Below are 115,343 nucleotides of genomic sequence, written 5' to 3' on the forward strand. Positions count from 1 at the left end.
ACCGGCGTGGTGGGCTGGGTCGGTGTCTCCGGGCTGCCACAGCTGGACGACCACCGTTTCGTGGTCGACATCCTCCGCAAGCTTCCCCGCTAGGGCTGTCCCGGCGGCCTCGCAGGCGAGGCCGCCGGGTCCTCGCTCAGTGTGCGCGCCGGTTGGCGCGCAGGGCGCCCAGGAGCACGCCGGGCCGGGCCAGTGAGCGCGGGTGCTGGCGCATGGAGACGACGTCGTTGAACCGCCGGGCGGTCGTCACGTCCGTGACGGTCGCGGCGATGATCTGCCTACTGGCCCAGTTGGAGAGCCGGTAGCCGCGCGGGTAGGGCCCGTCGACGTGGGGCAACGCCAGGTCCGCCGAGGTCGAGATCGACCAGGCGGCGTCGACCACGACCTTTTGGAGCGCCAGGTAGTGGCGCGCGGGCGCCCGCAGATCCGGGCCGGACCGGAGGTACGTCGACAGGCAGGCCGCGTGCAGCGCCGCCGCCGTCATGCCCTGCCCGTAGACCGGGTTGAACGACGCGACGGCGTCTCCGACGCTGATCAGGCCGGCCGGGAACCGCTTGAGCGCGTGGAAGTCCCGTCGCCGGCTGTCGGCATGGTGGTAGGTCTGGACGTCGCCGATCATTTCCTGCTCGGCGACCTCGCCGAACTCCGGTGGGAACTGCTCCCGCAGGCGCCGGACGAAGTCCGCCGCGGTGCGCCCCGGGCGGTCGGTGCCGTAACCGGCCATCATGGCCATCCACCGGCCGTCCTCGATGGCGAAGAACGCGGCCCCGGCCACGTCCACCGCCATCCTTGGGGTGTTCAGTGCCAGCACGACCGTCGAGGCCGGGGTGAGTTCCGGGCGACGGAACAGGGCGGTCGCGTAGTTGAGATGCACGGTCATCCGCCGGGCGACCGGCCGTTCCCAGCCGGATTGCTCCAGCCAGTCCGACAGTTTGCTGGACCGCCCCATGGCGTCCACCACCAGGTCACCGCGCTCGACACCGGGCACCCCACCGACCTCACAGCGGACCCCGGTGACCGCGGTGCCGTCGAACACGAGGCCGGTGGCGCGGGCGGTGATCGTCTTGACGTTGGGCAGTCGGAGCACCTGCTGGCGGATCAACCCCTCCAGGAGTGGCCGACTGCCTGCCAGACTGTCGGCGTCGTCGGGGACGACGACCTTCAGACGCCCGTCGAGGTAGTTGCGCCGGGCCTCGGGCGGCGCCTCGATTGCTCCGCGCGCCAGTGCCTCGTCGCGGAATCCGGGAAACAGCCGCTCCAACTGGAGGAGGCCGCCGGGCAGCAGCGCGTGCAGCTGCGTCCCCTGGGGTACGCCGGGCCGCGCGCCGGTCACCTGCGGGTCGTCCCGGTCGATGATGACGACGGTGTCGGCGTGGTCGGACAGCACCCGGGCGGCCAGCAGACCGGCGACACTGCCGCCGACCACGACGGCCGTTCCCATCGTCGGGGATGGCTGGTCAGGGGGTCGAGCAGCATTCAGCTCTGCGAAGACCCGGGACGGGGAGAGGGACATCGTGCTCTCCAAGGGGGTAACGGGGTGTGTGCCCTCCCCGGTGACTGTCCACGCGCGCGGACAGACCGGTGGACGGTCGTTCGACATGATGCCCGCCGATCGTCGCACAACCGCTCCGAACGGCAACCGGCTGTGTCCGCCAGATGACCCTGTGTGAACCGATGGGCCGGGCGAGGTCGACGTTCGGACGGGTCAGACGTCGAGTTCATGGGGCTGACAGGCTCGTCGAGAAGGTTACCGGCCAGCGGCTCGACCAGGCACTCACGAGCAACCTGACCGGCCCGCTCACCCTGCGCGACACCGGCTTCGACCGGAAGGTGTGGACCATCGCGCCACGTCCTGACACGATACTTGCGCTAGCAGTGCAAATACTTCGTCCGTCCAGGTGGAGGATCGATGCACACATCTCGCCGGTGGCTGCTCTCCGTGCTGGCCGGGGTCGCCCTCGTGGCCAGCCTGTCCGCCGTCGCCGTTCCACGCGCCGCCGAAGCCGCCGCCACACCGACGTACCGTCCAGTGATCTTCGTGCACGGCAGCGCGGGATCGGCGGCGCAGTTCGAGACCCAGGCCAAACGGCTGGCCAGCAACGGCTACCCGATCGACATCATCGAAGCCCACGAGTACGACTCCCCGAACGTCGCGACGATCCTGCCCCAGGTGTACGCGGGGCTCGACGCACGGATCTCCCGCCTGCTGGCAGCCACCGGCGCGGACCGGGTCGACCTGCTCGCGCACTCGCTGGGCACCTTCGTCTCGCAGGGCTACCTCAGCAGTTCGCCGGAGCGCGCCGCCCGGGTCGCGCACTACGTCAACCTGGACGGGCGCACCGCGACCTCCCCGCCGGGTGGTGTGCCCACTCTCGCGATCTGGGGCGAGGGCGATCCGGCCCGCGCCATCGTCGGCGCGACCAACGTCCGCCTGCCGGACCAGTCCCACACCCAGACCGTGTCGTCGGCGGAGTCGTTCGGCGAGATCTTCCGGTTCCTTCAGGGACGCACGCCCCACACGACGCGGATCGTGCCCGAACTCTTCGGCGCCGCCCGGGTCTCCGGCCGCGCCGTGCTCTTTCCGAGCAACGTCGGTGTCACCGGTGCGACTCTCGAGGTCTACCCGGTCAACCCGCTGACCGGCGGCCGGCTGTCCCACCGGCCCGCGCATCGGCTGTCGCTCGGTGGCGACGGCTCGTTCGGCCCCCTCCCGGTGCTCGCCACGGCCCGCTACGAGTTCGCCATCGTGCGCCCCGGCACCGCGACGCACCACTTCTACTTCCAGCCGTTCCTGCGCTCGGACTCGTTCGTGCGCCTCGCGACCAGCGAGCCGGGTGGGGGCCTCAGCGCCCTGGTCGACACCAGCGACCGGCACACGGCGCTCACGATCCAACGCCAGAAGGAGTGGTGGGGCGACCAGGGCGACGCCGGCGACCACCTCTGGATCAACGGCAGGGATGTCCTGAACGCGGCGAACACACCGCGCGCCAAGCGGACGATCGGCATCTTCGCCTTCGACGACGACAGCGATGGCGTCACGGACCTGACGGCCCCGTTGCCGGAGTTCTTCAGCCAGACCTTCATCACCGGCATGGACGTCTTCATCCCGGCGACGCCGGCACACCTCGGCCTGGTGCGGATCACCGTGGGCCAACGCGGCGGCGGCTACGAGGTGATCAACGTGCCCAACTGGCGATCGAGCACCGACCGGGTGACGGTCAGCGTCGACGACTTCTGACCGCGCCTCGCGGGCGCCCCGGCCACCCAGGTCGAGACGGTGGCCGGGGCCCGCTCGCGCACCCGTCAGACGGTGACCGGGGCCCGCTCGCGCACCCGTCGCCCGACGGCGAAGCTGACCACTCCCAGGATCAACCCGACGACCGCCAGAACGACGCCCACCCGGGCCGGCGCGAGGTAACCGAGTCCGGCGGCGATGGCGACGCTGCCCAGCGCCGCGCCCAGGCTGTTCGCGATGTTCATGGCCGACTGGTTGAGTGCCGCGCCCATCAGTTGCGCTCCTGGGGCGACGGTGATCAGTCGCGCCTGCAGGACCGGACCGAGATAGAGGCTGGTCGCACCGACCAGGAACGCGCCCACGAACAGGCCGACGCGGGTCGACGCCACGAGGCTGAACACGGCGATGCTCACGATCATCGCCACGAAGCCGATGACCGTGCTCCGCTGGAGGTCGCGGTCCGCCAGCCAGCCGCCCAGGGCGTTGCCGACTGTCATCCCGAGACCCACCGCTACCAACGCCCACGGCACCGTCGCGGCGGAGAGGCCGGTGACGTCGGTGGTGACCGGAGCGATGTAGGTGTTCACCGCGAAGAAGCCGGCGAAACCGACCGCGCCGGTCGCGGCGACCAGCCAGACCTGCGACGTCCGCAGCGCCCGCAACTCGGCGGCCGGCGAGCCGTCGACCGCCGCGGCGACCTCCGGAACGACCGCCAGCACCGCCAGCAGGGTGAGCAGGAAGAAACCGGCGATGACGAGGTACGCGACCCGCCAGCCCGCCGCCTGCCCGAGCCGCGTGATGAGGGGTACGCCGACCAGGTTGCTCACGGTCAGACCGCCGAGCACGGTGGCGAAACCACGGGCCTCGTTACCGGGGCCCATCAGGGTCGCCGCGAGCAGACCAGCCGCACCGAAGTACGCGCCGTGCGGCAGCGCCGCCGCGAACCGGGCCACCAGCACCAGGTCGAAGGTGGGGGCGACAGCGGAGGCGACCGTGCCGACGGCGAACAGCACGAGCAGTCCGAGGACGAGCTTCTTGCGGGGCAGGCGCGCGCTCAACGCGGCGATCAGCGGCGCGCCGACGACCACGCCGAGCGCGTACGCGGTGATCATCCAGCCGGCCCGGGCGACCGCGTCCGAGGACGACTGCGCGTACTCGTGCGGGAGCAGACCGCGGGCGATGTCGGGCAGCAGCCCCATCGCCACGAACTCGGTCAGGCCGACCGCGACGCCGCCCAGTGCCAGGGCGGCCAGCGCCGCCAACCGTCGACCGCTACTCAACTCGATCACCGAAAAAATTTAGCAACAGCGTTGCGTAATAGGGTGGTGAGATGACTCGCGTCACTGCCGACGTCACCTTCCTGCGCGGCTACAACCAGGCACTGGTCATGGCGGTGGGGCGTACCGCTCGCACGTTCGAGCGCGCGACAGTGGTCGAGGCCACCGGCCTGACCCCACAGGCGGTCTCCAAGGTCATCGCCCGGCTGACCGCCGACGGCCTGATCCGCCCCGCCGGCGTGCGGCGTCCAGGCATCGGCAAGCCCGCGGTCGTCTACGAGCTCGTCCCGGACAGCCGGTACGCGATCGGCGCGCACGTGGCCCGGCGCACACTGCGGCTGGTCCTGGTCGACCTGGCCGGCACCGTGCACCACTCGGCGGTCAGCCCGCTGCCGCGCGACTTCACCCCGGGGCAGCTCCTCGACGCCCTGAGCGCCGGCATCGACACGATGGCCGGCATCGACGATGTGCGGGGCCGGCTCATTGGGCTGGGCATCGGCATGATCGGCCCACTCGACCGCGCCAACGGCCTGGTCCGGGACGCTCACGGCCTGCGGCACTGGCACGACGTACCGCTGCGCGAGATCGCCGAGAAACACCTCGGCCTCCCCGTCCACCTGGACAAGGACGTCACCGCGGGGATCACGGCGGAGGCTTGGCGGCACGGCGCGACCTTCGGCGACGCCGCCCTCATCATGGTCGAGTCCGGCATCGGCGGGGGCTTCTGGCTGGGCGGCGCGGCCCACCGGGGGGCGCACACCAACGCGGGCGAGTTCGGCCACACGGTCGTCGACCTGACCGGGCCCCGCTGTGTCTGCGGCCGGCACGGCTGCCTGGAGATCGTGCACCACCACGCCGCCGAGGCCGGGGACATCGCACACGCCGCCCGCGTACTGGCCGTCGGCGTCGTCAACCTGCTCCAGACCCTCGACCTCGCCCACGTGGTGCTGGCCGGCGCGGACCTCCTCCGGCATTCGCAGACCTATCTCGCGGCGGTCACCGAAGCCGTCCAGGCGGACGTACGACGCGCGGACTGGCTCAGCACGAGGGTGGCCCTGTCCAGCCTTGGCGCGGACGTGATCGCCGCGGGCGCGGCCATGCAGGTCCTCGACCAGCACTACGGCATCCCGGAGCTGGCCCATTCCTTGATCGTTGGCAACTGAGCAGCTCGACACGCCGAGCGCCGCCCTGCTGAGCCGCCACCGATCGCCGTGAGGCCGGCCGGCCGACGGGGACGAACTCGCCGCGCCGCTACGCCACCGCGGCGCCGGTGTCCGTTCGGGTGCAGCCACTGGCCGGGCTCTCGCTGAGCGCGATGACCTCGTCGAGCCGCTTGCGCGCCTGCCGAAGTTGAGTGATCTGCAGATCGATGCGGTCGCGTTCGGCGCGGAGCATGGCCCGCGACTGTGGTGTGTTGACCTTCGCGTCGACGCAGGGCAGCAGGTCCAGGATGGTTCGGCTGGACAGGCCGGCTGCGTACAGCATCTGGATCAGATACACCCGGTCGACCGCGTCGTCGAGGTAGTGGCGCTGGCCGCCAGTGCTTCGTGCGGCGGTCAGCAGGCCCTGCTCCTCGTAGTAGCGCAGGGCCCGCACCGACACCCCGGTCTTCGTGGCGAGTTCCCCGATCCGCATGGACCCCTCCCCCAATCGATGACGCCAGTCACACAACCTTGTCCCTTACGTGAACGTCAGGTTTTACCGTAGCTCGCATGGGATTCTCAACGTCCTGTCGGCGATGTCGTGGTTCTCCTACCACGGGGCCAACGCCTACGGCGTGGCGAAGGCGGCCGAGTGGAGCCTGACCAACGGAGTCCGACTGGAACTCGCCGGCCAGGGGACCCTCGTGACGGGCCTGCACCTGGGCAGCGCCGACACCGACATGTCGGCCAGCTACGACGGCGACGAGATCAACCCGGCCGACGCCGGTGGTTCAACCGCCGGAGGCGGCCGGCCCCGGCGTCGGCGGGCCACCAGCGACCGCACGCGCGGGCGGCGCGGACGCCGGGGCCGTCCGGAGATCCGCGGGTACGGGCAGAGCGCTGCCCTTGACGAACTGGCCCCAACTGGTGTTCCAGGCCGTCCAGCCGTTGCCCGACTGGAGCCGGACCTCGGTGCCGGTGAAGGTGACCAGGTCACCAACCTGGGTGACGCCCATCAACCAGTCGGCGTTGGCCGCCGAGATGTTCGTGCAGCCGTGCGAGACGTTGCGGTGTCCCTGATCCGACACCGACCAGGGTGCCCCGTGGATGAACTCGCCGCCCCAGGTGAGCCGTTGCGCGTCCTTGACGTTCACCACGTAGCCGCCGTTCGGCTCGCCGCGCGTGTCGAACGTGGTGTGCTGGTACTTCTCCATGATCACCATCTTGCCGCTGGACGTGGGGGTGCTGCGCTTGCCGAGGCTGACCGGGATCTTGCGGATCAGCTTGCCGTCCCGCAGCACACGCATCTGCTTGGTGGCGTTGTCGACTTCGAGCGCCACCTGCCGTCCGATCCGGGACGTCGCGGTGCGGTCGGCGTCGCCGATGTGGCTCTTGCCGATCGGCAGGCCCGCCAGGCCGGCCCGGACACTGATGGTCGTGCCCGGCCGCCAAAAGTCGGGAGCCCGGTAGTAGACCTGGCTGCCGTCGTCCACCCAGGACCAGACGCCCGGCTGGGGCGGGTTCGTGGTGACGAACAACCGGCGCTGCACGTCGGCGCGGGCCGCCCTGGCGATGGGCGGATCGAAGCCGATGGTCACCGGCATGGCCGTGCCGTACGTCTGCCTGTCGGCGACGTACAGGGTGCTGGTCACCTGCGGCTTCGTCGACGCCGCCGCGGTGGTGAAGGTGGTGGTGCGGGTGGTGGTCCGCCCGGAGTCGCCGGTGGCGGTCACCGCCGCGGTGTAGGTGTGCTGCGGCCGCAACGGAGCGGTCGGCACCCAGGCCGAGCCGTCCTCGCGTGGCTCCGCCCGGACCAGCGTGCCCGTGTCGTCGACGATGCGCACCGCAGTGATCTTTCCGCCCGTGACGAGCGGAACCACCTCGGCGCTGAGCGGCACGTTCCGGGACAGGTCGGCGGGCGTGAGGGTCAGTTCGGGCGATGGCACCACCCGCTCGGCGGGGCGCACGGCGGGCTTCCGCTCGGTGGTGCACCCGCCGATGACCAGCGGTGTCGCCGCGACGGTCACCGCCACGAGTGCCATGCGCCTTCGTAACCCCATCCAACGTCCCCCGGCTTCCGTGTGCTCCGTGGCGGCAATTCTCTCCGCGTCGGCGGCACCCTGCGCTGTTTCCGGGAATCACGCAACGAAGGTGGGAACGTTCGGCACCGCACGCGGTCCGGGCCGTCGGTTGCGCTTCCCCTTCGCCGCGCGGACATGACTCGACGAAAGAGCAGAGTGCCGCCGCAGCCCTCGATTACAGTTTTTGGAGAAGAATCAGAGAATTGAGATTGAGTCGACATCGCAGCGACTCCACAAACCTGACCAGGCAATCGCTGAGCGATATTTAAGGGAGAATTAACCGTTTCCGTTGGAAACGAGCAGGGGGGCGACTCGTATTCTTCGTGCTCGGAAGAAAGGTGCTCCCCCGTTGATAAATCTCCGATCCACCCCTCGTCACCGTCGTTCCGTCACCGCCCTGCTGCTGGTGAGCGTGGCGCTCGCCGGCGGATGCAAGGAGGCGCCGGGCGCTCCCGGCGCGTCCGGCCCGTCCAGCGACACCGGCATCGGCTCGTCCGGCCCGGACGCGCCGACGGCCACCACCCCCGGCGACCCGTCGGCCACGCCGAACGCACCGGGCACCTCGGCCACCCCGTCCGCGCCGGGCAAGCCGGGAACCCCGGCGACCAGCGCCGCCCCGCCCACCGCGTCCGGCGGCTGGATCACCATCGACGCCGCCGCGCAGGCCGCCGCGACGAAGGCGTTCTTCGCTCGCAAGCCCAAGCCGGTCACCGGCAACCCCGTCAAGGTGCCCGAATTCAACGTCGGCTGTACGACCAGCCACCACAACAGCGACGACCCGATCGTGCTGCCCAATCTCGTGGGCGGCTCGCACAACCACACGTTCTGGGGCAACAAGTCGACCGACGCCAACTCGACCGCCGAATCGCTGCGGGCGTCGAAGGCGACCACCTGCAACTCGCCGGACGACCAGTCCGCCTACTGGGTGCCGACGATGTACCAGAACGGCAAGGTCGTGGACCCGAAGGAGGTGACCGTCTACTACGGTTCCCGCCTGAAGGATCCGAGCAAGACCCAGCCCTTCCCGTTCGGCCTACGCATGATCACCGGTGACGCCAAGAACCAGGTCGACACCCCGGACAAGCAGGGCAACCACTTCTGGTGCGCCGGCATCGGCGGAGAGGTCGGCCGCAGCGCCGACAAGACGTTCCCGGTCTGCGCCAAGACCGCGAACATCGTCCGGCAGATCACCTTCCCGGACTGCTGGGACGGCAAGCACCTGGACAGCCCCGATCACAAGGCGCACATGGCCAACGGGGACCACACCGGGGCGTGCCCGAAGAGCCACCCGGTGCCCGTACCGTCGGTGTCCTTCGTGATCTCGTACCCGTTGAGCGCGAACACGGACGGCATCACCCTCGCGTCCGGCACGTCGTTCTCCATGCACGCGGACTTCTTCAACGCGTGGAAGGACGAGGCGCTCGCCGCCCGGGTGCGCAACTGCCTCGACCAGGGCGTGAAGTGCAACTCGGCCGGTAACTTCTAGTCGACCCGGTACGACGGCGGCGGCCGGTCACCCCTGGGGGCGACCGGCCGCTGTCGCATCGGACCCCGACCTGCGCACCGATGGTGTGGCAGCCTGACCCACACCGTGAACGTTCATGGTCGGAGCACTAGCAGGGCTTGGCGTACCAGTACGGGTCGAATTCCACCCAGCTTGCGCCGGCTCCGTCGACGAAGCCGTGGGCTTCATTGCCGTTCTGGTCCAGCAGATAGGCCCAGTAGCTCGGAGTCTGGTTGTTGTAGACGGACCCCCAGCCGTTCCAGTTGAACAGCGCGTAGTTGCCACAGGCGTAGATCACGAACATGCGGCCGCGGAAATCGCCCTCGGTGTAGAGGCACAGGGCCGTGTAGGGGCAGGAGCCAGCGGCCTGCGAGGAGATCCCGGCAACGCTTGCGTTGTTGTTGTCGTCGGGGCCGGCCTGGATGGCCTGCGCGGAGATTCCGGCAACGCTCGCGCGGTTGCTGTCGTCGGGGTTGGCGTGGGCGGCCGAGGGCACCGTGAGGGTGGCGACGACAGCGGCGAGTGCGGCGATGAGGAACAGCCGTGGTTTCATGCGACTACAGTGACTAATACATCGCATTGCGTCAATAGATTAGATCTGTGGGGAAAATAACGCATGCGTCCCGTTCTCGTGAATCGGGCTCGTGCAACCCACCCCACCCTCAACAACGAACACAGCCGCTACCGAGGGTGGGACCACAGCACACCGTCCGGACGGATACCACCCGGCGTGTCACCAACCTGGTGAACGTTCATGGACAACGCACTAGCCCGCCCTGTCGATGTGCTGGTGAGCGGTATACCTCAGAGGTATGAATATGACTCTGAGGTATACCGCTCACTACCGCATCCGCCCCGACGGAGGTGACCGACGGTCATCGCCGGCCGCCGCCACCGCCCCAGCCGGGGTTGGGACCTACTCGTCTAGAGCCGGGCGGCGCCCGCCTCGGTGGCCTCCTGCACCGCCGAGGTACGGCGGATCTCGGCCCGCTGGTCGCCGGCGTCCTCCCGGTCCGGGCCGGCCACCCGGGCCGACCGGTTGGTGGTCGCCGCGGCCTGGTCACCGGTCACCCCGCCACGGATCCGGTTGTTCGCGGCCACCTGGGCGACCGGGTCGTTGGACGTCACCGCCAACTGACCGTTGATGATGTTGTCGTCGACGGTGACGCCACCGGTGGTGCTGGTGATGCTCACGTCCCCACCCCAGTAGCCGCCGGAGGCGCAGCTGTCGAGGGTGCCGTTCGGGCCGAGCTGCACACCACCCAGGTTGCCGGCGAACGTGGCCCGACCCTGGACCGCGCTGCCACACACCACACTGCCGGTGGCGCTGTTGAGCACCGACAGCGTGCCGTCGACGAACGAGTCATGCAGATCGGTGTAGTAGGTGCCGGTGCTGCTGAGGTTGCGCTGCACCTGGGTGCCACGGTCGAGCCGGACCTCACCGGCACTGACGTTGACGTGCCCGGTGACCGTCGACGCCTCGGCGAACAGGAAGCTGTCGATGGTCGTGGAGCCCTTCGCCCGCACGGTCACGGTGCCGGTGCGGGCGTCCTTCAGGAAGATCCCGTACCCCCCGGCGGCGAGCACCACCTGGCCGTCGACGGTCGTCTCGGTCGCGTCGAGGTACCCGTCGGCGGCGACACGTACCTCACCGCTGACCCGGCCACCGGTCACCACCAGGTTGCCGCCGGCCGCGACGGTGACGTTGCCGGTGATCGTGGTGCCGGTCAACGCACAGGACTCGCCGGCGGGCACGAGCAGGTCGTTGGGCACGGTCACCGCGCCGCCGGTGCCGATGCAGTGGGTGACCAGGTCAGCGTGTGCGCTGGGCGCCACGGCCAGCACCGAGGCCGCGATGACGGCGCTCACGGTGGCCAGCTTGGCGACGGTACGTCCGGGCATCGTTGTACTCCCTGTCGATGAGGTTCGAGGACTCATGCGCCGACGTCCGATCGGGCCGCGGCCCGGACGATGGCGCCCTGCTGCCGCCGGTCGAGCGTGCCGCCGGTCACGAGCGCGGCGGTGACCGCTTCGACGTGCCGGACGAACGCGGCGTGGCCGGGGTAGTCGGCGTGTTCGTCGATCAGATCGTTGATGGTGCAGCCGTCGCCGGCGTCCACGTTGGCCACACCGCTGTCACCGCCGTCGATGATCACGGTGGCCCGGGTGTCCGAGTCGGGGCAGCGGTCGGTGCCGTCGGCCACCACGGTGAACGTCGTCGACTGCTCGGCGGAGGAGTTCCCCGCCGTGTCGGTCGCCCGGTACCGCAGGGTGTGCGCGCCGGGTGCGCGGACGGCGACCGGAGCGGCGTACGCCGTCCAGCCTCCGGTGTCGAGCGCGTACTCGATCGTTGCCACTCCCGACTCGGCGTCGGTGGCGGTGACGGTCACGGTCGCGCCGCCGACGTACCCGCCGTCGTCGTTGCGGTCACCGGCGACCGTGGCGGCGACCGTGGGTGGGGTGGTGTCCTCGGCCTGCGGCTCGACGACGGTGAAGTGGGCCATCTGCTCGGCCGACGTGTTGCCGGCGACGTCGGTCGCCCGGTAGTGCAGCATGTGCATCCCGGCCGCGTTCACCACGATCGGGTTCGTGTACGCGGTGAACGCCGCCCCGTCCAGCGCGTACTCGATGGTGGCGACACCGGATCCACTGTCGGTGGCGGCCAACGTGGCGGTGGCCGTACCGATGTAGTTGCCGTTGCCGTCGCGGTCGCCGGCCAGTGCGGCCGTGACCACCGGCGGGGTGGTGTCCTCCTCCCCCGGCTCGACGATCCGGAACGCCACCGAGCCGACGGCGCTGGTGTTGCCGGCCTGGTCGGTGGCGCGGAACTGCACCGCGTGGTCGCCGATCGCGGTCACCTGCACCGGCCCCGTGTACGGGTGGAAGCTGGTGTCGTCGACCTGGTACTCGACGGTCTGCACCCCCGAGTCGGCGTCGGTGGCCGTCACGGTCACCGTGGCCGCGCCAACGTAGTTGCCGTCCTGGTCCTGGTCACCGGAGACCGCGGCGGTCACGGTCGGCGCGGTGGTGTCGCCGCCTCCGCCGCCGTCGGTGACCACCAGCTCACCGACCATCTCGCTGTGGCCGGGGATCGAGCAGAAGTACCGGTACCGGCCCGGGGTCAGCGTCACGGTCGCCTGGTGGCGGCCGTTGTTGGCGTCGAACGGGCTGGCCAGGATGTTGAGGGTGACGTCGTGGTTGTAACCCTCGGTGCTGGTGTCGAAGGTCAGGGTGTGCGGCATCCCGGTGGTGTTGCCGGTGGCCGCGCTGTTCTCCCAGATGATCGTGGTCGCCCCGGCCACGGCCGTGGTGGGCGCGGACTTGTAGCGGGTGATGCTGTCGTCGGCGGTCCAGGTCAACACCTGGTCGGCGGCGACGCGCGGGGCGGCGGAGGCGGGCGTTGCTGCCAACGGGATCACCGTGAGCAGGAGCGCCGCCAGCGCGGCCGTCAGTCGTCGGGTCATCGTCTCTCCTAGAGTTCCCGCGCGCGGACGTTGCGGAACTCGGTCAGGTCGTTGTCACCGTGGTTCTGCAGACCGATGAAGCCGCGCAGGAACTGCCGCAGATCGGTCGGCGGGTCGCCGGCACGCGACGACTGCTTGCCGGGCGTGTTGTCGAACTCGTTGATCACCACACCGTTACGGATCATCGTGTAGTGCTGCCCGACGACGCGGATCTCGTAGTCGTTCCACTCCTTCTTCGGCGTCACGCCGGCCTGGGCCAGCGGCACCGGGTCGAAGTTGTAGACCGAGCCGGTCTTCTGCGGCTCACCGGTGTCGCCGTCGTAGATCTGGATCTCGTGTCCGCAGTAGATCGCCACCCACGCCTGCGAGGTCCGCGCCGACCCGACCGTGCCGCAGCTGTCCGGTGGGCGCTGGTCGAGCGGGATGCGCGGGTCCGGGAACCGGGTGAAGACTCCGGTGTTGGCCCGGCCGGTGCCCGGCGCGATGTCCCGGAACTGCAACTTCAGCGAGAAGTCGCCGAACTCCTTGGTGTGCCAGAGCATGCCCAGGCCACCGCTGGAGCGCAGGGACCCGTCCGGCTGAATGCCGAACGATCCCGACGGCGCCTGCTGCCAACCGCGCAGCGACTCCGCGGTGCCGTCGAAGAGCGGCTCGTAGCCGGTGTGGCCGTCCCGACCGATCTCGGACGCGGCGGCCAGGCGGGTGAGGGTGCCCGCTTCGCGGGTGCTGAGCAGGTCGTCGTCCTGCAACGCGCGGGCCACCGCGGTGACGTGCCGGACGAAACCGTTGTGGTCGGCCCAGGTGCTCTCGTCGTCGATCAGGTCGTTGGCCGTGCAACCCTGCCCGACCGTGCGACTGGGCACCCCGGTGTCCGTGTCGCCGAGCCACACCGTCGGCCGGTCGTCGGGCACCGTGCAGCCCACCGTCACCGTGCTCTGCACCGTCGTCGTCTCACCGTCGGCGTACGTGACGGTGAGCTTCGCGGTGTAGGTGCCGACTGCGGCGTACGTGTGCCGGGGGTCCGCCTCGGTGGAGGTGGCGCCATCACCGAACTCCCAGCGGTGGCTGACGCCGCCCGAGCGGGAACCGGTGAAGGCGATGGTCAGCGGCTTGTTCTGCACGGCGGTCGAGGTCGCCGCCGGCACCGGGGTGGGCGCCCCGCCGGTGTAGGTGATCCGGATCAGCTTCTGGTTCGCGTGCAGGCTGAAGAAGCCGCCGCCGTAGTCGAGCAGGTAGAGCGCGCCGTCCGGGCCGAACTTCGCGTCCATCCAGCTCTGCAACCGGGTGTCGCCGTTGCCACCCGGGATGATGGCCCGCAGCGACTCGGCGTACACCGGTGGGGCGGCCTGCGGCACGCCGGCCGGGTCGACGGTGACCGCCACCCGGTTGGCGGCGTTCGACTGGTCGCCGATGAACCACTTGCCGTCCCAGTGCTCCGGCCACGCCACCCCGCTGGTGGTGTCGACGAGGCTCCGGTGGTACGTCGGGCCGGACATGATGGCCTGCCCGCCGCCGCGCAGGTACGGCTGGGTGTAGGTGGCGTCGGCCGCCACGTAGGTCGGCAGGCCGCTGCCGTCGGTCCGCTTCGGGAACACCGGGCCGCCGCCGTCGGGCGAATACCAGATCATGTTGTCCCGGGCCGCCGGGATGTCCACCAGTCCGGTGTTGCGCGGCGAGGTGTTCGTCAGGTTGTCGCAGTCGTACCAGCCGGTCAGCACTGTCGCGTCGGTGTTGCTGCGGTCGCGGTACGGCTGCCGGTTGCCCATGCAGTACGGCCAGCCCTGGTTGCCGGCGGAGGTGATGATGGTGGCCGTCTCGTACTTCGCCGGGCCCAGGGTGGGGCTGGGCGACGAGGCGTCCGGGCCGACCCAGCCGGCGGTCAGCCACTGGTGCACCGGGTCGATCTGGAGGCGGGCGATGTTGCGGACGCCCATCACGTAGATCTCCGGCCGGGTCTTCTCGGTGCCCGGTGGGAACAGGTTGCCCTCCGGGATGGTGTACGTGCCGTCCGGCTCCGGGTGGATCCGGATGATCTTGCCGGCGAGGTCGTTGGTGTTACCCGACGTGCGGCGGGCGTCCTGGAACGAGATCCCCTGGTACTCCTGGGTCCAGTTGTTACCGGCGTAGCCCTGCGACCCCTCGGAGGAGTTGTTGTCGCCGGAGCCGACGTAGAGGTTGCCCTTGGCGTCGAACGCCATGCCGCCGCCGGCGTGGCAGCAGCTGTGGATCTGTACGGGGAACTGCAACAGGTCCTTGCGGGTGGTCTGGTCGATGGTCTGCGCCTGACGGTCGTAGGTGAACCGCGAGACGGTCCGCTGACCGACCCGCTTCACCCGGTCGACCGAGTCGTGCGGCATCCAGTAGACGTAGAGCCAGCCGTTGTCGGCGAACGCGGGGTCGGGCACGATGCCGAGCAGACCCTCCTCGTTCTTGACCAACTCGGAGCCGCTGCCCCGGTTGCCCATCACCTCCAGGGTGGTGAGCAGCTTGACCTGCTTGGTGCGCGGGTCCCAGGAGTGGATGGTGCCGCAGCCCAGGCCGACCTTCGGGTTGTTCCAGTCCGCGATCGGGCCGCTCGGGCAGGCCGCCTTGCCGACGTAGAAGACCGTGCCGTCCGGCGCGATGGTGAGACCGTGCGGCTCGCCGATCTGGTCCAGCTGCCCGGTCTGGTTGGCGGCGGTGAGTCGCTCCACCTTGTAGTTCGCGGCGATGGTGGCCTGGCAGTCGCCGCGTACCCGACCGGTGGTCCAGTTGAGGGCCCCGGCGAGGTGCGTGCGGAACGCCTCCTCACCGTAGCTGCCCTCGGTGTGGCCCATGCCGGTGTAGAACGACCGGCCGCCGTCGTAGTCCCGGCACCAGGACACCGGGTGGAAGGCGCCGTTGGCGGCCGCCCCCGGGTTGTAGTGCCGCTCCTCGACCTGGGCGAGCGTGTGCACGGTGCCGATCGGGTTCGGGTCCCAGTTCTCCCAGCGGTCGGACCGGGTGATGGTCATCGGCAGCGACGCGCTGGCCGGGTGCTTGCGGTCCAGGATGTTCACCACCGCGCGGTTCACCGCGGGCGGCTCCGGGGCGGTGGTGCTGCCGGTGAAGAGACGCAGGTCCGCGAGCTGGACCAGCGGCTCACCGCTGTTGGCGGTGACGTTGAGCCGGTAGCGCGTGAACTCCTGTGGCGCGGCGATGTCGAACCGGCGGGTCTGGTACCGGTCCGGGAAGGTCTGCCCGGTGCGCCGGTCCAGGTCGGTCCAGCTCTGACCGTCGGTGGAGCCCTGCAGGGTCCAGTCCTTCGGGTCCCGACCGGCGGAGTCGTTGGCCGACGTGAGCGCGTACCCGGTGATCTTCTTCGGTGCGCTCAACTCGTACGCCACCCACGCGGTCGGGGTGCGGACGAGCCATTTCGTGTTGGCGTCGCCGTCGGTCAGCTTCTCCTTGGTCTCGTTGGGCGGGTTCTCGCCGCTGGCGGTCACCCGGGCCACCGGCTCGGCCACCGGGATGGCGCCGGCCGGGCGGGTGCCGATCAGCCCGGTGAACCAGGTGGAGTCGACCTGGGCGCGGGCGGCGTCGGCGATGCCGACGAAACCGCCGCCGGCCTTGACGTAGCTCTGCAGCGCCGACTCCTGGTCGCGGTTCAGCGCGGCGCCCGTCGCGGACAGAAAGACCACGCTGCGGTACGCGGACAGCCCGGCCGCGGTGAAGGCACCCGGGTCCGTGGTGGCCGTGACATCGATGTCATGAACGGCACCAAGCTGTTTGATGGTGTCCACCGCGCGAGAAACCGGGTCCTGCTGCTCGGCCACCGGGCCGTGGAACACCAGGACCGCGGCCTGCTGCGGCTGCGCCGCCTGCGGGGCAGCCGCCGTTCGGGGTGCGGCCGCAGCCGCCGTCGTCGCCGGGAGCAGTGTCGCTAAGGCCGCTACCGCGGCGAGGGTTCGTCGTAATTTTCGGGTCATGCCCGTCCCCACTTTCGGTTCGGTCAGCTTCCGTGCGTGTGGGTGTGGCCCTGGAACCGGTGGATCGCCTCCTCGGCGCCCGGCGGCATGCTGCCGTCGGCATTGCGCACCAGGAAGATCCCGGCCATGCCGCCGTCGGAGTGCGTCTGCACGTGGCAGTGGTACATCCATGCGCCGGGTCCGACGCCCTCCCCGGCCAGCACCTGGAAACCGAACGAGCTGCCGGGATTGAGGTCCTTGTTGTCGACCACCAGGCTCGGGTCGCTCGGTCCCTCCAACATGCCGGTGCGGTTGTCCGCCCAGCGGTGCGCGTGCAGGTGGAAGGTGTGGAACAGGTTGCCGTGGCCGATGGCGATCCACTCGACGCGCTCGCCCAGGTTCGCCTCGAACATCGGGGTCGCCGGAGCCATCTTGTTGTTGATCATCATGTCGTGGAACACGGCCGTGAACTGCTTCGACGGCAGGATGTCGCCACGGCGCCGGACGATCAGCGCCCCGTACAGTCCCTTCGCGACACCGCCGGTGCCGTGGTCGGTGCCCATCGCGTGATCGTGGTAGTGCCAGTAGCCGGCGCTGCCCGGCATGTACCGCCGGCCCGCCGCGGCCACCATCTCGTGGGAGCGCCAGACGTACGTCCGCGTCTCGCCGGGATTGTTGAATGAGGCGTTGAACGGGCTGCCGTCGGATTCGGTGCTGTAGTCCACCCCGTGCGGATGGATGGACAGCCGCTGGGTGGTGGTGTTGACCAGGGTGATCTCCAGGGTGTCACCCTCGTACATCTCCAGGATCGGGCCCGGAACGGTGGCCTGACCGGGCGCCAGGCCGTACCCGAACAGGTTGCCGGGCAACTGTTCGGCGTAGATGGTGATCTTTTTGGTGACACCGGCGGCGGCCCGGGCGGGGCTGCCTCCGAACGCGGTGCCGATCGCTGGCGCGGCTGCGCCCAACGCCCCGGCGGCGAGCGCGCCGGTGGCGATCAGCGATCTGCGGGACAGGTGGCGGTGAGGGCCACCAGCGTGATCGTCCATGGGTCTCCGTTCCCGACCGGGCGAAGACGCGACGAGGGCAGGGTGCATTGACCGCCGAGCTCGGGCGGTGGCACGACTGAGGGTGAGGCTCGTCGCGGGCTTTGCTCGGAAGACTCAGAACTTTCGATGGATGACAGCAACTTATGTAATCCATCGACGAAAGTACAGCTCTGATTGCAAAAAGATTGCCTTGACATCACGACGTCCGTCGATTGACATGAAGCTGACACGCAGGGCCGGGGGCGCGGCTACACCGACGTCGACGTCTCGGCCGTGGCGTGGGCATTGTGTGGAGCGCGCTGCGAGGCTCGCCACCTCTGGCCGCGGACGCCGACCTGTGGCACCGGCGGAGTGTGGCTGGGCCGGCACCTTCGTCAGGGCGGATGCGGCTTTGAGCGGTATACCTCAGAGGCATATTCATACCTCTGAGGTATCCCGCTCCTCGGCAGATCGACCTGGCAGACCGACCGAACGCACGGTGAAGGCCGCCAGGTACCTCAAGGTCGAGGTGTCCCTGCGTCGACACCTGCCATTCGTCAACCGTCGGTTGGGAAGGTCGCGCGTCGTGCGCCCGTACGAGCGGCTAGTCGGGCACGCCGGGCGGCGCGGGCGACTGGTCGGGTTGACCGAGCTGCGCGACGTGGGTCGGGTCGAGGACCCGGGAGAGGAACGCGCGGGTCCGTTCGTGCTTCGGCGCGCCGAGCACCTCCTGCGGCGGGCCCTGCTCGACCACCACGCCACCGTCCATGAAGACGACCCGGTCGGCGACGTCGCGGGCGAACGCCATCTCGTGGGTGACCACCATCATCGTCATGCCGTCCTCGGCCAGCTTGCGCATGACGGTGAGCACGTCGCCGACGAGTTCCGGGTCGAGCGCGGAGGTCGGCTCGTCGAAGAGCATCAGCTTCGGCTCCATCGACAGCGACCGGGCGATCGCCGCCCGCTGCTGCTGGCCACCGGAGAGCTGCGCCGGGAAGGCGTCGGCCTTGTCGGTCAGCCCGACCCGCTCCAGGTTGGCCCGGGCGATCCGCTCGGCCTCGGCCCGACCCCGCCGGAGTACCCGGCGCTGGGCGATGGTGAGGTTGTTCAGAACGGTCAGGTGCGGAAACAGGTTGAACGACTGGAAGACCATGCCGATGCCACGACGGACCGCGTCGATCTCGACGTCCGGGTCGGTCATCTCGACCCCGTTCACCCAGATCTTGCCGGATGTCGGCTCCTCCAGCAGATCGACGCAGCGCAGCAGGGTCGACTTGCCCGAGCCGGACGGCCCGATGACGCAGACCACCTCGCCCTGGCCCACCTCGAAGTCGATGCCCTTGAGCACCTCGAGCGGCCCGAAGGACTTGTGCAGGTCGCGGATCTCCACGGCGGGGCGGGATGGGGTGGTCGTCATGGGGGTCACCGAGCCTTGGCGTAGCGGAGTTCGAGGCGTCGTACCACCTGCGACAGTGGCAGGGTGATCACCAGGTAGGCGAGGCCGGCCACCAGCAGCGGGGTGGCGTTCACCCGGTCGTTGAGCATGTCCCGACCGAACTTGGTGATCTCGATGGTCTGCGCCGTCACGCCGAGCACGTACGCCAGCGACGAGTCCTTGGTGAGGAGGATGAGCTCGTTGGTCAGCGGCGGGATCACGATCCGGAACGCCTGCGGGATGACGATGGTGCGCATGGCGGTGAAGTGCGACATGCCGAGGGTCCGCGCCGCCTCCATCTGCCCCTTCGGCACGGCCTGGATGCCGGCCCGGATCGTCTCCGCCATATACGCCGCGGCGGTCAACCCGAGGCCGATCGCGATCGAACCGAACACCCCGCCCGGAATCTCGCGCTCCGGGAAGGCGATCGGGATGCCGTACCCGACGAGGAAGAGCACCAGCAGCGCGGGCAGACCCCGGAACAACTCGATGTACGCCGTCGCCACCCAGCGGTACGGCGCCACCCGGGACAGCCGCATCAGCGCCAGGATGGTGCCGAACACCAGGCCGAAGGCGAACGCGCCCAGCGTGTAGAGGACGGTGTTGCGCAGCGCGACGGTGATGATCGTCGGGAACATCGACTTGATGATGTCGACGCGGAAGAACGCGTCGGCCAGCCTGTCCCAGTCCGCGGCGACGAGCACCGTGGCGATGATGGCGATGAAGACCAGGTACTGGAGCCCGAGGGACAGCCGCTCCCGCTGGCGGCGTCGCAGCTTCACGTTCGCTCGTTGCCTTCCCGGAGGTTACCGACACGGAGGGCGCGCGGGACGCGCGCCCTCCGGTACTACGCGATGCTGCTCAGGCGCTCGGCCGCTTGCCGATCCACTTCTCGTAGATCGTGTTGTAGGTGCCGTCCTGCTTGGCCTTGGCCAGCACCTCGTTGATCTTCTTGAGCAGCTCCGGGTTGGCGTCCTTCTTCACCGGGAAGCCGTACTGCTCGCCGGTGTCGAACTCGGCGGCAACCTCGAACCCGCCCGGGTTCTTCTTCAGGTACTCGGTCCAGACCGGCAGGTCGTTGATGGCGGCCTCGACCTGGCCGTTGGCGACGGCCTGCTGGAGGGCGGCGAGGTCCTCGAACTCGACGAGCTTCAGGCCCTTCTCCGTCTCGAGCTTCTTGGCGTAGTCACGGCCCGTGGTGGCTGCCTGGACGCCGAGCTTCTTGCCCTTGAGGTCGTCGAGCGACTTGTACGTCTTGCCGGTCTTCACCAGCATCGCCTGGGTGGCGTCGAAGTAGGGATCGGAGAAGTCGATCACCTTCCGCCGCTCCTCGGTGATGGTCATGCCGGCGGCGGCCGCGTCGCACTTGCCGGTGTTGAGGTCCTGACCCGACTTGATCCCCTCGAACGGGGTGTCGATGATCGTCTGCTCGACGCCGAGTTCCTTGGCGACCAGGTCCATGATCTCGACGTCGAAGCCGGTCACCTTGCCGCTGGCGTCCTTGGACTGGAACGGCGGGTACGGCAGGTGGGTGCAGACGGTCAGCTTGCCCGCCGCGACCAGCTTGACGCCGCTGGCCTGGACCTCACTGTCGTCCTTCTTCGCGCAACCCGCGGTCAACGCGAGGGCGGCGACGGCCACGACGAGGCCGGCCTGACGGACGGCGCTTGGGAACCTCACGGCTGTGTCCCTCCGATTCGGCTTCCATTGCACAGAAAGCCAATCTGGTTTATAGACTTTGCGATAAGCGACCGTACCCGATCCGGCACGCCGGCCCCAGATCACGTTGCGATCGCTCGGCGGACGCGGCACGCCGACCGCCGCCGGCAAACCCGACACTCAGGCAGCAACGTGCCTCAGCCACCGGTTCCCTCGGCCGCCCCGTCCGGGGTGAGGGCCCCTTCGTGGGGGTCTGTGTCCAGGAACACGTGTTGGTGGCCCTGGCCAGCATCGATGCTGATCTGGTCGAGCTGGGTCGCCGCGACCGACCAGATCGTGGCGGCCTCGGCCGCCTGCCGCGCGGTCACGTCCAACAGGGCCCCACGTTGCGCGGCCGGAACCCCGGCGGCCAGCGCGTAGGCGTCAACGGCCAGCGACGCCTGCTGGACCGCTCCGCGCAAACCTCCGCGCGCCACGTTGGTGGCGGTGGTCCCCGACGGCGGGTCGGCGAACGGCTCGGCCGCCTGGCGCATGACCTCCTGCCACTGGCGCGCCTTCGCCGCGTCCGGCGCACGTCCGGCGGTCGCCTCCGTCTTGATGGCGGCCAGGACCGGCGCGACCTGGTCGCGGACGCGTCGGGCCGTCTCGATCAGCTCCACGATCTGCTGGGCGTCCCGCTTCGCCTCGTCCTGCTTGATGCTCGCGATGGTCGCCTCGGTGGCGTCCGGACGGCCCAACTGGTAGCCGACCAGCCCACCCAGCAACGCGGTGACCAGTGCGATCACGCCCGCGACGGCCGCGAAGCGCGCTGTGCGGCCTTGACGCCCGTCGGCCTTGTCCAACAGGTAGGAGGGTCGGCCAGTGCGGCGCGCCATCGCATCTCCTTACATCGATGATGTGGAGGCCAAAGATTAGCCGCCACTCGTGACGTCCGTCGATAGCACCGCCGCCGCGCGCAACGGCACGGTCGTGCCGGCAAGAAGTCCCTAGACCGGGTAGCCCCACTCGGCCAGCGACTTCTCCAGCACCCGTTCGATCGCGGCGAGCTGCGTCGGGCTGAGTTCGTCCCGGTACGCCTCCGCCCGGCCCACCGTGAAGTCGTACCGGGAGAAGCCCTTCTCGAAGGGGGCCGACCAGCTCAGGCCGAGGAAGTCGAGCATCCGGCCGACCTGCTCGCGGGGCTGCTCCACCAGGTCCTCGTAGCGCACGTCCAGCCACTGGTCGTCCGGGTGACGCAGCCGGGCCTGCCCGAAGGCGTCCATCAGCATCTTCCAGCCCAGCGCGGCGAGCACCTGGAAGGAGCGACCGGACTCGACCCACTCCTCACGCAGGTCCGACGGGAGCGGGCCGTAGATCCAGTTGTCCGGCCCACGCCACCCGTCCCACCAGCCCATCTGAAGCCACGAGTTGGCCACCGCCCGGCCGTCACGCACCACGTTGACCACCCGCAGCTGCGGGTACGCGGCGTGCAGCAGGCCGGTCCGGGGCCACCCGGTGACGTGCTGCACCAACTGCTGACAGCCCTGCCGCGCGATCCGCTCATCGAAGAAGGCCCGCAGCCGCCGGGCCACGAACGGCGTCAGGTCCTCGGCCACCAGGTCCCGGCACGGTCGGGAGAAGCCGGCGAGCACCTGCCGGTCGAGCAGGTGGTACGCCTCCGACGGCGCCACCCGGAGCCGGCCCCGCTCCAGCATCCGTCGACTGTGTCGCAGCGAGGTCATCCCCGCCGGGCGCGGCGCCGAGCGCCGGTAGAGCGCGCCGTTGAACCTGCCCTTGGGGTTGAGCCGGGCGAGTTTGTCGTCCAGGCCGGAGACGAAGCCGACCGCGGGATGCCGGGAGAGCAACTCCTGGACCAGGGTCGAACCGCAGCGACCGGTGCCCACCACCAGTGAGAGCATCGTTCAGCCTTCCTGCCGGGTGGCGGGGGACGGGGAGACGGCCGGGTCCACGGCGAGGCGGGCGGCGGCGGAGGTGGCCGCCGGGCGGCGCAACGGATAGCCGAACCGGGTCAGGGCCACGGCGGTCAGCCCGGTCACCACGGCGTACGCGCGGGTGGACAGCCCGGTCAGCCACTCGGTGTCGGCGACCACGTCGACCAGCCCGGTGCGGTGCCGCGACGGATTGCCGGCCACCGAGTGGGTGGGGGCGAGCCGTACCGTGGCCGGTGTCGGGAACGGAAGCTCGTCGGGGATCACGCCGACGAAGCCGGCGATCCGAGCGGTGGTGCCGGCCGGGTCGGCCACGAAGTCCTCGTACCGCACCCGCAGGTAGCGGCCGGGCGCACGGCGGCGGTCGCCCCACAGTCGTACGGTGGCGGTGTTCCAGACCAGCCAGAGCAGCGCGGCCTTGCCGACGGGTGGTCGGCTCATCAGCTGGTCGTCGGCGCGCCCGTCCAGCGGGCGTCGGCGACGCCAGGAGTACGCGGTGGCGCGGGGGTCGCGCACCACGTGCAGGACGTACAGGTCGATGCCGGGCAGGTTGCCGAGCAGGGCGCCGTACGGGGGCAGCTTGGAGGAGTCGACGATGACACCGTCCGGCCGGCCGGCCAGGGCGTGTGCGGCGATCGAGGCGTACAGCCGGGCCAGCTGCGCGTCGTCGGGGTGGCCCGCGACCGGCGGCTGCCCCCGACGCTGGCGGCGCAGCAGCGCGGGCAGCCCGCGCAGCCGCAGCCGCTGGGCCAACCCGGCGGCGATCCCGGCCGGGTCGGCGTCGGTCAGGTCGGCGCGCACCCGGGTCCAGAGGGGGCAGTCGGCCACCGGTGCGCCACAGCCGCAGGGCCGGTTCTCCAGGATGCCGCGCCGCCACAGGTACCGCAGCTCGCCCGCCGCGAAGAAGCCGGGCACCTGGCCCAGCACAGTGGTCACCAGCGTGCTGCCACTGCGACCGCTGCCGGCGAGGTAGAGCACCCGCACCGGGCTCACCGGGCCGCTCCCCCACCGGCGGCGGTCCGGCCGGCCGGCCGGCGCGACGGCAGCGCCTCGGCGGCCTCGGCGTACAGCCCACGGATCCGGTCCAGGTGCCGGTCCGGCGCGAACCGGGCGGCGATCTTCGCCCGGCCGGCCCGACCCATCCGGTACGCCCGCTCCGGGTCGGCCAGCAGGTCGTTGAGCGCGTCGCCGAGGGCGGTGGGCGCGTCGGCGGCGACGACGCGGCCATCCACCTCGGGCTCGACCAGCTCGGGAAGCCCACCCAGGTCGGTGGCGACCACCGGCACCCCGCAGGCGAACGCCTCCAGGACCGCCATCGGTTGGTTCTCGTGCCACCGGGACGGGACGGCGACCACCGCCGCCGACCGGATCAGCTCGTGCAGGCGCGGCTTGTCGAGACGGCCGTGGAACCGGACCCGGCCGGGCACCCGCCGCGCGGCCAGCGCCTCCAGCTCCGGGCGGGCCGGGCCGTCTCCGGCAATGTCCACGCTGACCCCGACCGGCAGCCCGGCGGCCGCCTCGATCAGCACATCGACACCCTTCTCCGGTGCCAGCCGGCCGGCGAAGACGACACCGCCGCCGGGCGTCTGCTTGGCCGCTACGCCGGTCAGGTCGACGAAGTGGTTGACCACCCGCAACCGGTCCGGGTAGACGCCCGCCCGGCGCATCACGTCGGCCAGGAACCCACTCGGGCTGACGAAGAGCTGCACCGGGTCGTACGCGTCGAGCCGCCGGTGCAACCAGGACTCGACCGCGAGCAGTCCACTGCGGGACAGCGATCCGTCCTTGCAGCGGCGACGGGCCGCCTGCAACGGGCCGCCGGTGACGCACGCCTGGCAGGGGCGGCCCCGGTCCAGCAGCTGGTAGCTCGGGCAGGCGAGCTTGTAGTCGTGCATGGTCAGCACGCACGGCACCCCGGCGGCGCGGGCCGCGGCGAGCACCGACGGGGAGAGCTGGTGGTAGATGTTGTGCAGGTGCAGCACGTCCGGCCGAAAATCCTCGATCACCCGGGCCAGCCCGCGGCGGCTCGTCGGTGACCACAGCATCCGGCCAACGGCCACCGCGCGGGGCCGCACCCCGCTGGGCGCCGGCTCCAGCTCCACTTCGGACGGGAATCGCGCGGCGTACGGCAGCGGCGACGCGTTCTCCGGGTGGCTCATGCCGAAGTAGGCGACCGTGTCGCCCGCGGCCCGTTGCAGGTCGGCGAGGTCGAGCAGATACCCCTCGGCGCCGCCACGGCGGTAGAGGAACTTGTTCACATGCAGCACGCGCATCGACTCGCCCTGCTCACGTCGATCGGGCGAACCGGGCCCGGAGGTGATGACCGGGGTCTGCCCGCCCCGGCCAGGGCCCACGGTATGCAGGGCGGGTCGACGAGTCCAGCTCACGTTTGGCATGTGGCTGAACGGGTGATCTTCGTGTGCCCGTGCGGTCCGCAGCCTGGCCTCCCGCCATGATCTCCCGATAGCCTGGCTGCCGCCGGTCGCACCCGCTCTGGTGTCGGGCCGGGCCGGTGCCCGACGAGGAGGACCCGTGGCAGCCGACGACGAGGTCTCCGCGCTGGCGTACACCGCGCGGCGGGTCCGGCGGCATCTGCGCTGGGCGCGTACCGAGGGGATCGGACGGCTGATCGAGGAGGACCGCCTCAACCCGGTCGACCGGATCGGCACGGCCCTGGCGAAGCGGCGGTGGCGACGGCGGGCCGGCCGCACACCCGGCTCGGCGATGCCCGTCTACCTGGTCGGCCTGCAACGCTCCGGCACGAACATGCTGGTCCGGGGCCTGGACGCCGCCCCCGAGGTCGAGGTCCGCAACGAGAACGACCGGACCCTCTTCCACCGCTTCCAACTGCGCCCGGATGCGGTGCTGACCGCCGCCCTGCACCGCAGCCGGCATGCGTACGTCCTGGTCAAGCCGCTCTGCGAGAGCCACCGCGTGGACGAGTTGCTGGCCCTGCCGGGGCTGACGCCCGGGCGGGCGCTCTGGGTCTACCGCGACGTCGACGACCGGGCCCGCTCCGAGGTCGCCAAGTTCGGGGACGCCAACCTGCGGGCCCTGCGGGCGATCGCCGACGGCAGCATCGGCCGACGGTGGCAGGGGCAGCGGCTCAATGCCGACACCGTCGAGCTGATCCGGGCCCACGAACCGCAGCGGTTGGATCCGCACAGCGGCGCGGCGCTGTTCTGGTACGTCCGCAACTCGCTCGTCTTCCAGCTCGGCCTGGACCGACGGGCCGACGTGCTGCTCTGCCACTACGACAGCCTCGTCGCGCAGCCCGCCGCACAGGTCCGGCGGCTCTGCGCCTTCCTCGACTTCCCCTACCATCCCCGGCTGCACGCGCACATCGCCCCGCGCCAGTCGCCCGGCGCGGCGGGCCACCGGCGACTACCGATCGACCCGCGCGTCCGGGCCCGCTGCGACGAGCTGACCGACCGGCTCAACCGCGCCGCGGCCGACGCCCGATCCGAGACGACGAAGGCGGTCGACCGTGGCTGACACCGGAACCCGTACCGCGCCGATCTTCCTGGTCGGGTGCCAGCGGTCGGGCACCACGATGGTGCGCCTCGTCCTGGACTCGCACTCGCGGATCAGCTGCGGCCCGGAGACCCGGTTCCTGCCGGACCTGCGACGGATCGTCGGCCGGGACTGGGAACGACTGGCCCGGTTCGGTTTTCCGCGTGAGGACTGGCTGCGCCGGATCCGGGACTTCTTCGGCGGCGTGCACGCCGACTACGCCGCCGCGCGGGGCAAGACCCGGTGGGCCGACAAGACCCCGCTGTACGCGATGTCGCTCGACTTCGTCACCGAGGTCTTCCCGGACGCCCAGATCGTGCACCTCATCCGGGACGGACGCGACGTGGTGGTGTCGCACCGCAAACGGTTCGGCTACTGGTCCGCGGTGAAGTGCGTGGTGAAGTGGCCGCGCTACATCCGCGCCGCGCGGGCGGTCGGCGCCACCCTGCCCGCGGACCGCTACTACGAGCTGCGGTACGAGCAGGCGGTCAGCGAGCCGGAGAAGACGATGCGGGGCCTCTTCGGGTTCCTCGGCGAGCCGTGGGAGGACGGCATCCTCGACTACGACAGCAAGCAGCACGACGTGGCGCAGAAGTACACCACCGAGGCGGAGCGGCGACGGGCGGCGGCGAGCGTCACCGCGCCGATCTACGGCTCCCGGGTGGGCAGCTACCGCCGCGAGCTCGACCCGTTCCTCCGCCTGCTGGTCTGGGTCTTCTCCGGTCCGACCCTGCGCGCGCTGGGCTACCGGTGACCCGCCCGGGCCGGCTGCGCGTCGTCGCCACCGCCGTCGCCACCACGCTCCTGCTCACCGCCGGCTGCACCGACGGCGACGATCCGCCACCGGCCGCCACCCCCTCCGCGACGGCGGCACCCGAAGCCACCAGCACCGTCGACGGGGTGAGCAACCCGTTCGGCGCGCACTGGGACTGGTCGCGGTACCAGCAGTTCGGCCCGTACCTGCGCCGGCTCGCCGGTTCGGCGACGTACGAGGAGATCTCCTGGTGCGAGATCGAACGGACCCCGGGGCAGGTTGACTGGGCCGGGCTGGACGAGATCGCCTCGCGCAGCCGGGAGCTGGGCATCACCCTGCACCTGAAGATCCGCACCGGTGTGTGCTGGGCGACCGGTGGCACCGCCCGCTACACCCGGGGCACGGCGAACAAGACCGAGTCGGCGATGCCCACCGACCTCGGCGCGTACCAGCGGTTCGTCCGCTCGGTGGTGCAGCGCTACGGCCCGTACGGGGTGCGGGAGTACGCCATCGAGAACGAGGTCAACGCGCCGAGCTACTGGGCCGGCAGCCCCGAGGAGTACGCGCGGCTGGTCCGGGCCGCCGCCGAGACGATCCGCGCGACCGACCCGAAGGCGCGGGTGGTCGACTCCGGCATCAGCAGCGTCGCGTACGGGATGGGTGTCGCCGACCGGCTGGTGCGCGCCGGTCGGGTGCCCGATGCCCTCGCCGCCTACCAGGCGTACTTCCAACGCCGAATCGGCACCCGGGGGCAGCAGATCCCGGTGGTGACCGGGGAGGCGCAACTGCGCCGGGCGCTCGGCACCGAGACCAACAGTCGCAGCCTGCGTTTCCTGGCGATCACCGAGTCGTTGCTGACCGATCGCACCGTCGACGTCCGGCAGGTGCACTTCTACGAGCACTTCAGCGGGGTGACGCCGCTGCTGGACTACCTGCGCGCCACCACACCGCCGGGTACGCCGATCCAGGCGTGGGAGGTCGGGCAGTTCTGGCGCGACGCCGACGGCGACCCGGCCAGCCGGGCGGCGGAGATGGTCAAGACGGTCACCCTGCTGGCCGCCGGTGGGATCGGTGGGATCAGTTGGTTGCCGCTGGCGTACAACCCGAACAACGCGGCCGGCAGCGAGGTCCGCTACGGCCTGCTCGACCCGGACGGCACCGAACGCGAGGCCGGCCGGATGCTGGCCGCCCTGGCCGACGCGGCCCGGGACGCCACCGTCACCCCGCTGCCCGCCTCGGTGGCCGGCCGGCTGAACGGGGTCGCGTTCGTCCGTGGTGGACAGAGCACGTTGGTGCTCTGGTCGGCGTCGAACACGCCGGTGACCGTGCCGGCGACACCGGGCGGACGCACCGGGGCGGTGGGTTCCCCACTGGGCGCGTCCGCGGGCGGCACCACCGTGACCGACGTCCCCGTCCTGCTCCGCGCCGACCAGCCGGTGGACCGGATCCTCGCCACCGTCCGCTAGCGCTGACCTCCGGCGTGCGCTCGCTGGCCGCGTGTCGATGTGCCGAGACCGACGGTGACCGCCGCCGACCGGCGCTAGCCGGGCCAGGGTTCGGGCCAGTCGAGCAGGGCGGTCAGGCGGGCGTTGTGCGGCGCGAAGTACGCGCCGAGACGCTCGCGCAGAGCCGGGGTCAGCTCCGAGACGCCGTGCTCGACGCGACGGGTGTGCCGGGTGAACGCCTCGGGGGTGAAGGCCGGCAGGCCGAGGAAGCTCAGCACGTCGGCGTACGTGCCGGCCGGGTCGGTGTGCAGGTCTTCGGTCCGGGCGACGTGGATCCGCTCCCGCGGGACCTGCGCGAACCACCGGTCCAACTGCTCGGCGTAGCGACCCCGGGCCGCGTACGAATAATTACGCAACGCCCGGTGCGCGGCAGGGCTGTCCGGGCCGCCCCGGGTCGCCCGCGCCAGCCGCTCCTCCTCCGCGTCCAGCGCGTCGGCGAAGGAGAGCGGCTCGACGCCGTACGAGCGGGTGTGCAGGTAGTGCGAGTACGCCCGCTGCACCGGGTCACGCAGCAGTGCGACGAAGCGCGCCTGCGGCAGGGTCCCCGCCACCCGGGCCGGCACGCTCGGGTGGAACAGGTAGTAGGGGCTCGCCTCGAACGTACGCTCACCGGGAGCGAGGTGCGGGAAATGCCCCCGGTACCACCGCACCCCCCGACCATGGTGGACGCTGAAGTACTGCAACTCCTTGCCGCTGGCCGCCCGGACCTGCGGATGCGCGGCGAGATGGTGGTAGAGCGAGGTGGTGCCGCAGCGCTGCCCGCCGATCACCAGGAAGTCGGGCAACGGTCCAGGGTCGCCCGGCGCCGCCGCGCGCCCCCACGCCCGCGCCGCGCGTACCCCCCGGCGCAGGCGGTCGGTGACCTGACGCCGCGCGCCGCCGGTCACGAGCGCACCCCGCTGCCCACGACGACACCGGCGCTGCCATCGTCGGCGGCGCGTCGACCACCTCGGCGGGTCACCGAGCGCAGCACCATGACGTCCTCCCGACTGAGCCCGAGGGCGAGCACCGCGGCGAGGTACACCGCCACGATCGCGGCCAGACCGACCACGAGCTGCGCGGCCGGGCCCCCGACCAGCCAGCGCACACCGAACCCGACGCCCATCGCGACCAGCGCGGCGACCAGGCCCTTGACCATGCCCGCCGTCACCGGCACGGTGTGCACCTGGGCGCGCACCTGCCAGACCCGGGCGACGTTCACCGCCGCCAACGACACCGCCCAGGCCACCGCCGCGCCGAGAATGCCGTACGCCGGGATGAGCCAGAGGTTGAGCAGGACGTTGAGCAGCAGGGCCGCGAGGTTGTCCACCATGTTGACCGAGACCCGGCCGGACATGTTCAGCAGCGTTCCGCAGGGCCCCGTCGCGGCGTTGACGAGCTGGCCGAGCGCCAGCACGACCGTCACCGCCGCGCCGCCGGCCAGACCGGGGCCGCCGACCAGGCGCAGCAGCTGCTCCGGGAAGACCAGCAACGCCACGAAGGCCGGCAGCGACAGCCGGAGCACCCAACCGGTGGCGACCCGGTAGATCCGGCGTACCTCGTCCAGCCGGCCCTGGTGGTAGAGGTGCGCCAGGTGCGGACCGAACGAGGCGTTGACCGGCGCCAGCACGAACACCGCGATCGTGACCAGCCGGGTCGCCACGTGGTAGACGCCGATCGCGTCGGGACCGTAGTCGAAGAAGCCGAGCAGCAACGCGTCCACCCAGATCAGCCCGGTGGACGACAGCGAGGAGACCCAGCTGACGGTGGAGAACCGGAACAGCTCGCCCGGCCGGTACGCGGGCCGGGCGGCGGGCACCCGGCGCACCATCCGGGCGAGCGCCACGAGGGCGAACCCGGCCGCGCTCCAGCTCGCCGCCACCAGTGCCCAGAACGCGCCGGTCAGGCCCGCCCCCAGGACGAGCGCCAGCGCGGTGAGCACCAGCCGGGCGGCCGGCTCGTAGACCTGGCCGATGAGCGCGTAGGCCCGTTGCGTGCGCCACCCCCGGGTGGCCGCCAGCGCGGCCTCGCAGACGGTGGCGGCGGGCAGACACAGCGCCGCCAACCGCAGCCCGGTGGTGAGCTGCGGGTCGTGCAGGGCGTGCGCGAGCCACGGCGCGCCGACCGCCAGACCGACGGCGATCACTGTGGACGCCACGGCCGAGATACCGATCCCGAGCCGGATCGCGCCCCGGAGGGCGGCCGGCTCGTCGTCGGCGAGGTGCACCGCCACGAACCGGGTCAGCCCGGCCCGAAAGCCGGAGAGCGAGAGCAGCCCCAGCAACGACAGCACGGCGTAGACCTGGGCGTACCGGCCGAGTTCGCGTACACCCAGGACCCGGGCCAGCAACAGCATGACCAGGAAGAGCGCCACCTGGCTGAGCACGGCGCTGCCCAGGTTCAGCACACCGCCGCGGGCCATGCCGCGTACCTGCTGGTCGCCGGCCTCCGGCGCGGCCGGCGGCTGGCCGGTCACCCCGCGCACCCGGCGGCCCGTTCTCCGACGGTCACGGCCGTGCCGCGGTCACGGTCTCCGCCGGCGCCGAGGGGGCCGCGGTGGTCGCCGCCGGGGCCACCGGCCGGGCAGCGGCACGACCCCGGGAGAGCAGTTCGAGTACGCCCACCAGCAGCACCCCGAGCAGCAGACCCGCACCGCCCACCGGCAGGGCGGTGCGCACCAGCTCCGTCATCCGGCTCACCTCGTGCGCCTCGCCGATGCTGGTCACCTGCTTCGGATCGGCGGCCTGGGCCTGCGCCCGCGCCGCCTGCAATCCCTCTCGCGCCTGGGACAGGGCGTTGGTCGCCGCGTCCCGCTGGGCGAGCAGGGCCTGGTAGTCGGGGAGCTTCGGCCCCAGCTCGTCGAGCTTCTTCTGGGCGGCGGTGATCGCGGCGGTCGCCGCGGCGACACCCCGGCTGTTGCCGACCGCCTGCAGGGAGAGCTGCTGCTGGCGCAGGCTGGTCAGCTCGCCCAGCGTCGCCTGGTAGATCCGGTCCGGCTGCGAGACCTTGTTCGCCTTCTCCCACGCGCCGATCGCCCTGGTCGCCGCGGTGACGTCGGCGTTGGCCGCCTCGACCTCGCCGGTGGCGATGCCGACCTGGGAGGAGAAGAGGAAGGCCAACGCCCGGGTGGTGGTGGCGGTCAGCACCGGCGCCACCTTCGCCCGGTCACCGGCGGTGTACGTCACCTCCAACTGGCTGCTCGCGCCGACCTGGGTGATGGCCAGCCCGTCGCGCAGCCGCTCCGGCGCCACCCCGGTGTCACCGGCCACGTCGGCGAGGACCCGGGGCGAGGTGACCGCCGCGCCGAACGCCGCGACGAACTGGTTCGCCGCCTGCGTACCGGTGTACTGCGTCCCGGCCGCGCCGCCCACCAGCGCCGGCGCCGCCACGTACGCGGTCCCGCTGAACTGCTGTGGCGCGAGCAGGACGATGGCGGCCGCGGCGCCGGTGGCGAGCACCGGCACCCCCACGAGTACCCAGAGGCGCCGCCGGGCGACCCGCAGGTAGTCGACGATCTCCACTTTTTCCCCAATGCTGTCGTTCAGTCATACCGGGACGGACGTGCCTCGTGGCTGCTCGCCGGTCAGGGTCGGAGCCGGTTGGCGGGCGATCACGCTGGCCGCCGCGGCGAACGCGACGAAGTACCAGAGGGTGACCACGTTGGAGATGACGTTGGAGGCGGCGCTGACCGCCACGAACGCGGCGACGCAGCCGGTGAACCCGACGGCGACGCCCCGCTCGAAGCTGCCCGGGGGCGCCCGCCGCAGCGCCCTCCGCGCGGTACGCAGGAATGCGAACAGCATCAGCAGGTACGCCCCGAGACCGAGCAGCCCGGTCTCCACGTACGCCCGCAGGAAGTCGTTGTGCGGCTTCTTCGCCTCGTCGGTCTCGCGCTGGGTCATGTTCGGCCCGATACCGGTCACCGGGTTCCGGTCGGCGAGCGTGACGATCTCGGTCCAGTAGCCGATCCGCCAGGCCAGGGTGTTTCCGGTCGGGTCTCCGCCGACCGCGCGCGACGTGCCGAGTTGGGCGAACCGCTCCCCGACGGCGGGTACCAGGGCCACCCCGGCGACCGCCACCAGGCAGAGGGTGACCAGCATCCGCTTGCTGCGGTGCAGCGCCGCGACCACCACCAGGCCGATCGCCGCGCCGAGCAGGGCGCTGCGGGTGTTGGTGAGCAGCAGGAACAGCAGCGAGAGCGCGAGCAGCACCCCGAGCGACGCCCGCAGTCGACGATCCAGGAAGCGGTACACCGCGAACCCGAAGATCACCATGAACATCAGGTAGCGGCCGAACGTGGTCGACTGGCTGAACGTGCCGCTGATCCGGGTGAAGTCGCCCTTCACCTCGGCCGGCGGGTTGCCGAGCAGCGACAGGACGACGGTGTAGCCCAGCGCCAGCACCAGCGAGGCGTAGCAGGCGAGCAGGACCCGACGGATCGCCACGGTGTCCGGCATGAGCTGTTCCAGCACCACGAACATCACCACCACGGTGAGGATCCGCAACGCCTCCAACAGGCTGTTCGCCGGCCGGCTGGCGCCGAGGGCGCTGACCACGCTGCTGGCGCCGACGAGCAGCATGGCCCAGCTCAGCGGGGAGCCGCGCAGCCGCCCGTGCCGGCGGAGCTGCGCGGCCAGCCAGAGCCCGGCGGCGAGGAGGAACAGCACCGCGAGCAGGGTGGAGGGGTCCACCGCCCGGGCCGTTCCGGCGGAGTCGGCCTGGCCGGCGCTCGGACCGGTCAGCTTGAACAGGTCGACGCAGGAGCGCACCGCGAGCATCAGCAGCACGTACCCGGCGAACCGGGTCAGCGCGAGGACGGCCACCGCGATCCCCGCGACCGCCGCGAGCGGCAGCACCATGGCCCTACGGTCACCGGCCGCCATGGAGACACCGGCGACCACCGCCACGACCGCGGCGGCCAGCGCCGCGCCGCCGGTGAGGAGGCGGGTCGGGTCGAGCCGCCTGGTCAGGGGCGGAGTGACCTGCTGCGTCTGTTGTTCCACTGATCCCACTGAACTGAATCGGCGCTGCCCGGCCGCTGCCGGGCGCGGCCAACCGATGTCCTCCCGGCACAAGATCGGTTCAATCTAGCCCTGTCACCTCGACGGCAGAAGGGGCCGTTGCACCGAATGCTCCGTCCTCCGCGGGGCTGATCCGACGCTCCCCCGGCGAACGCCGCATGGTCGGTCAACGGCTTCCGCGGCTCGTGCCCCTGGCCCGCCCGCCCGGCTCCGGGGCCAGGTGGAGATAGAGCCGCTCCAACTCGCGGGCGGCGGTGTCCCAGCTGTATCTTCCGGTGATCCGCTCGCCCAGCGCCACGGCGCCGGCCCGTTCAGCCGGCAGGTCGGCGAGCAGCGATGTCAGCGCCCGGACCAGGTCGTCCTCGTCGCCGTCGCGGAACAACCGCCCTCCGGCGGCGTCGGACTTCAGCACCTCGACGTGCGGCGCGATGTCGCTGGCGACCACCGGCAGCCCGTACGCGGCCGCCTCCAGCAACGTCAACGGCAGTCCCTCCAACCGGGACGGTTGGACGAAGCCCGCGGCGCCGGCGTACAGCTCGGCGAGCAGGTCGCCGTAGGCGAACCCGGTGAAGACGATCCGGTCGTCCGCCCCGGCTTCCCGGCGTAGCCGGTCCACGAAGTCGTCGGTGAACGACGACCCGCCGACGATCGCCAGGCGCATCGGGGTCTCGGTCCGGCGGAAGGCCCGGATCAGCAGGTCGGCCGCCTTCTCCGGAACCAGCCGACCGACCAGCAGCAGGTAGCCGCCGGGGGTCAGCCCGAACCGGTCCTCGATCTGACGGGTCCGCGCGGGTCGGGCCGGGTTCACGCCGTTCGGGATGTAGGTCGTCGGGCGGCCGAACCGGGCGCCGTAGTGGGCGGCGAGCCCCTGGGAGACCGCCACCCGCTGGTGCGGCACGTATCCGCTGAACCAGTGGGCGCTGCCCAGCACCGCCCGCGCGGCGAGCCCCCACTTGCCCCGCTGGTTGTCCAACCCGTGCACGGTCAGCACCACCCGCGCCCGGGACAGGGCACGCGGGAGCGGGGCGACCAAGGCCGGCCCGAGCCCGTGGTAGTGCACGATGTCGGGCCGCGCGGCCATCGCCGCCATGGTCGAGGTCGCCGCGTGCACGATGGCGTCGAGGTGCTTGCTCGCGATCGTGTGGGTCTGGCGCAGCCGTACGCCCCGGTAGCCGTCGGCGGGTGTCTCGCCGTAGCTCCGGCGGCAGTAGACGGTGACCTCGTGCCCGTAGCTGGCGAGCCGGCTGGCCATCTCCTCCACGTGCCGTTCGATCCCGCCGTAGGTCGCCGGCATCCCCTTCTGGCCGATCATCGCGATCCGCAGCGGACGCCAGGCGATGCCGGTGTTGGCGACGCCGGCTCGGGGCTCCCGGGCGGGGACCGTCCGCTGCCGGGGTATCGCAGGGCTTCCGGCGTGCTGGTCCATGTCCTCGGCCTGCAGGTCGGGATGGGCCACGTTGACTCCCTGCGTGACTAGGTCCGCGCCCGCCGCCCGGGCAGGGTCAACACCTTGCCATGGATGGGCCCGTCCGCCAGCTGATCAATGAGACAGAAAAATCATCCATGGGATTCGTCGCAAAGGGAATGGCACCGGAGTGACATCGAGGTGGACGGCGCTGGTGCCGCGTCGAACGGCACACAGAGATCGACGAGCCCCGGTCGATCACTGGTGGATCGGCCGGGGCTCGTCGGTGCTACCTGTCAGGCGAGATCGAACCGGTCCAGCTCCATGACCTTGGTCCAGGCGGCCACGAAGTCGGCCACGAACTTCTCGCGGGCGTCCTGGCTGGCGTAGACCTCGGCGAGGGCGCGCAGCTGCGAGTTGGACCCGAAGATGAGGTCGACCGCGGTCGCGGTCCACTTCACCTCATCGGTGGCCAGGTCGCGGATCTCGTACACGTGCTCGTCGGACTTCGACGCGCTCCACCGGGTGCCCGGGGAGAGCAGGTTGGCGAAGAAGTCGTTGGTGAGCACGCCCGGCCGGTCGGTGAGGACACCGTGCCGGCTGCCGCCGACGTTGGCGCCGAGGGAGCGCAGGCCGCCGATGAGGACGGTCATCTCGGGCGCGGTCAGGTTGAGCATGTAGGCACGGTCGACGAGCAGCACCTCCGGCTGGGTCTTCTCGCCGGCGCGCAGGTAGTTGCGGAAACCGTCGGCGCGCGGCTCCAGGACCCGGAAGGAGTCGGTGTCGGTCTGCTCCTGGGTCGCGTCGGTGCGGCCCGGCCGGAACGGCACGGTCACCTCGACGCCGGCGTCCCGCGCCGCCTTCTCGACGGCGGCCGAACCGGCCAGCACGATCAGGTCGGCGAGCGAGATGGTCGCCCTGCCAGCGGAGTTGAACTCCTGCTGAATGCCCTCAAGGGTGGTGAGGACGGCGGCCAGCTGCTCGGGCTGGTTGACCTCCCAGCTGCGCTGCGGCTCCAGGCGGATGCGCGCCCCGTTGGCGCCGCCGCGCTTGTCGGTGTGCCGGAAGCTCGCGGCGGAGGCCCAGGCGGTGGAGACCAGCTGGTCGATCGTGAGACCGGACTCCAGGATCTTCGCCTTGAGGGCGGCGATGTCGGCGTCGCCCACCAGCTCGTGGTCGACGGCCGGCACCGGGTCCTGCCACAGTTGCGGCTCGGCCACCCACGGCCCGAGGAAGCGGTCGATCGGGCCCATGTCGCGGTGCAGCAGCTTGTACCACGCCTTGGCGAAGGCCAGTGCGAACTCGTCGGGGTTCTCCAGGAAGCGGCGGGAGATCTTCTCGTACGCCGGGTCGACGCGCAGCGACAGGTCGGTCGTGAGCATCGTCGGCCTGTGCTTCTTCGCCGGGTCGAAGGGGTCCGGGATGATCGCCTCGGCGTCCTTGGCGACCCACTGCTTCGCGCCGCCGGGGCTGGTGGTGAGCTCCCACTCGTAGCCGAAGAGGATCTCGAAGAACCGGTTGCTCCACTGCGTCGGCACGTCGGTCCACGTCACCTCGAGACCACTGGTGATCGTGTCGGCGCCCTTGCCGCTGCCGTGGGTGCTCAGCCAGCCCAGGCCCTGCGCCTCCAGCGGGGCGCCCTCGGGCTCCGGACCCACGTGGTTGTCGGCGACGCCGGCACCGTGGGTCTTACCGAAGGTGTGACCACCGGCGATGAGGGCGACGGTCTCCTCGTCGTTCATCGCCATCCGGCCGAAGGTCTCGCGGATGAAGTGCGCCGCCGCGGCCGGGTCCGCGTTACCGCGCGGGCCCTCCGGGTTGACGTAGATGAGCCCCATCTCGGTCGAGCCGACGCCGGCGGTCATCTCCTTCTCGGAGGCGTAGCGCTCGTCGCCCAGCCAGGTGTCCTCCGGACCCCAGAAGATCTCCTCGGGCTCCCAGACGTCCTCGCGACCGAAGCCGAAGCCGAAGGTCTTGAAGCCCATCGACTCCAGGGCGACGTTGCCGGCGAGCACGAGCAGGTCGGCCCAGGAGATCTTCTGGCCGTACTTCTGCTTGACCGGCCAGAGCAGCCGGCGGGCCTTGTCCAGGTTGGCGTTGTCCGGCCAACTGTTCAGCGGCGCGAACCGCTGCCCACCGTCGCCGGCGCCGCCGCGACCGTCCTCGATGCGGTACGTGCCGGCGGCGTGCCAGCTCATCCGGATCATCAGGCCGCCGTAGTGGCCGAAGTCGGCCGGCCACCAGTCCTGCGAGGTGGTGAGCACCTCGACGATGTCGCGCTTGAGGGCCTCGACGTCGAGCTTGGCGAACTCCTTGGCGTAGCTGAAGTTCTCGCCCAGCGGGTTGCCCTTGGACGAGTGGGCGTGCAGCACCGAGAGGTCGAGCTGGTTGGGCCACCAGTCCCGGTTGGTGCGCGGACGCCCGCCGGTCTTCGGAGTCGGCGAGTCGATCGCCGGGTTCTCACTCTCGCTGCCGTGCGCGGTCACCGAGTCGTGCGCGACCGGGCAGCCGGCCGCTGCCTTCTGGTCCACGCCCTGCGCACTGGTGGGGCCGTTGTCCTGGGTGTCGCTCATGTGCTTCCTTCCGAGCTTGCGGATCTCTGGGGCGTGCGTTCGGTCGCGCAGTCGGGGCAGGTGCCCCAGTAGACGACCTCCGCCTCGTCGACCACGAAACCGTGGTCGCCCGAGGCGGTGAGACAGGGGGCGTGGCCGACGACGCAGTCGACGTCGGCGATGGCGCCGCAGGAGCGGCACACGACATGGTGGTGGTTGTCCGCGACCCGGGACTCGTAGCGGGCGGTTGCCCCGGCCGGCTGGATGCGCCGCACCAGGCCGGCGTCGGTGAGTACGCGCAGCACGTCGTACACCGCCTGGTGGGAGACCGTGGGATGGTCCGCGCGGACCAGCGCGATCACCGCGTCGGTGCCGACGTGCGGGTGGTCGCGCAGCGCCGCGAGCACCGCCAATCGGGGCCGGGTCACGCGCAACGAGGCAGCCCGCAGCTGCGCCTCGAAGTCGGACGTCACGGGTACGAACACTAGCTCACTATTTTGGAACGAATCAAGTTTTGCCCCGCCCGAGGTACCCCAACGGTGGACGATTCACCCGAGGTTAACCTGCGGGAGGAAAAAAATCGGACAGCCATGTCGAGAAGTGCTGACCGGCTTCGTCCCCGGAGTGAACGTGACCACGATGGGTCGCAGTCAGCACCAAGGAGCATCACGATGGCCAAGTACCTGCTGCTCAAGCACTACCGGGGCGCCCCGGCCGGGGTGAACGACGTGCCGATGGACCAGTGGACCCCGGCGGAGATCTCGGCCCACATGCGGTACATGCGCGACTTCGCGGCCCGACTCGAGGCAACCGGCGAGTTCGTCGACGGTCAGGCACTCGCCCCGGAGGGGGCGTTCGTCCGGTACGACGGCGAGGGCCGCCCGCCGGTCACCGACGGCCCCTTCGCCGAGACCAAGGATCTCATCGCCGGCTGGATGGTGATCGACGTCGACAGCTACGACCGGGCCGTCGAGCTGGCCGGGGAACTGTCGGCCGCTCCCGGGGCAGGCGGGAAGCCGATCCACGAGTGGCTGGAGCTGCGCCCGTTCTTGAGCGAGCCCCCCACCATCACGGAGTGACGACTCCGATGGACGAGACGCTGCTGCGGGGCCTCACGCCGAGCGTCCTCGGCATCCTCGTCCGCCGCGGAATCGACTTCGCGGCGGCCGAGGACGCCGTACAGGACGCCCTGGTCGAGGCGGTCCGCGTCTGGCCGGCCGACCCGCCGCGCGACCCGTTGGGCTGGCTGACCACGGTGGCGTGGCGACGGTTCCTCGACGGGGCCCGAGCCGACGCCGCCCGCCGTCGGCGTGAGGATCTCGTCGACGAGGAGCCGGCGCCAGGACCGGCCCCCACGGTGGACGACACGCTCCAGCTCTACTTCCTGTGCGCCCACCCGTCGCTGACGCCGTCGTCCGCGGTCGCGCTCACGCTGCGCGCCGTCGGCGGGCTGACCACCCGCCAGATCGCCCACGCCTACCTGGTGCCCGAGGCGACCATGGCGCAGCGCATCAGCCGGGCCAAGCGCACCGTCTCCAAGCTGCGGTTCGACCGACCCGGTGATGTCGCCACCGTGCTACGCGTGCTCTACCTGGTCTTCAACGAGGGCTACTCCGGTGACCTGGACCTCGCCGCCGAGGCGATCCGGCTCACCCGACAGCTCTCGGCCGCGATCGACCATCCCGAGGTGGCGGGGCTGCTCGCCCTCATGCTGTTGCACCACGCTCGGCGCGCCGCCCGGACCGCGCCGGACGGCAGCCTGGTGTCGCTCGCCGAGCAGGACCGCAGCCGCTGGGACACCCGGTCGATCGCTGAGGGCGTCGAGATCCTGCAGGCGGCCCTGGCCCGCGACCAGCTGGGCGAGTTCCAGGCCCAGGCCGCCGTCGCGGCGCTGCACGCGGACGCGCCGACCGCCGCGGAGACCGACTGGGTGCAGATCGTGGAGTGGTACGACGAACTCGCGCGGCTGACGGAGAACCCGATCGTCCGACTCAACCGTGCGGTGGCGGTCGGTGAGGCCGACGGTCCCAGGGCCGGCCTGACGGCGCTCGCGGCGGTCGACGACGCACTGCCCCGGTACACGGCGGTGGCGGCGTACCTACACGAGCGCGACGGCGATCTGGCGACGGCGGCGCGGCTGTACACCGAGGCGGCCCAGCAGGCCCCCAACCTCGCCGAACGCGACCACCTGACCCGTCAGGCCGCCCGGCTCAACTCCCGTCGGCGTCGCTGACCGGTCGGGCAACGGAAGCGTCTGCGCGTGCCGCTGACCATGGCAGGTGCCCTTGGTCCGGAAAGTCTCCGGAAATTTCGCCGACCTTTACCCGGACCGTTGCTTCGCCATCGCGACGCCGCGGTAACCGCCCCAAGTTCTGATCGACTACTGACCTGGATGGATGCTGCTCGGATGACGACAGCAATGTTGCCACCGTGTTTCCGAAAATTGTTGACAAGTCGACGGCCGGGTTAATACGGTCCCCATCGACGACACTCGATTGTCGTCAGCACCAGCCACCACGACCCACTTCTCCGGTCGTCGTGCAGGACGACCGGCCCACCACCACCGATCGGTACGACGCCGTGGCCGCTACCGACCACCGGCAGCCCGCCGAGGCGTACCGCGCCGCTGGCCCCCGCCAGCCCTCAGAGGAGGCAACAGTTACATGATCGACACCAGCCACACCATGCCAAGAAGGCGCGGCCGCATGCGGTTGCTCCTCGGCGCCGCATGCGCCGCCGTCCTGGCCGTCGCCGGCACGATGACCGCCACCAACGCGTACGCCGAGGCCGACCGGACCCTCACCTCGAACCTCACCGGCACACACAACGGGTACTACTTCTCATTCTGGAAGGACAGCGGCAACGCCAGCATGACGCTGCGTGCCGACGGCCGATACACCAGCAGCTGGGACAGGAGCACCAACAACTGGGTCGGCGGCAAGGGTTGGGCCACCGGCAGCCGACGGACGGTCACCTACTCGGGCAGCTACAACCCGGGCAACAACAACACCTACCTCGCCCTGTACGGATGGACGCGCAGCCCGCTCATCGAGTACTACGTGGTGGAGAACTTCGGCAGCTACAACCCGAGCAGCGGCGCCACCCGGATGGGCACTGTCACCACCGACGGCGGCACCTACGACATCCTCCGCAGCCAGCGGGTCAACGCCCCGTCGATCGACGGCAACCAGACGTTCTACCAGTTCTGGAGCGTCCGCCAGCAGAAGCGCTCGAGTGGCACCATCACCACCGCCAACCACTTCGACGCCTGGGCCCGCGCCGGCCTGAACCTCGGCACCAACCACAGCTACCAGGTCATGGCCACCGAGGGCTACCAGAGCAGCGGAAGCTCCGACATCACCGTCCGGGAGGGCAGCGGCGGCGGCAACCCGACCTCCGGGCCCACCACCGGCAATCCAGGCACCGGAAACTGCAACGCGACGCTCTCCGCCGGCCAGCAATGGGGTGACCGGTTCAACCTCAATGTCGCGGTCAGTGGCACCAACAGCTGGGTCGTCAGCCTCGGTCTGGGCGGCGGCCAGAGCGTTCAGAACAGCTGGAACGCCTCGGTCAGCGGCAGCAGTGGCACCGTCACCGCGACGCCGAACGGCAACGGCAACAACTTCGGCCTAACGATCATGGCCAACGGCAACTGGAACTGGCCGACGGTGACCTGCCGTACCGGCTGATCCCGACCAGTTCCTGACATCGCACCGCTGGCGTGGCGGCCTCGGCCGCCACGCCAGACTGCGTTCCGCAGGCAACCCGCATCCGCCTCGGCGTCCAGGACGGCCTCGGGTCGGCCCCGCTTTACGTGCCCGCCCTTTGCTCTGCACCCGCCGAGGCACCACCGGCCTGCCGCTGGATGGCGCTTCCGCGGGTGCAGAGCAAAGGCGGGTCTTGCGGCACGGTCCAGTCGCGAGACCGTGGTCGTCGCCGCCGTCGGCTACACCTGCGGCGCCGCGGTCTCTCCTCCGGCCGTCGATTCCTCCGCCGACGGTTCCGAGGTTGGGTCCGCCGCTGGGTTCTCCGTGGTCCCCGCGGTCGGTGGCGCTGTCGTTCCGCCCGTTGGGGCTTCCGTCGGAGCTGCCGTCGGCTCCGCAGGCGCGCTCTCGGACGCGGTGGGACCGGGCACATCCGCAGTGCTTCCACCGGACGGCGTCGATGGGTCCACCGTTTCCTCGCCCGCGGCCCGGGTGGGCGTCGGGGTCGGGATCGGGGAGCCGGGCGCTCGAACCGGCAGGCCCGCAGAACTGCGGGTGGCTGGTTCACCGCCGCCGACGCCGGGGCCCGGGTTCCGCTGCGACGGCACCGTTGGCGACACCGTTGGCGACACCGCGGGCGGCACCACGGGAGGCGTCGACGGTCGCCCGGTCGGGCCGGGCATGATCCCGATGGGATCGGCGAGCACCAGGACGGCAGCCGCCGCGGCCAACGATCCGAGAAGCACCGCGAGCGCTCTGGGCCCAGGAGTGACCGCCCGGCTCACCGTGCCGCCGAGGGCCGACCGCCGGGCAGCCGTGAACTCGGTCCGCACCCCGATCTCGGGCGCCCCGGCCGCAGTGGACAGCAACTGGTCAGACGGATCCGCGAGTGTCTGCACCGCCCTGGCCATGGCCGCTGCCGTCGGAAAGCGGCGAGCGGGCTCCTTGGCCATCGCGGTGGCGACCAGACGCCGGACCTCCGCCGGAACGTCTTCGGACAGCGGTGACGGTTCCTCTTCGAGATGCCGCAGCGCCACCGCGACGGCGTTCTCGCCCTGGTGCGGCGGCCGACCGGCGAGGCAGTGGTAGACGACAGCCCCCAGTGCGTAGATGTCGATCGCCGGCGTGGTCTCGTTCTTCGCGACCTGCTCGGGCGCCATGTACAGGGCGGTGCCGACGATCTGGTTCGCTGCGGTCAGGCTCGCCGCCTCCTGCGTCACGGCAACACCGAAATCGACGAGTACGACGTGTCCGTCCGGCTCGATGATCAGATTGCTGGGTTTGACGTCACGGTGGACGACACCGGCGTCATGCGCGGCCTGCAGGGCACGGGCGGTCTGCGCGGCGATCGACATCGTCTCGGCCACGTCCAGCCGGCCGACCTCGGCGATCCGCTCCGACAAGGGCTGCCCCTGCACGCACTCCATCACGATGTAGGCGAGGACCGGCGCTCCGGACTGGGACACCTCACCGTAGTCGTAGACCTGGGCGACACCTGGGTGACGCAGGGCTGCCATGGCCCGCGCCTCGCGCCGGAACCGCTCACCGAAGCCGCTGTCGGTGACCAACCGAGGTTGCAGCATCTTGACCGCCACGCAGCGGTCCAGGGTTTCGTCGACCGCCCGCCACACGTCACCCATTCCGCCGCTGGCGATGCTTTCGACCAGGCGGTAACGGTCTCCGATGACTTGCCCCACATTCGGCATAGCTTTCGGTACCCCGGACTCCTCGATCTCAAGCACAGCGAGGCTGGGCATTGCCGCGCCGGCTCTGCCGGGGAGACCGGCACGCGCACGCACTGCGAGCGCCCGGCCACCGTACGGAGCGAGGAGGGCCTCCGGCACCTCTCGACCCGGGTGGCCGGTGATCGTGTGCCGAGAGGTGCCGGGCTACGCGACGCACCGCAGGGGTGGCCCGCCCCGCCGCTGCCAGCGGGGCGGGCTCGACGATTACGGCCCGGTCAGCTGTTCAGCCTGGTCAGCAGCGCGGCGGCCATGCCCTGCTCGCCTCGGGCGTTGGGGTGGAAGGGTGCGGCCGAGTTCTGCGGCACCAGACCCTCGATCCACCGGGTGCCGCTGCCCTTGCACGCGTCGCGACCGATCGACGGGGTGTAGACATCGGCGTAGGTGGCGCCGTTGGCGCTGGCGACGCTGGCCAGCATCGCGTTGAGGGACTTTTCGATGCCACGCAGGTACGGCACGTCCTGGTAGGCGATCGGAACGACCGGCCAGCAGCCGTAACCGGTGTCCGGCAGGATCGCCGGATAGCCGAGCACCACGACCCGCGCGCCCGGTGCGGCCTGCCGGACCGCCTGGAGCACGGCGGTGACCTTCGGTGTGGCGGCGACGATCCGCGCCTGCAACTGGTCGACACCTCCGGCGGTGTACCGGTTCTTGCACGGAGACCCGAGCGGGCTGCTCACGCTCGCCTCCGCGCAGTCGCCGATGATGCCGGAGAAGCCGATGTCGTTGCCGCCGATCTGCACCGTCACCAGCGACGTGTTCGACGTGACCGCGTTGAGCTGCGGTGGCAGCGTGATGCCCAGTTGGCCGCTGCCGCCGTAGAGGATGTCGTCCGTGGTGGCGCCGGAGCAGCTCACGTCGGCGAACGACGACGAGCCGGCGGACGCCGCCACCAGCGACGGGTAGTTGCGGTTGGATCGCAGGCAGTTGAGGTCGACCTGGGTGGGGATCAGCGGGCCTGCGGTGTACGAGTCGCCCAGCGCGACGTAGCGGCCGGTGGGCACAGCGGCGCTGGCGGGGGTGGCGACGGTGAGCAGCACGCCGGCGGTGGCGAGGGCGAGTGCGGCCAACCGGGTGGCTGCCCGCAGGCGGGGCAGGCGGGGACGGGTCATGGCGCCTCCCAGGAGGGATCACGGTGGTGGTGCCCGAGATCCTGTCGCCGTCGAGGTCAACCGTCAATATCGATGACCCTCACTAAAAGCGGGTCCGAAGTGTGGGATGAATCGGTGGTGGTCAATTCAACGGCGCATACCACCGGGCACCGGTGACCCGGATCCGCCGAGACTGCTTGCGGTTCCACTCCACTCACATGCCGTGCTTGCGAAGCACCGGAAACGCGACCACGGTGCGATCCTCACAGGGGCCTGTGACGGCTTCGGACCGAGAACGGCCGGCGCGGCGGCCGTCCCCGAAACGAGCACTAGTTTCCGGCTGGCACCTGGTCCTTGATTTCGTCGTAGCCGACCGGCGTCGGCGTCGTGCCCGGCGCGTAGATCACGCGAAGGACGCCCGTCGGGAACGCCTCCGAAGCCACCAGTCGCAGGTGGTACGCCGTATCGCCCTCGTCGAACAGCTTGCGGCCCTTACGCGCGGCCACCGGATGCACCAGCAGGCGCAGCTCGTCGACCAGGCCCGCGGCGAGCAGTTGCTGCACCACGGAGATCGACCCGGGGATGAGGATTCCCCGGACGCCGGCATCGGCCTTGAGTGCGGTGACGGCGTCGAGGAGATCCCCGTTGATCAGCTCCGAGTTGCGCCAGGAAAACTCCAACGGCTGACGCGACACAACGACCTTGCGCATGTCGCCGAGCTGTTTGGCGAACGGTGCGTCGTCGCCACCCGCGGCCTCACGGTCGGGCCAGGCCCCGGCGAAGCTGTCGTACGTCTCGCGGCCGATGAGCAGCACATCGGCGGCGTCATAGTCCTCGGTGACGGCGCGGCCCATGTTCTCGTCGAAGTACGGGAAGTGCCAGTCCGGGTCGATCTCGGCCACACCGTCGGCCGAGATGAACAGCGTGGAGATGACCTTTGCCATCGCGGGGGATCCCTTCGAGTCGGGTGATGTCGGTAGATCGACCGGCGCATCGTCCCAAACTCGTCAGCCACCGGCTGCCCCGATGAGGCGTGTCGTATCCCGTCTTCGTCAGCCAGCCGTCACGGGAGCGATCCGATGCTTGATCGACTCGCGTTCAAGGAGGTCGCGGCGTCAGGACGACCGGGATACCGCGACTTCCACGAACCCGAGTGGATCAAGCGTCGGACCGGGCAGGCAGGCCCCAACCGAGGGCTGGGGGCCGGGGCCGGCGTGGCGCGGGCGGGCTCGGCGTGACGCCGAGCCCGCCCGTTGCGGGTCAGTCGGGCGTGATCAAACCGGGCGCTGCAGGGTCAGCAGACCCGGCCGGTACGGCAGCAGGCCGTAGTCGCCGCCGGACTGCGGCGAGCGGCCCTGGTAGAGCAGTTGCAGGTTGCAGGGATCGATGGTCATGGTCTGGTCGGCGTTGGTGCGCAGCAGCTCACCGTGGCTGATGTCGTTGGTCCAGGTGGCACCGCTGTTGGCCTTGCCGGCGAACGGGTTGCTCTCGCTGGTGGCCTGCGGCGTCCACGATCCGCCCAGGCTGGTGGCCGTGAACGAGCGGAAGTAGCGGCCCTGCGAACCGATCGCCTCGACGATCATGAGATAACGGGTCTGGCCCTGGAGCTTGTAGACCTGAACGGCCTCGAAGAGGTTGTTCGTGGTGTCGCTCATGATGGTCGTGTAGTTGGAGCCGAAGCTGCCGGGGAAGTTGCCGATCGGCATGCTGGCTCGGTAGATCTTGCCGTTGTCACCGGCGAAGAACAGGTACATGTTCGTGTCGTCACCGATGACCGCCTGGTCGATCGGGCCGGTGCCCGAACCGGTGATGCTTCCGCTGAACAGGGTCTGCGCCGCGGACCAGCCGTTCGGGTTGGTCGGGTTGGTCGAGGTCCGGTAGGAGAACGCCGGCCCACCCCACTGGTAGGCGAGCACCCAGATGTTCTTTGGCGCGAAGTAGAACAGCGACGGCGCGACTGTCGCGTTGTTCATCGCGTTCTGGCTGGCCGAGGCCATCTGCGAGTAGTTCGTGAAGAGGCCGAAGTTCATCGAGCCCCATCGGGTGCCGTTGTCGTGGGTGGTGGCGTAGACGAGTTGCTGGCCGTTGTAGGGGGCGACGGTGAAGTCCTTGAGTGACACCCAGCCCGATCTCGGGGTCGCCAACACCCCGGTGGAGGACCACCGGTACGTCGAGGGAAGGTTGCACGTCGGCGGATCGGTCGGTGGGTCGGTCGGCGGGTCGGTCGGCGGGTCCGTCGGCGGGTCGGTCGGCGTCGTGCCACCGGTGCAGGTGACGCCGTTCAGGGCGAAGCTCGTCGGGTCGGGGTTGCTGCCCGTCCACGACCCGTTGAACCCGAACGACACCGTGCCGTTGGTCGGGACCCCACCGTTGTAGCTCACGTTCCTCGCCGTCACCGCCGACCCGCTCTGCGTCAGTGACGTGTTCCATGCCTGCGTCACCGTCTGCCCGGCGCCGTACGACCAGGTCAACGTCCAACTGCTCAACGGATCACCCAGGTTCGTGATCGCCACGTTGGCGCCGAAGCCGCCCTGCCACTGCGACGACACGGCGTAGTTCACCGAACAACCCTCGGCCGCGGCACCGGCCGGCAGCGCCGCGACAACTGTCGACGACACCAGTAAGCCGACGCCGGCCGCAACCAGACCGACATTGGCTGCTCTGGATCTGGTCATATAGCACCCTCCTCGCGGGACGGCGGCCTATGCATTGGTGGCGGTCGCTGCGTGGTGACCGATTGTGAGCGTTAACAGGCCGCGTCAAGTATGTTACGGGAGCGCTCCCATACCCTCAACAGCATCTATCCCCCGTTCTCACTCATGCCAGTTTCCCGGTGCGGCTGGCCCGACGCTCCTCAGGCGACCGTCAGGGTGAGCACACCAAACTGGTTGCCCCGCTGCACGAAGTGCGGCAGATAGAAACTCCACGTCACGGTCAGCTCGCGCCCGGCCCGCATCGAGGCCGGCACCTCGGCGACCATTTCGAACTCGGTGCTGCCGCCAGCGGGGATCCGCGGTAGCGCGCGGCAGTTCAACCGGTACAGCTGAGCCGAGTTCACCGCGTCGTTGGTCGCGTCGCCGAGAGAGAACCGCTCCATCAGGTAGCCGGGGCAGGGGTCGAGCGTCAGCGGGCCGTCGGTCGGGTTGCCGAGCGTCACCCGGAAGGTGAGCAGCGACCCGGCGACGGCGGTCGCCGGCCCCTGGACAGCGACGGTGAGCTGGTCGAGCGGGGAGGACGGGGGCCTCGACACCGCCACCGGCTCGGTGAACCCACTCGCGGACAGCGTCCCCCGCGCGCGGGGGTGGACCCCCTCCCCCTGCGGGCAACCCGGACGCTCGTCGGCGGTGACCGGTGCGCGCAACGTGCCGCCCTCGTGCGGCAGTTCGATCGCCAGCTCCACCGGCCCCTTGACGGGCTGGCAGAACGGCCCGGACCAGTCCAGGCGCAGGCTGGCGTGGCCACCGGCCGGCACGGCGACCACCCGGGTGCGGCCCTCCTCGTCGATGTCATGGGTGTAGAGCATCGGGATCTCACGACCGCCGGCGAACATGGTCGTCGGCACCTCGCCCTCAAGGGTGCACTCCACCGTCGACGAGTTCCGCACGTCCACTTCGCCGATGAGCTTGCCGAGGGCAGCGTCCCAACCGCGAGGCTTCTCGCCGCTGGTGCCCGGCCGCGTCCAGTTGGTGAGCCGGCCGGACAGCTGCTGCGCACGGCACGGCTCGCTGCCGGTGGCCGGCTTCCTCGGCGCGGCGGGGCGACCGTTGAGATCCTCGTCGGTGATCTTCAGGTCGGCCCAGGGAACGCTGCCGTCGGCGAGCAGCTCCGTGGGCACCGGCTCCGCGACCGTCGGGCCCGGACGAGCCGGCTGCGCGTTCGGCTCGGCGCAGGCCACCGCCACGGCGAGGACCATCAGCAGCGGCACCACTAGTCGACGCATGCCGTCACCCTCACACGAACGGACCACACCGGACCTGAGTAGCCGTGCTCAACGCCGATCAGTCTCCGGTAGGCCCCGGCGTCTCGGCGATCGCGACGGGAGTGCCGAGCTCGACGGTACGGGAGACGGTGCACAACCGATCGTGCGACTGCTGCAACGACCGGGGCAGCGCCGCCCGGGCCTGGTCGCCGTCCGCGCCCTCCGGGAACGTCACGGTGAACTCGACCCGCAGGTTGCGCATCCGGTTTCCGCCGGCCTCGTCCCGGATCTTGTCACCGGTGACGGCGACGGTGAACCCGGTCGGCTCGGCACGGCGGCTGGTGATGTGGTCCACGTCCACGGCGGTGCAGCCGCCGATGGCGGCCAGCAGCAGCTCCACCGGCGTGAAACTGTCGTCCTCGCCGGTGCCCAACGACACCGACCCACCACGGATGTTCCGCACGACGTAGTTGCCCAGGCTGGAGCGCTCGATCGCCACCGAGCGGAAGCTGTCCTCAGTCATGGCAGAAAACTACCGGCATCCGCGATCACGGGTACATGAGATGCAGGCGTCATCCCGGCATCGGCGTGCGCCAGGTTGTGGCAATGGTTGGCCCACACTCCCGGGTTGTCGGCCCGGAACGCCACCACCGTCGCCGCGACGACCCCGGCGACCGCGAGCAGCCCCGCCCCCGCCGACGCCGGAAAGCCGTGCAGGATCGTCACGAGCAGGGCGCTGCTCGCGGCGTACCCGGCGAAGAGCAGCGGGACCGCGACGGCCCGGATGTCGCCCGGGGCCCGCAGCAGCCGCGGACCGGCGACGCCCACCGCCGCGAGCGACAGCGGGGCGGCGATGAGGATCTTCTCCGCGGCGAACCACCAGCCGGCGCGGGCGAGGGCGGTGATCGTGATCCGCGGGCGAGCGTGGCGATCAGCGCGACGGCCGCCAGTCCCAGTGCGAGCGGGCGACGCCGGGCGGCGGACGCGGCGCCACCACCGAGCCAGGCAGCGGCCGCGAGGAGCGCGATCACGAGGTCGGCCGCGAGCAGCGAACCGGTGGTCATACCGGCTCCCCTTCCCGGGTGACCACCCCAGCGGCGCCGGCCGGCACCGGGACGGCCAGCCTTCGCGCCGCCCGGTGCACGCCGACCACGACGTGCACCGCGATGATTCCGTTGAGCGCGTGCAGCCCACCGATGGTCAGCCCGAGCGGGGTGCTGACGCCCGACGCGTCGGTGAACGCCTCGGCGAGCATGGCGATGAGCGGCTGGAGCACGACCAGGCCGATCGGCAGGATCGCCAACCCGATGAGCCGGCCCGGCACCTTCGCCAGCGCGGCGAACAGGGCGGTGAGCACTGTGAGCACCGGGATGACCGCCATGCCGTTGACGCTGTGTAGCGCGTACGCGTCGTCGCCGGCGGGTCTGGTGAACCCGCCCACGGCGGCGAAGACGAACTGAAGGGCGAACGCGACGAGCAACAGCGCGGTGATGATGACGAGTGCCTTGCGCATGGGTTACCTCCTAGCGGTGCGCCGAGGCGAGGGCCTGGGCGACGTGATCGGTGGCCGTGATCGCCCCGTACGCGACCAACCGCACGAGGTCGGCGTCGGCCGGGTGGGAGAGCCGCCACAGCGCGACGTCGCCCAGGCTGATCGCGCTGGGCGCGAACGCCGCCAGCAACGCGATCCGCGTCCCGATGCGGTCCGTGCCCGGCACATCCCGGACCAGGTCGACGGCCCAGTCCGCGGGCCGGGCCGGAAACCGCCCGTCCTCCCCGCGCACGGTGGCCGTGACGGTCTGGCGCGCCACGTCGCCCAGCAGTTCCCCGCCCCGGGTGGCGGCCTTTCGCAACGACGCGTAGGCCACGCCCACCGGGCTGTCCCCCGCCCAGGCCGGTGTTGCCGTCGCGTCGGCGTCGAGCAGCGGGAGGCTTCGGCCGGGCTCCTTCGGCTCCCGGGCCGCCCTCGCGTAGAGCCGACCCCCGACCGAGCGCACCAGTGGAGACCGTTGCAGGCCGCCGGGGAGCAGATCGGGGTCGAGCAATGCCGAGACGACCCGGTTGATGAAGTGGAAGGCGAGCAGGGTGCCGGTGATCTCCGGGCGGTACGGGCTGGTCCAGTCGGCGGCTCTGGGGCCGCGGCTCGCCTGCGCCCAGCGGACGAGCTCCGCGTACCTCGGCTCGGGTGGCGTCTCACCCTGGGCGACGGCCTCGGCCAGCCTCGGTTCACCCAGCGCGTGCAGCAGCAGCACGTGGGCGTCGACGCAGAACTGACAGCGGTTGGCCTGGGACACCGCGGCCGCGACGAGTTCGCGGTCGACCCGGGGCGCGTCCCCGGCGAGCAGCGCCTCCCGCATCAGGGCCCAGGTCGCGGCCAGCACCTCCGGCACGGCCGACAGCGCCTGGAAGGTCGGCAACGGCCCGAGAAAGTCGTCGCGCAACTGTTGGTAGACCGCCGCGGTCCGGCCGGTGGCCGCCCTCGTCGGCGTGGGAGTGAAGAAGCGGTATGTCATGGCTCGATGCTTGCGGCGGCGGGCCGGGAAAGCGTCGTTCCACCGCAGACACTTGCCGCGCCGCGGATACCGCGCCCGTGGTACGCCGCAGGTACCACGCTCGCGGGATGCTCCACCGACGACGGCCGTTCTACAGTGCGACCATGCGCCGTGACCTCCCGTCCGCCCTCGGCGGTCTCGCCCTCGGCGTCCTCCTGCTCGGCAACGCCGTGCTCACCCCGGACGCCGCGCCGGTCGAGGTGCTCGACGTCGTCCTGGTCCTGGCCACGGTGATGGCCCTGGCGGCGTGCCGGCGCTACCCGGTGGTGGCGCTGGGCGTGGTCACCGTCGCCATGCTGGCCGTTCACGTCCGGGTGCACCCCGGGGTGTCCGCCGCGTTCCCCGTCCTCTGCGCGGTCTACGTCAGCGCCTGGCAGGGACACCGGTCGGCCGCCGCCGTGGCCAGCCTCGCCTTCCTCGGTGGCTTCCTGGCCCGCGACATCTCGATGGCGCCGGCCGGCCGACCAGGCCAGCTGGTCGCCGAGCGGACGGCCCTGCTGCTCGGCTGGTTCGTGGCGGCCAACGTCGCCGGGCTCGTCGCCCGGCAGCGCCGGGCGTACCTGGAGCAGGTCGAGCAGCGGGCGATCGAGGCCGAACGCACCCGCGAGGAGATGGCGTTGCGGCGCGCCGGGGAGGAGCGCCTGCGCATCGCCCGCGACCTGCACGACTCCCTGACCCACAGCATCTCGGTGATCAAGGTGCAGGCCGGCATCGCCGTGCACCTGGCCCGCAAGCACGGCGAGGAGCCGTCGGCCACGCTGCTGGCGATCCAGGAGGCCAGCGGCACCGCGATGCGGGAACTGCGCACGACCCTCGACGTCCTACGCGCACCCACCGACGGCGATCGGGTCGGGCTGGCCCGGGTGGACGAGCTGGCCGAGCGCACCCGGGCGGTCGGCGTACCGGTGCAGGTGACCGTCACCGGCCAGCGCGCGACCCTGCCCGACGAGGTCGACCAGGCCGGGTTCCGGGTCATCCAGGAGGCGCTCACCAACGTGGCCCGCCACGCCGGCCCCGCGACCGCGCACATCGAGGTGGCGTACGCCCCGGCGGAGCTGACCGTCGCGGTCACCGACGACGGTCAGGCGTCGCCGGCCGAGCCGCTGACCCCGGGTGTGGGCCTGCGCGGCATGCGGGAGCGGGTCAGCGCCCTGGGCGGCACGCTGCGAGCCGCCGCGCACGACGACCACGGGTTCACGGTGCGGGCCACCTTCCCGCTGGACGGCCCACGATGACCGCCCGCCGCGGGGAGGAGCCGGGATGATCCGGGTGCTGCTCGCCGACGACCAGGCGCTGATGCGCGCCGGCTTCCGGGCCCTGCTCGACGCCGAGGACCACCTGGAGGTCGTCGGCGAGGCGACCGACGGCACCTCGGCCGTCCACCTGTCGCGGTGTCTGCGCCCGGACGTCGTCCTGATGGACGTGCAGATGCCGGGCCTCGACGGCATCGAGGCCACCCGGCGCATCGCCGCTGATCCCGACCTCGCCGCGGTCCGCGTTCTCATCCTCACCAACTACGGGCTCGACTCCTACGTCTTCGCCGCCCTCCGCGCGGGCGCCAGCGGCTTCCTCCTCAAGGACGCCGACCCCACCGACCTGCTGCACGCCGTCACCGTCGTCGCGCGCGGCGACGCGCTGCTCGCACCGACCGTCACCCGCACACTGATCAGTGAGTTCGTGGCCGGCCCACCGCCGGCCGTGCCGACGGCCGGACGCGACGTGCTGACCGCCCGGGAGCAGGAGATCGTCGAGCTGGTCGCCCGCGGGCTGACCAACGACGAGATCGCCGCGCGCATGGTGATCAGCCCGCTGACCGCCAAGACACACGTCAACCGGGCCATGGCGAAGCTGCACTGCCGCGACCGGGCCCAGCTGGTCGTGTGGGCGTACGAGTCGGGGCTGATCACGCCCCGTCGGCGGTGATCGCCGTCTCCGAGAGCCGGGTCGATCAACCACCCTTGGGAACATGAGGGAGGGTCGACGCACTAGCATTGCCGCCGTCCGCGACGGCTCTGCTGAATCGAGGCGACATGCGTTGGCTCCGTCGATTGCTGGGCGGTAGAAAGGTCCAGCTCGACCCGGGACGCCAGCAGGCGCTGCTGCACGACGTCCAGTCCCGGTACGGCCCCCACGCGCGGATCCGGTTCAACGAGCAGGTCGACGCGCTCACCGGTTCGCTCGACAGTGACGACGGCCTGGTGGTGGCGACCCGGATCGTGAGTCAGGTCGCCGACGAGGCCCACGTGGACCTTCAGGCCCAGGCCCAGGAGATCCACCGACGGACCGGCCGGCGGCTGCTGGTGCACCGCCGCAACTACCGGCCGCTGTGGAAGGAGGCCGGTCCGGCCCTGCGCTGGCCGCTGTTCGCGTTGCCGTGTGGCTTCCACCCGTACGCGCAGGTGGCCGCCGCCGTCACGGTGGTCGGCAACCGGGCGCCCCGGCTCGACCGGGTGACCGACCCGAACCCGCTGGTGACCCGCGTGTTCGAGGTGCTCGACCTGACCACCTCCGGCTGGGAGTACGGCCGGGTGCGGGTGGACACCGACGCCGCCACCCTGGCCGATCGACTGATCGTCAGCGCCGGTCAGGTCCTCGCGGCCATGGAGGACCCGCCGCGACTGCCGCCCGCGGTCCGGGAGCTGATGCGTCGCAACAACACCGTCGCCGTGCACGATCCGGCCGGCCCTCGGGCGGTGGGCGGGATCAACCTGGGCGCGCGGATGCGGGAGGAGTTCCTGGTCTGAGCCCGGCGGTCCGCAGTGACGACAACTGCGCGCAACCGCTTGCCGGCCCGCCGAACACCGCTCGACCATGTGCGGATGGGGCCGGAGCGTCGGGTGATCGTCGGAGTCGACGTGGGCACCAGGGCCGTGCGGGCTGTCGCGTTCGCTCTGGACGGCACCGCGCGACACGTCGCGACGCGAGAGTACCCCCTGCTGGAGCCGATGCCCGGCTGGCAGGTGCAGGAGCCGGACGTGCTGATGGCGGCCACAGTGGCGGCGATGTCCGCGTGTGTGGCCGGCACCGCCGGGGCGGAGGTGGTCGCCCTCTCGCTGAGTTCCGCCCGGTACGGCCTGATCGGGCTGGACGCGGCGATGACGCCGGTGACGCCGCTGCTGACCCGGCGTGACACGCGGGCGTCGGAGGCGGCCCGTGAGCTGCGGTTGTCCGGTCAGAGCCGGGAGCTGCACCGGTTGACGGGCACCGCCGTGCACCCGATGAACCCGCTCTGCAAGCTCCTGTGGTTCGCCCGTCACGAGCCGTACCTCTGCACGGCGACGCGGTGGTGGGTCGGTCTCAAGGACTATGTGGTCCTCCGGCTCACCGGGATGTTGGTGACCGAGTTGTCCTCGGCCTCCGGGACCGGGATGTTCGACGTGCACCGTCGGGGGTGGAGTCCGGCCGTCCTCGATCTCGCCGGGGTGTCTGAGAGTCAGCTGCCCCCGGTCCTGCCCACGACGGCGGTGTTGCGGTTGTCGCCGACGGCCGGGCGCGCGGTCGGCCTGCCCTCCGGCACACCGGTCGTCGTCGGGGCGGGAGACGGTCCGTTGCGGAGTCTGGGCGCGGCGGCGATCGACCCGACCGTCGGTGGCCTGACGCTCGGGGCCACCGGGGCCCTGCGGACGGTCGTCGAGGCTCCCCTCTTCGACCCGGTCGAAACGTTCTCCTGCGGTGCGTTGACCGACGACGCGTGGGTTGTCGGCGGGGCGGTCAGCAACGGCGGCAACGTCGTCCGGTGGGCGGGACGTGTCCTCGGTGACGACCGTGCCGCGCCCGCGCTGCTGGATCTCGCCGAGCGGATCGCACCGGGCAGCGACGGTCTCGTGATGCTGCCCTACCTGCGGGCCGACGAGGCGCCGCCGCAGGGCTGTGCCCCGGCGGGCGCGTTCCTGGGGCTGCGCAGCGAGCACTCGCGCGGCCACCTGGTCCGGGCCGCCGTGGAGGGCGTCTGCCTGCAACTCGGTGGTGTCCGTGACCGTCTGGCCGAGCTGACGCCGATCGGCAGCGTCCGCCTGACCGGGGGCGCCTTCCGGTCTCCGCTGTGGCGCGAGGTGATGGCGGCGGTCCTGGACTGCCCGGTCCGGGTCGCGGGTGTGGCCGACCACGTCACCCTCGGCGCGGCGGCGCTCGGGCTCTTCGCGATCGGCCACACCTCCGGTCTTCAGGAGGCGGTCACCCAGCTCGATCCGGGGGTCGCCGGCGGCGAGCCCGTCGCGGTCGACCCGGCTCTCGCCGCGGCCTATCGCGGTCTGCGAACCAGGCTGCCGGCGCTCATCACGGTCGCGGGTCGCCTGGGTGAGATCCTCGACGAGGCGGCCAGCGCCGGCCTCAGTGCTCCGGCTCGTCCTTGACCTGCGCCACGAGCTGGGTCGGGTTGACGTAGCGCAGCGCGACGACGAGCAGGACCAGCATCATCGAGGTGTAGATGACCGCCATGGCGTCGACCGACTGCTGGGCCCTGATCCCGGACGCGGACATCGAGTAGTAGAGCGCCACCACCAGGGTCTGCGAGTCGGGCCCCGCGGTCAGGAAGGTGAGCTCGAACATGCCCACGGTCCGGACCAGCACCAGGATTGCGGAGGCGAGGATGCCCGGCACGAGCAGCGGCGTGAGGACCCGGAGGAACACCGTCCGCAGGCCCGCGCCGCACATGCGCGCGGCGCTCTCGATCCGCGGGTCGATCTGCTCGATGAACGGGGTCATGGTCAGGATGACGAAGGGCACCGACGGTACGAGGTTGGCGAGCACCACCCCGGACATGTGCCCGGCCAGGCCGAACTTGTAGAGGACTGTCGCCAGCGGGATGCCGTACGTGATCGGGGGCATCAGGATGGGCAGCAGGAACACGAGAAAGATCAACCGTTTGCCCGGGAACGAGCGCCGCGCGAGGGCGTAGGCGGCCGGCACGCCGATCACCAGCGAGAGGCCCACGACGAGTACGGAGACCTCCAGGGTCACGACGATGACCTGGAGAAGCGCGAACTCGTCCCAGGCCCGGGCGTACCAGCTGGTGGTGTAGCCGTCCGGGAGCCAGGTGTCGAACCAGCGCTGGCCGAACGAACTGACCAGCACGGACGCCACGACGCCCAGCAGGTTGAGGAAGAAGAAGATGACGACGCCCCACACGATCCAGGCGGCCGGCCGCGCGGCGATGCGCCGCCGCCGGTCGGTGCTGGTGGCGGGGGGCCGCGCTGGTGGCGCCTGGGTGGTCGTTGCCATCAGCCCTTGCCTCCGGTGGAGCCGGTGTAGAAACGGCTACGGGCGGCCAGCACCACCGCGATGATGACCAGCTCGACGAAACCCATGATCATGGCGATCGCCGAGGCGTACGGGTAGTCGTACTGCTCGTACGCCGCCTGGTACGCGGCGAGGGAGATGACCCGGGTCTCCCCGGCCGGGTTGCCGACCAGAACCGCCGACGGGAACACGCTGAACGCCAGGACGAACGTCAGGCAGAAGGTCGTGGCGAGACCGGGCATCAGCAGCGGCAGGGTGATCCGGGTGAACCGGCGACGCCAGTCCGCGCCCAGCGTCGCGGCCGCCCGTTCCAGGGTCGGGTCGATGCCGGACAGGTACGAGAGCACCAGCAGGAACGCGAACGGAAAGCCGGTGATCACCAGCGAGAAGAACACGCCCCAGTAGTTGTGGGTCAGCCGCACCGGCTCGTCGACGAGGGTGGTGGCCAGCAGGATCCGGTTGAACCAGCCGGTCGGGCCGAGGAAGTTCAGCAACCCCTGCGCGGTGAGGACGGTGCCGAGCGTGATCGGCACGACCAGCAGCGTGGTGACCAGCCGCTTGCCCCGGAACCGGCCGCGCATCCGGTAGGCGATCGGCACGGCGGCGAGGACGTTCAGGAGCGCGGCGGGCAACGCGATCCGCAGCGTGATCCAGATCGTGCCCCGCTCGTAGGAGTCGGAGAAAAACCGGGCGTAGTCGCTGAACGGCCCGCCCCTGGTCGGCTGGAACGAGAGGGTCAGCCCGTAGAAGAACGGGTAGAGGAACAGGGCGACGACGAAGACCAGCGCCGGGACCAACAACCAGAGCTGACGGTCGACGCCCCGCTCGGCGAGACGGTGCTGCCAGTGCGCCAGCGGCCTCCCGGGCCCGGCGCCGCTCACCGCGTCGCCCCCGAGGCGTCCGCGAGGCGGTCGGGCTGCGTCGACGCGTCGGCGGGATAGACGAGCAGCCGCTGTGGGTCGACGGCGAGCTTGACCTGGTCGCCCGGGGCGATCCGCTGCTCGGTGCGCAGGTGCAGCAGCAGCCCGGTGTCGGTGCGGGCCTCGGCCGCCAACTCGCGGCCCTGGTACTCCACCACCTCGACCGTCGCCGACAGGGCGTTGCGGGTCTCGCCGGGCGCGTCGACGCGGATGTCCTCGGGGCGTACCGCGACCACCGCGTCCGCGCGGGCCTGGAGGTCCCCCACCACCTCGCCGAGCAGGCGGTGACCGGACGACTCGACGGTGGCCCGGGCGCCGTCGGACTGCTCCACCCGCCCCCGCCACAGGTTGCGGTAGCCCATGAAGTCGGCGACGTGCCAGTTGGCCGGCCGGGTGTGCAGCTCGCGCGGCGAGCCGATCTGCTGCACCCGCCCCTCCCGCAGCACCACCAGCCGGTCGGCCAGGGAGAGCGCCTCCTCCTGGTCGTGGGTCACGTAGACGGTGGTGAGCCCCAGCGACTGGTGCAGCCGGCGGATCTCGGTACGCATCTCCAGGCGCAGCTTGGCGTCGAGGTTGCTCAACGGCTCGTCCATCAACACCAGGGACGGCTCGAACACGACGGCGCGGGCGATGGCGACGCGTTGCTGCTGACCACCCGAGAGCTGACCGGGCAACTTGTCGACGTGGTCCTCCAGTCGCACCAGCCGCACCGCCTCCGCCGTACGCCGGCGCGTCTCCTCCTTGGGCAGTCGCCGCATGCGCAGCCCGAAGGCGATGTTCGCCCGGACCGTCAGGTGCGGGAAGAGGGCGTAGCTCTGGAACACCATGCCGAAGCCGCGCCGCTCCGGTGGCAGCGTGTCGATGCGGCGCTCGTCCTGCCAGATGCTCCCCGCCGTCAACGGCAGCAGCCCGGCCAGACAGTTCAACGCCGTCGACTTGCCGCAGCCGGAGGGGCCGAGCAGGGCGATGAACTCCCCCGCCTCGATCGTCAGGTCCAGCTCGGTGAGCGCGGCCTGGCCCCCGAACCGGCGGGACACCCCGTCCAGCCGCAGCTGGGTGAAGGCGCTCATCCCTGCTTGACCTTCCCGCCACCGATCTCGCGATCCCAGCGGCTGAACGCCGCCACCAGGCTCTTCGCGTCGAGTGGGACCTCGGTCGGGTTCCCGGCGATCAGCGCGTCGTACTCGGGGCGACCGAACTCCCGGATCGCGTCCTGGCTCTTCTGCGGCGCCGACGAGAGCTGAACCTCCTTGATGGCCGGGCCCGGGTAGAAGTAGCCCTCGTCGTACGCCTTCGCCTGCTGTTCAGGAGTGAGCATGAACGCCAGCAGGGCCAGCACCGCGGCCTGGGTGTCGGTCGACACACCCTTGGGCATGACGGCGTAGTGCGCGTCGGTGACCCAGTGGAAGCCGTCGATCGGGGTGATCCTGGCCTCCTTGGGCACCGTGCCGAGTACCCGCGGGTTGATGTCCCAACCGGTCGTGCTGACGATGAGGTGCGCGGTGCCGTTGGCGAGGTTCTTCATCGTCTCGGTGGTGCCGGACGGGTAGTAGTCGACGTACTGGCCCAACTCCTTGAGGAAGGCCCACGTCTTGTCCCATCCCGCGGTGGGGTCCTTGGGGTTCGAGTCTTTGAGGATGTAGGGCAGACCCATCAGGAACGTCCGGCCCGGGCCGGAGTTGGCCGGGCGGGCGTACTGGAATTTCCTGGGGTTGGCCCTGGCCCAGGCGAGCAGCGCGTCCGCGCTGGTGGGTGGCGTCGCGAGGCGCGACGGCAGATATTCGAGCAGCGGACCCGACGGGTAGTAGGTGACGGTGACGCCCGCGTTGCCGGCAAGCTGCTGCATCGCGGCGGCCGGCGCCAGGTAGTTGCTCATCCCGCCGAGGCGGTCCTGGAAGGTCGGCAACACGTCGATCCAGAGCCCCTGCTCGATCCCGGCGGCCAGGCCGTCGACGCCGGTCAGCACAAGACCGATGTCCACCCGGTCCGCCCCCTGCTGGGCCTTGATCTTCCCAGCCAGCTCGGGTGCCGGCGCCTTCGAATAGGTCACCCGGGAGATCACGTCGGGGTTCTTCGAGACGAACTCGTCGATCATCCCCTGGGTCAGCTGGAGGTTGCCCGCCACGTCGAGGACGTTGAGCGTGACAGCCTTGCCAGGCCGCTGTGGCACCTCGCCGGTGCTGTCGCCCGTGGAGTCGCCGGGAGCCTCGGGTGCTCCGCACCCGACCGCGCCCACCAGGAGCGACGATGCCGTGACCAGGAGAGCGCCGCGCCGCGAGATACCCATGAGCCGTTCCCTCCGCCAGGTGTCATCCCTGCTGATTGAGACAGCCGGCGCGCCGCGGCGGCAACGGGTTGCCATGTATTGCCTCGCGCGAATGCGGATCGGGCAGCTGGATTGTTGCGGGGGCATTGCCGAGTATTCACGGCCGCCATACCATGATCACGGCGCGTAGCCGGGAGGAGCATGAAGATGCCCGACCACATCAGGCCGCCCGAGAAGAGAGTCACCATCTACGACGTCGCCGTCGAGGCGGACGTCTCACCGTCCACGGTGTCCCGTGCCTTCTCCCGACCGAGTCGCGTCAACTCCGAGACCGCCGAGCGGATCCGGCAGGTCGCCGAGCGGTTGGGCTACCGCACCAATCCCCTCGCTCGCGCCCTCACCACGTCGCGCACGCAGATGATCGCGCTGGTCATCGCCGACATCACCAACCCGGTGTACGCGGAGATCGTGCGCGGCGCGCAGGAGGCGGCGACGGACGGCGAGTACACCACCGTGCTCATCGACGCCCAGGAGTCCGACCGGCTGGAACGGGCGGCGGTCGAGCGCGCCATGTCGACAGTCGACGGCATCGTGCTGGCCAGCAGCCGGATGTCCGACTCGGCCATCCGGATGGTCGCCAAGCAACGGCCGGTGGTGGTCCTCAACCGCGCTCTCGCCGACGTGCCCTGCGTCGTCACGGACAACCCCCGTGGGGTGCGGCGGGCCGCCGAGCACCTCGGCGAACTGGGGCACGACCACATCACCTACGTCGCGGGACCGCAGGCGTCCTGGCCCAACGGCGTCCGCTGGCGGTCGCTGCTCGAAGCGGGCATGGAACTGGAGATCAAGGTCCGCCAGATCGGGCCGTTCAGCCCCACCATGGCGGGAGGTGAGCGGGCCGCGCAGGAGCTGTGTGCGCGTCCCGCGACGGCGGTCCTCGCCTTCAACGACCAGATGGCCATCGGGATCATCCGCGGCCTCAGCCGGATGGGCGTCAACGTTCCGGGCGACGTCAGCGTCGTGGGTTTCGACAACATCCTCGCCGCCGACATCGTCACACCCGGGCTCACCACCGTCGCGGCGCCGCTCTACGCGGAGGGTTCGGCCGCGACCCGGCACCTGCTCACGATGATCGAGGGGGCGCCCGGGCACACCGGCCGGCCGATGGTCCTGCCGGTGCGCCTCGTGGTTCGCGACTCGACGGCCGTACGCAACCCGAACCCCGGTCGGACCCGACCAGCGTGGGTACGGCAGCGGTCCGTGACCGACCCGGCGGCCCACCGGCCGTGAGGCCGTACCGCCCCGCGACAAGAAACGACAACTCGTTGCCGAGGCGGAGCCGTGCCGGGAAGGATCGGCGCGCATCCATCCAGCAACGTCGTTGCGCTCGCGGGACGGACGCAACGACGCCCCAGCGGACGAACGAGGAGATGGCGATGAACCGAGCTTCGGTGCCCCGGCTACGGCGAACCCTCATCGTGCTGGGCACGGCACTCGCCACGGTCGCGGCCACCCTGACGGTCGCCACCACCACGCCGGTCGCTGCGGCCGCCTCACCGGACGACTACAGCGGCTCCGACCTGTGGCTGCGGTACGTGCCGGTCGACGACGCGAAGCTGCTGCGCGACTACCGCCGCGCGGCCACGGCGATCGTGGTCGAGAACGCCGACGCCACGAAGGTCCACCGGCACACGACGGACCTCGCCATGGCTCCCGGTTCCACCGAGAAGCTTGTCGAGACCACGCTGGGCGCCGCACGGGACGAACTGGTACGCGGCCTGGGCGGGCTGCTCGGTCAGCCGACACCCGTGGCCACGGTCGACGGCGGCACCGTCCCGGACGGCGCGGTCGTGGTGGGCACGCCGGCGAGTTCGCCGCTGGTAAGCCGCAGCGTCGCCACCCGCGACCTGGCCAAGGTGGGCAACGAGGGCTACCTCGTCCGCTCGGTGTCGAAGGGCGGGGCGCGGTTCACCGTCATCGCCGGCAACACCGACCTCGGCGCCCTGTACGGCACCTTCGCCTTCCTCCGGCTCCTGCAGACCCAGAAACCCATCGACCACCTCCGCGTCGCGGAATCACCGAAGATCAAACATCGGTTGCTGAACAACTGGGAGACCGAGCGTCTCTACGCCGGCAACAACGCCTCCGGGCTGGGCGGGCTGAACGGGGAGAGCGGGGCGATCTTCAACTTCGCCGCGACCGGGGCCAGCGCCGGCCGGAATCTGCCCGTCATCCTCGACCGCTACCTCGTCATGGCCCGCGCGCTGGCGTCCCTGGGCATCAACGGCATCACCATCAACAACGTCAACGCCGACAACGCGTACCTGACGAGCGCCCGCATCGCGCAGGAGGCCGCCCTCGCCGACGCGCTGCGTCCGTACGGCATCAAGCTGGGCCTGTCGATCCGCTACACCGCCCCCACCGACAGCCGGTTCGCGCCGGACACCCTGACCAACAGCCAGCTCGACCCGTACGGCGCCGATTTCCGGGGCTGGTGGCACCGCCGGGCCCAGCAGATCCAGGCCGCGATCCCGGACTTCATGGGCCTCACCGTCAAGGCCAACTCCGAGGGCCAGCCGGGGCCACAGGACTTCGGGTACGACCACGGTGACGGCGCCAACGCCATCGCCGCCGCGGTGGCGCCGCTCGGGATGACCGTGCACTGGCGGACGTTCGTCTACAACGCCGAGGTCGACAACGACCGGCTCAAGCGGGCCTACCTGGAGTTCGGGCCGATCGACGACGAGGTCCAGCCGGACGGCAGCCGGGGACGCTTCGCCGACAACGTGTTCCTCCAGACCAAGAACGGGCCACTGGACTTCCAGGCCCGGGAGCCCATCCACCCGATGTTCGGTCGGATGGAGAACACCAACCAGGCCCTGGAACTCCAGATCACGCAGGAGTACACCGGCCAGAACTGGATGCTGGCCTACCTCGGCCCGATGTACGAGGAGATCCTCAAGACCGACACGTACGCGACCGACGCGAACGGGAAGCTGCTGAAGAAGCGCCTGGTCGGCAACATCGTCGACGGGACCGCCCAGCACCACCCGGACACCGCCATCGTGGGTGTCGCCAACCTCGGCAACGCCGACAACCTGACGGGGCACCACTTCTCCCAGGCGAACCTCTTCGCCTTCGGACGCCAGGCGTGGGACTGGACGCTCGACGCGGCGGACATCGCGACCGACTGGACGCGGATGACCTGGAGCAACGACCGGCGCGTCGTCGACACCATCCGCAAGATGATGATGGGGTCGTGGGAGTCGCTGGTCAGCTACCAGACCCCGCTGGGCATCGGCCACCAGTTCGCCGAGGGCGCCCACTACCGTCCCGACCCCGCCGACTGGGCCGGCCGCGACGACTGGAGCCCGATCTACTACAACAAGGCCGACAGTGTCGGTCTGGGCTTCGACCGCTCCCCCACCGGCAGCAACCTGGCCGCCCAGTACTTCCCCCGCCTACAACAGCGCTACGGGAACATCGACTCGGTTCCGGAGAACCTGCTGATGTGGTTCCACCACGTGCCGTGGGGCCACCGGATGGACAGCGGCCGGACGTTCTGGAAGGAGCTGGTCTACCGCTACCAGATGGGCGTGCAGTACGTGACCTGGATGCGGGAGACCTGGGACACGCTCCAGACCGAGATCGACGCACGCCGGTTCGCCGAGGTACGCGCCAAGCTGGCGGTCCACGAGGCGGACGCCGCCGACTGGCGGGACACCTCGGTGAACTACTGGAAGGAGTTCAGCGGTCGGGACATCCCGGTCGACGACGCGCCGCTGTCGGCGACGATCGTGGTGAACGGGAAGAGTTTCGGCGGCTTCAACCTGTCGGACACCTCGTACACCATCCCGGTTCCGGCCGGGGCATCGCCGACCATCACCACGGTGCGCACGGCCGACCGGAAGGCCCGCTACGAGATCATCTCCCAGGCTGCCGGCGTACCCGGTCAGGCGGTCGTCAAGGTCACCACGGAGAGTTTCTTCGGCCCCCTGGTGAAGAACTACGTCTTCAACCTGGTGCCCGACACGACGCTGACGGCCCTGCGCGTCGACGGCGAGCGCCTGGCGTCCTTCTCGCCGACGGTGCTGCGCTACAACGCCCTCAGGCCGGCCGGCACCACGACCGTGCCGACGGTCACCGCCAGCGCCGCCGACCCCGCTGCCTCGGTCACGGTCGAGCAGGCGACCAGCCCCACCGGCCAGGCACGGGTCACCGTCTCGAACGGCGGCGCGTCGTCGGTCTACACCGTCGACCTGAACACCACCCTCACCGGCAGCGACGAGTTCGACTCGACCCAGCTCGGCCCGCAGTGGCAGTGGGTCCGGCCGGACGAGAGCAGCCGGCGTCTGGCCGACGGGTCCCTGGTCGTCACCGCCCAGCAGGGCGACCTCCAGGGCAACACCAACACCGCGAGGAACCTGGCCCTCCAGGATGTCGACGGCGACTGGACGGCCGAATCCCGGGTCGTCTTCTCCCGACCGCTCGCCACCAACAACGAGCAGGGCGGTGTTCTCGGGTACGCCGACGACAACAACTACGTGAAGCTCGCCTGGGAGATGGGCAACGCTACCGCGGCTGTCCACAAGGCCCGGATCGTCTTCCTGCGCGAGCAGAACGGCACGGTGTCGACACTGGAGATCACCGGCGCCGACGCTCAGCGGATCGTCGGAGCCGACGGCGCCATCTGGCTGCGACTGACCAAGGTCGGTGACAGTTACCGCGCCTACTACTCCACCGACGGAAGCGTCTACCGCTACATCGGCTCCCAGACGCTGAACGCCGAGGCGACGAAGGCCGGGCTGCTGGCCTTCAACCGGGCCGGCACCTCCACCGACCTCGACGTCGCCTTCGACTACTTCCGGATCGAGAGCCGCGGCGAGCGCATCCGCTGAACCAGCATGCCGATGTGCTGTTGAGCGGTATACCTCAGAGTCATATTCATACCTCTGAGGTATACCGCTCAATACCGCGTCCGCCCCGACGGAGCCGACCGACAGGTCGCCACCGACCGCCGGCTGCGCCCACAGCCCGGAAGCCACCGCAGCACCGCAAGCCGCGACCGGGCCCGTCCCCGGTTGGGACGGGCCCGGTCACGCTCCCCCAAGCGGGACTCGTTGCCGTCAGCTCCCGATCGCGATGGCGAAGATGTGCATGGTCGGCACGTTCGTCGCGGCGCGTGCGCTGATGTTGGGCAGCACGACCGAGGCCACCGCCTTGCTCTGCAACGCGACACCCACGTAGTAGATGCAGGCGGCAGTGGCCTGGCGGCCGTTGTTGGGCCGGTTCTGGTACGCGGACACGATGGCCGCGGTGCCCCCGGAGTGCGGTCCGCCGTACCAGTCAGGCGTGCTCAGCGTGAACGTCTGGCGGGTGCCGTCGGCGTAGACCACGGTGCCGGTTCCCGACACCGCGCCGTAGGTGCCGGTGAGCAGGAAGCCGAGCGTGCTGCCGGTGCCGGTCACCCCGATGGTCTGGCCCGAGGCGATGGCGTTGTCGGCGGCCCCGGAGCTGACGTTGGGCCAGCGGAAGTTGACCCCGTTGCGGCTCACCGTGCCACCCGGGCTGGCGCCGGCCTGCGCCAGGGCCTGCGCGGAGAGCGAAGCCCCGCCGCCGTCGAAGTTGCCGACGTTGGTGTTGCTGTCGTTGGTGATGCCGACGTTGCTGAAGCTCTGCTCCAGAGTCGGTGTGGTGGCACCGGAACTGGTGACCCGGTAGGTGCGTCCGGCCTGCACGGTGACGTCGATCAGGTCGGAGTCGATCCGGGTGGTCCGGGCCGCCGTCCCGTCGGCGGTGTCGACCACCGTGACGGTGCCGGTCAGGATCCGGGAGCGCAGGCGGACGGTGCCGGCCCGGTCCGGTCGGATGAGGATCTCGCTGGCCTGGCCGCTCGCCCACGTGATACCGACCGTGTGCCCACCCCGGCCGCGCAGGCCGGTCACCCGTCCGCTCGGCCAGGCCGGCGGCAGCGCGGGCAGAACGTGCAGTTCACCGGCGTGGCTCTGCAACAGCATCTCGGCGATGCCGGCGGTGGCGCCGAAGTTGCCGTCGATCTGGAACGGCGGGTGCAGGTCGAACATGTTCGGCGCGAGTCGGGCGGTGGTGGCGAGGTAGCGGATCAGGTCGTGCGCCCGTTTGCCCTCCTCCATCCGAGCCCAGAAGTTGATTTTCCAGGCCAGCGACCAGCCCGTTCCGTCGTCGCCGCGCAGCGCCAGGGTCCGCCGGGCCGCCTCGAACAGCTGCGGCGTGCCGCGCTTGGTGATCTGGTTGCTGGGCGCCAGCCCGTACAGGTGCGAGATGTGCCGGTGGTTGGGCTCGGTCTCCACCCAGTCGTAGAGCCACTCCATGATGTTGCCGCGAGAGCCGATCTTCATGGGTGGGAGCCGGTCCCGGGTGGCGCGAACCTGCGCCCGGAAGGTGCTGTCCACGTCGAGGATCTCGCTCGCCCGGGCGCACGCGTCGAACAGGTCCCGCAGGATCTGGTTGTCCATGGTGGGGCCGGCGCACACGCTGGCGTTCGCGTGGTGGCTGAGCTCCGGCGAGTTCGACGGGTTGGTGACCAGGTAGCCGAGGGTCGGCTCGGTCACCAGGGTGTTGAGGAAGAACTGCGCCGCGCCCTTCATGGCCGGGTAGTTCGTCCGCAGGAACTCGATGTCGCCGTTGAACAGGTAATGGTCCCAGATCAACGTGGACAACCAGGCGCCGCCGGTCTGCCACATGCCCCAGAACGCGCCGTCCACCACCGCGGTGGCCCGCCACGCGTCGGTGTTGTGATGGGTGACCCAGCCACCGGCGCCGTACTGCACCTGGGCGGTCCGCGCTCCGGTGACGGCGAGATCTCTGACCATGTCGAAGACCGGGCTGTGGCACTCGGCCAGGTTGGTGGTGTTGGCCGGCCAGTAGTTCATCGGCAGGTTGGCGTTGATCGTGTACTTCGAGTCCCACGCCGGAGCCAGCGAGTCGTTCCAGATGCCCTGGAGGTTCGCCGGCTGGGTGCCGGGTCGCGACGACGAGATCAGCAGGTACCGGCCGTACTGGAACAGCAGCGCCGAGAACTGCGGGTCGTTGACGCTGTTGTGCTGGGCGATCCGGACGTCCGTCGTCTGGTCGGCCGCCGACGTGCGGCCCAGGTCGAGGGTGACCCGGCCGAACAGCGCCTGGTAGTCGGCCACGTGCCGGCTGCGCAGCTGGTCGAAGCTGCTGGCCCGGGCGGCGGTGAGGCGCTGCCGGGCGATGCCCTGGTAGTCGCCGCCGACGTTGCGGTAGTTGACGTAGCTGGAGCCGATGGAGATCAGCAGGGTCACGCTGTTGGCGTTGGTCACCCGCAGGGTGCCGCCGGAGCTGGACACGCTGCCACCGCTGATGGTGGCGTTGGCCAGGGCGAGGAAGCGGACCGCGCCGGTCACGCCCTCCATGTTTCCGGAGACGCCGTCGAGGCCGATCGTGGTGCCGTCCGGGCTGGACACCGTGGTGCGCTGCGGGCTGTCGAAGGTGGCGGTGAAGCTGATCGAGCCGGTCCGATCGGCGGTCAGTCGCACCGCGATGACCTGGTCGGGCGCGCTCGCGAACACCTCCCGCTGGTGACGAACGCCGTTCAGCACGTACGTCGTCGTGACGGTGGCGGTGGTGAGGTCGAGCGTCCGGTTGTGCTGTGAGGCCCCGCTGGCGGATCCGAAGGCAAGCCGGAGGTTGCCGACGGTCTGGTACGCCAGCTGGCCGCCGGGGTTGCCCATCATGGTCTGGTTGATCAGATCCTGGGCCTGGGTCCACTGGTTCGCGTTGACCAGCCGCCGGATCTCCGCGAGCGATCCCGCGCCTCTGGGGTTGCTGGGGTCGTGCGGGCCGCCGGCCCAGACGGTGTCCTCATTGAGCTGAAGTCGCTCGGTGTCGACGTTGCCGAAGACCATGGCGCCGAGTCGGCCATTGCCGATCGGCAGCGCCCGCAGCCAGTCGGTGCCGGCCCCTTCGTCGTACCAGAGCGCGAGGTCCCCGGCGGCCAGCACCTGCGGCGGCGCCACCGCGCCCGCCTGGGCCACGGCGGTCCAGGGCACCGGCAGCAGAGCGCCACCCGCGCCGGCTGCGCCGATCTTCAGGGCTTGCCGTCGGGTCAGGTCTGACATCGATCCTCCAAACGGTGACCAGTCCGGCCACCCCGAAGCGGGACAACTGTGGGACTCGACATGGGGATCCGCTTGGTGGGGCCAACCGGGACCCTGCCTGAGCAGGCCGACGCCGGGCTTGGCGAGCCAGACATCTGATGTGTTTCGGGAAGGTTACTCCGAGGCCACAGAATAGGCAACGGTCGATCGATGGATGGATGTCGCGCCACCCTGGCCGGTCAGCAAGATGCATAGGCGGGTGAGCAGCGGCGGACCGACGCGGCACAGCGCGGTGATCCGCCGGAAAAATGCCGACGACAACCAGCCCGGATGGACATACATCAGATGTACGCGGTCGGACGGCTCCGTACGCAATCGGGTTGTTCTCCGCCGGCGCACGGGTGACCATGGGCGGCATGGCGGGAGCTCGGGGGTGAGATCGCCTCTTCAGGGTGGACTGCCGCCGGGCGGCGCGGCGGTGGTCGGCGCCGTGGTGGAGATCGCCTGCGACGAGTCGGGATTCTCGGGCACGAACCTGCTGCACTCGACCGCCCCGGTGATCACGCACGCGAGCGTCGACCTGTCCGTCGACGAGGCGGTCGCGCTCATCACCGCCCTGCGGTCCGGATTCCGGTTCGCACCGCAGGAGCTCAAGTCCGGCCGGTTCCTGCGCGGCTCGGGTGCGGAAGAGGCACTGGAGTGGTTCCTGGCGGCGCTGGCCGGCCGCGCGCACGTCCACCTCATCGACAAGGAGTTCTTCCTCGTCACCCGGATCGTGGACTTCCTGTTGACCGAGCCGTCGTACGCGGCGGGCACCCGCCTTGCCCGCGAGCACCATCCGGCTGCGCTCGCCCTGCACGAGGCCGGGCGCTCGACCGGAGGCGACTGGGGTGCCTTCCTGTCGGCGTTCGTCGATCTGGTCCGGATGAAGCGGCGGCTTCCGGTCGGCCAGACCGTGCGGCGGTTCTTTCAGGCCCGGGACGCGCTGCGGCGACACGGGCTCGGCACGGTGGCCGACGCCGTTCTCGACGGGCTCAACCCGAGCCACGTGCGGGCCGTGGTGGCCAGGCTCGACGTCGACGACCGCACGGTCCCTCCCCCACTGGAACCGTTGCTGCCGGCGCTGGCGGAGACGGTCCTGTCCTGGAGCGGCGGCCAGCGACAGGTGCTGGTGACCCACGACGAACAGAGCGCCCTGACGGCCGACCGGCTGACCCGCCTCCAGCGGGTGTTGGCCGACGACGGCGACGGTTCGGTGGCCGGCGTCAACCGGGCCGGGGCGTTGCCGAACGGGGTGTCACCCCTGGCCGGCCTGGTGATGGTCGACTCCCGCGACGACCCGCGCGTGCAGGTCGCGGATCTCCTCGCGGGAGTGGCCCGGCGGATGCCCGGCATCATCGACGACGCGCTCCGTCAACCGCCGCCCGCTCCCGCAGGGTGACGGGCCGGCTCGCCGCCCGCAAGGCACCCCGACACAGCCAGCCGGCCGTAGTCTCATCGAATGCAGGACATCCAGACGCACACCCTGGTCATTCCCGGCGTCGACCTGGTCTACGACGTCCGCGGCCCGCTCCCTCCCTCCGGCGCCCATCGTGCGCTGCTCCTGATCGGCCAGCCGATGACGGCGGAGGGCTTCACCGCGCTCGCCCCGCACTTCACGGACCGCACGGTCCTCACCTACGACCCGCGTGGCCTGGGCCGCAGCGTCCGCAAGGACGGTCGGTCCGACCACACCCCGCAGCAGCAGGCCGCCGACCTGCACGCGCTCGTCCAGGCGCTCGACGTCGGTCCGGTCGACCTGTTCGCCAGCAGCGGCGGCGCGGTGACCGCACTCGAACTGGTCGCCACCCACCCCGACGACGTCGCCACCCTGGTGGCGCACGAACCGCCGATCAACGCCGTGCTCCCCGACGCCTCAGCCGCCGAGCGCGCCCGGGCCGGCTTCTACGAGGCGTACCAGGCGAAGGGTTCGGGTGCGGGGATGGCCGCGTTCATCGCCATGACGTCCTGGCAGGGCGAGTTCACCGATGCCTACTTCGCCCAGCCCACTCCCGACCCGGCGATGTTCGGCATGGCCGCCGACGACGACGGCAGCCGCGACGATCCGCTGCTGTCGCAGAACTCATGGGCGATCACCGACTACCGCCCCGACGCCGGCGTGCTCACCGCCGCGCCCACCCGGATCGTGGTCGCGGTCGGCGAGGAGTCGGCCGGCACGTACACCGCCCGCACCGCCCTGGGCCTCGCGGCGCTGCTCGGCCAGGAGGCCGTGGTGTTCCCGAGCCACCACGGCGGGTTCCTCGGCGGCGAGTTCGGTTACGCGGGCAAGCCCGAGGAGTTCGCCGCGCGGCTGCGGGAGGTGCTGGACGCGGGCTGAGCTCTGCTCAACGGGCTGCGTCGGAGTAGACCTCGACGTCGTAGAGCAACTGCACGTCGCGGCGGCCGTTGGTGATGCCGACGAAGACCGGATCACCGGCCGGGGTGTGGCCCTGGCGCCACACCTGCTCCCGGGCGGCCTCCCGCGACTCGTGATGGGTCCTGCCTTCCTGATGCAGTTGCAGCACCCGACGGGCGGTGCTCCGGTCACTGTCGAGATGGACTCGCAGGAGAGGCATATCGGGACCTCCTTGCGCCAACCGTCACTCCAACTTGCCTACGGACAATCACCTTACCGTCGTTAAATTAGCTGTCCATCTGTTTAGGATGCGTCCATGACCCCCGTCGAGCCCGGCATGGCCACCTCGTCCTCGGTGGCGCGACCGGACGACCACACCGCGCCGCCGGTATGGCTGCGAGCGGCGCCGTCGCGGGCGCGACGGAAGCCGCCCCTGACCCTCGATCGCATCGTGGACGCGGCCGTGATCGTGCTGGACGAGCTTGGCACCGAGGGCCTGACGATGCGCTGCCTCGCGCAGCGGCTCGACGTGACGGCGACCGCGTTGTACTGGCACGTGAGGACGAAGGACGACGTCCTGGACCTGGCCGTCGACCGGATCTTCGGCGATGCACCCGTTCCGGACGCGAGCGACAACTGGCTGGAGGACATCCGTGTCCTCGCTCGCGCCTGGCGCGGCGCCATGCTGGACCATCCCTGGGCGGCAGGGCTCGTCGGACGCCCCATGCTCGGTCCGAACGTGCTGGCCCGCACCGAGTTTCTGCAATCGGCGCTGGTACGCGGCGGCTGTAGCGGGCTGCACCTCGCGGTGGCGACGCGCCTGTTGGCCAACTACGTCATCGGCACCTCGCTCACCGAGGCCACCTGGCGACGGACCACGGAGCCTGAAACCAGGGCCGCGGCCCGCGCCCATATCGTGGCGAGCGCCAACGCCTATCCGACCCTCGACGCCTCGGGCCATCTCGACGACACCCGATGGGACGACGACCTGTTGTTCGAGGAGGGCCTCAACGGCATTCTCCGCGCAGCGGCCCGGCGCTAGCGAGCCCACCGGTACCGGTGCCATCAGACGTCGCCAGTCCCGGACCGTCCGAAACGAGGAGGAGGCCGGAGCTCGTGCAGATGGCCCGACCAGCCGTATCGTGGGACGCGGAGACGACGATCCGCCGTCTTCGATGAAACGCCTCCCGCGACGGTCGAGGAGAACGAGATGATCGGTCTGGCAACCGTCGGCGCAATCGTGGGCGTCCTGCTCGTCGGTCTTGTGGTCCTGGTCCGTAAGCCGGCCGACGCTCGGTCGGTGCTCAGATGGTCGGCCCTGGCGATCACCGTGCTGGTGGCCGCCGCGCTGACTCCCTTCACGGTGGACGACTCGGGCACCGCGGCCAGCTATCTGCTCGGTGTTCCCGTCGTCGCGGCGCTGCTGCCCGTGCTCGCCCAGCGGGTCGGTCGGCTGACTCTGGTCGCCGATCTGGTGGCCGCGCTCGTCCTCGCCGGCTGGGGTCTGCTGCTCGGGCTGGGCATCGGTGTCGCGTTCCTACCAGCGGCGATACTTTTGATCGCCAGCGCCGCGGGCACCTGGGCGCCGCGATCGTCCACCACCACGTGACCCGGTGACTCGCGGTCAGCCGGTGCAGCGCCACACCAGCGGCCGATACGCCTGCTTCTCGTAGACGGCCCCGACCACCGTCAGACCGTCGTCGCTGATCCCCTCGGCCGTGTACGTGCCCGCCGCGGTCGCCCGGACCTCGGGTCGACCCGGCAACCGACGGGAGGTGCCATCCGGGGCGACGACCAGCGGCGCACCGTCGGTGACCAGCACCTCCCCATTGCCGGCGATGCCGCTCGCCCCCGGGAAGGGCAACAGGCTCACCGCCCCGGTGGCGAGGTTCCACCGCACCGGCAGCATCTGCACGGCGCCGCTCCGCTCGCCGCCGGGGACCATGCCGATCGCCCATTCGCCCTGCGCCGAGTCGACCGACGCCCGCGGGTAGCCGTCGGGCACCGTCAGCGCCGCCCCGACGCCCTGCGGCGTCCACCGGTAGGGCCGCTCGCCCATCATGCCGACGATCGTGCCGTCCTCGGTGATTCCGGTCGCGGCCGATCCCCGCTGGCCGACCAGCCGGTACTTCTCGGGGTGGTCCGTCGACCACAGCACGGCCTGGTGCGAGTCGTCGGACCTGCGGGCGGTGCCGACGATGTCGCCCCGGCCGTTGAGCGCGTGCACGAGCACCGCGTCGTAGCCGGGCGGGGTGGCCAGGGAGCGCAGCTTCCCGTCCCGGAACAGCCAGCCGGTGCCGTCGCCGTTGGTGCCGACCACATAGCCGCTGGCGTTGACCGCCGCCGCGTGCCGCGCGGCCGCCGGCAGGACGACCGGCCGACCGTCGGTCCACAGCACGACCCGCCCGTCCTCCTGCCCGGTCCCGATGTCGCCGACGATGTGTCGCCCGGTGGGGTCGACTGCGTTGGCCACCGCGACCGGACCGCCGACCGGCTGCGGCAACCACGACGCCTGGCAGGTCACCGGCGGGCGCGGGGCGGCCGACGCGGTCCCCGCCGGTGACACCGCGAGCGCCGGCGGGGTGGGAACCGGCGGACCGGCGGTCCCGCCGACCTGGACGGCACCCACGACACCGACGCCGGCCAGCACCGTCAGCGCGGCGATCCCGCCGACGCGCCGACGCTGGCGGCGACGTCGGCCGTCGCGGACCGCCCGGTGCAGGTCGACGCGCGGCTCCGGTACCGGCACCGACCGCAGCAGCTCGGCGATCCGCTGATCGTCCACCGTGGTCATCTCGGACTCCTCACTGCCATCTCGGTGACGTCGAGCACCTGGCGGACGGCCGCCAGCGCCCGAGCCGTCTGCGACTTCACGTTGCCTTCGGAGCAGCCCATCGCGGCGGCCGTGTCGGCCAGCGACAGGTCGCACAGGAACCGCAGGACCAGCACGGTGCGTTGGCCGCGCGGGAGGCGGGCGAGCGCGGCGAGCAGGCTGTCCCGCTCGGCCAGGTCGTCGTGCGGCGTCACCGGTGAACGCCGTTCCGGCTCCGGCACCGACCCCAGCAGCCGCACCTTCGCCCAGCTCAACCGCTTCTCATCGACGAGCTTGTGCACCAGCATCCGATGTACGTAGGCGTCGACGTTGTCGGCCCGGCTGACCCGGCGCCAGTTCACGTAGAGCGCCGTGACCGTCTGCTGCACCACGTCGTCGGCCAGATGGGCGTCGCCGCACATCAGGAACGCGGTCCGATGCAGGCTCGGCAGTCGCGCGGAGACGTACTCCACGAACTCACCCTCGGCATCCACCATCGAGGCTCCCTCCTCCGCAAGCTCGACGGGACCGGACGATCATCAGGTTGCGTCCCCGTCAAAGTGCGGTCGGAAGTCCCACCGCTCGCAGCCGGCCGACATCCGGTTCGGTCTCAGCTGACGGCGCTGACCATCCGGTGTACCGCCTCGGTGAGGAGTTCCGGTGCGGTGGCCAGGTTCAGTCGCACGTGCCCGCCGCCGCCGCTGCCGAACGCCAATCCGGAGTTGAGCGCCACCCGGGCACGATCGAGGAACGCGGTGGCCGGGTCGTCGCCGAGGCCCAGGGCGCGGCAGTCGAGCCAGGCCAGGTAGGTGGCCTGACCGGGTTGGTAGCGGATGGCCGGCAGGTGCTCGGCGAGCAGCGCGGCCAGGAGTCGACGGTTGTCGTCCAGGCCCGTCAACAGGGCGTCGAGCCACTCGCCGCCGTCGCGGAAGGCGGCGGTGTGGGCGATCACGCCGAGGTGGCTGGTGCTGACGCTGACTTCGAACGGGACGCGGGCGAGGTCCCCGGCCGCGGCGGGGCCGGCGACGAGGAGCCCACCGCGCAGGCCGGCCAGGTTCCACCCCTTGGAGGCGGACATCAGCGACAGGCCGTTCTCCGCGCCGGGCACCGAGAGGTACGGCACGAACCGTGCTCCCCCAGCCACCACCGGAGCGTGGATCTCGTCGGCGACCACCCGTACCCCGTGCCGCTCGGCCAGACCGGCGACGGCGGTCAACTCGGCCGCGCTGTGCACAACAGCGGTCGGGTTGTGCGGGCTGCAGAGCAGGTACGCCGCCGGCCGTCCACCGGCACGGGCCCGCCGGAACGAGTCCTCCAGCACGTCGAGGTCGATCCGCAGGTCGGCGCCGAGCGGCGCCTCCACGATCCGGCGGTCGGCGTGCGCCACGAACTCGTAGAACGGCGGGTACACCGGGCAGTTGACGACGACCGCGTCCCCCGGTTCGGTGACCAGTCGCAGCGCCTCGACGACGCCGTGCATGACGTCGGGCACCAGCGCGGTGCGCTCCACGGCCAGCCCGTCCCAACCCCACCGCCGCGCAGCGAACTCGGCCAACGCCTGCGGGTATGCCGTGCCGGCGGTGTAGCCGGTGTCGCCGCGCGCGACGGCCTCGGTGATCGCCCGGGCTACCGGCTCGGCCAGGGGCACGTCCATCTCGGCCACCCAGAGGGGCAGCACGTCGTCGGGGTACTCCCGCCACTTGAGGCTCGTCCGCTGCCGGAGCTGGTCGATCGTGAGCTGGCGGAGGGGGTTGACCGCGGTTGGGGCATCACTGAGCAGGCCAGTCATGACCCGAGCCTATTCCCCGGGTCCGGCCCGACGACCCGGGCCGCGGCTGATTCGTCCACTGTGGTCGCACCGGAAGGGTTTCGCGGCGCTCTTTGGAATTGACCTGCGTCTTTGTGTGTGAGCCCCGATCCGTTTCGGAATCGACGGCGAAAGATTGCTGCGGGTCACTGGTTCATAACCTAGGCTCCCGAATATCCACATCGACGGCCCGCCCTCACGCCGTGCCAGCCACCGACCTCGCACGCCGGCCATCGCAACCCTCGACGCCGATTGGAGTATTCGATGACCTGGCGTCCCACCATTGCCGCACTGGCCGGCCTGTACCTCGCGGTCAGCGCCACCACACTGCCCGCCGGTGCTGCCGCCAATGCCGAGCAGGTCAGCGCCCACGCCGCGCTCGCCGGTCCGCCCGGCGCGCCGCCCGGGGCCTGCCCGACGGGTGCCAGTTACGGCCCACCGCTGCCGGCCAGCACCATGACGGCCCCACGGATCCGGGGTGGGTTCACCTTCCTCGAAGGGCCGGTCTGGGTCGCCGACGGCGGCTACCTGCTGATGTCCGACATGACCGCCGGCACCGGGCCGTACAACGTCCAGCCGTCGACGATCCGCCGGTTCACCCCGCCGGCGACCTTCGACACGTTCATCGCCAACGCCGGCAGCAACGGCCTGGCGCTCAGCGCCGACGCCCAGCAACTCGTCGCGGCCACCCACGACCAGCGGAGCGTTTCCGCGTACCGACTGAGCGACCGGGCCCGCAGCACCGTCGCGGCGAACTACCAGGGCCGGGCGTTCAACTCGCCGAACGACGTCGCGGTCCGCTCCGACGGCGTCGTCTACTTCACCGATCCCAACTTCCAGCGCGGCAACCGCCCGGACCAGATGAGCGGGCGTACCAGCGTCTTCCGCGTCTCCGGTGGTCAGGTGTCGCTGGTGGACGACAGGTTGCGCCAACCCAACGGCATCGCGCTCTCGCCGGACGGGACCGCGCTGTACGTGGGCGCCTACTCCGAGAACAAGATTTACAAGTACGTGGTCCAGCCGGACGGCAGCATCGGCGCCCGCAGCGTCTTCGTGAACTACATCGGCGGGCCGGACGGCGGCACGATCGACTGCGCCGGCAACGTGTACTGGGCGTCGGGCGGAGACTCCCTGGTCCACGTCTACTCCCCCGCGGGCACCCAACTCGGCACGATCCGGCCCGGCAACTCCGGGACGACCAACGTGGCGTTCGGCGGCCCGGACCGGCAGACCCTCTTCATCACGTCGGGCCCGTGGGGCGACTCCGGCCTGTACAGCGTGCGGCTCAACATCCCCGGATATCCGTACTGAGCGACGGCTGGCCGGCGCGCCGCTCCCGTCGTAGCCCGACGGGGCGGCGCGCTATCGGGCGGTCGCGGCGATGAACACCACCGCCCCGACCAGCACCAGCGCGGCGGCCAGGAAGGTCTGCCGACGGGCCCGGCGCAACGCCTCCCGGACCTGCCAGGCGTGCGCGGTGGCGAGCAGCCAGCGCAGGTACGGGTCGGTCCGGACGATGTTGCGACGCGCGGTGGCGAGCCCTTCCCGGAGGGCGGCCCGTTCCTGCGGCGGGGCCGTCGGCAGGCGGCCGGCGATCTCCGCGGCGATCCGGCGATGCCGCAGCAGGCCCTCGACGTCATCGGCGTACCCGCCGAAGTGGTACCAGGGCTCCGCCTCCAGCCGCTCGCGCAGGCCGCGCAGCTCCGGCCCGGTCAGCGACGCCGGCGTGGTCATCGGCGGGACGAGCACCTCGCTGGTCCGCCAGATCGCCCAGGCCACCCCGAGCAGCGTCACCAGCAGACCGCCGCCCGCCCACGCCGCGTGCACCCAGTCGGTGACCTTGCCGGCGGCGATCAACGGGCCGCCGCCGAGCAGCAGCGCGCCCGCCGCGCCGGCCGAGGAGATGATCCACCGCGCCGCCGCCCGGCTGTCCGCGACCGAGTCCAACGGGGACGGCAGCGCGTCCAGCCCCGCGCCGCTCGTCGGCGACTCCCCGGTCATCGGACGTCGTCGCGGAAGACGACACCCAGCGGGCCGTTCGCGTCGTCGGGCAGATCGGTGTACGGCACCCAGCGCTGGCCGTCGAAGAACTCCAGCTCGCCGCTGTCGTTGATCCGCACGGCGTTGATCTGCGCAAGCTCCTCAGGATCGTCAGCCATGGATACAGTATCGGTCAGTCCGGCAATCCGCCCCGGCATCGGGTCGTCCGCCGGGCGACCGCAGGGGGCGTTCGTGATCCGGTTGACCGTCAGCGCGACCGACGTGGTCCTGGCCGTTCGGGACAACCAGTGGCGGCACCCGGTGAGTCCGGCCGATCAACGCACCGCCGACCTGCTCTGGCGGCTGCGCGGCAACCCCTCGGTGGAGCTGTCGTACGAGGTCGGCGTCGCGCTCGGCCGCCGCTTCCTCGACGCCCCCGGCCCGGCCCTGCGCGCCGAGCTGGCCCGACCCGGCCGGCACCGGCTTGGCATCGAGGTCATCGACCCGGCGCTGGCCGACCTGCCCTGGGAGACCCTGGTGCTGCCCGGCGAGGACCAGCCGTTGGCGCTGCACCCCGACCTCGACGTCTGCCGGACCGGCCCCGACACTCCGGTACCCGCGGTCCGGGTGGACGGCCCGCTGCGGATCCTCGCGGCGATCGCGAGCCCGGACGACTCCACCCAGCCGCTGCTGGACCACGAGCGGGAACTCGGGCGGATCCTCGGCGCGGTGGAACCCGGGCACCGGCACGGGGCGCGGGTACGCGTCCTGGAGTGGGGCAGCGCCGCCGCGATCCGGGCCGCCCTCGCCGAGGAGCCGTTCCACGTCCTGCACGTCTCCAGTCACGCGCGCCCGGGCGCGCTGTTGCTGGAGACCCCCACCGGGGCGGAGGATCGCGTGGACGCCGCGCGGTTCCTGGCCGAGGTGCTGCCGCCGGGCCGGACCGTGCCGTTGATCGTGCTGGCCGGCTGCTCCACCGCCCGGCAGGATCACCGGGAGCTGCCCGGGCTGGCCGGCGCGCTGCTGGCCCACGGCGCGCCGGCGGTGCTGGCGATGAACGGGACGGTCAGCGACGGATACACCATCGAGTTCTGCGCTCGGCTCTACGAGCGGTTGGCCGCCCAGAACGAGCCGGAGCTGCTGGCGGAGGTCTCCGCCGTACGCCGCGAGCTGGCGACCGCCGCCGAGTGGTGGCTGCCGACGCTGTTCCTGGCCGACCACGGGCTGCGGCTGGCCGGCGGACGCGACGGCGGGGCCGGCGCCGCGCCGCCCGGCCAGTCGGTCGTCGGGGACGGCGTGGTGCGCGCCCCCACGGACTTCGTGGGCCGCCGGGAGATCCTGCGCCGGCTGTCCCGGGGAAAGCTGCGGGTGCTCGTCCACGGCATCGGCGGGATCGGCAAGACGAGTCTCGCCGCGGAACTCGCGCGGCGGTTCCGCGACACGGGAGGCGTCGTCGTGGCGACCCACGGCGACGCCACCGTCGACGGGATCCTCGACGAGCTGCGCCGCCAGGTGGAGAGCCTATGCGTCGGGTCGGCCCCGGACGACCCGGTGCGGCAGTGGTTGGTCGCCCTCGCCGAGCCGGGCCAGGACTGGCGGCGACGGCTCGCGGCGACCGGCAACGGCGGTCCGCCGCTGCTGCTCGTCCTCGACAACGCCGAGGACGCCCTGGACGCCGAGCACCGGTTGGCCGACGCGGACCTGGCCGCGTTCCTCGCCGCCTGGGCGTCCCGGCACGAGCTGGTCGTGACCAGCCGGCACCCGTTCCCGGTCGCCGGTCTGGAAACCTGCCACCTCGGTCCGCTCTCCTGGCAGGAGACCCGCAAGCTGCTCTGGCGGCTGCCGGGCGTCGGCCGGCTGGCCCCGGCGGAACAGCAACGGATGTGGCACCGGCTGGGTGGCCACCCGCGCGCGCTGGAATACCTCGACGGCCTGCTGCGCGGCGGCAGCACCCGATCCGACGAGGTGGCGAGCCGACTGGCGGCGGCCGGCGGTGACCGGGACGGCGGGCCGACAGAGGTCGGCGCGCCGCTGGCCGAGGCCGGCGCGCTGGCCGCCGAGGACGTGCTGCTGCCCCGGCTACTCGCCCGCCTGGAGGCCGTTCCGGCCGCCCGCCGGTTGCTGCTGGGCGCGGCGGTGTACCGCACCCCGGTGGACCGGACCGGCCTCGCCTGGCAGCTCGCCGACCCGGCGGACGGCGACACCCCACCGCCGGAGCCGGCCGAGCTGGACGAGTCGGTCGAGACGCTGTCGCAGCTGGGGCTGCTCGCCCCGGTGGCCGGGGGCTACCTGGTGCACCGGTGGACGGCGGCGAGCCTGCTGCGGATAGCCGGCCGCGACGCGGTGGTCGAGTCGCACCGCCGGGCGGGCCGATACTGGGGCTGGCGGGCCCGGTCCACGGACCAGCACACCTTCATCCGGCGGGTCGTCGAGGGGCGGTACCACCACCTGGCCGCAGGTGAGACCGACCAGGCCATCGCCTACTCCGAGCTGGCCTGCCAGGAGTTGCACGCGGCCGGGCACTGGGCCTGGGAGGAGAAGATCTGGCGGGAGCTGCTGCCGATGGCGCCCCCGGGCTCGGCGCGCTCGGCGAGCTTCCTCAAGGGACTCGGCGACGTGCACCTCAGCCGGGGCGAGTACCCGCAGGCGACGGAGCGCTACCAGGCGGCGCTGGCCGTCTACCGGGACCTCGGCGACGACAGCGGGGTCGGCAAGCTCCTGCACCAGCTGGGCCTGGTCGCCGACAACCGGGGCGACCGGGCGACCGCGGACCGGCTGTACCAGCAGGCGTTGACGATCCTGAGCCGGCTCGACGACCGCGCGGCGGTCGCCCGGACCCTGCACCAGCTCGCCGGCATCGCCCGTGGCAACGGCGACGCCGAGCTGGCCATGTCGCGTTACCTGGAAGAGCTGGCGATCGTTCGGGAACTCGACGACCTGGACGGGATAGCGGCAAGCCACCACCAGATCGGCGTACTCGCCTTCGAAGCCCGGGACCTCGTCAAGGCGGAGCAGTGCATCCAGGTGGCCATCACCACCTACGGGCGGTTGGGCGTCCGGGTCGAGCAGGGCAGCGGGCTGGTGATGCTCGGGCGGATCGCCCTCGCCCGCTTCGCCTACGACACCGCCGAGTCCCGGGTCCGCGCCGCTCTGAAGATCTTCGAGGAGGTCGGCAGCAACGGCCACATCGCGGAGTGCACGCTGCTGCTCGGCCACCTCGCCCGCGACCTCGACGACCTTGAGTTCGCCGAGAGCTGCTTCGTCCGCGCCCGGATGATCGTCGCGGCCCTCGGCGAGGACCGGCTGCTGCGCCGCTGCGACGAACTGCTCGGCGGCGTCCGAACCGTCCTCGGCCGGGTTGCCGAGGCGGTGCCGCACACCCTGAACGCGATCGGCGGGGATGATGAGCCGCCGCACCAGTCGGCCCTGGAATGGCTGGCCGTGCAGCGTCTGGAGCTGGGCTTGCCGGCCTTCTCCGACCTGTTGGCCCGACACCTCGACCCGCGGCGGGCGGCGCAGCGGGCCGACTGGGTCGAGGCGTACCTGCGGTTCCGGTTCGACGGTTCCCACCCGACCCCGCTCGGCAGCGGATACGTCCTGCTCGCCATCGCGGCCGCCCAGGCGGGCGAGTTCGGCACCGCCCGGATGTGCCTGCTGCGGGCGTTGCCGATCTGCGCCGCCGCCGGCCACCGGGCGGGGGTCGCCAAGTGCCACGAGGACCTCGGCCGGGTGGCCCTGGAGACCCGCCGGTTGGCCGAGGCCCGGTCCCGCTACGAGCAGGCGCTGGAGGTCTACCGCGTGCTGCGCCACGAGCCCAACCAGGCCATCGTCCTGCACCAGCTCGGCCGGGTCTGCGAGGAGCAGGAGGATCTCGCCGGCGCGGACGGGTTCTACCGCCGCTCCATCGCGATCAAGAAACGGCTGGGGAACCGGTCGGGTGTCTCCAACAGCACCTTCCACCTCGGCCGGGTGGCCGGCCTGCGCGGCGACCGGGCCCTGGCCGAGCGGTGCTACCGGACCTGCCTGCACATCGACCGTGAGCAGGGCAACTGGGAGGAGGTGGCGCTGGACCAGGTGGCGATCGGGCAACTGCGCGTCGAGCAGGGCCACCCGGCGGAGGGCATCCCGCTGATCGTCGAGGCACTGACCATCGACCGGCAGATCGGGTCGACGAACGCGGCACTCGATCTCAACGCGCTGCGTGAACTGCGGGCCGGGCTCGGCGACGAGGCGTTCACGGCCATCCTCACCGACGCCTTCGGCCCGGCCCGCACCGCCGAGGTGCTCGGCCTGATCGCGGTGCTACCGACCGCGGCGGAGCCGACCTGACCCAACCGGAGGCCGCCGTGCCGGGCGCTGCCGTTGCGCCCCGCGAGCGACGTCAGGCGGGCGCCGCTCCGCAGCAACGACGACTTCCGCTACCTCCTCGGCCGCCTGGTCGTGATCCCCCACCGCGCGAGTGGAGCCGGTCCGCCGACCACCCACTGGGGACAGTCGGCGGACCGGCCTTCAGCGGATGTCGGTGGTGGTCCAGCGTGGGGAGGCGGTGGTGACCGGCACGATGTCACCAACCAGCGTGGTCACCGCCTGGGCGTCCCGCCGCACGCTGGTGCCGACCCAGATCTCCACATCACCGGGCTCCACCACCCGGGTGAACGTGCGGTCGGAGAAGGCCAGTCGGGTGGTGGGCACCGTCAACTCGACAGTGACGGACTGGCCCGGCTCCAGGTGGACTCGCCGGTAGCCGAGCAGCTGGGCCACCGGCCGGGTCACCGAGGCCACCAGGTCGCGACCGTAGAGCTGGACCACGTCGTCGCCGGCGACCGCGCCGGTGTTCGTCACCCGCACGGTCACCCCCACCGACCCGTCGGTGGGCACCGTGCTGGGCACGGCGAGCTCGCCGTACGCGAACGTCGTGTAGGACAGGCCGTGGCCGAACGGCGCCGCGGGCGTCGCCAGCAGGTTGGTCCCCGCGTTGCCCGCACCGAGGGTGGGGTGCAGGTAGGAGTACGGCTGCGCGCCGGCCGACCCGGGCAGGGTGACCGGCAGCCGGCCCGACGGGTTGACCCGCCCGGAGAGCACCCCCGCGATCGCCCCGGCACCCTCCTCACCCGGGAAGAACGCCTGCACCACCGCCGCGCAGCGCGCGAGCGCCCAGCCGAGGTCGTACGGCCGGCCGGTGAGCAACACGAGGACGACCGGTGTGCCGGTCTCCAGCACCGACTCGACCAGTTCCCGCTGGACGCCGGGCAGCTCCAGGTCGTCCCGGTCGCAGCCTTCGCCGACCGTGCCGCGTCCGAAGAGGCCGGCGTGGTCGCCGACGACCAGGACGGCCACGTCCGCGGCGGAGGCCGTGGTGACCGCCTCGTCGAAGCCCGATCGGTCGTCGGTGTCCACGTCACAGCCGCGCGCCCAGGTGACGAGGTCGCCGCCGAACTCGGCTCGCACGGCGTCGAGCACGGTCGGCACCTCGATGCCGGTCTCCGCGCCGGGGTGCTGGACGAGGACGTGGTTGAGGAACGAGTAGCACCCGAAGAGCGCACCCTGCCGGTCGGCGTTCGGGCCGATGAGGGCCACCCGTCGTCCCGCCGGCAGCGGCAGCACGTCCCGGTTGGCGACCAGTACGACCGATTCCTCGGCGAGCCGGCGGGCGATCGACCGGTGCTCGGGTGAGTCGAGGTCGATCGCCTGGGGCGGCTCGTCGTCGAAGGTCGCGTCGAGCAGACCCAGGTCCAGCTTCTGGCGCAGTACCCGCAGCACCGCGCGGTCGATGAGCGCCTCGTCGAGCTTGCCCGCCCGCACCGACTCCCGCAGGGTCAGATAGGCGTCGCCGGTCGGCAGTTCGACGTCGAGGCCGGCAGTCAACGCCTGCTCGGCCGCCTCGGCGTGATCGCTCGCCACGTGGTGCAGCAGGTTCAGGAACGCGACCCCGTAGTAGTCGGCCACCACCGTGCCATCGAAGCCCCACTGGTCCCGCAGGATACCGGTCAGCATGGTCGGGTCGGCGGCGACGGGCACCCCGTCGATCTCGGTGTACGAGTGCATGACACTGCGGGCGTCGCCGTCGATGATCGCCATCTCGAACGGGGGGAGCAGGACGTCGGCCAGTTCCCGGGGGCCGATGTGCACCGGGCCGAAGTTGCGCCCGGCGCGCGAGGCGGAGTAACCGGCGAAGTGCTTGAGGGTGGCGTGCACCCCCTGCGACTGCAGGCCGCGCACGTACGACGTGCCGATGGTGCCGACCAGGTACGGGTCTTCGGAGATGCACTCGTCCACCCGGCCCCAGCGGGGGTCACGGATCACGTCGAGCACCGGAGAGAGCCCCTGGTGGATGCCCAGGGTCCGCATCGAGGCGCCGATCGCCGCGGCCATCTCGGTGACCAGTTCGGGGTTGAACGCGGCACCCCAGGCCAGCGGGGTGGGGAAGGTGGCTGCTTTCCACGCCGACAGCCCGGTGAGGCACTCCTCGTGGACGATCGCCGGGATGCCGAGCCGGGTCCCGGTGACCAGGTCGCGCTGGAACTTCCACAGCCAGGCCGCGTGTTCGGCCGCCTCCACGGGGCGGGTGCCGTAGGTGCGGGTGAGGTGGCCGAGACCGTGCCGGGAGAATTCTTCGAGCTTGGCGTTCTCGCCGAATTCTCCCTGCATCGGTGCGACCGCCTCGCCGTCCTCCTTTTCCCAGAAGCCGACGAGCTGGGCGATCTTCTCCTCGATCGTCATTCGGCCGAGGAGATCGCGTAGGCGGGTCCCGCCGTCGCGCCCATCCGGTCGGCCGTGCTCCGGACCTGCCTGAGCCGGCGCCGGCCCGCCCACTACCGCGTGGACCTCAGTCATGCTGTGCCTTCCTCTGGTTTGCTCGTACCGCTGCCGCTCAGCCCTTGACCGCACCCTGCAGACCACCGACGATCTGCTTCTCCGCGAGCGTGAAGAAGAGCAGTGCCGGCAGCATCGCCAGCGAGGTGAAGGCGAGTACGCCTGCCGTGTCGGTGGTGTATTGGCTGGAGAAGTTCTGCACGCCCAGCGGCAGGGTGTGCAGGTTGACGTCGCTGAGGACGAGCAGCGGCAGCAGGAACGAGTTCCAGCTCGCCACGAACGCCAGGACGCCAACGGTGACGAGCGCGGGCCGCGACAGCGGCATCGCGATGCGCCAGAGGAAACCGAGCCGACTCGCGCCATCGATGGCCGCGGCGTCCTCCAACTCTCTCGGGATGGCCGAGAGGAAAGGGCGCAGGATCACGATCGTCAGTGGCAGTGAGAAGGCGACCTGCGGCAGGATCACCGCGTAGTAGGAGTTGACCAGGTTCAGGTCACGCAGCATGAGGTAGAGCGGCAGGATCGCCGCCCCGGCCGGAAACAGCAGGCCGAGGGTGAAGAAGGTGTAGAGCCCCTCCCGCCCGCGGAAGCTGTAGCGGGCGAGCACGAACGCGGCGGCCAGCCCGAGCACGACGACGGCGAGCGTGGTGCCGAGGGCGATGACGGCGCTGTTGAACGCCTGTTGCCAGAAATTGCTCTGGGTCAGCACCCTGGCGTAGTTGTCCCAGACGAACGGGTCGGGCAGGCCGGCCGGGTTCGCGACGATCTGCGGGGTGGTGCGGAAACCGCCGATGACCACGTAGATGACCGGGGCGATCGACACTGCCGCGATCGCGAGCGCGAGCGCGTAGGTGAGCGGTGTGCCCCAGGAAACCTGACGGCGTCCGGTGGACGGGGGGAGAACCGAGTTCACGGCCATCGTCACTTCGCCCTTCCGGTGATGGCGCCCTCGATGTCGCGGCGGAGCAGGAACCGCTGGAACAGCAGTGCCGCCACGAAGGAGATGACGAACAGGATTACCGCCACGGCGTTGCCGTAGCCCCACAGCCGGGCGAAGAACCCGTTGTCCACCATGTAGGTGGCCATGGTGGCCGATGCGCCGAGGGACCGCACCGCGGGCACCGAGGTCACCCAGATCATGTCGAAGATCTGCAGTGAGCCGATCATGGAGAGGAACATCCAGATCCGGATCGTCGGGCCGAGCAGCGGGATCGTGACGTGCCGCTGGATCTGCCACCAGCTCGCGCCGTCGATGGCCGCCGCCTCGGTCAGCTCGTCGGGCACATTGGACAGCCCGGCGAGGAGCAGGATGATGGCGAAGCCGACGTATTTCCAGGTGAGGACGGCCAGCAGGGTCCAGATGACCACGTCCAGGTCCGCCAACCAGGCGTGCACCAGGCCGCCCAGTCCCAGCGACCGCAGCAGCGCGTCGACCGTGCCGTCGCCGGTGAGCAGCAGTTTCCACATGATGCCGACGGTGACCTCGGCCAGCACGTACGGCACGAACACCAGCAGGCGGAAGACGGCCCGCCCACGGAAGCGACGGTTGAGCAGCAGGGCGACGCCCAGGGCGATCGGGCCCTGGATCAGCAGCGACCCGAACACGATGATGGCGTTGTTGCGCAACGCGTCGAGGAAGATCGGGTCCTGGAAGGCGAGGGTGTAGTTCCGCAGACCGACGAACTCGGTGGGAGGCCCGACCCCGCGCCACCGGAACAGGCTGTAGTAGACCGCGAAGCCCATCGGCACCAGCACGAACAGCACGTAGATGACGACAGCCGGTGTGGTGAGCCCGATGATCTCGTACCACTTGCGGCGGTTGTCGGCTCGGCGGGCGGACGCGGGCCCTGCCTTGTGGGGGCCCGCCGGCGACGCGGCAGCGCCGCCGGCGGGCATACGGATCTGGTTGGCGGAGGTCACTTGCTTGCGGCCGCCTTCATCGCCGAGACGACCTTCTCAGGCGTCCCGTTGCCGGCGAAGATGGCGACGATCGCGTCGTTCATCGCGTTGCCGACGGTGCTGCCGTAAGCCGTGTCCAGCCAGAGCTGGACGTAGCTGGCCCCGGAGGTGGCCTCCAGGATGGACTTGAGCGCGGGGTCCTTCACGCCGACCTCCGCGCCCTTGGCCGCAGGCAGGCCGGTGCCGGTCTCGGCGTAGCCCTTCTGGACCTCGGGGCTCACGATGTACTTGAGGAACTCGACGCACTCGGCCGGGGCGTTCTTGGCACAGGAGAACCCGTCGCCACCGCCGAGGGCCGCCTTCGGGTCACCGGGGGAACCGGACAGCGCCGGCACCGGGAACCAGCCGAGGAACGTCGCGAGCTTCGCCGGGTCCGTGGCGACGGTGTCCAGCGTGCCGCGGTTCCAGTCACCCATGAGCTCCATCGCGGCCTTGCCGTTGGCGAGCATGCCGTTGGCGCTGGTCGGGTCGTTCTGGCCCGGGGTGGCGATGAAGTTGGGCTGGAACGGCTTGGTGTCGATGAACGCCTTCAGGTCCTGACCGGCCTTCACGAAGCACGGATCGTCGAAGTTCTTGTCCGTGGACGCCTTCTTGAGCGTGTCGACCGAGCAGGCGCGCAGCGCGAGGTTGTACCACCAGTGCGCGGCCGGCCACTTGTCACCGGCGCCCACGGCGATCGGAACGACGTTGATCGCCTTGAGCTTGGTGACCGCGGTGTTGAGCTCCTCGAAGTTGGTCGGCGGCGCCGCGATGCCCGCCCTGGCGAACATGTCCTTGTTGTACCAGATGCCTTCGATGCCCATCCGGAACGGCAGGCCGTACTGCTTGCCCTTCACCTGCCAGATCTCCGCGGCGCTGCCGATGTTGTCGATCTCGGCCTGGGCCTGGTCGGTGATCTCCTTGAGGTAGTCGGCCTCCACCTGCTCGCTCATCTCGCCGCCGCCCCAGGTGGGGAAGATGTCCGGCGGGTCGCTGCTCAGCAGCGCGGCGGGGAGCCGGGTGCGCTGGAGTTGGTTTGTCTCGATCGCCTCGATCTCGATCTTGACGGTGGAATGGAGTGCGGAGAAGTCCTTGGCGACCTTCTCCCAGTAGGTCTTGCCGGGCCCGTCCTGTGAGGCGTTGTGCCACCAGGTCAGGGTCACCGGGTCCTTGTACAGCTCGCTCTGAGGGGTCGCCTCTTCGCCGCCGCCGTTGCACCCGGCGACAACGAGAACACTTGTCATTAATAGTGCCAGGACGGCACTCGCACGCCGCTTCGTTGCCATCGATGTCTCCTCGACTAGTCAGTCGCGGTACTCGGCCTGCGGCGAAGTTTTACAGTCATGTAACTTGATGTCAATCGGTATCGATAACGTTTTCGAGTCGGTGACCACGCGCCACCGCCGGCGGCCCTATCATCATCGGGTGGTGTTTCAGCAGCGCGTCAAGATGTCGGATGTGGCACGTACTGCCGGCGTCTCGGTCGCGACAGTGTCGAAGGTTGTCAACGGCCGTTACGGCGTGGCCCAGGCAACCGTGGAACGCGTCCAGCAGGTCATCCACGAACTCGGCTACGAGGCCAGCCTGGGGGCGCAGAGCCTGCGCAGCCACCGCACCAACGTGCTCGGCATCCTGGTGGCCGAGTTCGAGCCGTTCTCGACCGAGCTGCTCAAGGGGGCGTCCCAGGAGGTCGCGGGCAGCGGATACCAGCTGCTGGCCTACTCCAGCGGGGACGGCGAGGGCGCCGCCGTGGGATGGGAGCGGCGCTCGCTCGCCCGCCTCTCCGGCACTCTCATCGACGGCGCAGTGATCGTCACGCCGACCGTGGTCGAGACCGAGAACAGCTTCCACGTCGTGGCCGTCGACCCGCACACCGGGCCGTCCGACCTGCCCACCGTCGATTCGGACAACTTCGCCGGCGCCGTGCTGGCGACCAACCACCTGCTGTCCCTCGGCCACACGCGGATCGGGCACATCAGCGGCCGCACCGACCTGAAGTCGGCGCAGCTGCGCGAGGCCGGCTTCCGCAGTGCGATGGCCGACGCCGGCGTGCCGGTGGACGAGCGGCTCGTCCGCGTCGGCGGGTTCCGGATCGAGAGCGCCGCCGGCACGGCCGCGGAGCTTCTCGCCCTCACCGACCGGCCGAGCGCGATCTTCGCGGGTAACGACCTCTCCGCGATATCCACGATGAACGTGGCCCGCGACATGGGCCTCTCGGTGCCGGACGACCTGTCGGTGATCGGCTTCGACAACGTACCGGAGTCGGCGCTGGTCAACCCGCCGCTGACGACCATCATGCAGCCGCTGCAACGGATGGGCGCCGAGGCGTTGCGCCTGCTCATCGACCTGATCGCCGGCGTGGAACGCGACACCCACATCCGGCTCCCCACCGAGCTGGTCATCCGTTCCTCCTGCCGCCCGCACCACTGACGTCCCGGGTCGGTCACGCTCCAGCGCCGCCACGGTCCCGGCGACCGTGGTCGCCGTGACGGTGCCGAGGGCCGATCTCCATGGTCGGGGCGCGGCCGGCGCCGTGGCACACGGGGACCCGCGACAGGGTGGTGGAACGCGAATCTCACCAAAGCGACAATTTCTCCCCCTAGGTTCGATGCGCAGGACGCAGCCGAACCGGGGAGAGACGTGGACAGCTATCCGGCGATCGAGGATCACGGGCTCATCGGCGACCTGCAGACCGCCGCGCTGGTGACCTGTGACGGGACGGTCGACTGGTTCTGCGCGCCGCGGTTCGACTCGCCGAGCATCTTCGCCGCCCTGCTGGACAAGGAGAAGGGCGGCTACTTCCAGATCGCGCCGCACGACGTGCGGTACGTGACCAAGCAGCTCTACCTCCCCGGCACACCCATCCTGATCACCCGGTTCATCAGCGCCGACGGTGTGGCCGAGGTGATGGACTTCATGCCGGTCACCGGCGAGCGGGCCACCGACTCGCACCGCCTGGTCCGCACCGTCACCATGGTCCGCGGCAGCATGCGCTTCCGGGTGGAGTGCCGGCCCCGGTTCGACTACGCCCGGGAAGAGCACCAGCTGGAGCGCCACCGTAACGGCTACGTCTTCCGCAGCCGGTCGGCGACGCTGACGTTCAACCCGGTCGACCCCGTGCGGCGGTTGATCTCGGAACAGGGTGACGTCCGCCTTGAGGGCGGCGATCTGGTCGCGTACGGCACGCTGAACGAGGGCGACACCGGCGGGGTGGTCCTGGAGACGGGCGGTGCCGAGCCGCGCATCATCGCGCCGGAAGAGATCCAGGGCATGTTCGAGTGGACCCGGGACTACTGGCGGCGCTGGCTTGAACGCTCCAGCTACACCGGCCGCTGGCGGGAGATGGTCGAGCGCTCCGCCATCACGCTGAAACTCATGACGTACGCGCCGACCGGAGCGATGATCGCCGCGCCCACCGCCGCGCTGCCCGAACTGGTCGGCGGAACGCGTAACTGGGACTACCGCTACACCTGGGTACGCGACACGTCGTTCTCAGTGCACGCGCTGCTCGGCCTCGGTTTCACCGAGGAGGTCAGCCGGTACATGAACTGGCTGGACGAGCGGATCCGCGAGGCCGGCGACCACCAGGACCCGCTGAAGATCATGTACCGGGTGGACGGCTCCTCCGACCTGCACGAGGAGGTGCTGGACCACCTGGAGGGCTACCGCGGCTCGCGGCCGGTGCGGATCGGCAACGGCGCCGCCGACCAAATCCAGCTCGACATCCACGGCGAGGCGCTCTACGCCATGCACCTCGCCGACGAGCAGGGCATCCGCGTCTCGCACCAGGTGTGGAAGAGCACCGTCCGGCTCGTCGACTGGCTCTGCCACAACTGGGACCAGCCCGACGCCGGCATCTGGGAGAGTCGCCACCACCCCCGCAACTACACCTTTGGCCGGGTGATGTCCTGGGTCGCGCTGGACCGGGCCATCCGGCTGGCCACCCGCACCGGTCGCCCCGGGGACATGGCCTGCTGGACCGAGCAACGCAACCGCATCTACGACCAGGTCATGGCCCGCGGATACGACCGGGGCCGTGGCACCTTCGTGCAGGCGTACGACGAGAACGTGCTGGACGCGGCGCTGCTCGCCATGCCGGCGGTCGGTTTCGTCACGCCGAGCGACCCGCTGTGGCAGTCCACCTTGCAGGCGATCGAACGCGAACTGGTTTCCGACAGCCTGGTCCACCGGTACGACCCGGTGCACTCCCCCGACGGTCTCCCCGGGCACGAGGGCACCTTCAACATGTGCACCTTCTGGTACGTCGAGGCGCTGGCCCGCTCCGGCCGCCTCGACGACGCCCGACTCACGTTCGAGAAGATGTTCACGTTCAGCAACCACCTCGGCCTCTATGCCGAGGAGATCGCCGCGACCGGGGAGCAGATTGGCAACTACCCCCAGGCGTTCAGTCACCTCTCATTGATCAATTCCGCGCTGACGCTCAACGACCTGCTCGACACCGAGGCCGAAGCCCGCCGCCGCCGGTAGCGCCGGCGCGCTCCGGTCAGTCCACGCCGGCGCGGAGCCGACGTCGGGAAGGGGCTTGACGAGCTCACGTCCATCACGCATGGTCAATACGCATCGACCGTCTCGAATGTATTGACGCGGGGAGAACTGATGAGGGCCTTCGTCACCACCGCCTCGGCCGCGGCCCTGCTGCTGCTGGCCACCGGCAGCGCATCCCACGGCCAGCCAGCCGCCGACCCGCCCTGCACGGGGCAGATCCACGCGAACCCGGGGTTCGAGCGCGGCACCACCGGTTGGACGGCCGGTCCCCGCATCGTCGTGTTCGGCGACGCGACCCGGCCCGCACACACCGGCCGCGCGTACGCCACCTTCGCCGGGTTGGACGTGACGCGTACCGACCTGCTGCGCTCCACCGTCACCGTGCCGGCCAACTGCGACCTGACGGTCCGCTTCTGGGTCCGAACCACCACGACCGAGACCACCCGCGGCGACTACCTGAACGTCGGACTGGCGGTCACCGGGATACCCCCGAAGACCAGGTTCTCGCTGGCCTTCGACGGCGGGGCGCAGTGGCGGCAGTACGTCATGTCGAGCGGAACGGCGACGACCGAGCGCACCGCGACGGTCAGCTTCCTCGCCAGCGAGACGGCCGGCAACGGCGCCACCGCCTTCGACGTCGACGACGCGACCTTCACGTTGAGCTGACCGCGGTGCGACCGTCTGGCAGCCCTAGCCGCCACGGTGACCGCGCCGCGACGTCGACCAACAACAGCCATCCGGGCGGTGAGCGCGGTTCGGCGGGCCGGTTCACCGTCTAGCCGGATCGACGCGCGCTCTGCCGCTGACGCGACCGTCGAACCGCCCGGATCCGGCGGGGAACACCCCACCCATCCCTGAGGCCGAAGAGCGCCGTCACTGGTCGGCACGCGCCCGAAGAACAGATAAAGACCGGACTGTCAATAAGCGAATCGGTATTGGTTAAGGCCACAAGCAACCCCGGAACTGCAAGGCATTGAGATTCCGATCTCTGCCGGCGGATTTCCTGGTCGATGAGGGAAACGAAATCTATGCTTGCCGCCGAAAACACTGCGGCCCGGTCGGGGCCGAGCGGAACACCGATACAAGGATTTGCGAATGCGCCGGAAGTCTGCTCTGAGCAACGGCCCTGCTGGCGTCAGCGACGTAACGTCGGAGGGCCAACTGCCGACCGCTACCGCGGAGGGTGCCGCGCGCCGATCCGCGGTCGCCGAGGAACAGGCGTTTCTGGACGTGGCCACCGCCCGGCGCGACAGGCTGGTTGACCACCTGCGGGTCGAGCTTTCGGCCGAGGCCCGGGACGCGTTGGAACGAGCCCGGCAGCGCATGCTCCGCCAACAGTACGACGAGCTACAGCGGGCGGGAGAAGGGCTGGTCTTCGGTCGCCTCGACGGCCTTGACGGCACCGTGCGACACGTAGGCCGTGTCGGTCTCCGCAAGGACGACGAGGACGGTGAGCCACTGCTGGTGGACTGGCGCGCTCCCGCAGCTCGGCCCTTCTACACCGCGACGGCTGTCGACCCACAGGGTCAGGCGCGGCGCCGGCACATCCGCACGACGGGATCGGCCGTCGTCGGCGTGGACGACGAGCCCCTGGACGGGAGCACCACGGCGGACCTCGTCGGCGAGGGCGCTCTACTGGCTGCCCTCGACCAGCGGCGCACCGGTCACATGTCGACGGCGATCTCCACCCTGCAACGCGAACAGGACGACATCATCCGGGCTGAGGCGACCGGCCCGCTGATCGTTCAGGGTGGTCCCGGCACGGGCAAGACCGTCGTTGCTCTGCACCGGGTCGCGTACCTGCTGTTCAGTCACCGGAAGATGGCCGACCAAGCGGTCCTGGTCCTCGGCCCCTCGCCGCGGTTCCTCCAGTACATCGCCCAGGTGCTGCCCGCGCTCGGTGAGACCGCCGTCGTCTCGGCGACCTGCGACACCCTGCTGGCCGGCATCGACGTGGGCCGCGACGAGAGCCGGCCTCTCGCCGAGATCAAGGGCCGCGCCCTCTGGCAACCCACACTCGAAGGCTACGTCGCGTCGCTGCTCCCCCGGCCGCGCGAGCTGAAGCTGCGCTGGGAGGGCGAGTTCTACGTCATCCCGGCCGCGACGGTGGCGCAGGCGCTCGCCTCGGCGGTGCAGGGACGCCCGTACCACCGTGCCCGCGCGGCGTTCGCCGAGCAGGTGCATCACCTCCTTGCCGATGTCGTCGCCGAGCAGCGCGAGGCGCTGATGGATCAGATGGAGGAGGGCTTCGAGGACATCCTCGCCAGCGTCGACAAGGGCATGGGGCAGGACCACCACTCCGCCCGAAGGGCCACCGGGAGCGACGTCAACGGGTTGCTCTCCGAGGAGGAGATCGAGCATCTCCGTTGTCGAATCGCGGAGAACGCCACCATCGCCCGGTTCATCGAGGCATGGTGGCCCACCCTCGACGCCGAAACCCTGCTGGGCGATTTCCTGAGCGACCGCACGCTGCTGGCCCGTTTCGCCCCGCAGCTGTCCGCCGAGGAGATCACGGCCGTCTCGGCCGAGCCCACCCCGTGGGCATCAAGTGACATCCCGCTGCTCGACGCCCTCGCCGATCTGCTCGGCGAGGTCGACGCCCCGCAACCACAGGGCGAGTTCGTCGCCGACCGCGCGCGCCGCCAGCGCGGCTGGGTGTACGGCCACATCGTCATCGACGAGGCGCAAGAGCTGTCCGAGATGCAGTGGCAGATGGTCCTGCGGCGCTGCCCCAGTCGCTCCATCACCGCCGTCGGCGACATCGACCAGGCCGAGGCGGCGCACCGGCACACCAGTTGGGCACAAGCGGTGCAGGCTGCCTTCGGAGACCGCTGGACCGCCGCGCAACTCACCATCTGCTACCGGACCCCACGCGAGGTCATGGACCTCACCGGGCCGGTCTTGAGGAAGGCTGGCAGCCACAACACTCCACCACGAGCGGTACGTTCCTCCGGCATCGCCCCCTGGGAGCTCACGATCACCCCCGCTGAGCTTGCCGGTGCCGCGGTCGAAGCGGTGCGGCAGTTGCAGCAACGGTGGCACGGCGGCACGGTCGGCGTCATCGCCCCCACGGAGCGCATCGCCACACTCCAAGCCGTGCTGAGTGGGGTGCCGGTGCTCACCGCGACCCAGTCCAAGGGACTGGAATGGGACGCGACACTCCTCATCGACCCTCAGGGCATCGCCGCCGAACCGCGCGGCTGGAACGGCCTCTACGTCGCGCTCACCCGATGCACCCAGGAACTCGGGCAGCTGACACTCACGCAGTAGTCGCCAGACTCATGACGAAGATCCATGGCACAAATGTCCGTTCTCAGGATTCCACCTGATGACGTACGACCGTCGCATCCAGCGCCTCTACGAGGAGATCCAGCGCATCACTGATGACTTTTAGGTAGTCGGCGGCCAGTCCACGCGTGTACGGCGTCAGGGCGTCGGACCTCGAGTGCGTGATCAGGTAGCTCGCCAGGCCGTTCGCCCGGTCAGCGCCATCGAGGGCGCGGATGACCGTGGCCCACTGGGGCATCCCCGTCCGGATGGCCAGTTGGCTGGCGCTGCCCCGCGTCAGCGGCCCGAACGCCTCCTCGATGCTGTCCATAGCGGTCGCGAGCGCGTCCCGCGCTTGGCGGAGGTCGGCGGCTTCGATCATGGCGAGGCCCGTGGAACGGCCCGGCGGCCACCGCCAGGCAGGAACGCCCGCGAGTGCCTGTTGCGCCGCCGCCGCGACGGACGGCTCCCGTTCAAGCCCATCCGGCGGACGAGTCGGCGACGTCCCGGATGGGCCCTCCTCGCCAGGTGAAAGAGCTGCTGCCAGTGCCTCGCGGGCCGCCCCTACGGACTGGGCGAATTCGATACTCGCGCCAAACGCGTCGACCCTGTTCATCCGCTCGAAAAGGTGGTGGACTCGCGAGCGGAACATCACCGCCAAGACCGCAACGAGCAGCGGCCAAACCAACACCCGGACGTACGCGAGGACAAGCTCCGCCACACGCATGTCCCCATCGTGAACGATCACCGCAAGGTCGCCACGTCAACCACGCATCATCGGCGCGCTCAGGAGAGTCCTCACTCGCGTGGTGGGGCGCTGTCTTCGGACTCAAGCTGCGCCGCCACCTCGACGAGAGGGCGTTACGCGGATGGATCACCGCCGTCTGGCGATCGCCGCGAGCTACGGAAGCCCAGATAGCCGTTCGGCGCCCGTTGACGCCCAAGGTGGGTCCGGCCGGCCAGCCAGGCGCCGATAGAGCGCTCGGGCTTCGTCGTGCCGGCCGGCGTCGCGCAGAGCGTCGCCGGCATCGAGTACCAGGCCGGGGTCGTCCAGGCTGGTCAGCGCGTGACGGTAATAGGCGAGGCCGGCCGACCTGGTGGCCGGGTCGCCGCAGAGCAGGCGCCCCAGCTCGCGGGCCGCGATCGGCGACCAACGCGCGTCGTCCAACTCAACAGCCTGGCGCCAAGCCTGTTCGACACGGCCGGCGTCGCCCAGGGCGGCCAGCCGAGTGCCCCGGCGACATGCTGCCTCACCGGCCCAGCGTGGATCCCCGGCCTCGACTACCTTGGCGTACGCCTCCGCGGCCGTGGCGTCGTCGCCGTCGGCCGTCGCCAACTGACCGAGTCGCATGGCGGCGAGGGTTCCCCAGCCGCTGCGGTCCTCACCGAAGCATCATCGCAGCTTCGGACGCTCGGCTTGGGCACCGTTCTGCTCGGCACCGACGGCGGTGGAATGAACCGGACCGCCGCTTCGGCAAGCCTGGTTAACCCCGACGGCTCTTGGACGTCTGCATGGAGCGTGCGGTGGAGCGGGCGGCGGTGTCGATGAGGTCTGCGACCGGGCCGGGTTGCGAGACCGCCACCGCGTGGGAAGCGGCGATCTCAACTGCCGTGGACCCCGCCCTGTCGGCCAGGAAGCGCTGCAAGTCTGGCGGAATGCCCTGGTCCTGGGTGGTGATCAGGGTCCAGGAGGGGATCGTCTTCCAGGCGGCCTTCGTCACGCCCTCCTCCTGGGCGCTCGCCGAGGCGGGCCGCTGCGTTGCCGCCATGATTTCGGCGGTGCCGGAGTCGACGTCGGCGGCGAACACCTCGGGGTACTTGTCCTGCAGGATGTACTGGTCCATGGTCGTGCCGCCGTCGTCGGAGGGGATCGGCACCATGTTGATGCTGGTGGCGAGCTGACTTCCGGGGTACTTGGTGAGCAACCCGATCACGCTTTCGCCTACGTCCGGGCTCACGCTGGCGACGTACACCAGGGCCTTGACGTTGGAGGCACCGGCCGCGGCCTCGGTCATGACCAGCCCGCCGTAGGAATGGGCCGCCATCACGACCGGTCCGGGCAGGCTGTCCAGGAGAGCCCGTACGTAAGCGGCGTCCTTCTGCACACCGCGCAGCGGGTTGGCGACGGCAATGACCGGGTACCCCCGACGTTTGAGGTTGGCAATCACCCCATTCCAACTCGACGAGCCGGCGAATGCCCCGTGGATCAGCACAACTGTCGGCATCCCTGCGTCCTGGGCAGACATGTCAGGAGCAGCGCTCATCTGGAGTTCCTTTCGAGATGCCTCACCGCCCCGCCGCCTGCGGTATGCACGCCGGACCGACGAGGACGATCGGCGGAGCATTTTCAGTGGGCGCCACGCCAATACCTGAGACACATCAGACCGAACGTTCTGTCGCTAAGATGGTTGGATGGCGAGCGACGAACCCAATGCCCGACCCTCTGAGGCACGTCTCAAGCTTCTCCATACGGCGACCAGGATCTTCTACGCGGAGGGCATCCACTCCGTCGGCGTCGACCGGATCATCGCCGAGGCGAAGGTGACCAGAGCTACTTTCTACCGGCACTTTCCCAGCAAGGACGACCTCATCCTGGCCTACCTGCGTGAGGTGCATCAGCTGGAGCGCGGCATGGTCGACCAGGCCCTCTCCGCCAACCGACCGCCGGTCGAGCCGCTCCTGACCATCGCCAATTCCATCGCTCAGAACATCCAGTCCCCCGGGTTCCGCGGGTGCGCGTTCCTGAACGCCGCGGCGGAATATCCCGACACGAACCATCCGGTACACCAAGAACTCATGGCCCACCGGCAGTGGTTCCTGGACACCATCACCATGCTCATGGCACAGGTCCACGAAGGAACGGCGGACCCCGCAGCGCGCCACTTCGTCATGCTTCGGGACGGCGCCATGGCGGCCGGATGCCTCTCCGACCCCACGTTGGTGTCCGAGACCTTCCTGCGCGGTGTCGAAGGACTCCTCAGGATCAACTCGGAGCGCCAGTCGACAGAGTCGGCCCGTTAGCCCGCGCACGACCTCGGGCTGGGCCACCCCCGGTGAGGGGATGACCCAGCTCCTCAGTATTGCCGCCACCGGTTGAGCCCGCCCTCGCTCGCAGGCGACGGCGCGGACGGCCGCACGGCTCAGATCAGCGGCCGTACGCCTCGAGCAGGCGCAGCCAGACCTCGCTGACGGTTGGGTACGCGGGCACGGCGTGCCACAGCCGCTCCAGTGGGACCTCGCCGACGATGGCGATCGTCGCGGCGTGGATCAGTTCCGCGACGTCCGGGCCGACGAGGGTGAGGCCGACGATCACCCGTCGGTCCTCGTCCATGACCATCCGGGCCTGCCCCTGGTAGCCGTCGGCGTGCAGCGCGGCCCCGGCGACGGCGGCCAGGTCGTAGTCGACGACTCGGATCCGCAGCCCGGCGGCCTCGGCGGCGGCTGCGGTCAGCCCCACCGACGCGATCTCCGGGTCGGTGAAGACGACCTGCGGCACGGCGCGCTCGTCGGCAGTGGCGACGTGCCGACCCCACGGGCGGTCGTCAGCCGCTTCGCCAGTGGCCCGCGCCACGATGACGTCGCCCACCGCGCGAGCCTGGTACTTGCCCTGGTGGGTCAGCAGCACACGCCGGTTGACGTCCCCGGCCGCGTACAGCCAGCCGTCGCCGATCAACGCGCCGGCATCATCGACCACCCGCAGGGTGTCGTCGACAGTGAGCCAGGCGCCCGGCTTCAGGCCGATCCGGTCGAGGCCGACGTCGTGCGTGTTCGGCGTACGGCCGATCGCCACGAGGATCTCGTCGGCATCGACCTGGTCGCCGCCGGTGAGCGTGATGTGCACCGTGCCGTCGCCGTCACGGCTCACCGACGTGGCCTCGACCCCAAGACGGACCGACACGCCAGCTTCCCGCAGAGACTGCGTGACCCGCTCGCCGACGAACGGCTCCGCCGGCGTGAGCACTCCGTCCCGCGCGAGCACCGTCACCGCCGACCCGAGGCCCGCGTAGGCCGTCGCCATCTCCGTGGCCACCACGCCACCACCGATGATGGCGAGCCGGCCGGGAACCTCGCTCGCGGCGGCTGCCTCACGGCTGGTCCACGGCGTCGCCTCGCGCAGACCGGCGATGTCCGGCACCAGTGCGCCACTTCCGGTCGCGAGGACGACCGCGTGTCGGGCGGTGAGCGAGGTGGTGGCGCCGTCCGTGCCGGTCACCTCGACGGTCCGGTCGGAGCTGATCCGCCCCTGGCCCCGATACAGCGCAATCCCCGCGGAGTCCAGCCAGGACACCTGACCGTCGTCCTTCCAGTGCGAGGCGACGGAGTCCCGGCGGCGCAGCACGGCCGCCGCGTCCAGCACGCCGGTCACCGCCTCGCGCGCACCGGGCAGCTGACGAGCCGCCCGGAGCGCGGTCTGGCTGCGCAACAACGCCTTGGTCGGCATGCAGGCCCAGTACGAGCACTCACCACCCACCAGTTCCCGCTCGACGATCGCGGCGGTCAGGCCGCCCCGCACGACGCGGTCGGCGACGTTCTCCCCCACCGGTCCGGCGCCGATGACAATGACGTCGTACGTGGCGTTCTCCACGTCAGTTCCCCTTCGCGGCGCGGCCGAGGCGGATGGCCGCGATCAGGAAGAAGATGGCGCCGGGGATGGCGTACCCGATCGCGTTGGTCAGCGCCGGGTTGTCCGCCGAGGCGGCCGCGAAGAACGATCCACCGGCGATCACGGAGATGCCACCGCTGATGATCATCGGCCACTGGCCACCCATCTTGCGGCGGGTGACAGCCACGATCAGCTGCACCAGCCCGGCCACGACCGCCCAGGCGCCCCAGACGCGCAGGACCGCCGGGATGCCGGACGCGCCAGCGATGCCCAGGCCCACCGCGGCGAGCAGGCTGATCGCGACGTTCACGTACAGCAGGGTGGGCGATCCGGTGGCCCGCGACGCTCGGACGTCGACGATGGCGGCGGCAACGTCGAACAGCGGGTAGAGCACGAGCAGCGCGGCGGTGAGGGGGTTGAGGTGCTTGGCGAGTGGGAGCGTCACGGCGGCCCAGACGATTGCGAAGGCGAAGCGACCGAAGTACAACCGCCGCAGGGCAGCGGCCGTCGTCGAGATGCCGGGAACGGCAACGGTGGTCATGGTCATCCTCTCGGTGATTCCGGAGCGAAGGGGACGTCCAGCGGGGGGTGCGGGCCGCCGCCGGGAGGGGAAGGGCGGTGCTACTTGATGTTTGAGAACAGCCCCGTGATCTCCACCTGAGCACCGTGGAGCCCGCCGAAGACGGCACCGGCGGCGGGCGTCGCGACTGCGGCAGCGGCGTCCTCGTAGCTGGCGAAGTACAGGTCGAGCGTCCGGTAAGCGGGAGTGGGCGTGCCGTCCTCCTTCGGCCACACCTTGGCCGACTCGACCCGCTGAAGCTTCGGGAACGTCTCGGCGGCCCGGCGTACGTCGACGTAGACCTTCTCGAACTCGTCGGGGTCGGCGGGGTTACCGATGACGAGGGTGATCTTGGTGGGCATGGCGCTCTCCTTCAGGCACGGCCGCACTTGGCCGACGCCAGGTGGAACGACCGTTCTGTCCCTGAGAACGTACCGGACCGGGCCTTGACCGTCAAGACCGACCGTTCTATCTTGCCGGGAGCCACGATGGCGCTCGCCACTACGCGTGAAAGCAGCGCGGCTGCGATCTGACCTCGAGGTGTCGGCGTTACGCGGCGAAAGGGGTCATCGCGGCGACCGGACCGGTGCATGTCCGCTTCGGTCGTGGCGGCGTCGGTAATGCGGCACCGACCGCGAAGGGGCTGCCGTCACCGAACGCTAGCCGCGCGAAGTTCTCGGCGATACGGCGATGTCCCGCAGGGTCCGGGTGGACCTCGTCGGGCTGGCAGTTCGGCGTAGTCCGGCTCGCCGTACAGGTCGCGTCCATCGAGGTGGTGCAGATTCGGGTCGTCGACCGAGCGCTGTTCGACGATGCGGGCGAGTTCGTCACGGATAACGTTGAGCGTCAGCCGCCCTGCGCTGCGCTCGGTCATTGCCTCAAGCCTCTCAAGGAATCTCGGTGTTCATCGGCGAACCACTCCGGCCAAACGCACGCTGACGTAGCTGCGCAGGACCGCCACGTCACGCCTCGGAGTCGCGATCTCCGGACGTCTCCCGTCCGATCGGCGAGGCGGAAACCTTCAGCGACTGGCCCCGCCTTCGCAGCGCGCCGGTCAGCGCGACCAGGGCCAGCACTCCGGCCACCACGCTCAGCCCGGCCATCGGCGTCCAACGGGCCAGCAACGGCGTGAACAGCAGCAGGGCGACGAAGCCGATGATCTGGGACCGGGAGGGTTGGCCGAAGATCTCGTACTCCAGCCGCATGCGGGCGACGAGGAAGAGCATCGGACCGCCCACCACGAACAGCAGCCAACTGGGCCGCGGCTGCCCGTACGGATGATCGATCACCAGCTCGTAGCCGACCGCCGTGACGAGCACGCTGAGCACGATCAACAGATGTGTCCGTTCCGACACCGCTCCCAGCCGGCCGGGCATACCCGCACGGTCGAACGTCTCCGTCAGCAGCAGCCCGGCGCGGTAGAAGTAGATCCGCCAGAGCAGCGCGCTGGTGGCGAACGCGACCGCGAAGGCGGCTGCCCGCTCCGCGGAGTAGTCCGCGCCGCTGAAAACCACGCCGATAACCAGAATCGACTCACCGAGCGCGATGAGGAACATCTGCTGATAACGCTCCGCGAGATGGGTCCCCGCGATCCGCCACCGACCCACCTTCGCGACCCCGAGCCGCGGCAGCGGCCAGCCCAATGTCCAGGCGAGGTAGTCGACAGCGAGGGCGACAATCCACAGCGGCAGGCGGAGGTGATCCGGGCCCAACGCGCCAGCCAGCCACAGCGGGGCGCTCGCCAAGGCCCACACGGCAAGCCGGAAGGGCACCAGCCGTCGCGGATGGCCACGCAGCGCGAGGGCGACCACGAGCGGCCGCACCACCATCACCATCAGGTACGCGACCGCGAACGGCAGCGCTCGCTCCTCCATGGCGCGGGGCAGCGTCACCGCCATGATCAGGCCGGCGAACATGGTGCCGACCACGACGGCCTGAATGATCGGCTGCTCCGGTTCGTACCGGCTGGTGATCCAGGCGGTGTGCGACCAGATCAACCAGAGCGCCAGAAAAAGCAGCAGGGTACGCCCGACCCCCCCGGCGAGCGCCCAGCCGGTGTCATCACTCAACCCCGCGAATCGTTGTGAGACCCGGGTGAGGGCCACAACGAACGCCAGATCGAAGAACAGCTCCAGGAACGTCGCCCGACCCGAGCTCACCGGAGGGCGCAGCAGTTCGGCACCCCGCCCCGCCGCCATCGTCCGCCTCCGTCCGCCCCTCGCTACCAACGAGCCGGCAGCCAGCGGAGTTGCGTCAGCGCGCACCCCGCCGCAACCACACCTGGTACGACCGGCCGCGAGAGATCAGCGAGAGGTTGGATATCGATTCGGACCAATGTATCGTGGGAACGCTCCCAGACCGCGTCCACCACCCACCTGCTCGAGGAGCTGAACATGTCACGACGACGTCGTCGCCCGGCCGCCATGCTGGCCGGGTTGCTCGTTCTGGCCCTGGCTACGTCTCTGTCGCCACTGGCGCCGGTGGCCGGCACCGCCGCGGCCGGCCCATCGAAACTCCGTGCTGCGCCACTCGCTGAGCTGACCGTGGTTTCCGAACAGGTGGCTTTCGGTCTGCAGCGTCCGATCGCGATCACCGGGCTGCCGGACGGCCGGATGCTGATCGCGGAGAAGAACGGCACTGTCCGCGCCTACCACCCCGACACCGGCCTGGCACCCGACCCGGTGATCGACCTGACCGCCCGGATCGACACGTCGGACAACGAGCGCGGCCTTCTCGGCATCACTCCGGCGCCGAACTTCGCGCGGACCGGGATGCTCTACGTGGCCTACACGAGCCTGCCGGCCGGCGCGCTGACCCTGGCGCGAGTGCCCATCAACGCTCCTGATCGGGTGCAGGTGCTGCTCACCCAGGAGCACGCCGAGTACGGCAACCACAACGGCGGACAGGTGGCCTTCGGCCGCGACGGCTACCTCTACTGGTCCCTCGGCGACGGTGGCTACGCGAACGACCCCTACAAGAGCGGCCAGAACCTCGGCACCCTGCTCGGCAAGATTCTGCGGATCGACGTCAACCGCAGCTGCGGGGGAAAGCCCTACTGCGTGCCCTACGACAACCCGTTCGTCCGCACGCCGGGCGCGCGCCCGGAAATCTGGGTCTACGGGCTGCGCAATCCGTGGAAGTTCTCCATCGACCCGGCCGACAACTCGCTGTGGATCGGTGACGTCGGCCAGGGTCTGATCGAGGAGATCAACCACGTCCGCCCGTCGCAGCGTGGCGCGAACCTCGGCTGGTCCTGTCGAGAGGGCACGCCGGTCTTCGACGAGACGCAGTGCCGGCCGGGCGTGCGACTCACCGACCCGATCGTCGAGTACGACCACTACATGACGGAGAACTGCTCCATCATCGGCGGCCTGGTGTACCGGGGGTCCGTCACCCCGGAGGCGCGGGGCACCTACATCGCCAGCGACTACTGCTCGACCCGCGCTTTCGCCGTGCGTCCCAAGTCCACGGGTGGCTACGAGTCCGCTGAGATCGGCACCTTCCCCACCCAGCCGACGGCGTTCGGCGCCGATGTGAACGGCGAACTGTACGTGCTCAGTGACCTCCCGGGATGGCTGAGCAAGGTGCGGTTCGAGCGGGTCCAGCCGACCCCCACCGGTGGGGCGACGATCCGCTGAACCTCGGGACATGCCCTTGACACCCGCGCTACCTCAGGGGACGGCCGCGTTCGGCGGCCGTCCCCTGCTCGCGCCGGGCTGGTGCTCCCCAGTTGACAGATCAACCTTGCCGTGGCCGATGGCACTGGCGTCGTCCGGTCCGCGCCACGCCTTCTCGACCGACAGCCCGGCGGCGCGCTGCCGCCCGATGACGAGCCGGCCCAGCACCGCCGCCACCGTCCCGGTCACCACCCCTGTGAGCACCCCGGTGACGAGGCTGGAGAACACCGCCGCCACCCGAAGGATCGCTTCCTGCGCCCGGGGGTCGATGTCCCCGAGCCTCGGCCCGGTCGCACCGAACGCCTCGTCCCACAGAATCTGGTGACCAACCGCGAGCAGGACACCGTAGATCGTCCCGATGACCACCACGGTCAGGAACGGACGCGGCGGACGCCGCCACAGCACGGCGGCCACCCAGCAGATCAGCGGTACGACCGCGAGCAGGACGGCGGCCAGCCGCCCTTCCTCGACGACGTGCAGGTCGTGCAGGACCACCCGCGGTGCGGCCAGTACGGCGAGCGCGACCAGAGCCGGCCAGGAGAACCCGAGAGCACGACGCCCGGCGCTCATCGCTCGACCCGTACCGGCGCGGTTTCCCGGGCGAAGCGCAGCAGGGCGGTGAAGGCCAGCGCGGACGTCACCGCTCCCCCGGCGAGGCGCACCCAGTGGCCGGCGACGAACTCCTCGGCGACCTGGCGCAGGTACTCCGGTGAGTGCGTGCCGACCGGGTCGACGAACATGATCTCGTTGCGCGGCCAGAAGAACACCACCGAGAACAGGAACTCGCAGGCGATGAAGACCACCGCGGCGGCGGCGACGTACCATCGAAGCCGCCGATTGCGCCACGTGAGGGCGGTCGCGGCGAGGCTCGTCAGCACGACCGAGGCGCCCAGCGGCGGGAAGTAGTCGCTCGGGCCCCCGGCGACCAGGAACTCACGGGCCCGGTCCAGCGAGGCGGGCGCGTCCCCGAAGATGTTCGGGTAGAGCATCACGGTCTCGGCCGCGACCCCACCAAAGGACATCATCGCCGCCCAGACGAGCACGATGAGCACGATCCAGGTCAGCTTGATACGGGACACAGCAGCACTCTCCCTGACTTTCGGGCGCCCCTGCGGGCACGATCTGTGATGTCGCCGTCGACGCTAGGTCGCCCATTCGGGGCCGTCTGCCGCGCAGCCGCGCGAGCTGACATCGCTTCTCGACGTACGTGCCGGGGCGGGGATGATGCCTGGGGACGGCAGCGGCGCGGGCCCGCACCGACTTAGGCTCACGGACGTGCAGGCCACCTCACCCAGCCGAACCGAGGCGCTGCTCGCTGTGGCCATCCTGGGCCTGGTCACGGCGGCGGTCGTGACCGAGGACGCGTCAACCGCGCAGGCGGCGCTGGCCGGCGGATTCGGGGTCGGATTGGCCGTACTGCTGCTGGTGGCCCGGCGTTGGACGGTCCCCGCGCTGCTGGCGACAGCCGCCGGCATCCTCGGCTACTACGCGCTGGAGCTGCCGCCGGTCGGCGTGGCCGCCCCGGCCGCCGCCATCCTCTACGTGGCCGCCCAGCGGGGCCGGGTGGTCCCGGCCGCCGCCGTCGGCGGGAGTCTGCTGGCCGTTTCGGTGGCCGCCCGGCTCGTCGAGGGAGACGACATCTCTGTCGTGATCGGCGCCGGTCTCGGCTCCGAGGCGGCCCTGATACTCGCCGTGATCGCGCTCGGTGACGCCGTCCGCAACCGGCGTTCGCTACGGGTCACGCTGGCCCGGCAGGCCGCCTCGGCTGCCGAGGAACGCCGCCGCGAGGCCGCCCGGCAGGTCGAGGCCGAGCGGTTGCGCATCGCCCGGGAGGTGCACGACACGCTCGGACACACGATGTCGGTGATCACCCTGCAATCGGCTGTGGCGCGGGAGGCACTTGCCGATGCCGAGCCCGGGCAGGCCGAGGAGGCCCTGGCCGCGATCCACTCGGTGAGCGGCAGCGCCATGGCCGAGCTGCGTGCCACATTGGGCACGCTGCGTCGTGAGCCCGGACCGCGCGAGCCGGCCCCCGGCTTCGCCCAGTTGCGTACGCTCGTCGAGGGCGTCCGCCGGGGTGGGCTGCCGGTCGAGCTGCGTCTCGACGGCTCGGTCGACGCCCTGCCCACGGTGGTCGGCAGCACCGTCTACCGCATCGTGCAGGAGGCACTGACCAATGTGCTGCGCCACGCCCACGCCACCCGCGCCACGGTGACGATCCGGGCGACCCCGGCCCGCCTCTCGGTGGAGGTCGTCGACGACGGCCGGGGATCCGTCGGAGGCACGGCAGGTGAGACGGGGCAGGGGCTGCGCGGTATGTCGGAGCGGGTCGCTCTGCTCGGCGGAACCCTCGATGCCGGCGAGGCCGCTGACGGCGGCTTCCGGGTCTCGGTCCACCTACCGCTGGCCGGGGTCGCCGCATGAGCGACGTACGCGTCGTCCTCGTCGACGACCAGCACCTGGTGCGCACGGGACTCCGCGCGTTGCTGGAACGCGCCTCGGACATAACCGTGGTCGGCGAGGCCGGCGACGGCCGGGCCGGCGTGGCAGTCACCCGCGAGCAGCGGCCCGACGTCGTCCTGATGGATGTCCGGATGCCCGGCGGCGACGGCATCGAGGCGACCCGCCGCATCCTCACCGACCCGACGCTGGCCGACGTGCGGGTGGTCATGCTGACCACCTTCGACGACGACGAGTACCTCTTCGAGGCCATTCGCGCCGGCGCCGCCGGCTTCCTCCTCAAGGACACCCCGCCCGACGCCCTGCGGGACGCCGTCCGGGTGGTGGCCGGCGGAGACGCGCTGCTGTCACCGGCGGTGACCCGGCGGGTGATCGCCGCGGCCGCCCGCTCCCCCGTCGGGGACCCGGCCCGGCTGGCCGGGCTCACCGGGCGGGAACGCGACGTCCTGGCGCAGGTCGGCACCGGACGGTCGAATGTGGAGATCGGAGCGGCCCTGCATCTCAGCCCGGACACCGCCCGCACGTACGTGAGTCGTCTGCTGCACAAGCTGAACGCCCGCGACCGCGCCCAGCTGGTGGTCATCGCGTACGAGAGCGGGCTGGTCCGCCCCGGCGACGGCTGAGCCTCTCCGCCCGCGACGCCCAGCACGTGACCGGAGCCGCCGCTGGCAACCTGGCCCTACTCGGCGCGGCGATCCGGAGCGCGCGAGCCGTACGCCGGGCCGAACACCACCAGCAGCGCCAGGTCCTCGGTCACCTCGTCGAACCGGTGCTCCTCGCCAGCCGGCACGAAGATCACCGAACCCGGGCCCACCTCGGCCGCGCCGTCCGGGGTCACGATCCGGGCCCGCCCCGCGGTGACCACGTAGATCTCATCCTCGGTGTGCGGGCTCTGGCCGTCGAGGCCGCCCGCCGGGATGCAGTACGTTCCCACCGACAGGTCCGGCACCCTCAGGTGTTCGACCCAGTCGTTGGCCGCCCCGGTGGGTGCGGTCCACTGGCCCGCGCCTTCGATGATCAGCATTGCGGAAGCCTAGCTCGGCGCAGATCATCGGCTCGGCCCGGTTGAGGAACAGTTCGAGGTCGTACTGCGAGCCGCCACCGTGGCCCTCCTCCACCTCGATGTCGAGGAACCGGGACGCGATCGCGGCGGGAACCACGTTGTGATGTACGCCGAACGCGATCTGGACCAGCGGGTGCTGGCGGGCCGAGCTGACGATGCCGAGCGCGTCGACGATGTCCGCGAACGGCACCGCGCCGTTGTCGAGGCTCCCGGCGATGCTCCGATGAACCCCCGACAGGAATTGCGCGACGTTGGCGTCGGGCCGGACGTCGACACGCACCGGCAGCAGGTTCACCGTGAGCCCGACCAGCTCCGTCAGCTCCGCACGGCGGCCCACCACCGGCATCCCGATGACGAGTTGCTCCACATCGCTGTGGCGGGCCGCCGTCAGCCCCAACGCCGCGAGCAGAAACGAGGTCGTCGTGATCCCGGCCGACGCGGCGGCGGCGCGTACGCGATCGGTCAGCTCCGGACCAGGTCCACCGCGACGCGCGCGCCACGAGCCTCGCGCAGCGGCGCCCTCAGCTTGTTCGACGGCAGCTCCAGCGACTCGGGGACCCCGTGCAACTGCTGCTTCCAGAAGGCCAGCTGCCCGGCCAGGGCACCGCTGGCACGTTGCTGCCGCAACCACCCGTCGTAGGCGTCGGCGTGGACCGCCGGGCCGGGCTCGTACTGCTCACCGACGACGAGCGCGTCGTATCGGGCGAAGACCTCCCGCAGGACGAGCGCGATGCTCCAGCCGTCCAACAGGATGTGGTGCACCGTGAGCACGAGGGCGTGGCGCCGCGGACCCGACGAGGCGAGCGCGAACCGGATCGGCGGGCGGTTGGCGAGATCGAACGGCGTACGGTCCAGCCGCTGCGCGAGAGCCTGGACGATTCGCTTCTGTCTGGGGATGCCGCGTGGCAGCGAGACAGGTTTCAGGGCTCTTCGACAGGGACGATCAGCGCACGGCGTACTCGCTCGTGACCGTCAACCGACATCTTCTGCCGATCTCGCAACTGACAGCGGAGGACAACCGACTGGGGCTCACCGAAGTAGCCGCCGACTGAGGCCAGTTGTTCTTCAAGCAAGGCACTGCTGGCCACGGTGGTTGGAGATCAAGGCAGGCGAGCGCTCACCAGCGGATACGCGGCAGTGAGGACCCTCTCGGACCGCCCATGTCCAGATCGGTCTCCCGTCACCAGAGAACAGCGTGCGGCTACCCGTCGCGACTCGCTACCGCAGTGCTGCTGCGAGTTCGGCGGCGTTGTCGAACGCGGGTGCCGCCCTTTCTGATTCGTCTTCCGTGAGCGTGACGGACCGGGCGCGGGCCAGCATCTCGGCCGCGGTCTTTGGATCGTGCAGCACCAACGCGAGTTCGGCGCGGTAGACCAGGACCTCTACCTGCTCGACCGGGTCGTCGTCGGCGTGCGGGCGGGCCAAGGCGCTGTCGAGGATCCGCACGGCCTGTCCGACGTTTCCCCTGGAATCGGCCTGCACGACAGCATTTGCCAGGGCTTTGGCCAGCCGCCCGGCAGGCGTGGCGGCCGGCATGGGCGCGGTGGCGGCGTCCCGAAAGACGCGGATCCAGTTGCCGCCCGGGTCGATGACGCTGAATCCGCCCAACCCGTCGGCGTTCTTCCGCGCCCGGGGCCGGGTCATCCGCGGCGTTCCGGACACCAGTACCTTGCCGTACGCGGCGCGCATGCCGGCTGCGAATGCCCGATGCAGTCCCTCGATGTCCGCGGTGAGTACGAGACACGAGCCATAGGACTGCTCCGGGTCAAATCCGGCGATCTCGAAGAACTGCAGATGCAGGTCCTCCCGCTGCACCCCCACACACGCGTAGGGCTTGCGTTGCTTGTACGTGGTGCGGAAACCGAGAACTCCGTAGAACGTTTCGATCTCGTCAATGGATGCGCACGGCAGCAGGGGAACGGTCCGCTCGTTGGTCATGCCACCTTCCTAAGCGTCGCGGGGTGTCGGTCGCACATGGAAATAGCCGATCATCGCCTTTGATCATCCGATCGGCTGATGACCCAGAACGCACCGGCGCCGCTGAGCACCGGCCCACCCGCACGCCGTCCTGCCGCTGACCCGGGGCCACCCACCTGGCCGTGACACATCGCCGATCCTGGCGCAGGCCGACAACGCGCTCGTCGAACTGCTCAAGAGGTAGCCGGGCCAGCTCCAGCGTCTTCTGCGAGCAACAGCGCGGCGGTGCCGTCCGCCACCGAGCGGGACAGGTCCGCCAGGCGGTGCCGGGCCGTTTCGGCGCTGTCCGCGAGCACCACGATGTCGGCACGCCCGGACGCCGCGAGATGACCGACGTTGTGCACGAGCAGATCACCGCGCCTGGTGGACGGATTCCAGAGCCTGCCTTCCAGACGATCGATCAGGACGTCGAATGGAATCGAACGCAGCTGCGGATGCCGCAGGGCGCCGAAGGCGTAAGGCGGTGATCTGTGCGGAAAGAGGCGGTCCAACATGGCCCCCAGCACCGAGCCGCCGCTCCACCTGGCATTGCAGTCGACGACCCGAACGTCCGCGTCCGCGAAGGACCGGCCGGTGACGATGAAGTCCAGCGACAGGCGTCCGAGATATCCCAGTGCTTGCAGGAGCGCCGCGATCGTCGAGGCGTGCGAGCGCAGACGGCGCACGATCTCGCGCGGAAGTGCGCCGGCGACGCCGCCGCCGAACTGGGAGCGTTCGGCGTCGGTGAAGATCTGATCGATCACCCTGCCGCAGATCGGTGCCGCCGCCTCCTCCGCCGCTATCGTCACCTCGATGCTGGGTGCGGCGAGTGTTTCCTCCCAGCTGGTCACCAGCACGGCCGAGTCACCTCGGAGACCCAGATCTCGGTAGACGTCGGCGGCCCAGGCGATGAGGGCCTGCCGATCGAGTCGACGCAGGACGTCGGTGGCGAAGACGCGCATGCCGAGACCGCCAGCGGAATCCGGTATCCGAACGGCGAGTTTGGGCGAGTGTCGGGAGATCTCCTCGATTACGGCCGGGAAGTCGGCGAAACGGCGCGTCACCCGGAACCGGGGGATCGCCTCGGCGCCGAGCAGGTCCGCGACTGTACTGAGGAACCAGGACTTGTCATTCGCCAACCGACACAACCGGGGAGGCGGCCCGAGCACCGGCACCGATCGACGCGCGGCACGGGACATGCGATCAGCGAGCTGCCACGCCGCCTCGGACGCGTGGTAGGGATGCAGACAAGCGCCGCCGCGAGCGGCTTCGACCAGGGCCGCCGACGTACGGCTGTCGCTCCAGGCCGCCGAACACAGGTCAGTGGCGGAGTCGGGATGCAACCAAACCGGATCACCCAGCCCGAGGCGCCCTGAGTAGTACTCGTCGAATCCGGCTGGTGGCCGTGGCCGACAGACGATGATGTCGTCGTCTCCGGCGCGCAGCCGGGCTCTGAGTTGAAACCCGTCCGGATACGGGATCTGATTCATGAGTCGGATCGCGCTGTAGTCGTCGAACAGGACAGCCCGCCGAGCGTTGGTCCACACCCCGCGATCCGTCGTCGCTTCCTTCTGCGCGTGTAGTTCCGAGTCGCCGTAGAGAATGTCCGCCGCCAGCCGCCGTGGATCTGGTCTGCTCCGGAATTGCGATGATCGCATTTGTATTCCTATCTGCTCCCGTCGCACCGACGATAGAGGAGCCATCGATGACAGCGAGCGGCCCGTCGCCGCGTGGCACCGTCGTTTGTCGTCGGTCGCACTGGGGCGAGAGGCTGACCACGTGAGATCACCATCAGGTACCCCACCCGTCGTCGGCGTGCTTGCCTGTAGCAGCCAGAGCGCCACCGGCACCACCTACTCACACGTCAACAGGACGGTCGTAAGTCAACTCGCTCGGCACGCCGACGTTGCCGCCGTACTGATTCCGGCCACCGAGCCGGACAATGCCAGCGCTATCCTGTCGGTCCTCGACGGCCTCGTGTTGCCCGGTGGTCCGTCCTTCCTGCACCCGGCCCGTTTCGACACGACCACGCCGATCCGGCCGGACCGCGTCTACGACCCTGCGCGCGATGCCGTCGCCAGCGCCCTGCTCGCCGCCGCGGCCCACCTGCCCGACCTGCCGGTGCTCGGCAGCTGCCGGGGCATGCAGGAGATCGCCGTGCACAGCGGCGGGCTGCTGTGCGAGACCGACCCCACCGGTAGCCACCGGCGGCTACCCGATGAGAACGACGACCGGTGGGGCCCGGCCCACCCAGTCACCCTCACCCCTGGCGGCCACCTCGCCAATCTGCTCGGCCACCTGCCCAGCGCGGAGTTTCTGGTCAACTCCCAACACTGGCAGGTCGTCGACCGGCTGCCGACCAGCGTCAGCATCGAAGCGGTGGCACCCGACGGCGTGATCGAAGCCATCGCCGTCGACCGGCCACACCGATTCGTGCTCGGCGTCCAATGGCACTTCGAACAGCACACCGCCCGCAGCCCGCTGGACCTGGCTCTCCTGGCCGAGTTTGGCCGGCGCTGCCGGATCCGGCACAACGGCGGGTAGCTCGCTGACACGGTCCACCGCCCACTTGCCGCCGTGTCGGCGAGGGTGCCCAGGACGGCTTGCCGACTCGTGTCGCCTTGCGCCGCTGAGACATCGAAGCGATACCATGGGCGAGGCTTACGCATTCTCGGCTCCCCATGCACTGACGACGGCGGCACGGGGTTCGCCTCTGGGGCACGTTCTGTTGAACTCGGAGTCGGCGTGAAGAGACAACGTGCACTCGCGCTGTATCTCAATGTCGCGCTGATTCTGGCCACGAGCCTGCTCGGTCTGATCGGCAACTATCTGACGAACCTGAGTGAGCCACCCACTTACCTGCGGGTCCTGCAGTCGGTGGCGATTCCGGCGTTCGTCGCGATCGTGGTCCTCCTCGTCGTCGGGCAGGTCGTTCTCCACGTCGTGGCGAATCCCAAACCGAAACGCTCCGACTGGGACCCGCGCCGGCCGCCGTACCCGGGGTTGGAGCCCTTCCGGGAGGAGGACTCCGCCGTCTTCTTCGGTCGGGACCAGCAGATCTCGGACATCGTCGGGCGGATGCTCGCTGCCTCGGCGGACCCGCGGGAGCGGCTGCTGGTGGTGGTTGGCTCGTCCGGCGGCGGGAAGTCGTCGCTCGTGCAGGCAGGTGTCGTTCCGACGCTCAAGACCCGGCGGTGGATCAACCTGCCCACGATCAACCCGGGCAGCGCACCGGTGACGAATCTGGCCAAGGCCATCACCGAGGCGCTCCCCGAGCCGGTCGCCATGCCGGTCATTGTCCGGGCGATACGAGAAAATCCGGCCAGCGCGGCTAACTACGTCGCCAAGATCCGCCGAGGAATGGGACGCCGGTTCGGCCACGTGCTCCTGGTGATCGACCAATTGGAGGAGCTGTTCACGCTGTCCGGCGAGAGCGATCGGCACCTGTTCCTCGAGATCGTCGAGCGCCTGTTGGCCGCCGACTCCCGGTTGTCGGTGATCGCAAGCATGCGCATCGAATACCTCGCGCAGTTCCTCGACAGCGACATGGCGGCGCTGTTTCAGAATCCCGTCGCGATCGGTGCCATCAAGACGGAGTACCTCAGCGCGATCATCGAGGAGCCGGCCCGGATCGCCGGCATGACGTTCGAGCCGTTGGTCGTCAACCGGATCATCGCCGACGTCGGCACGACCGACGCGCTGCCGCTGCTGGCGTACCTGCTGCAGGAGCTCTTCTTCGAGGTCCGGCCAGGGGCCGCGGTGAGCCTGAAGGCGTACCTCGCCACCGGCGGGGTCGGTGGCGCACTCACCCGGCAGGCCGACCAGGTCGTCACCGAGCTACGCGGGGAAGGCGGCATCGCCCCGATCCTGACGACCCTGCTGCGGTTCGTCTCGCTCGACTCCAGCGAGGCGACCAAACGACCGGTAGCTCTGCGGGAGCTGAGCTCCGAGCAGCGCCACATTGTCGCCGCGTTCGTGGACGCGAGGCTGCTGGTCAGCAAGGTACAGGACGGCGATCCGGTCGTGGAGGTAGCGCACGAGTCGCTGTTCCGCCTCTGGGCGCCGCTGCGGCAGGAGGTCGAGACGCGGGCCGAGCACCTCCGTCGGCGCTCCGAGTTGGAGCGGTGGGCTGCCGACTGGCAGCACTCCGGGCGTAGCGACGACTACCTACTGACCGGGCAGCGGCTGGTGCTGGCCGAGCAGTGGCTCGCCGGCCTGGAGGCGCTCGGCCAGGCGAGCGAGGTGGTCCGGGCCCTGATCGAGCAGTCGAAGCGCCGAGACCTGGCCTTCCTGCGTCGCGTGTCGGAGAACATCGGCCGGTACGTCCTTGCCAATGCCGAACGGTTTCCGGAACTGTCGATCCTGCTCTCCATCGCGGCGATCGCCGAGGCGCCCATCACGCCGCTGATCGAACGCGCCCTCATGTCCGCGCTCGCCTTCAGCCACCTGCGACGGGTGCTCACCGGGCACACCGACACCGTACGGTCGATCGCCTGGTCCCCGGACGGCCGCCTGATCGCCACCGGCTCCCGGGACAACTCCATCCGCGTGTGGGACCCCGACTCCGGCCGGACCATCGCCGACTTCACCGGTCACGACGCCATGGTGGAGGCCATCGCCTGGGCACCCGACTCGCGCCGCGTCGCCAGCGGTTCCCGGGACCGTACGGTCAAGTTGTGGCGGGTGGGCGCGGACGATCCGCCGCCGACCCTCTACGGCGCCGACGACCTGATCCGCGGCATAGCCTGGTCGCCGGACGGCGAGCACGTCGCCGCAGGCGCACAGGACCACCACATCCACGTGTGGCGGACGGACACCGGCGACCACACGGCGACCCTGCGCGGGCACACTGGCGATGTCTACGGTCTCGCCTGGTCGCCGAACGGCACGCTGCTCGCCTCAACGTCGCACGACCGCACCGCCATCGTGTGGGACTTCGCCACCGGTGATCAGCAGACCGTGCTGCGGGGGCACAGCGACTTCATCGAGGGCCTGTCGTGGTGCCCGGATGGGCGACGGCTCGCCACGGCCTCGGGCGACCAGACGATCCGGATCTGGGACGTCACCGACGGCCGTCAACTGCTGCTGATCCGTGGGCACACCGATTTCGTCTGGGACGTGTCCTGGTCACCCGACGGACGGTCGCTGGCCTCCGCCTCCAGCGACCGCACCGTACGGATCTGGGACGTCAGCGACGCCCGGGAGGTCGCCACGCTGCGTGGTCACGAGGACGCCGTGTGGGGCGTGGCCTGGTCGCCCGACGGCACCGCGCTCGCCTCGGCCTCCAGCGACCACACCGCCCGGGTCTGGTCGATACTGCCCCGCGGTGCCGAACGACAGGCGTTCACCGGGCACACCGGCGGGCTCCGCGCGGCGGTGTGGGCCGCGGGCGGGTCCCGGATCGCGACCGCCTCGGACGACGGGTCGGTCCGGGTCTGGAACGTGGCGTCCGGAGTCGTCAGCACCTTCACCGGGCACACCGGCACCGTCTGGGGGGTGGCGTGGGCACCCGACGGGCACCGCCTCGGCTCGTGCTCGAACGACGGCTCCGTGCAACTGTGGCGCCCGGACAGCGTCCAGCCATACCTCCGGCTGGACGAAGAGACGATCTGCGAGGGTCTCATGTGGGCCCCGGACAACACACGGATCGCCACGGCCTGCCGGGACGGCACGGCGTCGATCTGGAACGCCACGACCGGCCGCCGGCTGCTGCAACTGCGGGGCCACACCGACTGGGTGGTCCGCCTCGCTTGGTCGCCGAGTGGGCGCATGATCGCCACGACCTCGGATGACCGTACCGCCCGGGTCTGGGACAGCTCCACCGGCGAGGAACTCGCCGTCCTTCGCGGCCACCACAACTGGGTGGACGGTGTGGCCTGGTCACCGGACGAACAGTTCGTCGTCACCTGCTCGGCGGACTGGACCTCCCGGATCTGGGCCCCCCGCACCGGTCGGCACATCCGGACCCTCGAAGGCCACGAGGGGCGGGTACGGGCGGTCGCCTGGTCGCCGTCCGGCGACCAGATCGCCACCGGCTCCTACGACCGCACCATCCGGGTCTGGAGCGCGCTGGACGACGCGGAGCCTCGGGTGGTCGGCGTACACGTGGATCGGGTGACGTCGGTCGCCTGGTCGGCCGACGGGCGGACGCTGCTCAGCGCCTCGCTGGACAAGTCGGCCCGAATCTGGTCGGTCCAGCCCGACATTGACGACCTTCGGAACCGAGCCCGGCGCCGGGTGTTCCGAGATCTGTCCGCGGGAGAGCGACAGTCGCACATGCTCTCTCTGCCAGACGAATCGCCCGGGCAGCAGTGAGCCCTCATCGTCGGTGGCGCTCGGTGTGCCGAGTCAGCCGCAGGACGGAGTCCAGCAGGATGGCGGCGGCACCGGTGGCCCGGGTGTCGACCACCGGCACGGGATAGCGATCCCCCTCGTGGAACGGACTGCCACCGAAGACCGAGAACCCGGCCAGGGTGGCGGCGATGCCGACTCGGCGACAGAGGTCCGCGATCGTCTGGAGTTCGTCGGTCACCGGCGGGACCGGCAGGCCGGGAAACATCGCCCGGACCTGACGATCGGTGTCGTGGCACATGATGATCGCGTCTGGCGACGCTCCATAGAGGAGGTTGACCGAGTTGCCACCGTAGACGCGGTGCAACGTCGCCGCCTGCCCCTCGACGACGACGAGTTCGTGCCCCGCGCCGGCCAGGCGGTGGACGGCACGCTGCACGGCCCCGGTGATGAAGTCCGCGAAGATGCGGTCGACCTGCACCACCGCGTCCGCGCCACACATGGCCGCGATCTGCCCGGTCGCCAAAAAGGCGCTACGCATACCCCGGGAGAGCGCCTCGCGGTGTACCGCGAGGGCCGTCGTCATCTTTCCGACGGCGCAGTCGGTGCCGGTCGTCAGCAGCACCGTCGCGTCAACCGACAGGTCGGCCGACAGCGTCTCCCGGGGGCCGTCGCCCCGCACGTCGACCAGCTCGACACCGGCCGCGGTGGCCAAGCCGACCAGGTCGGAATCGTCGTTCAGCCGGGCGTGTGTGCTGCAGATGACGTTGAGCCCGTGCCGGACCACGTCGACGGCCACAGCCTTCAGCCGGTCGGGGACGACGGTGTGCGCGTCCATCGAGTTGACGCCGATCACCACGCTGCGGGCACCGGCTCGCGAGGCGGCGGCGAGATCCGGCACCACGGGCACGCCAAGCGGCCCGACTCCGAGGACCACGCCGGCATCGGCGCCGGCGTGGCGTGCGTCCACCACGCAGGCGACCGTCCACCGCGTGCCGGTCAGGATCAGGCCGGACGCCGTCTTGGTGCCGGGCAGACCCAGCCGACCATCGGTCCAGACGGCAACGGGATCCAGAGCGGAGGAAGCCGCCTCCATGTTCCCAGTGGGTGCTTCCATCAGTCATCAATCTGCTCAGCGCGACGTGGCTGGGGCCTGTCATAGCATAGGCCAACGGCAATGCGGCCGAGCGGCGCGCTCGGCGGCGGCGACGCTCCGACCGAGGGCATGCCAGGGCTGTACGCACACTCCTGGCAGTGGCGAAGGAGTGTTCGGCAATGGACCGGCTTGTGGCAGTTTTCGGCATCGGCCTGGTCGAGCCGGCCACGCCGATCGTCCATGCCGACGACCCGGGGCTGCTGCGTGGCGACGGGGCGTTCGAGGCGTGGCTCCTGGCTGGTGGCGAGCCCGTACTGCTGCCCGCCCACCTGAACCGGATGTCCCGATCGGCGCACAGCCTGGCACTGCCGCTACCGGAGCTCGACGCGCTGCGCACCTTCGTCCTCGAAGTCGCGGCGGCCTGGCCCCACGATGTCGAGGCGGTCCAACGCCTGGTGTGCACCCGGGGGCGAGCCGGCACCGGCCGGCCCACCATCTTCACCACAGTGGAGCCCGTGCCGCCCTGGACGTCGGTCAACCGGAGGCGCGGGCTTCGTCTCGTCACGGGCACCGTCGGGTTCCCGGTCCGCGAACGCGCGAAAGCCCCGTGGCTGTTGGGCGGCGTGAAGTCCCTGTCGTACGCCGTGCACGGCGCCAGCCAGCGGTGGGCCGCCAGCCACGGCGCTCAGGAGATGCTCTGGGTCAGTTCCGATGGCTACGCGCTGGAGTGCCCCAGTTTCAACCTGGTCTGGATCCGGTCCTCGACCATGTTCACCGTGCCGGTCTGGTCGGGCATCATCGCCGGCACCACGTCGGGCGCGCTCATCGGGCAGGCGGCCGCGCTCGGCCTGGACACCGACGAGGCCCTGGTGACCCCCGACGAGTTGGTACACGCGGACGGCGTGTGGCTGACCGGGTCGCTGAGCGGGATCCTGGCCGCCACCGAAATCGACGGGCGTCCGCTGCCGCGATCCCCGCTCCTGGGCGAGGCCAGACGGTTGATCGGCTACCCCGAGATCTGACGGGCCGCCCGTCGTCACAGCACCGGGTCGACAGTGCGGATCTCCTCGCTCAGCAGGTAATCGTGGGGGTCCAGGCCCATCGCGATACGCTCCGGCGAGCGCCAGTAATCGACGTTGGCCTCCTCGAACGACTGCGGACCGGGGTGTGACACGAGC

The 115,343-nt window shown here is 70.6% G+C and carries 96 protein-coding genes and 1 pseudogene (2 of these 97 running past the window's edge); 33 read left to right on the forward strand and 64 right to left on the reverse strand.

Annotated elements, in window-relative coordinates; all coding sequences use genetic code 11:
- Window positions 1-93, forward strand: the 3' portion of a protein-coding gene (locus AC5L30_RS21165) for a heme-degrading domain-containing protein (RefSeq protein WP_355010264.1). It extends 384 nt beyond the left edge of the window; only the last 93 of its 477 coding nucleotides appear in the window; the start codon falls outside the window, past its left edge; its stop codon occupies window positions 91-93.
- A gap of 43 nt (window positions 94-136) precedes the next feature.
- Here the strand turns inward: AC5L30_RS21165 and AC5L30_RS21170 are convergent, their stop codons facing one another.
- Window positions 137-1,441 (reverse strand): FAD-dependent oxidoreductase, encoded by a 1,305-nt coding sequence (locus AC5L30_RS21170; protein WP_494869318.1) that lies wholly within the window; start codon window positions 1,439-1,441, stop codon window positions 137-139.
- A gap of 468 nt (window positions 1,442-1,909) precedes the next feature.
- On the opposite strand from AC5L30_RS21170, the gene AC5L30_RS21175 reads away from it, so the two are divergent.
- The gene (locus tag AC5L30_RS21175; protein ID WP_494869319.1) at window positions 1,910-3,238 is read left to right on the forward strand and encodes an alpha/beta fold hydrolase; all 1,329 of its coding nucleotides are present in this window, start codon (window positions 1,910-1,912) and stop codon (window positions 3,236-3,238) included.
- A 65-nt stretch (window positions 3,239-3,303) separates the two neighbouring features.
- Here AC5L30_RS21175 and AC5L30_RS21180 read toward each other — a convergent pair whose 3' ends face one another.
- Window positions 3,304-4,524: an MFS transporter gene (locus tag AC5L30_RS21180; RefSeq protein WP_494869320.1), complete on the reverse strand. Its 1,221-nt coding sequence runs from the start codon at window positions 4,522-4,524 to the stop codon at window positions 3,304-3,306.
- 41 nt (window positions 4,525-4,565) lie between these two features.
- Here AC5L30_RS21180 and AC5L30_RS21185 point away from each other — a divergent pair, with 41 nt between their 5' ends.
- Window positions 4,566-5,675, forward strand: coding sequence for an ROK family protein (locus tag AC5L30_RS21185; RefSeq protein ID WP_494869321.1), 1,110 nt, complete (start codon window positions 4,566-4,568; stop codon window positions 5,673-5,675).
- An 88-nt stretch (window positions 5,676-5,763) separates the two neighbouring features.
- Here AC5L30_RS21185 and AC5L30_RS21190 read toward each other — a convergent pair whose 3' ends face one another.
- Together AC5L30_RS21190 and AC5L30_RS21195 are read right to left on the reverse strand one after the other, a co-directional pair.
- A complete protein-coding gene (locus AC5L30_RS21190; RefSeq protein ID WP_494869323.1) occupies window positions 5,764-6,147 on the reverse strand; it encodes a MerR family transcriptional regulator in 384 nt (127 codons plus the stop codon).
- A 298-nt stretch (window positions 6,148-6,445) separates the two neighbouring features.
- Window positions 6,446-7,696 (reverse strand): L,D-transpeptidase, encoded by a 1,251-nt coding sequence (locus AC5L30_RS21195; protein WP_494869324.1) that lies wholly within the window; start codon window positions 7,694-7,696, stop codon window positions 6,446-6,448.
- 388 nt (window positions 7,697-8,084) lie between these two features.
- Here AC5L30_RS21195 and AC5L30_RS21200 point away from each other — a divergent pair, with 388 nt between their 5' ends.
- Complete coding sequence (locus AC5L30_RS21200; RefSeq protein ID WP_494869325.1) at window positions 8,085-9,221, forward strand: DUF1996 domain-containing protein; 1,137 nt, start codon at window positions 8,085-8,087, stop codon at window positions 9,219-9,221.
- Between the two features lie 127 nt (window positions 9,222-9,348).
- Here AC5L30_RS21200 and AC5L30_RS21205 read toward each other — a convergent pair whose 3' ends face one another.
- The 12 genes from AC5L30_RS21205 to AC5L30_RS21260 form a co-directional block, all read right to left on the reverse strand.
- Window positions 9,349-9,792, reverse strand: a complete 444-nt coding sequence (locus AC5L30_RS21205; RefSeq protein ID WP_494869326.1) for a peptidase inhibitor family I36 protein — start codon at window positions 9,790-9,792, stop codon at window positions 9,349-9,351.
- Window positions 9,793-10,163: 371 nt separating this feature from the next.
- A complete protein-coding gene (locus AC5L30_RS21210) occupies window positions 10,164-11,141 on the reverse strand; it encodes a hypothetical protein (RefSeq protein WP_494869328.1) in 978 nt (325 codons plus the stop codon).
- Window positions 11,142-11,173: 32 nt separating this feature from the next.
- Window positions 11,174-12,703, reverse strand: coding sequence for an OmpL47-type beta-barrel domain-containing protein (locus tag AC5L30_RS21215; protein WP_494869330.1), 1,530 nt, complete (start codon window positions 12,701-12,703; stop codon window positions 11,174-11,176).
- 8 nt (window positions 12,704-12,711) lie between these two features.
- Window positions 12,712-16,650: a ThuA domain-containing protein gene (locus AC5L30_RS21220; protein ID WP_494869331.1), complete on the reverse strand. Its 3,939-nt coding sequence runs from the start codon at window positions 16,648-16,650 to the stop codon at window positions 12,712-12,714.
- Window positions 16,651-16,673: 23 nt separating this feature from the next.
- Entirely contained in the window at window positions 16,674-17,678 is a 1,005-nt protein-coding gene (locus tag AC5L30_RS21225; protein WP_494869332.1) for a multicopper oxidase domain-containing protein, read from the reverse strand.
- A 583-nt stretch (window positions 17,679-18,261) separates the two neighbouring features.
- The gene (locus tag AC5L30_RS21230) at window positions 18,262-19,074 is read right to left on the reverse strand and encodes an amino acid ABC transporter ATP-binding protein (RefSeq protein ID WP_494869334.1); all 813 of its coding nucleotides are present in this window, start codon (window positions 19,072-19,074) and stop codon (window positions 18,262-18,264) included.
- Window positions 19,075-19,079: 5 nt separating this feature from the next.
- A complete protein-coding gene (locus AC5L30_RS21235; RefSeq protein WP_030490316.1) occupies window positions 19,080-19,874 on the reverse strand; it encodes an amino acid ABC transporter permease in 795 nt (264 codons plus the stop codon).
- A 79-nt stretch (window positions 19,875-19,953) separates the two neighbouring features.
- On the reverse strand, window positions 19,954-20,772 hold the full coding sequence (locus tag AC5L30_RS21240) for a basic amino acid ABC transporter substrate-binding protein (protein ID WP_494869336.1): 819 nt from the start codon (window positions 20,770-20,772) through the stop codon (window positions 19,954-19,956).
- A gap of 176 nt (window positions 20,773-20,948) precedes the next feature.
- Window positions 20,949-21,626: a hypothetical protein gene (locus tag AC5L30_RS21245; RefSeq protein ID WP_494869338.1), complete on the reverse strand. Its 678-nt coding sequence runs from the start codon at window positions 21,624-21,626 to the stop codon at window positions 20,949-20,951.
- Window positions 21,627-21,737: 111 nt separating this feature from the next.
- Complete coding sequence (locus AC5L30_RS21250; RefSeq protein WP_494869339.1) at window positions 21,738-22,649, reverse strand: sulfotransferase family protein; 912 nt, start codon at window positions 22,647-22,649, stop codon at window positions 21,738-21,740.
- A 3-nt stretch (window positions 22,650-22,652) separates the two neighbouring features.
- Window positions 22,653-23,672 (reverse strand): sulfotransferase family protein, encoded by a 1,020-nt coding sequence (locus AC5L30_RS21255; protein ID WP_494869340.1) that lies wholly within the window; start codon window positions 23,670-23,672, stop codon window positions 22,653-22,655.
- Window positions 23,669-24,952, reverse strand: a complete 1,284-nt coding sequence (locus AC5L30_RS21260; protein WP_494869341.1) for a glycosyltransferase — start codon at window positions 24,950-24,952, stop codon at window positions 23,669-23,671. The genes AC5L30_RS21255 and AC5L30_RS21260 overlap by 4 nt, the downstream gene beginning before the upstream one ends.
- Window positions 24,953-25,211: 259 nt before the next feature.
- On the opposite strand from AC5L30_RS21260, the gene AC5L30_RS21265 reads away from it, so the two are divergent.
- From AC5L30_RS21265 to AC5L30_RS21275, 3 genes are read left to right on the forward strand one after another with little or no spacing between them, the layout of a single operon-like run.
- The gene (locus AC5L30_RS21265; RefSeq protein WP_494869342.1) at window positions 25,212-26,174 is read left to right on the forward strand and encodes a sulfotransferase family protein; all 963 of its coding nucleotides are present in this window, start codon (window positions 25,212-25,214) and stop codon (window positions 26,172-26,174) included.
- Window positions 26,167-26,946 (forward strand): sulfotransferase family protein, encoded by a 780-nt coding sequence (locus tag AC5L30_RS21270; protein ID WP_494869343.1) that lies wholly within the window; start codon window positions 26,167-26,169, stop codon window positions 26,944-26,946. Before AC5L30_RS21265 ends, AC5L30_RS21270 begins: the two co-directional genes overlap by 8 nt.
- On the forward strand, window positions 26,943-28,412 hold the full coding sequence (locus AC5L30_RS21275) for a hypothetical protein (protein ID WP_494869344.1): 1,470 nt from the start codon (window positions 26,943-26,945) through the stop codon (window positions 28,410-28,412). The genes AC5L30_RS21270 and AC5L30_RS21275 overlap by 4 nt, the downstream gene beginning before the upstream one ends.
- Window positions 28,413-28,486: 74 nt before the next feature.
- On the opposite strand, the gene AC5L30_RS21280 is transcribed toward AC5L30_RS21275, so the two are convergent.
- The 7 genes from AC5L30_RS21280 to AC5L30_RS21310 form a co-directional block, all read right to left on the reverse strand.
- On the reverse strand, window positions 28,487-29,338 hold the full coding sequence (locus AC5L30_RS21280) for a sulfotransferase family protein (protein WP_494869345.1): 852 nt from the start codon (window positions 29,336-29,338) through the stop codon (window positions 28,487-28,489).
- Complete coding sequence (locus tag AC5L30_RS21285) at window positions 29,335-30,906, reverse strand: flippase (protein ID WP_494869346.1); 1,572 nt, start codon at window positions 30,904-30,906, stop codon at window positions 29,335-29,337. Before AC5L30_RS21285 ends, AC5L30_RS21280 begins: the two co-directional genes overlap by 4 nt.
- A gap of 31 nt (window positions 30,907-30,937) precedes the next feature.
- Window positions 30,938-31,951: a Wzz/FepE/Etk N-terminal domain-containing protein gene (locus AC5L30_RS21290; protein ID WP_494869347.1), complete on the reverse strand. Its 1,014-nt coding sequence runs from the start codon at window positions 31,949-31,951 to the stop codon at window positions 30,938-30,940.
- A 24-nt stretch (window positions 31,952-31,975) separates the two neighbouring features.
- Complete coding sequence (locus tag AC5L30_RS21295) at window positions 31,976-33,433, reverse strand: O-antigen ligase family protein (RefSeq protein ID WP_494869348.1); 1,458 nt, start codon at window positions 33,431-33,433, stop codon at window positions 31,976-31,978.
- Between the two features lie 184 nt (window positions 33,434-33,617).
- Window positions 33,618-34,907 (reverse strand): glycosyltransferase family 4 protein, encoded by a 1,290-nt coding sequence (locus tag AC5L30_RS21300; protein WP_494869349.1) that lies wholly within the window; start codon window positions 34,905-34,907, stop codon window positions 33,618-33,620.
- Window positions 34,908-35,152: 245 nt separating this feature from the next.
- Window positions 35,153-37,429, reverse strand: a complete 2,277-nt coding sequence (katG, locus tag AC5L30_RS21305; RefSeq protein WP_494869350.1) for a catalase/peroxidase HPI — start codon at window positions 37,427-37,429, stop codon at window positions 35,153-35,155.
- Window positions 37,426-37,881 (reverse strand): Fur family transcriptional regulator, encoded by a 456-nt coding sequence (locus tag AC5L30_RS21310; RefSeq protein ID WP_494869351.1) that lies wholly within the window; start codon window positions 37,879-37,881, stop codon window positions 37,426-37,428. The genes katG and AC5L30_RS21310 overlap by 4 nt, the downstream gene beginning before the upstream one ends.
- Before the next feature lie 198 nt (window positions 37,882-38,079).
- Here AC5L30_RS21310 and AC5L30_RS21315 point away from each other — a divergent pair, with 198 nt between their 5' ends.
- From AC5L30_RS21315 to AC5L30_RS21325, 3 genes are all read left to right on the forward strand, one after another.
- On the forward strand, window positions 38,080-38,487 hold the full coding sequence (locus AC5L30_RS21315) for a YciI family protein (RefSeq protein WP_494869353.1): 408 nt from the start codon (window positions 38,080-38,082) through the stop codon (window positions 38,485-38,487).
- A gap of 8 nt (window positions 38,488-38,495) precedes the next feature.
- On the forward strand, window positions 38,496-39,641 hold the full coding sequence (locus tag AC5L30_RS21320; protein ID WP_494869449.1) for an RNA polymerase sigma factor: 1,146 nt from the start codon (window positions 38,496-38,498) through the stop codon (window positions 39,639-39,641).
- A gap of 472 nt (window positions 39,642-40,113) precedes the next feature.
- Complete coding sequence (locus AC5L30_RS21325; protein WP_494869354.1) at window positions 40,114-41,097, forward strand: glycoside hydrolase family 11 protein; 984 nt, start codon at window positions 40,114-40,116, stop codon at window positions 41,095-41,097.
- Window positions 41,098-41,354: 257 nt separating this feature from the next.
- On the opposite strand, the gene AC5L30_RS21330 is transcribed toward AC5L30_RS21325, so the two are convergent.
- The 9 genes from AC5L30_RS21330 to AC5L30_RS21370 form a co-directional block, all read right to left on the reverse strand.
- Complete coding sequence (locus tag AC5L30_RS21330; RefSeq protein WP_494869356.1) at window positions 41,355-42,818, reverse strand: serine/threonine-protein kinase; 1,464 nt, start codon at window positions 42,816-42,818, stop codon at window positions 41,355-41,357.
- Window positions 42,819-43,072: 254 nt separating this feature from the next.
- Window positions 43,073-43,966 (reverse strand): SGNH/GDSL hydrolase family protein, encoded by an 894-nt coding sequence (locus tag AC5L30_RS21335; RefSeq protein WP_494869358.1) that lies wholly within the window; start codon window positions 43,964-43,966, stop codon window positions 43,073-43,075.
- A gap of 308 nt (window positions 43,967-44,274) precedes the next feature.
- Window positions 44,275-44,889 carry a dihydrofolate reductase family protein gene (locus AC5L30_RS21340; RefSeq protein WP_494869360.1) on the reverse strand — a complete coding sequence of 205 codons (615 nt, stop codon included), beginning with the start codon at window positions 44,887-44,889 and terminating at the stop codon, window positions 44,275-44,277.
- Window positions 44,890-45,219: 330 nt separating this feature from the next.
- Window positions 45,220-46,620 (reverse strand): glycoside hydrolase family 62 protein, encoded by a 1,401-nt coding sequence (locus tag AC5L30_RS21345; RefSeq protein WP_494869361.1) that lies wholly within the window; start codon window positions 46,618-46,620, stop codon window positions 45,220-45,222.
- 179 nt (window positions 46,621-46,799) lie between these two features.
- Window positions 46,800-47,885 carry a hypothetical protein gene (locus tag AC5L30_RS21350; protein ID WP_494869362.1) on the reverse strand — a complete coding sequence of 362 codons (1,086 nt, stop codon included), beginning with the start codon at window positions 47,883-47,885 and terminating at the stop codon, window positions 46,800-46,802.
- Between the two features lie 58 nt (window positions 47,886-47,943).
- Complete coding sequence (locus AC5L30_RS21355) at window positions 47,944-48,387, reverse strand: OsmC family protein (RefSeq protein WP_494869364.1); 444 nt, start codon at window positions 48,385-48,387, stop codon at window positions 47,944-47,946.
- Window positions 48,384-48,692: a multicopper oxidase domain-containing protein gene (locus tag AC5L30_RS21360; protein ID WP_494869365.1), complete on the reverse strand. Its 309-nt coding sequence runs from the start codon at window positions 48,690-48,692 to the stop codon at window positions 48,384-48,386. Before AC5L30_RS21360 ends, AC5L30_RS21355 begins: the two co-directional genes overlap by 4 nt.
- 232 nt (window positions 48,693-48,924) lie before the next feature.
- Window positions 48,925-49,377: a DUF6220 domain-containing protein gene (locus AC5L30_RS21365; RefSeq protein ID WP_494869367.1), complete on the reverse strand. Its 453-nt coding sequence runs from the start codon at window positions 49,375-49,377 to the stop codon at window positions 48,925-48,927.
- Window positions 49,378-49,387: 10 nt separating this feature from the next.
- Window positions 49,388-50,377, reverse strand: coding sequence for a carboxymuconolactone decarboxylase family protein (locus AC5L30_RS21370; RefSeq protein ID WP_494869369.1), 990 nt, complete (start codon window positions 50,375-50,377; stop codon window positions 49,388-49,390).
- A gap of 143 nt (window positions 50,378-50,520) precedes the next feature.
- Here AC5L30_RS21370 and AC5L30_RS21375 point away from each other — a divergent pair, with 143 nt between their 5' ends.
- From AC5L30_RS21375 to AC5L30_RS21390, 4 genes are all read left to right on the forward strand, one after another.
- Window positions 50,521-51,651: a sensor histidine kinase gene (locus AC5L30_RS21375; RefSeq protein WP_494869370.1), complete on the forward strand. Its 1,131-nt coding sequence runs from the start codon at window positions 50,521-50,523 to the stop codon at window positions 51,649-51,651.
- 25 nt (window positions 51,652-51,676) lie between these two features.
- The gene (locus AC5L30_RS21380; protein ID WP_494869372.1) at window positions 51,677-52,339 is read left to right on the forward strand and encodes a response regulator; all 663 of its coding nucleotides are present in this window, start codon (window positions 51,677-51,679) and stop codon (window positions 52,337-52,339) included.
- A gap of 125 nt (window positions 52,340-52,464) precedes the next feature.
- Window positions 52,465-53,160, forward strand: a complete 696-nt coding sequence (locus AC5L30_RS21385; protein ID WP_494869373.1) for a hypothetical protein — start codon at window positions 52,465-52,467, stop codon at window positions 53,158-53,160.
- A gap of 75 nt (window positions 53,161-53,235) precedes the next feature.
- Window positions 53,236-54,768, forward strand: a complete 1,533-nt coding sequence (locus AC5L30_RS21390; RefSeq protein ID WP_494869374.1) for a gluconokinase — start codon at window positions 53,236-53,238, stop codon at window positions 54,766-54,768.
- Here the strand turns inward: AC5L30_RS21390 and AC5L30_RS21395 are convergent.
- From AC5L30_RS21395 to AC5L30_RS21410, 4 genes are read right to left on the reverse strand one after another with little or no spacing between them, the layout of a single operon-like run.
- Window positions 54,746-55,636 (reverse strand): ABC transporter permease, encoded by an 891-nt coding sequence (locus tag AC5L30_RS21395; RefSeq protein WP_091406994.1) that lies wholly within the window; start codon window positions 55,634-55,636, stop codon window positions 54,746-54,748. The two genes, AC5L30_RS21390 and AC5L30_RS21395, sit on opposite strands and share 23 nt — an antisense overlap.
- Window positions 55,636-56,535 (reverse strand): ABC transporter permease, encoded by a 900-nt coding sequence (locus tag AC5L30_RS21400; protein WP_494869376.1) that lies wholly within the window; start codon window positions 56,533-56,535, stop codon window positions 55,636-55,638. Before AC5L30_RS21400 ends, AC5L30_RS21395 begins: the two co-directional genes overlap by 1 nt.
- Window positions 56,532-57,644, reverse strand: a complete 1,113-nt coding sequence (locus tag AC5L30_RS21405; protein ID WP_494869377.1) for an ABC transporter ATP-binding protein — start codon at window positions 57,642-57,644, stop codon at window positions 56,532-56,534. Before AC5L30_RS21405 ends, AC5L30_RS21400 begins: the two co-directional genes overlap by 4 nt.
- Window positions 57,641-58,861: an ABC transporter substrate-binding protein gene (locus tag AC5L30_RS21410; RefSeq protein WP_494869379.1), complete on the reverse strand. Its 1,221-nt coding sequence runs from the start codon at window positions 58,859-58,861 to the stop codon at window positions 57,641-57,643. Before AC5L30_RS21410 ends, AC5L30_RS21405 begins: the two co-directional genes overlap by 4 nt.
- Window positions 58,862-59,047: 186 nt before the next feature.
- Here AC5L30_RS21410 and AC5L30_RS21415 point away from each other — a divergent pair, with 186 nt between their 5' ends.
- Together AC5L30_RS21415 and AC5L30_RS21420 are read left to right on the forward strand one after the other, a co-directional pair.
- Entirely contained in the window at window positions 59,048-60,130 is a 1,083-nt protein-coding gene (locus AC5L30_RS21415; RefSeq protein WP_494869381.1) for a LacI family DNA-binding transcriptional regulator, read from the forward strand.
- A 146-nt stretch (window positions 60,131-60,276) separates the two neighbouring features.
- Window positions 60,277-63,738, forward strand: coding sequence for an alpha-glucuronidase family glycosyl hydrolase (locus tag AC5L30_RS21420; RefSeq protein ID WP_494869382.1), 3,462 nt, complete (start codon window positions 60,277-60,279; stop codon window positions 63,736-63,738).
- A gap of 228 nt (window positions 63,739-63,966) precedes the next feature.
- On the opposite strand, the gene AC5L30_RS21425 is transcribed toward AC5L30_RS21420, so the two are convergent.
- Window positions 63,967-66,963, reverse strand: coding sequence for a glycoside hydrolase family 95 protein (locus AC5L30_RS21425; protein ID WP_494869383.1), 2,997 nt, complete (start codon window positions 66,961-66,963; stop codon window positions 63,967-63,969).
- Between the two features lie 412 nt (window positions 66,964-67,375).
- Here AC5L30_RS21425 and AC5L30_RS21430 point away from each other — a divergent pair, with 412 nt between their 5' ends.
- Window positions 67,376-68,383, forward strand: coding sequence for a DUF3800 domain-containing protein (locus AC5L30_RS21430; RefSeq protein ID WP_494869384.1), 1,008 nt, complete (start codon window positions 67,376-67,378; stop codon window positions 68,381-68,383).
- A gap of 60 nt (window positions 68,384-68,443) precedes the next feature.
- Window positions 68,444-69,319 carry an alpha/beta fold hydrolase gene (locus tag AC5L30_RS21435; protein WP_494869385.1) on the forward strand — a complete coding sequence of 292 codons (876 nt, stop codon included), beginning with the start codon at window positions 68,444-68,446 and terminating at the stop codon, window positions 69,317-69,319.
- Window positions 69,320-69,326: 7 nt separating this feature from the next.
- On the opposite strand, the gene AC5L30_RS21440 is transcribed toward AC5L30_RS21435, so the two are convergent.
- Entirely contained in the window at window positions 69,327-69,557 is a 231-nt protein-coding gene (locus tag AC5L30_RS21440; RefSeq protein WP_494869387.1) for a hypothetical protein, read from the reverse strand.
- Window positions 69,558-69,653: 96 nt separating this feature from the next.
- Here AC5L30_RS21440 and AC5L30_RS21445 point away from each other — a divergent pair, with 96 nt between their 5' ends.
- A complete protein-coding gene (locus AC5L30_RS21445; RefSeq protein WP_494869389.1) occupies window positions 69,654-70,379 on the forward strand; it encodes a TetR/AcrR family transcriptional regulator C-terminal domain-containing protein in 726 nt (241 codons plus the stop codon).
- A 168-nt stretch (window positions 70,380-70,547) separates the two neighbouring features.
- Window positions 70,548-70,946: a hypothetical protein gene (locus AC5L30_RS21450; protein WP_494869390.1), complete on the forward strand. Its 399-nt coding sequence runs from the start codon at window positions 70,548-70,550 to the stop codon at window positions 70,944-70,946.
- Window positions 70,947-70,961: 15 nt separating this feature from the next.
- Here AC5L30_RS21450 and AC5L30_RS21455 read toward each other — a convergent pair whose 3' ends face one another.
- The 3 genes from AC5L30_RS21455 to AC5L30_RS21465 all read right to left on the reverse strand — a co-directional run bounded on the left by AC5L30_RS21455 (window position 70,962) and on the right by AC5L30_RS21465 (window position 73,938).
- Window positions 70,962-72,131, reverse strand: a complete 1,170-nt coding sequence (locus AC5L30_RS21455; RefSeq protein WP_494869391.1) for a hypothetical protein — start codon at window positions 72,129-72,131, stop codon at window positions 70,962-70,964.
- On the reverse strand, window positions 72,128-72,646 hold the full coding sequence (locus AC5L30_RS21460; RefSeq protein ID WP_494869393.1) for a SigE family RNA polymerase sigma factor: 519 nt from the start codon (window positions 72,644-72,646) through the stop codon (window positions 72,128-72,130). Before AC5L30_RS21460 ends, AC5L30_RS21455 begins: the two co-directional genes overlap by 4 nt.
- Before the next feature lie 113 nt (window positions 72,647-72,759).
- Window positions 72,760-73,938 carry a MalY/PatB family protein gene (locus AC5L30_RS21465; RefSeq protein ID WP_494869394.1) on the reverse strand — a complete coding sequence of 393 codons (1,179 nt, stop codon included), beginning with the start codon at window positions 73,936-73,938 and terminating at the stop codon, window positions 72,760-72,762.
- A gap of 282 nt (window positions 73,939-74,220) precedes the next feature.
- Between AC5L30_RS21465 and AC5L30_RS21470 the strand changes: the two genes are divergently transcribed.
- A complete protein-coding gene (locus tag AC5L30_RS21470) occupies window positions 74,221-75,267 on the forward strand; it encodes an SMP-30/gluconolactonase/LRE family protein (RefSeq protein ID WP_494869395.1) in 1,047 nt (348 codons plus the stop codon).
- 51 nt (window positions 75,268-75,318) lie between these two features.
- On the opposite strand, the gene AC5L30_RS21475 is transcribed toward AC5L30_RS21470, so the two are convergent.
- Both AC5L30_RS21475 and AC5L30_RS21480 read right to left on the reverse strand, forming a co-directional pair.
- The gene (locus tag AC5L30_RS21475; protein WP_494869397.1) at window positions 75,319-75,957 is read right to left on the reverse strand and encodes a hypothetical protein; all 639 of its coding nucleotides are present in this window, start codon (window positions 75,955-75,957) and stop codon (window positions 75,319-75,321) included.
- Window positions 75,954-76,115 carry a hypothetical protein gene (locus AC5L30_RS21480; RefSeq protein ID WP_494869399.1) on the reverse strand — a complete coding sequence of 54 codons (162 nt, stop codon included), beginning with the start codon at window positions 76,113-76,115 and terminating at the stop codon, window positions 75,954-75,956. The genes AC5L30_RS21475 and AC5L30_RS21480 overlap by 4 nt, the downstream gene beginning before the upstream one ends.
- 73 nt (window positions 76,116-76,188) lie before the next feature.
- Between AC5L30_RS21480 and AC5L30_RS21485 the strand changes: the two genes are divergently transcribed.
- Window positions 76,189-80,265 (forward strand): tetratricopeptide repeat protein, encoded by a 4,077-nt coding sequence (locus tag AC5L30_RS21485; protein ID WP_494869400.1) that lies wholly within the window; start codon window positions 76,189-76,191, stop codon window positions 80,263-80,265.
- A 180-nt stretch (window positions 80,266-80,445) separates the two neighbouring features.
- On the opposite strand, the gene AC5L30_RS21490 is transcribed toward AC5L30_RS21485, so the two are convergent.
- From AC5L30_RS21490 to AC5L30_RS21505, 4 genes are read right to left on the reverse strand one after another with little or no spacing between them, the layout of a single operon-like run.
- Window positions 80,446-82,770: a beta-xylosidase/alpha-l-arabinosidase gene (locus AC5L30_RS21490; protein ID WP_494869401.1), complete on the reverse strand. Its 2,325-nt coding sequence runs from the start codon at window positions 82,768-82,770 to the stop codon at window positions 80,446-80,448.
- Window positions 82,771-82,807: 37 nt separating this feature from the next.
- Window positions 82,808-83,674, reverse strand: a complete 867-nt coding sequence (locus AC5L30_RS21495) for a carbohydrate ABC transporter permease (protein WP_494869402.1) — start codon at window positions 83,672-83,674, stop codon at window positions 82,808-82,810.
- Window positions 83,671-84,669 carry a carbohydrate ABC transporter permease gene (locus AC5L30_RS21500; RefSeq protein WP_494869403.1) on the reverse strand — a complete coding sequence of 333 codons (999 nt, stop codon included), beginning with the start codon at window positions 84,667-84,669 and terminating at the stop codon, window positions 83,671-83,673. The genes AC5L30_RS21495 and AC5L30_RS21500 overlap by 4 nt, the downstream gene beginning before the upstream one ends.
- Entirely contained in the window at window positions 84,666-85,973 is a 1,308-nt protein-coding gene (locus AC5L30_RS21505; protein WP_494869405.1) for an ABC transporter substrate-binding protein, read from the reverse strand. Before AC5L30_RS21505 ends, AC5L30_RS21500 begins: the two co-directional genes overlap by 4 nt.
- A 139-nt stretch (window positions 85,974-86,112) precedes the next feature.
- Between AC5L30_RS21505 and AC5L30_RS21510 the strand changes: the two genes are divergently transcribed.
- From AC5L30_RS21510 to AC5L30_RS21525, 4 genes are all read left to right on the forward strand, one after another.
- Window positions 86,113-87,117 (forward strand): LacI family DNA-binding transcriptional regulator, encoded by a 1,005-nt coding sequence (locus tag AC5L30_RS21510; protein WP_494869407.1) that lies wholly within the window; start codon window positions 86,113-86,115, stop codon window positions 87,115-87,117.
- 210 nt (window positions 87,118-87,327) lie between these two features.
- Window positions 87,328-89,175 (forward strand): glycoside hydrolase family 15 protein, encoded by a 1,848-nt coding sequence (locus tag AC5L30_RS21515; RefSeq protein WP_494869408.1) that lies wholly within the window; start codon window positions 87,328-87,330, stop codon window positions 89,173-89,175.
- Window positions 89,176-89,304: 129 nt separating this feature from the next.
- On the forward strand, window positions 89,305-89,859 hold the full coding sequence (locus AC5L30_RS21520; RefSeq protein ID WP_494869409.1) for a hypothetical protein: 555 nt from the start codon (window positions 89,305-89,307) through the stop codon (window positions 89,857-89,859).
- Between the two features lie 429 nt (window positions 89,860-90,288).
- Complete coding sequence (locus AC5L30_RS21525; RefSeq protein WP_494869410.1) at window positions 90,289-92,463, forward strand: HelD family protein; 2,175 nt, start codon at window positions 90,289-90,291, stop codon at window positions 92,461-92,463.
- Between the two features lie 43 nt (window positions 92,464-92,506).
- On the opposite strand, the gene AC5L30_RS21530 is transcribed toward AC5L30_RS21525, so the two are convergent.
- The 3 genes from AC5L30_RS21530 to AC5L30_RS21540 all read right to left on the reverse strand — a co-directional run bounded on the left by AC5L30_RS21530 (window position 92,507) and on the right by AC5L30_RS21540 (window position 94,685).
- On the reverse strand, window positions 92,507-93,187 hold the full coding sequence (locus AC5L30_RS21530) for a hypothetical protein (RefSeq protein WP_494869411.1): 681 nt from the start codon (window positions 93,185-93,187) through the stop codon (window positions 92,507-92,509).
- A gap of 174 nt (window positions 93,188-93,361) precedes the next feature.
- Window positions 93,362-93,811: a hypothetical protein gene (locus tag AC5L30_RS21535; protein WP_494869413.1), complete on the reverse strand. Its 450-nt coding sequence runs from the start codon at window positions 93,809-93,811 to the stop codon at window positions 93,362-93,364.
- Window positions 93,812-93,944: 133 nt separating this feature from the next.
- On the reverse strand, window positions 93,945-94,685 hold the full coding sequence (locus AC5L30_RS21540; RefSeq protein WP_494869414.1) for an alpha/beta fold hydrolase: 741 nt from the start codon (window positions 94,683-94,685) through the stop codon (window positions 93,945-93,947).
- A gap of 187 nt (window positions 94,686-94,872) precedes the next feature.
- Between AC5L30_RS21540 and AC5L30_RS21545 the strand changes: the two genes are divergently transcribed.
- A complete protein-coding gene (locus AC5L30_RS21545; RefSeq protein ID WP_494869416.1) occupies window positions 94,873-95,481 on the forward strand; it encodes a TetR/AcrR family transcriptional regulator in 609 nt (202 codons plus the stop codon).
- A gap of 124 nt (window positions 95,482-95,605) precedes the next feature.
- Here the strand turns inward: AC5L30_RS21545 and AC5L30_RS21550 are convergent, their stop codons facing one another.
- The 5 genes from AC5L30_RS21550 to AC5L30_RS21570 form a co-directional block, all read right to left on the reverse strand.
- On the reverse strand, window positions 95,606-97,045 hold the full coding sequence (locus AC5L30_RS21550) for a dihydrolipoyl dehydrogenase family protein (RefSeq protein ID WP_494869417.1): 1,440 nt from the start codon (window positions 97,043-97,045) through the stop codon (window positions 95,606-95,608).
- A 1-nt stretch (window position 97,046) separates the two neighbouring features.
- Entirely contained in the window at window positions 97,047-97,604 is a 558-nt protein-coding gene (locus AC5L30_RS21555; RefSeq protein WP_494869418.1) for a hypothetical protein, read from the reverse strand.
- An 80-nt stretch (window positions 97,605-97,684) separates the two neighbouring features.
- Window positions 97,685-97,984 (reverse strand): hypothetical protein, encoded by a 300-nt coding sequence (locus AC5L30_RS21560; protein WP_494869419.1) that lies wholly within the window; start codon window positions 97,982-97,984, stop codon window positions 97,685-97,687.
- Window positions 97,985-98,271: 287 nt separating this feature from the next.
- Window positions 98,272-98,496 (reverse strand): hypothetical protein, encoded by a 225-nt coding sequence (locus tag AC5L30_RS21565; protein WP_494869420.1) that lies wholly within the window; start codon window positions 98,494-98,496, stop codon window positions 98,272-98,274.
- Between the two features lie 88 nt (window positions 98,497-98,584).
- Window positions 98,585-99,820, reverse strand: a complete 1,236-nt coding sequence (locus tag AC5L30_RS21570; RefSeq protein ID WP_494869421.1) for a low temperature requirement protein A — start codon at window positions 99,818-99,820, stop codon at window positions 98,585-98,587.
- 195 nt (window positions 99,821-100,015) lie between these two features.
- On the opposite strand from AC5L30_RS21570, the gene AC5L30_RS21575 reads away from it, so the two are divergent.
- Complete coding sequence (locus tag AC5L30_RS21575; protein WP_494869422.1) at window positions 100,016-101,260, forward strand: PQQ-dependent sugar dehydrogenase; 1,245 nt, start codon at window positions 100,016-100,018, stop codon at window positions 101,258-101,260.
- Window positions 101,261-101,293: 33 nt separating this feature from the next.
- On the opposite strand, the gene AC5L30_RS21580 is transcribed toward AC5L30_RS21575, so the two are convergent.
- Window positions 101,294-101,869, reverse strand: a complete 576-nt coding sequence (locus tag AC5L30_RS21580) for a hypothetical protein (protein ID WP_494869423.1) — start codon at window positions 101,867-101,869, stop codon at window positions 101,294-101,296.
- Window positions 101,866-102,378, reverse strand: coding sequence for a DUF1772 domain-containing protein (locus AC5L30_RS21585; protein WP_343059623.1), 513 nt, complete (start codon window positions 102,376-102,378; stop codon window positions 101,866-101,868). Before AC5L30_RS21585 ends, AC5L30_RS21580 begins: the two co-directional genes overlap by 4 nt.
- A gap of 196 nt (window positions 102,379-102,574) precedes the next feature.
- On the opposite strand from AC5L30_RS21585, the gene AC5L30_RS21590 reads away from it, so the two are divergent.
- Together AC5L30_RS21590 and AC5L30_RS21595 are read left to right on the forward strand one after the other, a co-directional pair.
- Window positions 102,575-103,723: a sensor histidine kinase gene (locus tag AC5L30_RS21590; RefSeq protein ID WP_494869425.1), complete on the forward strand. Its 1,149-nt coding sequence runs from the start codon at window positions 102,575-102,577 to the stop codon at window positions 103,721-103,723.
- Window positions 103,720-104,382, forward strand: a complete 663-nt coding sequence (locus AC5L30_RS21595) for a response regulator transcription factor (protein ID WP_494869427.1) — start codon at window positions 103,720-103,722, stop codon at window positions 104,380-104,382. The genes AC5L30_RS21590 and AC5L30_RS21595 overlap by 4 nt, the downstream gene beginning before the upstream one ends.
- A 56-nt stretch (window positions 104,383-104,438) precedes the next feature.
- Here AC5L30_RS21595 and AC5L30_RS21600 read toward each other — a convergent pair whose 3' ends face one another.
- From AC5L30_RS21600 to AC5L30_RS21620, 5 genes and pseudogenes are all read right to left on the reverse strand, one after another.
- Complete coding sequence (locus AC5L30_RS21600; RefSeq protein ID WP_494869428.1) at window positions 104,439-104,783, reverse strand: cupin domain-containing protein; 345 nt, start codon at window positions 104,781-104,783, stop codon at window positions 104,439-104,441.
- 202 nt (window positions 104,784-104,985) lie between these two features.
- A pseudogene (locus AC5L30_RS21605) lies at window positions 104,986-105,402 on the reverse strand (condensation domain-containing protein); the annotation flags it as partial.
- Window positions 105,285-105,746 carry a condensation domain-containing protein gene (locus tag AC5L30_RS21610; protein ID WP_494869450.1) on the reverse strand — a complete coding sequence of 154 codons (462 nt, stop codon included), beginning with the start codon at window positions 105,744-105,746 and terminating at the stop codon, window positions 105,285-105,287. The gene AC5L30_RS21610 and the pseudogene AC5L30_RS21605, both read right to left, overlap by 118 nt.
- A gap of 294 nt (window positions 105,747-106,040) precedes the next feature.
- Window positions 106,041-106,760: a DUF8817 family protein gene (locus AC5L30_RS21615; RefSeq protein WP_494869429.1), complete on the reverse strand. Its 720-nt coding sequence runs from the start codon at window positions 106,758-106,760 to the stop codon at window positions 106,041-106,043.
- 212 nt (window positions 106,761-106,972) lie between these two features.
- Window positions 106,973-108,463: an ATP-grasp domain-containing protein gene (locus AC5L30_RS21620; protein ID WP_494869430.1), complete on the reverse strand. Its 1,491-nt coding sequence runs from the start codon at window positions 108,461-108,463 to the stop codon at window positions 106,973-106,975.
- A 94-nt stretch (window positions 108,464-108,557) separates the two neighbouring features.
- Here AC5L30_RS21620 and AC5L30_RS21625 point away from each other — a divergent pair, with 94 nt between their 5' ends.
- Window positions 108,558-109,322 carry a gamma-glutamyl-gamma-aminobutyrate hydrolase family protein gene (locus tag AC5L30_RS21625; protein ID WP_494869431.1) on the forward strand — a complete coding sequence of 255 codons (765 nt, stop codon included), beginning with the start codon at window positions 108,558-108,560 and terminating at the stop codon, window positions 109,320-109,322.
- 201 nt (window positions 109,323-109,523) lie between these two features.
- Window positions 109,524-113,093, forward strand: a complete 3,570-nt coding sequence (locus AC5L30_RS21630; protein WP_494869432.1) for a WD40 repeat domain-containing protein — start codon at window positions 109,524-109,526, stop codon at window positions 113,091-113,093.
- A gap of 4 nt (window positions 113,094-113,097) precedes the next feature.
- On the opposite strand, the gene AC5L30_RS21635 is transcribed toward AC5L30_RS21630, so the two are convergent.
- Entirely contained in the window at window positions 113,098-114,186 is a 1,089-nt protein-coding gene (locus AC5L30_RS21635; protein ID WP_494869433.1) for a DUF1611 domain-containing protein, read from the reverse strand.
- Window positions 114,187-114,344: 158 nt separating this feature from the next.
- On the opposite strand from AC5L30_RS21635, the gene AC5L30_RS21640 reads away from it, so the two are divergent.
- Window positions 114,345-115,187 (forward strand): aminotransferase class IV, encoded by an 843-nt coding sequence (locus AC5L30_RS21640; protein WP_494869435.1) that lies wholly within the window; start codon window positions 114,345-114,347, stop codon window positions 115,185-115,187.
- 14 nt (window positions 115,188-115,201) lie between these two features.
- Here the strand turns inward: AC5L30_RS21640 and AC5L30_RS21645 are convergent, their stop codons facing one another.
- Window positions 115,202-115,343 carry the 3' end of an NIPSNAP family protein gene (locus AC5L30_RS21645; RefSeq protein WP_494869436.1) on the reverse strand. Its footprint extends 152 nt past the window's final position, so the window shows 142 of its 294 coding nt (coding positions 153-294); its start codon lies off the right edge, out of view; the stop codon is at window positions 115,202-115,204.

It is taken from the genome of Micromonospora sp. BQ32 (assembly GCF_059358895.1).

What these genes read in the sequence shown, in the direction of transcription:
- AC5L30_RS21170 (WP_494869318.1), bottom strand. Translation starts at nt 1,441, where the DNA reads ATGGGAACGGCCGTCGTGGTCGGCGGCAGTGTCGCCGGTCTGCTGGCC.
- AC5L30_RS21175 (WP_494869319.1), top strand. Translation starts at nt 1,910, where the DNA reads ATGCACACATCTCGCCGGTGGCTGCTCTCCGTGCTGGCCGGGGTCGCC.
- AC5L30_RS21185 (WP_494869321.1), top strand. Translation starts at nt 4,566, where the DNA reads ATGACTCGCGTCACTGCCGACGTCACCTTCCTGCGCGGCTACAACCAG.
- AC5L30_RS21190 (WP_494869323.1), bottom strand. Translation starts at nt 6,147, where the DNA reads ATGCGGATCGGGGAACTCGCCACGAAGACCGGGGTGTCGGTGCGGGCC.
- AC5L30_RS21195 (WP_494869324.1), bottom strand. Translation starts at nt 7,696, where the DNA reads ATGGCACTCGTGGCGGTGACCGTCGCGGCGACACCGCTGGTCATCGGC.
- AC5L30_RS21205 (WP_494869326.1), bottom strand. Translation starts at nt 9,792, where the DNA reads ATGAAACCACGGCTGTTCCTCATCGCCGCACTCGCCGCTGTCGTCGCC.
- AC5L30_RS21210 (WP_494869328.1), bottom strand. Translation starts at nt 11,141, where the DNA reads ATGCCCGGACGTACCGTCGCCAAGCTGGCCACCGTGAGCGCCGTCATC.
- AC5L30_RS21215 (WP_494869330.1), bottom strand. Translation starts at nt 12,703, where the DNA reads ATGACCCGACGACTGACGGCCGCGCTGGCGGCGCTCCTGCTCACGGTG.
- AC5L30_RS21220 (WP_494869331.1), bottom strand. Translation starts at nt 16,650, where the DNA reads ATGACCCGAAAATTACGACGAACCCTCGCCGCGGTAGCGGCCTTAGCG.
- AC5L30_RS21225 (WP_494869332.1), bottom strand. Translation starts at nt 17,678, where the DNA reads ATGGACGATCACGCTGGTGGCCCTCACCGCCACCTGTCCCGCAGATCG.
- AC5L30_RS21230 (WP_494869334.1), bottom strand. Translation starts at nt 19,074, where the DNA reads ATGACGACCACCCCATCCCGCCCCGCCGTGGAGATCCGCGACCTGCAC.
- AC5L30_RS21245 (WP_494869338.1), bottom strand. Translation starts at nt 21,626, where the DNA reads ATGGCGCGCCGCACTGGCCGACCCTCCTACCTGTTGGACAAGGCCGAC.
- AC5L30_RS21250 (WP_494869339.1), bottom strand. Translation starts at nt 22,649, where the DNA reads ATGCTCTCACTGGTGGTGGGCACCGGTCGCTGCGGTTCGACCCTGGTC.
- AC5L30_RS21260 (WP_494869341.1), bottom strand. Translation starts at nt 24,952, where the DNA reads ATGCGCGTGCTGCATGTGAACAAGTTCCTCTACCGCCGTGGCGGCGCC.
- katG (WP_494869350.1), bottom strand. Translation starts at nt 37,429, where the DNA reads ATGAGCGACACCCAGGACAACGGCCCCACCAGTGCGCAGGGCGTGGAC.
- AC5L30_RS21315 (WP_494869353.1), top strand. Translation starts at nt 38,080, where the DNA reads ATGGCCAAGTACCTGCTGCTCAAGCACTACCGGGGCGCCCCGGCCGGG.
- AC5L30_RS21320 (WP_494869449.1), top strand. Translation starts at nt 38,496, where the DNA reads ATGGACGAGACGCTGCTGCGGGGCCTCACGCCGAGCGTCCTCGGCATC.
- AC5L30_RS21325 (WP_494869354.1), top strand. Translation starts at nt 40,114, where the DNA reads ATGCGGTTGCTCCTCGGCGCCGCATGCGCCGCCGTCCTGGCCGTCGCC.
- AC5L30_RS21330 (WP_494869356.1), bottom strand. Translation starts at nt 42,818, where the DNA reads ATGCCGAATGTGGGGCAAGTCATCGGAGACCGTTACCGCCTGGTCGAA.
- AC5L30_RS21335 (WP_494869358.1), bottom strand. Translation starts at nt 43,966, where the DNA reads ATGACCCGTCCCCGCCTGCCCCGCCTGCGGGCAGCCACCCGGTTGGCC.
- AC5L30_RS21340 (WP_494869360.1), bottom strand. Translation starts at nt 44,889, where the DNA reads ATGGCAAAGGTCATCTCCACGCTGTTCATCTCGGCCGACGGTGTGGCC.
- AC5L30_RS21345 (WP_494869361.1), bottom strand. Translation starts at nt 46,620, where the DNA reads ATGACCAGATCCAGAGCAGCCAATGTCGGTCTGGTTGCGGCCGGCGTC.
- AC5L30_RS21350 (WP_494869362.1), bottom strand. Translation starts at nt 47,885, where the DNA reads ATGCGTCGACTAGTGGTGCCGCTGCTGATGGTCCTCGCCGTGGCGGTG.
- AC5L30_RS21355 (WP_494869364.1), bottom strand. Translation starts at nt 48,387, where the DNA reads ATGACTGAGGACAGCTTCCGCTCGGTGGCGATCGAGCGCTCCAGCCTG.
- AC5L30_RS21365 (WP_494869367.1), bottom strand. Translation starts at nt 49,377, where the DNA reads ATGCGCAAGGCACTCGTCATCATCACCGCGCTGTTGCTCGTCGCGTTC.
- AC5L30_RS21370 (WP_494869369.1), bottom strand. Translation starts at nt 50,377, where the DNA reads ATGACATACCGCTTCTTCACTCCCACGCCGACGAGGGCGGCCACCGGC.
- AC5L30_RS21375 (WP_494869370.1), top strand. Translation starts at nt 50,521, where the DNA reads ATGCGCCGTGACCTCCCGTCCGCCCTCGGCGGTCTCGCCCTCGGCGTC.
- AC5L30_RS21380 (WP_494869372.1), top strand. Translation starts at nt 51,677, where the DNA reads ATGATCCGGGTGCTGCTCGCCGACGACCAGGCGCTGATGCGCGCCGGC.
- AC5L30_RS21390 (WP_494869374.1), top strand. Translation starts at nt 53,236, where the DNA reads ATGGGGCCGGAGCGTCGGGTGATCGTCGGAGTCGACGTGGGCACCAGG.
- AC5L30_RS21395 (WP_091406994.1), bottom strand. Translation starts at nt 55,636, where the DNA reads ATGGCAACGACCACCCAGGCGCCACCAGCGCGGCCCCCCGCCACCAGC.
- AC5L30_RS21405 (WP_494869377.1), bottom strand. Translation starts at nt 57,644, where the DNA reads ATGAGCGCCTTCACCCAGCTGCGGCTGGACGGGGTGTCCCGCCGGTTC.
- AC5L30_RS21410 (WP_494869379.1), bottom strand. Translation starts at nt 58,861, where the DNA reads ATGGGTATCTCGCGGCGCGGCGCTCTCCTGGTCACGGCATCGTCGCTC.
- AC5L30_RS21415 (WP_494869381.1), top strand. Translation starts at nt 59,048, where the DNA reads ATGCCCGACCACATCAGGCCGCCCGAGAAGAGAGTCACCATCTACGAC.
- AC5L30_RS21420 (WP_494869382.1), top strand. Translation starts at nt 60,277, where the DNA reads ATGAACCGAGCTTCGGTGCCCCGGCTACGGCGAACCCTCATCGTGCTG.
- AC5L30_RS21425 (WP_494869383.1), bottom strand. Translation starts at nt 66,963, where the DNA reads ATGTCAGACCTGACCCGACGGCAAGCCCTGAAGATCGGCGCAGCCGGC.
- AC5L30_RS21435 (WP_494869385.1), top strand. Translation starts at nt 68,444, where the DNA reads ATGCAGGACATCCAGACGCACACCCTGGTCATTCCCGGCGTCGACCTG.
- AC5L30_RS21440 (WP_494869387.1), bottom strand. Translation starts at nt 69,557, where the DNA reads ATGCCTCTCCTGCGAGTCCATCTCGACAGTGACCGGAGCACCGCCCGT.
- AC5L30_RS21445 (WP_494869389.1), top strand. Translation starts at nt 69,654, where the DNA reads ATGACCCCCGTCGAGCCCGGCATGGCCACCTCGTCCTCGGTGGCGCGA.
- AC5L30_RS21450 (WP_494869390.1), top strand. Translation starts at nt 70,548, where the DNA reads ATGATCGGTCTGGCAACCGTCGGCGCAATCGTGGGCGTCCTGCTCGTC.
- AC5L30_RS21455 (WP_494869391.1), bottom strand. Translation starts at nt 72,131, where the DNA reads ATGACCACGGTGGACGATCAGCGGATCGCCGAGCTGCTGCGGTCGGTG.
- AC5L30_RS21460 (WP_494869393.1), bottom strand. Translation starts at nt 72,646, where the DNA reads ATGGTGGATGCCGAGGGTGAGTTCGTGGAGTACGTCTCCGCGCGACTG.
- AC5L30_RS21465 (WP_494869394.1), bottom strand. Translation starts at nt 73,938, where the DNA reads ATGACTGGCCTGCTCAGTGATGCCCCAACCGCGGTCAACCCCCTCCGC.
- AC5L30_RS21470 (WP_494869395.1), top strand. Translation starts at nt 74,221, where the DNA reads ATGACCTGGCGTCCCACCATTGCCGCACTGGCCGGCCTGTACCTCGCG.
- AC5L30_RS21475 (WP_494869397.1), bottom strand. Translation starts at nt 75,957, where the DNA reads ATGACCGGGGAGTCGCCGACGAGCGGCGCGGGGCTGGACGCGCTGCCG.
- AC5L30_RS21480 (WP_494869399.1), bottom strand. Translation starts at nt 76,115, where the DNA reads ATGGCTGACGATCCTGAGGAGCTTGCGCAGATCAACGCCGTGCGGATC.
- AC5L30_RS21490 (WP_494869401.1), bottom strand. Translation starts at nt 82,770, where the DNA reads ATGACTGAGGTCCACGCGGTAGTGGGCGGGCCGGCGCCGGCTCAGGCA.
- AC5L30_RS21505 (WP_494869405.1), bottom strand. Translation starts at nt 85,973, where the DNA reads ATGGCAACGAAGCGGCGTGCGAGTGCCGTCCTGGCACTATTAATGACA.
- AC5L30_RS21520 (WP_494869409.1), top strand. Translation starts at nt 89,305, where the DNA reads ATGAGGGCCTTCGTCACCACCGCCTCGGCCGCGGCCCTGCTGCTGCTG.
- AC5L30_RS21525 (WP_494869410.1), top strand. Translation starts at nt 90,289, where the DNA reads ATGCGCCGGAAGTCTGCTCTGAGCAACGGCCCTGCTGGCGTCAGCGAC.
- AC5L30_RS21530 (WP_494869411.1), bottom strand. Translation starts at nt 93,187, where the DNA reads ATGCGTGTGGCGGAGCTTGTCCTCGCGTACGTCCGGGTGTTGGTTTGG.
- AC5L30_RS21535 (WP_494869413.1), bottom strand. Translation starts at nt 93,811, where the DNA reads ATGCGACTCGGTCAGTTGGCGACGGCCGACGGCGACGACGCCACGGCC.
- AC5L30_RS21540 (WP_494869414.1), bottom strand. Translation starts at nt 94,685, where the DNA reads ATGCCGACAGTTGTGCTGATCCACGGGGCATTCGCCGGCTCGTCGAGT.
- AC5L30_RS21545 (WP_494869416.1), top strand. Translation starts at nt 94,873, where the DNA reads ATGGCGAGCGACGAACCCAATGCCCGACCCTCTGAGGCACGTCTCAAG.
- AC5L30_RS21555 (WP_494869418.1), bottom strand. Translation starts at nt 97,604, where the DNA reads ATGACCACCGTTGCCGTTCCCGGCATCTCGACGACGGCCGCTGCCCTG.
- AC5L30_RS21560 (WP_494869419.1), bottom strand. Translation starts at nt 97,984, where the DNA reads ATGCCCACCAAGATCACCCTCGTCATCGGTAACCCCGCCGACCCCGAC.
- AC5L30_RS21565 (WP_494869420.1), bottom strand. Translation starts at nt 98,496, where the DNA reads ATGACCGAGCGCAGCGCAGGGCGGCTGACGCTCAACGTTATCCGTGAC.
- AC5L30_RS21570 (WP_494869421.1), bottom strand. Translation starts at nt 99,820, where the DNA reads ATGGCGGCGGGGCGGGGTGCCGAACTGCTGCGCCCTCCGGTGAGCTCG.
- AC5L30_RS21575 (WP_494869422.1), top strand. Translation starts at nt 100,016, where the DNA reads ATGTCACGACGACGTCGTCGCCCGGCCGCCATGCTGGCCGGGTTGCTC.
- AC5L30_RS21580 (WP_494869423.1), bottom strand. Translation starts at nt 101,869, where the DNA reads ATGAGCGCCGGGCGTCGTGCTCTCGGGTTCTCCTGGCCGGCTCTGGTC.
- AC5L30_RS21595 (WP_494869427.1), top strand. Translation starts at nt 103,720, where the DNA reads ATGAGCGACGTACGCGTCGTCCTCGTCGACGACCAGCACCTGGTGCGC.
- AC5L30_RS21600 (WP_494869428.1), bottom strand. Translation starts at nt 104,783, where the DNA reads ATGCTGATCATCGAAGGCGCGGGCCAGTGGACCGCACCCACCGGGGCG.
- AC5L30_RS21615 (WP_494869429.1), bottom strand. Translation starts at nt 106,760, where the DNA reads ATGACCAACGAGCGGACCGTTCCCCTGCTGCCGTGCGCATCCATTGAC.
- AC5L30_RS21635 (WP_494869433.1), bottom strand. Translation starts at nt 114,186, where the DNA reads ATGGAAGCACCCACTGGGAACATGGAGGCGGCTTCCTCCGCTCTGGAT.
- AC5L30_RS21640 (WP_494869435.1), top strand. Translation starts at nt 114,345, where the DNA reads ATGGACCGGCTTGTGGCAGTTTTCGGCATCGGCCTGGTCGAGCCGGCC.